Here is a 111,445-nt window from a genome sequence, read left to right as displayed (position 1 = left end):
GCGAGGGGTTGACATGGCGCGTGTTCAAATCGGTTCCAGACAGTAACGGCCGGCTGGAACTCGTCGCCTCGGCCGAAGGCGGGAGCAAGTCGATCGAACTCCCCGCCGGCGAATATTTCGTCAATTGCGCCTTTGGCCGGGCTTCGACCACGCGCAAGATCTCGGTTCCGCGCGCCGGTGAAGAAGCGGTGAATGTCGCCCTGGTGCTCGAGGCGGGTGGCCTCATCCTCAATGCCACGCTCGGCGATGACAGCCCCGCCAACCCCGACCTTCTCAGATTTACCGTTTATGAGGACCGAGGCGAAAGACGCGAACTCGTGATCGAAAACCTCAAACCCGAGACCATTTTGAGATTGCGGGCCGGGACCTACGAGATCGTTTCCTATTACGGCGATCTCAACGCCGAAGCCCATGCCCGCCTCAAGGTCAGGGCCGGAGAGATCACCGAAGCGACGCTAAAGCAGCATGCGGCCGTCGTGACCCTTACGCTTGCGGCTGAAAAAGGGGGCGAGGCGCTGGCCGACACGTCCTGGACCGTGCTTGGCGCCTCTGGCGATGTCTTGACCGAAAGCCGCAGCGCCTACCCCTCGATGATCCTTGCCGAAGGAGAATACACCGCCGTTGCCCGCAACAAGGATACGGTTTTCGAGAAGAGCTTCACCGTTGCCCCCGGCCAGTCCACCCAGGTGGAGCTTCTGCTCGGCACGGACGAGGCCGATTATCCCGGCGAGAGCGTCGATTGACGCCAGGATTGCACGACGCTCGGCGGAACGGGACGCGGGATCGTGGGAAGCCAGCTTCCCAGACACGACAAGGGCCGCAACCACAAACGGGTCGGCCTTTTCCCTGTTCCCAACCGCCGGAGTTCGGCTATATAGCCGACGACCCGCGTCACGTTCATCCTTGAAAGCCAGGCCTTGCTCACATTCGTCATCAATCTAGACCGGTACGCCGACCGCCTTGCCAGGATCGAACGGCTTATGAGCGCGCGGCAGATCGTCTTTACCCGTCTTGCCGCGACTGACGGACGATCGCTGAGCGAGGAACGGATCGCGGCGCTTTCGGCCTTTCCCGCGCCCTTCAGCCGGGAGGTAACCGCTGCAGAAACCGGCTGCTATCTCAGTCATATCCGCGCATGGAAGGCGCTTCTTGAAAGCGACGCGCCTTTCGCCGCCGTTTTCGAGGATGATATAGAGATCAGCGCTTCCGCCCGCGCCGTGCTCGACGAGCTTGCAGGCTGGCTGCCCGCCGATGTCGACATCGTGAAGCTTGAGACCAGCATGAAACCCGTGGAACTGTCCCGACAGACCGAAGCCGTGATTGGCGATCATGCGCTAAGGAAACTGATCAGTTGCCATATCGGCGGCGCCGGCTATGTGATCACCAGGCGGGGCGCCGAAAAAATGCTGGCCCGCAGCGAAAGGCTGCTCGTGCCCGTCGACGCCGCCCTGTTCGATCCGAGAGCTAGGATCCGCAATGACCTCTCGGTTCTGCAGCTCGTGCCGGCGCTGTGCGTACAGAGCCGTTATGTCCAGGGCGGAGCCGGCGCAGAAGACATCACGACCTCCATCGAAAAGCGCGGCAAACGCAAATCCTATGGCCGCTCGGCGCGGGAAATCGTGCTCAACAGGATCAATGACCGGGTCGACGTCATCACCCGCAAGGTCGCTGCCGTGATCGCCCGCCGCCGCTCGGCTGTCGTCGATTATCGTCCGTGAGAGCAAAAACGGCGCGGTCGTCAAACCGCGCCGTCCTGTTTTCCCTTACGCCAGAGCGCGCTTGCGCTTCAGGTCCGGCGGCGTCGCCTCGTCGGCCAGCATGGCGATCGCGTCGGCAAGCGACATCGACTGCTGGTCGCGCGAGCCGAGGCGGCGGATATTGACCGCTTCCTCTTCCGCCTCGCGCATGCCGCAGACGAGAATGACCGGAACCTTGGCCAGCGAATGCTCGCGGACCTTGTAGTTGATCTTCTCGTTGCGGAAGTCGGTCCCGACCGAAAGCCCGGCAGCACGCAGCTTGTCGGCAACCTTGCGGCCGTAGTCATCGGCTTCCGAGGTGATGGTCGCGACCACGACCTGCTGCGGCGCGAACCACAGCGGCATGTGGCCGGCGTGGTTCTCGATCAGGATGCCGAGGAAGCGTTCCAGCGAACCGCAGATCGCGCGGTGCACCATCACCGGCTTCTTCTTCTCCGACGTCGAGTCGATGTAGAAGGCGCCGAAGCGTTCCGGCAGGTTGAAGTCCACCTGGGTGGTGCCGCACTGCCATTCACGCCCGATCGCGTCCTTCAGCGTATATTCGAACTTCGGTCCGTAGAAAGCGCCCTCGCCCGGCAGAATGCCGGTCTTGATCCGTCCGCCGGACTGCGCCTCGATGGTCTTCAGCACCTCGGTCATGATCGCCTCGGCGTGATCCCAGTTCTCGTCCGAGCCGACGCGCTTTTCCGGACGCGTGGAAAGCTTGACGACGATCTCGTCGAAGCCGAAATCCTCATAGACCGACAGGATCAGGTCGTTGATCTTCAGGCATTCCTCGGCAAGCTGTTCCTCGGTGCAGAACACATGCGCATCGTCCTGGGTAAAGCCGCGCACGCGCATCAGCCCGTGCATGGCGCCCGAGGGCTCATAGCGGTGCACCACGCCGAATTCCGCATAACGGATCGGCAGTTCGCGGTAGGATTTCAGGCCGTGCTTGAAGAGCTGGACGTGCCCGGGGCAGTTCATCGGCTTCAGCGCGAAGACGCGCTTGTCCTCTGCCTCCTCATCGGCGCAGGCGACCGCGAACATGTTCTCGCGGTACCATTCCCAGTGGCCGGAAGTCCGCCAAAGGGCCGTATCCAGCACCTGCGGCGCGTTGACTTCCTCATACTCGCCCTCGAGACGGCGGCGCATATAGGAGGTCAGCGACTGGAACATGCGCCAGCCTTTGGAATGCCAGAAGACAACGCCTGGCCCCTCTTCCTGGAAGTGGAACAGATCCATCTCGCGGCCGAGCCGGCGGTGGTCGCGCTTTTCGGCCTCCTCGAGGAAGTTGAGATAGGCATCGAGCTGCTTCTTCTCCGCCCAGGCCGTGCCGTAGATGCGGGTCAGCATCGGGTTGTTGCTGTCGCCGCGCCAATAGGCGCCGGCCACCTTCATCAGCTTGAAGGCGTCGCCGATCTGGCCGGTGGAGGTCATGTGCGGGCCGCGGCAGAGGTCGAACCAGTCGCCCTGCGCATAGATCTTCACGTCCTGGTCTTCCGGGATCGCATCGACAAGCTCGACCTTGTAGACCTCGCCCTTTTCGGCAAACACCTTCTTGGCCTTTTCGCGCGGCCAGACGTCCTTGGTGAAGGCGGCATTGCGCTTGATGATCTCCTTCATCTTCTTCTCGATCTTCGGCAGATCGTCAGGCGTGAAGGGCGTCTCGCGGGCGAAGTCGTAATAAAAGCCGTTCTCGATCACCGGACCGATGGTTACCTGCGTTCCCGGCCACAGTTCCTGCACGGCTTCGGCCATCACATGGGCGCAGTCATGGCGGATCAGCTCCAGCGCGCGGTCATCGGTGCGGGTGACAATCTCGATGCGGCCGTCCTCGACCGGATCGGCGAGGTCGCGCAATTCGCCGTCAAGCGCGATGGCGACGGCCTTCTTGGCGAGCGATTTGGAAATCGACTCGGCAACATCCCGGCCGGTCGTGCCGGCGGCGTAATCGCGCTTGGAGCCATCGGGGAAAACGAGGGAAATCTGATCAGACATATCTTCTCCTTAAACCAGTCCCGCCAACGAATGCGGGTGGACGAAAGGCCGTCTTGCACGGCCAGTTCAACGAGGCCGCTCAATAATAAAAAAACGGCCCTGCGTAAAGCCGCAAGGCCGATTGAAGATTGCCGTCGTTCAGGGAAACCTAGAACTTCGCGCCGAGACCAACTGTGACGGTGTTCGAAGATGCTTTCTGATCGGCCTTGTTGCCGGCCCCGAAATAGCCCGTGAAATCGGCGCTCGGATAGCCTGTGTAGCGATATTCGAGCCGGGCGAAGATATTCTCGGTGAAGGCATAGTCGACGCCGGCGCCGACCGTATAGCCGTAGATGACCTCATGCGGACGCTTCGAGCCGGTCCCCAGATAGAAATTCGCGACCGCAGCACCCGCCGTGCCGTAGATCAATGCGTTACCCACCGCATAGCCGATCCGGCCCCGCAACGAACCACTCCAGTCGATTCCGTGATTACGCGAGACGCCGCCGGCGACATACTGGCTCTCGTTGAACGTGTAGTTCGCGTCAGCCTCGGCGCCGACAACGAGATTGTTTTCGAACTGGAAATTGTATCCGCCAAAGGCGCCAAGCTGTGCCCCGGCGAGACTGTCGCTCCAGGAAGAACTGCCCCCGGCTCCGGAAATCGTGCCGCGGGTGTGGGTCCAGTCATATCCGCCCCTCAGTCCAAGATAGGGACCGTCCCAGGGCAATTCATTCTCTTCGACATAGACTTCCTGATAAACCGGCGCCGGCGCCGTGACCGCCAGATCCGCCGCCAGTGACGGCCCCCCGGCCAGGGCAGCCATGAACGCTGCTGCAACTGTTCTCGTCATACCGCAATCCTCACGATTTATGCTTTATGACCGATTAACAGCGAAAACTTAATAAAGCGTCACATCCGAAAGAATTGCGTCGAATCTACTTGAGAGGTGGAAGTCAACCGACATCAATCACCCGACTTCGAAGCTTCCAGCTTCATGTAATCGAGCGGCAACTCGGTCGAGAACTTGATCTGCTCCATGGCGAAGGATGACGAGACGTCGCGGATCTCGATCTTGGCGATCAGCCGCTTGTAGAAGGCGTCGTAGGCGGCAATATCCGGCACGACCACGCGCAGGAGATAGTCGACGTCGCCGCTCATGCGGTAGAATTCGAGCACTTCGGGAAAGTCGCCGATCAATTCGGAGAACCGCTTCAGCCATTCCACCGAATGCGAATTGGTGCGGATGGCAACGAAGACCGTGACATTGGCATTGACCTTCTCGGGATCAAGCAGCGCGACTCGGCGCTTGATGACGCCTTCCTCTTCCATCTTCTGAATGCGACGCCAGCACGGCGTGGTGGAAAGACCGACCTTTTTGCCAATATCGGCAACCGCAAGCGTCGAATCCTCCTGAAGAAGGCGCAAAATCTTTCTATCCAAACGGTCCATTTCCGCTCTCCGTAAAAAATTTTTGCTGTTATAGCAAAATTTCGCCTAAGTAAAAGAATGATTTTCAGGTGCCGCCGTAAAGCCGGACCGCTCTCTTCAGTTCCGGCAGCACGTCGTCCTCGAACCACGGGTTCTTTCTCAGCCAACCGGTATTGCGCCAGCTTGGATGCGGCAGCGGCAGGATGCGCGGAGACCGGTTGGCCAGGAAGCTCTCGCGCCAATTGCGCACGGTCTCCGTGAGCGTCTTCCGGCAGGCTGGCCCCATGTGCCATTTCTGCGCATACATGCCGATGGCCAGAACCAATTCGATCTGCGGCATGGCGGCGATCGCCTGCCCCCGCCATTCGGGCGCGCATTCCCTACGCGGCGGCAGATCGCTGCCCTTTGCATCATATCCAGGAAAACAGAAGCCCATCGGCAGGATCGCAAACCGGGAAGCATCATAAAACTCCGCGCGCCCGATCCCCATCCAGTCGCGCAGCCGGTCGCCCGAACGGTCGTTGAAGGGAATTCCGGTCTCGTGCACGCGAAGCCCCGGCGCCTGACCCGCAATCAGGACTCGCGCGCTCTTCGACAGGATGGCCACCGGGCGTGGCTCATGCGGCAGGCGGCGCTCCGGCCCTCCGGCCGGGCAATCGCGACAGAGCCGGCAGGCCGCGATCTCGAGCGACAATCTCGCTGCCGCGCTCATTGACAACCCCAAGTGCCCGGCAGAGCCTTCGGGAAGGCGGCAAAGATTACGGGCCGATTAAGAAACAAGGCTAACAAATCCTTTACGGAAGGTATTTCTTAACAATTCGTTCGTAAGCTCCTTATCAGCGACAACCGAGATTTTCGATGGCGAACCTTAGCGAGGCCCGCATGAAACGCGATACGTTCCAGCGTCATGATCCTCAGGCAGCGGACGAACCGTTGACCGCGACCGAAGCTGCGTTCGAAAACCAGCCGGTCGAGGCATTCCGGCATGCGCTCTCGATCATCGAAAAGGGCATTCCCGCCGTTGCGATCCTTCTGGTCGTCACCGCGATCGGTTTTCTTTATATCGGCAGGGACCTGATTTTCGCCGCCTGGGCGCTGGCCGCGCTCGCGCTGCATGGCGTCGCCTTCACCATCATCCGCAACGCCGCGCGCGAGGGCAAGGATGCTTCCTCGCTTGCCAAATGGAACAATCGCGTCATCGGCGCCTACTGGCTGGCAGGCGGTGCCTGGGCGCTGACCGCCCTTCTCGACTGCGGTGCCTGCACGGGTGCGGCATTTCCCTTCTTCAAGGGCGCGATGGTGATCATTGCGCTCTCCTTGCTGGCGCTCGGCGCGGTTTCGCTGCCGAAGACGACGTGGCACGTATTCATGCCGGCCGTCATGGTGTTCTCGGCGTCAGCCTATTTCAGCCGCGAACCCTTCGACATCGGCCTTGCGGCGACGCTTGCCGTGGTCATGGTGTTCATCGCCTATTTCAGCCATCAGCTCGGAGCCGGAGACCGGGCGCTGCAGACCAAGGAGAGCGAAAAGGATGCGCTGAACCTCAGGCTTGCCGAAAGCCTTGAAAAGGCGGAGGCGGCGGCCCAGACCGCAGAGGAGGCCAACCAGGCCAAGGCCGCCTTTCTTGCGGCCATGTCGCATGACCTGCGCACCCCCCTCAACGCCATCATCGGCTTTTCCGAGATCATGAAGGAAGAGATGATGGGACCGCTGAAGAACCCCTATTACAAGGAATATGCCTCGGACATCCACAGTTCCGGTACGCATCTGCTCGACATGATCGACAGCGTGCTCGACCTGTCGCGGCTTGAGGCCGGCGGCTACCGGCTCACCGAACAGCCGGTCTACCTCGTCGACGTCATCGACGCCTCCATGGCGATGGTCGGCACAGAGGCCGCCGCTCGGGCAATCTCCATCCACTGCGATGCCGGAGAAAGGCTCGCTCCCATCATGGCGGATGGCCGCGCCGTCAAGCAGATGCTGGTCAACCTGCTGTCGAACGCCATCAAGTTCTCCCCCCGGGGCGCCGACATTCTCGTCTCCGCAGGCAACACATCCGAGGGCGGCCAGTATCTGAGCGTGCGCGACCACGGCTGCGGCATGGATGAGGAGGCACTGACGGCAGCAACGGAAGCCTTCTCGCGTGGCAAGGCGGCCGCCAATGTCGAAGGCTTCGGCCTCGGCCTTTCGATCGTGCGCCAGCTCATCGAGGCGCATCAGGGCGCCCTGGCACTTCGCTCGGCGCCGGATCAGGGCACGCTTGCCGCCATCGAATTTCCAATGGCGCGCGTCGCAGATCTGCCGGCGGCGAGCGTCACGACAGGGGCGCTTTCCGTCCCGTTGTCGCCCGAGCATGCCATGCCCTTCATCCCCGAAAGCATCCGGATCGAAGAGCAGGAAGACCGCCGCGGGGTTTCCAACCGCAGCGGCCGCGACCGACTGGCGGCAGCGCTCAAGCGCCGCGCCCGCAAGATTGCCAATGATGACGTCGGCAGCCAGGTCGACGCCGATCTTCTGATCGAGGCCCAGCTCGAGGCGGAGATCATCGAGGCGCTGGATCGCGAGCGGCACGAAGCCGCCAACGCGGCCTGAGCGCCGGCGGGAAACCGTGGCCGTTATTCCCACGCTTGAGACCGACCGCCTGCGGCTTCGCGCGCCGGCCTTTGCCGACTGGCCGGACTACCTGGCCTTTCTCGCCTCGCCAAGGGCGGCGTTCATGAACGGGCCGCATACGCCCGACACAGCCTGGTCCTATTTCTGCAATGATGTCGCGCAGTGGCAGCTCTTCGGCCATGGCGCGTTGATGCTCGAAGACAGGAAAAAAGGCGCCGTTCTCGGACAGGTCGCCCTGTGCAAGGGACCGCTGTTTCCCGAACTGGAGCTTGGATGGTTTGTCTATGACGGCGCAGAAGGTCGGGGATATGCCTTTGAAGCGGCGGCGACCATGCTTGCCTGGGGCTTTCAGACGCGCCCCGAGAAAAGCTTCGTCAGCTACATCGATCCGGCCAATCTGCGATCCGCAACTCTCGCCGTCAGGCTTGGCGCGACCCTTGACGAAAAAGCCCGCCGGCCAAGCCCCACGACACTCGTCTACCGTCACCCGCGACCATGACGAACGAGATCAGAAGAAGACCACATAGACGGCATGGATGACGTTGCACGAGATCAGGCAGAAGGTCGCAAACGAGCCGAGGTCCTTGGCATGCTTGCCCTCAACTGATCGCTCGGGCGACACCCGGTCAATGATCTCCTCGACCGCTGTGTTCAGCGCCTCCACGGCAAACAGACCAAGCATCAGGATCACGAAGATCATGAACTCGACGCCGCTCGCCCCGACAAGCGCAAATACCGCAAGGCCGACGACAAGACCGATCAGCTCGTGGCGAAAAGCCTCTTCCCGAAGCAGCCGCAGGAACCCCTGCCAGGAATAGCCGCCTGCCGCCAAAAGATGGCGAAAGCCCTTTTCCTTCTCGATCGGCGGTTCGGCCATTCCATCTCCTCTCGGCGCGCAATTCGGCGCAATCTGCCATCTGCGTGTAACAAACTCGCGACAAGTCCTTGATACCGCAAGAAAAACGCCTGTGATCACGTTTTATCGCGTCAAACGGCCTCGGTGCGTTCCCTCCAGAAGCAGCTTGCCGTCATCGCAAGCGCGATCATGCGCGGCCGGATACGCCCGCCTCCTGAAAAGTAGCCATGCCGGTGTGACAGGCCGCCGCCGATTTTACCAGGCTTGCGGCAAGGGCTGCCCCCGTTCCCTCGCCGAGACGCATGCCGAGCGCCAGAAGCGGCGTCTTGCCGAGCTTCTGAATCAGTTTCAGATGGCCCGGCTCGGCTGAGACATGCGCGATCATGCAGTGATCAAGGGCAGACGGATTGACGGCCTTGAGCACCGCGGCGGCGGCGGTAACGGCGTAGCCATCGAGCAGCACCGGCACCTTCTGCATACGCGCGGCAATGATCGCACCGGCGATGGCCGCGAATTCGCGCCCACCAAGCCGACGGAGCAGTTCCAGCGGATCGGAAAGGTGCTCCTTGTGGAATGAAACGGCCTGTTCGACAGCGGCAATCTTGCGCTCCAGCATAGCGCCTTCCGCGCCCGTGCCCGGCCCCACCCATTCGGCGGCCGAACCGCCGTAAAGGCCGTGACAGATCGCGGCCGCGATCGCGGTGTTGCCGATCCCCATCTCGCCGAGGCAGAGGAGGTCGACCCCGCCGGCAACGGCTTCCATGCCATAAGCCATGGTCGCGGCGCAATCGCGCTCCGAAAGCGCCGGCTCGACCGTAATATCACCGGTCGGATAGTCGAGCGCCAGATCGAAGATCTTCAGGCTGAGGTCGACCGATGCGCAGATCTGGTTGATCGCCGCCCCGCCCTTCTCGAAATTGCCGACCATCTGCTGGGTGACATTCGACGGATAGGGCGAGAGCCCTTTCGCGGCGATGCCGTGATTGCCGGCGAAGACCGCGACCATCGGCCGGTTCACTGCCGGCATGCGTCCGCTCCAGGCGGCAAGCCACATGGCGATTTCCTCCAGCCGGCCGAGAGCGCCTTCTGGCTTTGTGAGCAATGAATTACGCTTCCGCGCCGTTGCAAGCGCCGGCGTATCGGCGCCGGGAAGGGCCTCCAGAAGGGCGCGGAAATCATCAAAGGGCTGTCCGGAGGTTTCCATCTAAAGTAAGTCCTTTTTAACTGATGCGTGTATAAATGGGCTATCCACGGTTGTCCTTATCTGCCATAGTCCGTAATACGAAGTACCTGGACGGAAGCGCTACCATGACGAGATTGACTCGCCTGGCTACGGATCTTGCCGTGGCGACCGGTTTCCTGACGAGATATCCCATTCCGGCGGAAATGCAAACCGATCCGCCCGACGGCGCCCGCGCGGCATGGGCCTTCCCCTTTGCAGCCGTTCTTGCCATGCTGCTGCCGGCCTTCGTCTTTCTGGTATTGCTGGAGCTTGGCGCCGGTGCGCTTATTTCCGCTCTCATCGCCATCGGGGCAAGCCTTCTGGTCACCGGCGCGCTTCATGAAGACGCCCTTGCCGATTCCGCAGACGGACTTCTGGCCGGCAAGACACGCGAAAGCGCGCTGTCGATCATGAAGGACAGCCGGACCGGCGTCTACGGCACGTTGGCGCTCGTCTTCTCCATTTTGCTCAGAGCGGTAGCGCTAGCAATCCTGGTTGCAGAAGGTTCACTCAACGCTGCGCTTCTCTTCATTGCCGCTGCCGCCGGCGGGCGCGCTGCCATGGTGTGTCAGTGGTCTGTGCTTCAGTCGGCGCGCACTGACGGAGTAGCTGCCACGCTCGGCCGCCCCGAAAGATCTGTCGCGGTCTGCGCCCTTCTTTCGGGTCTTGGGGCCGTCGCCCTTCTGGCGGGCCTTTCCGGTGCGCTCTTGCCGGCGTTGCTGGCGATCGGCGCGGCCGCACTGGCCGCAGCCGGCTTTACCATCTTCGTCTCCCGCCGTCTTGGCGGCTATACGGGCGACACGCTGGGCGCGACGGCACAAATCAGCGAGACCGCTTTCCTCGTTACCCTTGCCATTTGCGTCTGAAACCCGATATCCGGTCACGATGACAAGGCGTGGACCCCACCGCGCCTTCAACACGGGGAGTGACCGCCTTGCGCCTGTTCTGGATCCTGATCGCAATCGTCTCAGTCGGCATGATCATGCTGATGGTGACCGGCAGCGACGGCACGACGCTCGGCCTTGCCAATGACGAGTTTGCCTCCGCGCTGTGGCTCGCGCCACTGCTTGTGCTGGTCGCCGCCGGCGTGCTGCAGGGCCAGCGCAATTTCGGCCATGTTTTCCAGTCGCTGCTGATCTGGGCGGCGATCCTGCTGGTCATCTCCGCCGCCTATATCTTCCGCCATGATTTCCGCGAGGTCGGCGCCCGCCTCTTCGGCGGCCTCGTTCCCGGCATGTCGATGACGACAACCACGGTCGATGGCCGGGAACAGGTGGTCATCGGCAAGCGCCGCGACGGGCACTTCACCGCCAATGTCGAAGTCGACGGCGTAAGCCTGCCGATGCTGGTCGATACCGGCGCAAGCCGGGTGACACTGACAACCGGGGATGCGGAACGGATCGGCTTCGATGCGGACGCGCTGAGCTTCACGGCGATGGTCTCCACCGCGAACGGTACGGCGATGGCCGCGCCCGTCACGCTCGATGAGGTCGCGATCGGCCCGATCACGCGCCGCAATGTCCGGGCCATGGTGGCCGGTGAAGGACTTCTGTCTCAGAGCCTGCTCGGCATGAGCTTTCTCGGCACGCTGAGTTCTGTCGACCTGCGCGCCGAAGAACTTCGCTTGACGGACTGACCGACGCTCAGAAGAACGAGATGAAGAAGCGGGCGGAGATCGTCAGCAGGAATATGCCGAAACCGACCGTCAGCACCCGGTCGGAAACCGCATGGGCCGCGCGCGCGCCCAGCGGCGCGATCAGAAGCGTGATCGGAATGATCAGCGCCACGGCGATCCAGTTCACATAACCGGTCGACAGAACCGGAAGCCCGGGATGCCCCCAGCCGCCGATGACGTTGCCGATGAAGCTCGGGATCGAGATCAGCACGCCGACGCCGGCAGACGTCGCAACGGCCTGAAGCATCGGCCGGTTGTAGAGCGTCATGAAGGTATTGTTGAGCGTCCCGCCGCCGATGCCGATCAGCCCGGACAACAGACCGATCAGCCAGCCGCAGCCGAACAGCGCGGGGTTCTTCGGCAGATCCTCGCCGAGCCGCCATTTCGATGCCTTCGGATAGAGCATCTTCAGCCCGATCAGGAGGGTGATCACGGCGAAGGCCGCGCGCAGCACGTCGCCCGGCGCATAGGCAATCACCATGGCCGACACGATCGCGCCGAAGGGCACCGCGATGATCCACTGCCTGAGCAGCTTCATGTCCGCCGTTCCGCGTTTGTAGTGCGACTGGAATGAGCGCAGAGATGTCGGGATGATGATCGCGAGCGATGTGCCGACGCACAGTTTCATGCGTACGCCCTCGTCCACGCCGGCAAGCGCAAAGGCCTGATAGAAAACCGGCACCAGCACGGCGCCGCCGCCAATGCCGAAGAGGCCGGCCAGGAAGCCGGCGACACAGCCGGCCGCGGCGAGCAGAAAGACAAGTTGCAGGATTTCGGAAATCGGAGGCATGCGTCTTCCCCTCACGCACCTTCCAAGCGCAATCAGAAGGTTTTCAAATGTCGGATGATGGTTTGCGATGTGTCATTAAAACGTGATCTTCTTACACTATCTCGTGGCCAGGGCAAACGGAGATGCACGCCGCAGGGTTTTCGCGACGGCATCGCCGGAACTGGTTTTCAACAGCTCGTCATATTGCGCCCGCTTGTGTTCAAAATACCTGTTCGAAGCAGTTTCCGATTACCAAAGTTTTTTCGCTTCTTTCCTTACGCCGGCTCTCCCCTGGGCCGGTTTTTTTTCGTCTGCGCCAATCCTTTCGGAACGCACAAAAAAAACCGGCCGCGGATGACGGCCGGTCGATATTTGGAAAGGCTCTTTGACGATCAGGGGTCGAGATCGACGTCGAGGATCGCCATGGAGAAATTGAAGGAACGGTCGCCGTCCTCGTCGTCGAGATAGATGACGCCGATGAATTCGTCTTCGCGGTAAACCTCGCAGGAATCGTCCTTGCGCGGACGCGCGCGCACGGCAAAGAGCGGGCCGAACATGCGCTTGAAATAGGAGTCGAGCTTTTTGATTTCGTCTGGCTTCAAGGGATGAACTCCGTCTGGTCTTCAAGTGTTGGCGCGCTTGTGACACGCAAGAGCCGAGAATGCAAATGCGAGGGCGGATGGTTTTTCAAGGTCGGGCTGTCAGTCTTCCGAACCGATCAGCTGGTCCATTGAACGGGCGGGATCGGAGCAACCGGCCGTGCCGATCACCTTCGCCGGAACGCCCGCAACCGTCGAATTGGCCGGAACCGGCTTCAGCACCACGGAGCCGGCAGCAATCCGCGAGCAATGACCGACGGTGATGTTGCCGAGCACCTTGGCGCCGGCGCCGATCAGCACGCTGTCGCCAATCTTGGGATGCCGGTCGCCGCTTTCCTTGCCCGTGCCGCCGAGCGTGACGCCCTGCAGGATCGAGACATCGTCGCCGATCGTCGCCGTCATACCAACGACAAGGCCGGTGGCGTGGTCGAGGAAGATGCCCTTGCCCATTTTCGCGGCCGGATTGATGTCGGTCTGGAACACGCTGGAAGACCGGCTCTGCAGGTAGAGCGCGAAATCCTGGCGCCCCTTCTGCCACAGCCAGTGCGCCAGCCTGTGGGTCTGGATGGCATGAAAGCCCTTGAAATAGAGCACCGGCTCCAGAAAACGGGTGCAGGCCGGGTCGCGGTCATAGACGGCCTGAATGTCGACCCGGAGGATATCGCCCCATTCCGGCCAGTCGCGCCGCATCTCGTCAAAGGTCTGGCGCAGCAGGATCGCCTGCACGTCCGGATGATCGAGCCGCTCGCAGATGCGGTAAACGACGCTGTCCTCAAGCGAGGTGTGGTTCAGGATCGTCGAATAGAGAAAGGCCGCGAGGATCGGGTCCTTCTCAAGCGCGTATTCCGCCTCGGCTCTCAGGCTCGCCCAGATCGGATCGACGGCCTTCAGGCTGGTCTCGTGACCGGTCTTGTCGGGATGTGCGGCCATCGTGGCCTCCTGTGGTTCGGGCGCTTGGCGCCTGTCCTTCCAACGAAGTCGCTTCTCTTTCTGAGCGCGAATATAGATCACTGCGGGCCGATTACAAATGCACGCGCAGTCAGATTTTCGTGTCAGTCATCGTTCTCGCGCGCAAGAAACTCCAGAACCGCTTTCTTGAACACCTTGTCGCCGACGGCCAGCATGTGGTCGCGGTTGGGAATATCGAGCGCGATGGCGTTCTGCATCTGGGCGGCGAGCGTCTGCGGCGAGCCCGCCAGATCGTCCTTGGTGCCAACGCCGATGAGGGTCGGCGCCGCGATCTTGCCGATGTCCTCGCGCGCAATGTTCTGTCGCGATGTCTCGATGCAGGCGGCAAGGGCCAGGCGGTCGCTCTTCGTCTGGTCGGCAAAGGCGCGGAACATGCGGCCCTTCTCGTCGGTGACGTCATCGAGCGACGGCGCTCTCAAGGCCGCCGCGATCGCGTCCCAGTCGCCCACCCCGTCGCAAAGGCCGATGCCGAGACCGCCGAAGACCAGCGAGCGCACCTTTTCCGGATGAGCGAGCGCCAGATAGGCCGAGATCCGCGCGCCCATGGAATAGCCCATCACATGGGCGCTCTCGATCCCGAGATGTTCGAGCAGCGCGGCGGCGTCGCCGGCCATCAGCGCCGGATAATAGACCTCGGGGTCATGCGGCTTGTCGCTTTGCCCGTGGCCGCGATTGTCGATGGCAATCACCCGGTAGCCGGCATCGCCAAGCGTCTTCAGCCAGCCCGGATGCACCCAGTTGACCGCCGCCGTCGAGGCAAAGCCATGAATTAGCAGCACCGGCGCGCCCTCGCCCTCGTCGAAAAAGGCGAGCTCGAGCCCGTCATGTTCGAATGTGGCGAAGTGCGGAAGGTTGAGGTTCATCGCGGCCGTCTCCATTGTCGACATCTGCCCGAAAGCCCCCGGCAAATCGGCGGTTCAAAACCGCCCGCCATCGCAATTCGGGTACTACACATTTGCAGCGAAGAGTTATAGTGTCCGGGCCGAAAGCTCAAGGAACCGGAGACAATTATGGCTGGCCACGGGATCGCCCATTTCAAGAACGACGACGGACACAGAAGCATCGAGATTGGCGTCAAGGAATTCATGTGCGTCGGCGCATCCGCCCCCTTCGACCATCCGCATATCTTCATCGACATGGGCGACGAGGATGAGGCGGTCTGTTCCTATTGCTCGACGCTCTACAAGTACTCGCCCGCGCTTCACGGCGAGGAGACCAACCCGCCCGGCTGCGCCTACCACGTCGACGCCGCCTGACCTAGCCCTTGGTCGGCGTCGGTCTCGTCATGGCGCGGCGAAGGGTCGGGAGGAGAAGATGACGATTGCACATGCAGCCATTGTCGGCGCCGGCATTTCCGGCCTGACGGCCGCGCTGGCGCTCGCCCGGCACGGGATTTCCAGCGAGATCTTCGAGCAGGCCGATGCGCTTGCCGAAGTGGGCGCTGGCCTTCAGATCTCGCCCAACGCCTCGCGCTGCCTGGCGAAGATCGGTGTGCTCGGCCGGCTCGAGGGCCAGTGGCGGGAGCCGAAGAAAGTGGCCCTGGCCTCGGGCCTGACCCTGAAGGAACTCGCGCATGTCCCCGTCGGCGAGGCGCGCAAGCGCTGGGGCGCGCCTTATGGCACACTGCACCGCGCCACGCTGCAATCGGCGCTCAAACACGCCGTGGCGGATGAACCGCTCACGACGCTCAACCTCGGCACGCGCATCGACAAGGCAAACAGGGCAACGCTTGCCAACAGGACGGAAAAACCCGCCGATGTCATCATCTGCGCAGATGGCGTGTGGTCGCACAGCCGACGGCAGATCAAGGGCGCGCCGGAAGCGCGCTTTTCCGGCAACATCGCCTGGCGCTTCGTGCTCTCCTCGGAAGATGCACCGGGATTTCTGAAACGTGACAGCGTCACCGCCTTCATGGGACCGATGGCCCATCTCGTCGCCTATCCGCTGCGCGATGTCGGCGGTTTCAACCTGGTTGCGATCGCCGCCGGCGCAAGCGCCGGGGAAGCCTGGCACACCGAGGTCGACAGTAGCTGGAAGACGGCGCTGGAGCGCCATTTCAAGGGCTGGAGCCCGGAACTCACCCGGCTGTTTTCCGCCGACCAACCCACCTTCTGGCCGCTCTATGAGGTGGGCGAAGGCAATTGGCACAATGGCAGCGACACGATCGCGATCGGCGATGCCGTTCACGCGCTGATGCCGTTTTCCGCGCAAGGGGCGGCAATGGCGATCGAGGACGGGTTCGAACTGGCGGCCTTCCTTGCCACCATGGAAGCGCCGCAGGCCTTCGACGCCTTCGTCGCCCACCGCAAGCCGCGCCTTGCGGCGCTGCGCAAGCGCACCAGCTTCAACAAGTTCGCCTATCACGCGTCAGGTCCGATCAGAATCGGGCGCGATATCGTGCTGAAACTGCGTTCTCCCGAGACGCTCGCCGGCGAACTCGACTGGCTCTACGGCTATCACGCCTACGGGCTCGACCGGATCTGACAAAGGCCTGCGCCGAAAGGATGCGGGGGTTCGTTCATCCCCGTTTCAGCTTGCGGGGCTAGACTTGCCTTCATCGCCAAGGGAGAGCAGCAGACATGAAACTCCGCGCTATCATCGCCTCAACCGGCATCGCACTCGCAGCGACGCTTTTTGCCGCCCAGGCCGAGGCCCAGTCGGTCAACGCCTATGCGACGACCAACGTCAATCTGCGCGCCGGCCCGTCGACGTCCTATCCCGCCATCACCGTCGTGCCGGCAGGCGCATCGATCGCCAATAATGGCTGCCTTGCCGACTATAGCTGGTGCGATGTGTCCTATGCGAACTATCGCGGCTGGCTTGCCGCGCGCTACATGAAGGTGGTCTATCAGGGCCAGCGCCAGGTGCTCACGCCCGGCATCGCCTTCGCGACAGGGATCGCGATCACCGCCTTTTCGCAGTCCTACTGGAACAATTATTATCGCGGCTATCCGTGGTACGGGACCTGGAACCGCTATGCGCCGCCGCCGCCGCCGAGACCCTACCTGCCGCCGCCCGGCTGGCGCGCGCCGCCGGGATGGGGCGGACCGCCGCCGGGATGGCGTGCGCCGCCCGGCTATCGTCCCGGCTGGGGTGCACCACCGCCGCGCCGGCCGCCACCGCATGCAGCACCGCCGCCGCCGCACCGACCGCCACCCGGTGTGCGCCCGCCCTATTATGGCCCGGGACCCGTTCGCCCCGGCCCCTCAATGCGACCCGGCGAACGCCACTTTGGCGAAAGACGCTTCGACCGCCGCTGAAACAGGCAAGCCGGCCGCCCTCCCCGGGCCGTCGGCTTCAGATTGCTGACAAAGCCTGTTGGAGTTGCGAGAAGCCTGCTTCCCATTCTCCGTCACCCCGGCCTTGAGCCGGGGTCCAGGGCCATGAAAAACCCCTTTGCCACTGTGTTTTAAGTGCGTCAGCCCTTGCTATCTGGCCCTGGATGCCGGCGCAAGGCCGGGGTGACGGATGAGGGCGAAGTGAGGTTTGCCAATAAACTGAAGCCGGCCGCCCTCCCCGGGCCGCCGGCTTCTCTGGTGCATTGCTTCGCTCAGTCTCAAACGGCCGAAGCGGCGGCCAGACCCTTTTCCAGATCCGCCTTCAGGTCCTCGACATCTTCCAGCCCGATATGCAGGCGAATGACCGGGCCGTCTTCCGGCGCGGTGCAGACCGTGCGGTTCGACAGATTCACCGGCACGGCAAGCGATTCGTAGCCACCCCAGGAATAGCCGATCCCGAAAATGTCGAGCGCGTCGAGGAAAGCGTGCTGGCGGGCCCTGAACGCCCCCTCCTCCGCCTTCAGCACGAAGGAGAAAAGACCGCTGGCGCCGGTGAAATCGCGCTTCCAGATGTCGTGGCCGGGGAAGGACGGCAGTGCGGGATGCAGCACGCGGGAGACTTCCGGCCGTTCCTCCAGCCACAGCGCCACGGCAAGCGCGCTCTTCTGGTGGTGCGCAAGCCGCACGCCCATGGTGCGCAGCCCGCGCAGGATCTGGTAGCTGTCATCGGGCGCGGCGCACATGCCGGTCCAGGTGTAGTGCTCCTCAAGTTGTTCGAAACAGCGTTCATTGGCCGAAGCGGTGCCCATCAAGACGTCCGAATGGCCGGAGGGGTATTTGGTGGCGGCATTAAGTGAGAGATCGACACCGAAATCGAGGGGCTTGAAGAAAAGCGGCGTCGCCCAGGTATTGTCCATCGAGACAAGAGCCCCCCTGGCATGGGCAAGGTCCGAGAGCGCACGAATATCCTGCATCTCGAACGTGTTCGAGCCCGGCGCTTCGGTGTGAAAGATGCGGGTGTTGGGCTTGAACAGCTTCTCGACCTCAAGGCCGAGAGCGGGATGATAATATTCGACCTCGACCCCCATGCGCGTCAGCACATTGTTGGCGAAGCGCCGGGCCGGATCATAGACCGAATCGACGATGAGGATGTGATCGCCGGGCGACAGGAACGCAAGCCAGGGCATGGTGATGGAGGCAAGGCCGGATGGATAGAGCAGCGTGCCTGCGGCATTCTCGATCTCGTTCAGCGCCGCGCACAGGGCATCCGTCGTCGGCGTGCCATGAGTGCCGTAGGTGTATTTCTGCCCCCCGCTGACAGCCGTCTTGGAATCGGGAAACAACACCGTCGAGGCATGCACGACAGGCGGATTGACGAAGCCGTGGAACGCGCCCGGATCATGGCCCGCATGGGCGAGAATGGTGTTGTCTCCGGCTTTTTTGCCGGCGGTCTTTTGTGAGGCCATGATGATGTTCCGCTGAGTTGAGAGGCAGTGCAGTCGCGCACTGTTTTGAATCGTCGCTTTCGGGCGGTCAAGTCGCAAAGAGAAAAACCAAATTACGACTAAAGGATTAGACTAATGAAAGGAATTCCTGCCCGAATTACCAGCAGCATTTTGCCCATATTTTGTATCTCTGCCCAATTTTTGAACGAAAATGGACGTTTTTCACAAAATCAGACCATTTTTCTGAGGCGAGTATTGACCATCTGGAAAATTACGACTGAGATGCACGGGCTCGCACCGAGGGGTTTGCGGGCAGTTGTCGCTGCTTGACTGTAGGCTACAGCCATGGGGACAACTACAAGTTTTAACGATAAACAAAGGTTGGGAAAATGAAAAAGACGCTTCTGTCTGCCGCTCTCGGCGCAGCAGTCTTCGGTCTTGGGGTCCAGGGTGCTTCGGCCGCGACGCTCGATGACGTCAAGGAAAAGGGATTTGTCACCTGCGGCGTCAGCACGGGCCTTCAGGGCTTTTCCGCTCCTGACAGCGAGGGGAACTGGTCCGGTCTCGACGTTGACTATTGCCGCGCCATTGCGGCGGCCATTTTCGGCGATCCGTCCAAGGCCAAGTTCGTTGCTCTGACCGCGACCGACCGCTTTCCGGCTCTTCAGTCGGGTGAAGTCGACGTTCTGACGCGCAACACCACCTGGACGCTTTCCCGCGACACTTCGCTGGGCCTCGATTTCCGCACCGTCAACTATTATGACGGCCAGGGCTTCATGGTTCCGAAGGATCTCGGCGTCACGTCCGCCAAGGAGCTTTCCGGCGCCGCTGTCTGCGTCCAGTCCGGCACCACGACCGAGCTGAACCTCGCCGACTACTTCGCGTCGAATGACATGGAATACAACCCGGTTGTCTTCGAGGCGCTCGAAGACGTCAACAACGCCTTCAACCAGGGCCGTTGCGACGTTTACACGACCGACCAGTCCGGCCTTTATGGCATCCGTCTGACTCTGTCGGACCCGGACAATTACGTCATTCTGCCGGAAATCATCTCCAAGGAGCCGCTTGGCCCGGCATGGCGCCAGGGCGATGACCAGTGGGGCGACGTCGTCTCCTGGACGCACTACGCCATGGTCAACGCCGAAGAATTCGGCATCACCTCGGAAAATGTCGACGAAATCGCCGAATCCTCGGACAACCCGGGCATCAAGCGCCTTCTCGGCACCGAGGAAGACGGCAAGATGGGCGCGGACCTCGGTCTGGAAGAAGACTGGGCCTACAACATCATCAAGACCGTCGGCAATTACGGCGAAATCTTCGAGGCTGATGTCGGCCAGGGCAGCGAACTGAAGATCGAACGCGGCCTCAACGCTCTGTGGACCAATGGCGGCCTGCAGTACGGCCCGCCGATCCGCTAAACGCGGTTCCATCTGATTTTATCTCGGATCCGGCACGGGGCGGTCGCCCGCCCTGTGCCTTCATAAAAATAGCCCAACACGGGCAACCGGGGAAAACATGGCTGAAACGTCAAGCAACGCTCCTTTTCAGGAATCGCGGGCTGCCGCGCTACTCTATAATCCCGCTGTCCGGGGCTTCGTATACCAATTCGTCACCGTCGTGGCGGTCGTAGCCTTCGTCTGGTGGGTCACAGACAACACAATTCGAAACCTTCAGGCCGCCGGCATCGCCTCGGGCTTCGGCTTCCTCGACAACCGCGCCGGTTTCGATATCGCGCAAATTCCGATCCCCTACAATAATGACATGTCCTACGGCCGTGCGCTCATGGTCGGCATCGTCAACACGATCATCGTTTCGGTGGCGGGGATCATCACGGCGACCATCGTCGGCTTCATCGTCGGCATCGGGCGGCTCTCCTCCAACTGGCTGATCGCCAAGCTGAGCCAGGTCTATGTGGAGGTGTTCCGCAACATCCCGCCGCTGCTTGTCATCTTCTTCTTCTATACGGGGGTTTTGGCTCTGCTTCCATCTGCTCGCGACAGCCTTGCGCTGCCGATGGACATGTATCTCAACAATCGCGGGCTTGCCTTCCCCAGCCCCGTTTTCGGACCCGGCTCCTGGCTGATCGGCGCTGCCCTGATCCTCGCCATCGGCCTTGTGGTAGCCCTTTCAATCTGGGCGGGCCGCCGACAGATGGCGACCGGGCAGCAGTTTCCGACCTTCACGACAAGCGTCGCGATCCTGATCATCCTTCCGGTGATCGGCTATTTCATCGCCGGTTCGCCCGTCACCTTCGACATCCCGGTCAAGGGACGCTTCAACCTGCAGGGCGGCGCGGTGCTCGGGCCGGAATTCATGTCGCTCTATCTGGCGCTGTCGCTCTATACCGCGGCCTTCATGGCGGAGATCATCCGCGGCGGCATTCTCGGCGTCGCCAAGGGCCAGACGGAAGCCGCCAATGCGCTCGGCCTTCATCCGCGCAAGGTTACCCGTCTTGTGGTCGTTCCGCAGGCCATGCGCATCATCATCCCGCCGATGACCAGCGAATATCTGAGCCTGACCAAGAACTCCTCGCTCGCGGTCGCCATCGGCTATGCCGATATCGTGGCCGTCGGCAAGACGGTCCTGAACCAGACCGGACAGGCGGTGGAAGTGGTCACCATCTGGATGATCATCTACCTCACGCTTTCCATTCTGACGTCGATCTTCATGAACTGGTTCAACGCCAAGATGGCCCTGGTGGAGAGATAAGATGGCGCACGAAATCGCTTATGTCCGCAAGGAAATGCAGGCCCAGGAGCCGGCCCCGCAGAAGAGCGGCAGCATTGCGCTGTGGCTGCGCACAAACCTCTTCGCCAACCCGAAGGATGCGTTTCTTTCGATCCTCGCCATCATCTTTCTGGTCTGGGCGGTCCCACCCATGGTGGAATGGCTGTTCATCAACGCCGCCTGGACCGGCACGGACCGCACCGCCTGCGCGACGATCGCCCAGGGCGGCGTCCAGCCGGATGGCTGGAGCGGAGCCTGCTGGGCCTTCATCGGCGCCAAGTTCGACCAGATCATGTTCGGGCGCTACCCCGACGCCGAGATGTGGCGGCCGATCCTGATCGCCATCCTGTTCACCGCGCTGCTGATCCCGCTGCTGATGCCGAAGGCGCCGCACAAGGGCTGGAACGCGCTGGCGCTGTTCATCATCCTGCCCATCTTCGCCTTCTTCATCCTGTATGGCGGCGTGTTCGGTCTTCCGGTCGTCGACACTTCGGACTGGGGCGGGCTGATGGTCACGCTGATCCTGTCCTATTTCGCCATCACCGTGTCGCTGCCGCTCGGCATCATTCTGGCGCTTGGGCGACGGTCGAAAATGCCGGTGATGCGGACGCTGTCGATCATGTTCATCGAGGTGGTGCGCGGCGTGCCGCTGATCACAATCCTGTTCATGGCGAGCGTGATGCTGCCGCTGTTCCTGCCCGAAGGCATGACGATCAACAAGTTCCTGCGTGCCATTGTCGGCGTGTCGCTGTTCATCTCCGCCTATATGGCCGAGACCATTCGCGGCGGCCTGCAGGCCATGCCCAAGGGACAGTTCGAGGGCGCCGCATCGCTTGGCCTCGGCTATTGGCAGACCATGCGTCTCGTCATCCTGCCGCAGGCGATCAAGCTGGTCATCCCGGCGATCGTCAATCAGTTCATCTCGATCTTCAAGGACACTTCGCTGGTCTCGATCATCGGCATGTTCGATCTGCTCGGCATCATCAAGTTCAACTTCACCGACTCAAGCTGGGCCTCCCCGGTCACGCCGATCACCGGCCTGATCTTCGCCGGCTTCGTCTTCTTCATCTTCTGCTTCGCGATGTCGCGCTATTCCAGCTTCATGGAACGCCATCTCGACACCGGCCACCGAAGCTAGCTTCGCGTATTTGAGGATAAATTCATGGTAGAAACCGTCGACACTTCTCACATGACCGTCTCGGATACCGAGGTCGCGGTCGAGATGATCCACGTCAACAAATGGTATGGCGACTTCCACGTCCTGCGCGATATCAACCTGAAAGTGATGAAGGGCGAACGCATCGTCATTGCCGGGCCCTCCGGCTCCGGCAAGTCGACGATGATCCGCTGCATCAACCGTCTGGAGGAACACCAGAAGGGCAATATCATCGTCGACAATATCGAGCTGACGGACGATCTGAAGAAGATCGACGAAATTCGTCGCGAGGTCGGCATGGTGTTCCAGCACTTCAACCTGTTTCCGCATCTGACGATCCTGGAAAACTGCACGCTTGCGCCGATCTGGGTGCGCAAGATGCCGAAGAAGGAAGCCGAAGAAATCGCGATGCACTACCTGGAACGGGTGAAGATCCCCGAGCAGGCGGACAAATATCCCGGCCAGCTTTCCGGCGGCCAGCAGCAGCGCGTGGCGATTGCCCGTTCGCTGTGCATGAACCCGAAGATCATGCTGTTCGACGAGCCGACTTCGGCCCTCGACCCGGAAATGATCAAGGAAGTGCTCGACACCATGGTGGGACTTGCCGAGGAAGGCATGACCATGCTGTGCGTGACCCACGAAATGGGCTTCGCCCGGCAGGTCGCCAACCGCGTGATCTTCATGGACCAGGGCCAGATCGTCGAACAGAATTCGCCGCACGAATTCTTCGACAACCCGCAGCACGAGCGCACCAAGCTGTTCCTCAGCCAGATTTTGCACTGAGGCGGGACGACAGCAGAGCGAGATGGAAAAGGCGGGCTTAGCGGCCCGCTTTTTTTGGTGGCGACAAAGCCCTCACCTCTTATGCCGTCATGCCGGCCTTGAGCCGGCACCCAGGGCCAAGTATCAAAGTCCGTCAAATTCAAGGCCTTGGCAGAAAAGGTGTTTTTGAGGCCCTGGATCTCGGCTCAAGGCCGGGGTGACGGAGAATTGTTGGCAGGCACCATCGGTCTGCAACATATTTTGCCAACAAACTGGAGGCGGGCTCCGCGGCCCACCTTTTTAAAGCAGCCCCAGTTCCGCCAGTTCGGCGCGAAGCTCCTCCGGCATGTCTTCGCCTCCCTCGCCGAAATCGAGGTCGCGCGGCGCGTCTTCCGGCTTCAGGTAGCGCCAGCCCTGGAACGGCTTGCGCGGCACGGGCACGGTGTCGACCACCTGCGGAGCAAGCACGAGATCGCAGCGCTGGATGCCCTGCCCGTCCGTATGGTTGGTGATGTCAAGGAGGGCCTGGCGGGCGCGAATCTGGCCGTTGATGACCCAGTAGAGCGAACCGCCGTCGAGAATTTCGTCGCGCCGCTTCGGCGTCATCCGCGTGGTGTGGACGGTGTGCGGTTCCAGGCCGGCGGCGATCGCGGCCATGGACCTTTGCGAGACCCAGCCGCGCAAATCGTCAATCCCGGTCGCGCCGACGCATAATTTCAGAATATGAAGGCTCATGGAACTTATGAAGCGCGCCGGAGGTGTATCGTCAAGGTTTTGACGGCATGAAAAAATCAGCAATCCACCACATTGACGGCAAGGCCGCCGGTGGAGGTCTCCTTGTATTTCTCATGCATGTCGTTGCCGGTCTGGCGCATGGTCTCGATGCAATTGTCGAGCGGCACGAAATGGGTGCCGTCGCCCTTCAGCGCCAGCGACGCGGCCGTCACGGCCTTCACCGCGCCCAGCGCATTGCGCTCGATACAGGGCACCTGCACGAGGCCGGCAATGGGATCACATGTCATGCCAAGATGATGCTCGAGCGCGATCTCGGCAGCATTTTCCACCTGCTCCGGTGTGCCACCCATGGCAGCGGCGAGCCCCGCCGCCGCCATCGCCGAAGCAGAGCCCACCTCGCCCTGACAGCCGACCTCCGCGCCCGATATCGAGGCATTGGTCTTGATGATGCCGCCGATGGCTGCGGCCGTCAGCAGGAAGTCACGGGTCGCTTCCTTTCCTCCAGCGTTCTGGAACTCGCGGAAATAGCGCAGCGTCGCCGGCACGACGCCGGCAGCCCCATTGGTCGGCGCGGTGACGACGCGGCCCCCTGCTGCATTCTCCTCGTTGACAGCCATGGCGAACATGGAAAGCCAGTCATTGGCCATCAGCGGGTCGAACTGGTTGGAAAGCTTGGCCTGCGAAAGCTTATCATAGAGCTGGCCGGCGCGGCGGCGTACTTTCAGCCCGCCCGGCAGCACGCCCTCGCCCTTGAGGCCCCGGTCGATGCAGCCATCCATGGCGTCCCAGAGCGCGTCCAGACCGGCATCAAGCTCGCCGCGCGTCATCCGCGCCTCCTCGTTGGCGCGCTTCATCGCGGCAATCGTCAGGCCGGAGCGCTTTGCCATATCCAGCATTTCGGCGGCAGAGCGGAAGGGAAAGGGAATCCTGTCCTCATCGCTCTCGCCCGCGGGAAAATCCTTCTCGTCCTTCCAGGCCGTCAGCTCCGTGTCGGTCAGCACGAATCCGCCGCCGACGGAGTAATAGATCTGCCGCAGCAGGATCGCGCCGTCGGCATTGAGCGCGTAGAAGGTCATGCCGTTGGCGTGGCCCGGCAACGGCTCCTTTCTGTTGAAGATCACATCCGCGTCGCAGTCGAACGCATAAGACGGGTGGCCGGGCGGCTCGACGGCGCCCTTCTGCCGGATATCGGCGATGATCGCGTCCATCCGGTCCGGATCGACCGTCTCCGGACGCTCGCCGGCAAGCCCCAGGATGACGGCGCGGTCACTGGCATGGCCAACGCCGGTGAAGGCGAGCGACCCGTGCAGGCTGACGCGAAGATGCGAGACGACGGCGCCTGCCGGGCGCGGCCATTCGCTGGAGGCCAGCAGCGCCAGAAAGCGGTTGGCAGCCGACATCGGCCCCATGGTGTGCGAACTCGACGGCCCGATGCCGATCTTGAAGACCTCGAAAACCGATAGGAACATTCCGGTCTCTCCATTGCCAAAAATGCTGCATTCATACTGCCATCTGGCAGCGCGAGCGGCAGGAAGGCGCGCGCCTCACCGACATGGTCGCATCTGATCGCGGCAGAAATCAATGTGGAGGAGAAAAACCGGGCGTCAAACGAAAACAACGGCGCCCTCTTCGAGGAACGCCGTCGTTTTTTAGGAAAATTCGATAGGCTGCTCAGACAGCGATGACGAGATACGCAATTCCGACAACAGCACCAAAACCGATAACAGCCCGCAGGGTTACACCCCAGCAGGACTTGTGCGCGGTGTCTTCCATAATAGCTCCGATTGTCTTGACCCCAGTGCGCTTATTGGGAGGATGCGCACCGATGGTTATCGCTTTATTAAACTGTCACAGAAACTGCAATGGGGGATGCGGAGAATTTTTGCAGATCGCCGCTTGCAAAGCCTCCGCGCTGCCGACACAACAGGGATGTCGCGGCTGAGGGCCTTTCGCCAACCCCTTGTACGCGCCGGAAAAACGCATCGACCGAAGGCCGGGTTTCATGACGGGCACCGATTTTATCGCTCTCAGTTTTTTTCTCCTCTGCTGGTTCGTCTTCGACAGTTCTGTCAGTGGGCGTTTCAACCTGATCCGCCGCACGAGCCTCACCTCCGCCATGATGATCCACCGCAGGCGCTGGATGAAGACGGCGCTTTCGCGCGACCTGCGGATGATCGACACGCAAATCCTCTCCGGCCTGCAGAACGGAACAGCCTTCTTCGCTTCGACCTCGATCTTCGCCATCGGCGGCTGTTTCGCGCTGATGGGCGAGGCCGACCGGGCGCAGATGCTGTTCGAGGACCTGCCCGGCCTCATTCCCTCGACCCGGGCGGCCTTCGAGATGAAGGCCGGCGGCCTTGCGGCGATCTTCGGCTATTCCTTCTTCAAATTCGGCTGGTCCTACCGCCTGTTCAATTACAACACCATCCTGTTCGGCGCCCTGCCGATGCGCAACGACACGCCTGAAGCGGACAAGGACATGGAGCGGATGGCCGAGCAGATCGCCGACGTCAACATCATCGCCGCGCGCCATTTCAACACCGGGCTCAGGGCGATCTTCCTGTCGATCGGCTATCTCGGCTGGTTTCTCGGGCCTTATGTGTTCATGGCGACGACAGCCTTCGTGTTCATGATCCTGACGCGTCGCCAGTATTTCTCCGAGGCGCGCCGGACCATCCTCGAAGCCACCCAAAGCGAAAGCGGAGAGACCGCATGAACGAGAAGACGACGCCTGCGACCAAAGGCCGGCGCATCCATGCGATTGATGCCGCACGCGGGATCGCGCTGATCGCCATGGCGATCTACCATTTCGTCTGGGACCTCGACTTTTTCGGTTATGTCTCCCCCGGCCTGTCGACGCGCGGCGGCTGGGCGATCTTCGCCCATCTGGACGCGGCAAGCTTCCTGTTTCTGGCCGGCTACAGCCTGTGGATGGCCCATGGCGCCTCGCTGAGGCCGCGATCCTTTCTGAGGAGACTCGCCATTCTCGCGGCCGCCAGCCTTGCGATCACGGCGGTCTCGTTCTTCGCCACGCCGGACGCCATCATCTATTTCGGCATTCTCCACATCATCGCCGTCGCCTCGGTGATCGGCCTTCTGTTCCGCAAAGTACCGGCCGGCATCACCCTCGTCATCGCCGCGATCGCCTTATTTGCCCCGCATCTTGTCACGTTCGACGCGCTTGACCCGCGCTATCTCGCCTGGATCGGCATGGCGGCCCATCCCTATCCTTCGAGCGATTATGTGCCGCTGCTGCCGTGGATCGCGCCCTTCCTCGCAGGATTTGCCGTCTCGAAACTCACGCTGTCATGGCTGAGGCGGCAGAAACAGCTGCCGGCAACGGAAAACCCGCTGACCTTTCTCGGCCGTCACAGCCTGATCGTCTATCTCGTTCACCAGCCTGTGCTCTACGGCCTCGTCTATGTCGCAACGCTCATTGTCCCGCCAAATCCGGCGCCGGCCTATCTCTCCGGCTGTCAGACGACGTGCGAACAGACGGATGCGGCCGGCTTCTGCCGTTCCTATTGCGCCTGCACGCTCGACGCTCTGGAAGAGGAACGCCTGCTCGGCCCGCTGATGCGCAACGATACGCGCGACGAGGATGCCGTTGCGCTCGGTCGAATCGCGATGTCGTGCAGCATTCGGTAGGATTGGCCTGGAAGGCGGCCGGGGAAGTTCAGGTGCCGACGCCGATCTCGGCGAGACGTGCAAGGCAGGTCTCCTCGGCATTGTCGAGTTCGCTCATCATCTCGTCGATATCGCGGCGTTTCTGGCGCAGGTCTTCGCGCCGCGACTTGATCTCGTCCATGGTGTGCTTGAGCTGATCCATTTCGGTCGGGGGGCGATGGAACAGGTTCAGCATGTCGCGAATCTCGGCAAGCGTCAGTCCAATGCGACGGCTTCGCAGGATTTCCTTGATCAACAGGCGCTCTTTTTCGCTGTAGAGACGCGTACGACCACGTCGCTCCGGTTGAAGCAGTCCCTCGTCCTCGTAGAATCTGAGTGTCCGGGTGGACACCCCGAACTCGCGCGTGAGTTCTGTTATCGAATAAAATCTCTTCTGCACAATGCGCCCCGCCGATTATTTATTGTTTGGTCTGGAAAACGTTTACGAAACTAGATGTTAAACCACCAGGTCGCAATTCCCAAGAATGAGAAAAAGCCGATGACATCAGTGGTCGTGGTCACAAAAACCGACGAAGAGATGGCAGGATCGGCGCCGGCCCGGTCGAGAAGGAGAGGAATCAGAATGCCCGCCATGGCGGCGGCGAACATGTTGATGATCATGGCGGCGGCCACAACTCCTCCGAGTTGCGGATTGTCAAACCAGTAACCGGCAACTAACGCGATCAGAAGGGCAAAGACGACCCCGTTGAACAAGCCGACGCCTGCTTCCCTGCGAATGATTCGCGCGGCGTTGTAGATGTCGAGGTCACGGGTCGCGAGCGCCCGCACGGTCACCGTCATGGTCTGTGTCCCGGCATTGCCGCCCATGGAAGCGACCACCGGCATCAAGACCGCAAGGGCGATCATCTTGCCGATCGACTCGTCGAAAAGACCGATGACGCTCGCGGACATGAAGGCTGTGCCCATGTTGATCAGGAGCCAGCCGAAGCGCGAGCGGACTGCCCGCACGACATTGTCCGACAGTTCCTCGTCGCCGACGCCGCCGAGGCGCTTGATGTCCTCTTCGGCCTCCTCGTGGATCACATCCACCACATCGTCGATGGTCAGCACGCCGACCAGCCGGCCGTTATTGTCGACCACGGCGGCGGAGAGAAGGTCGTATTGTTCGAAAACCTGGGCGGCCTCCTCCTGATCGAGTTCGGCATCGATCGGGTGGTTGGTCTCGCGCATGATCGCCTCGATCTTCACCTGGCGCTTGGTGCGCAGGATGCTGTCGAGATCAACGGCGCCGAGCAGGCGAAAGGTCGGATCGACGACGAATATCTGCGAGAAGGAATCGGGAAGGTCGTCATCCTCGCGCATGTAGTCGATGGTCTGGCCGACGGTCCAGAACGGCGGCACCGCCACGAATTCCGTCTGCATGCGCCGGCCGGCGGAGCTTTCGGGATAGTCGAGCGAGCGCGTCAGCCTGATGCGTTCGGTAAAGGGCAGCTTGGCGAGGATATCCTCGCGCTCCTCGTCGCCGAGATCTTCGAGAATGTAGACCGCGTCGTCCGAATCAAGCGCGCTCAAGGCGCTGACAAGCTGTTCGGATGGCAGCGATTCGATGATGTCGAGGCGGATCGCCTCGTCCACCTCGGTCAGCGCCGTCAGGTCGAATTCGTCGCCGAGGAGACGAACGAGTTCAGGCCGGCTGTCGTAATCAAGCGCCTCGATGACATCGCCGAGCTCGGATTCGTGGAGATTGGCAACCTCCTCGCGCAGATATGCGGTGTCCTTTTCGGCGATCGCCTGCTGGACCCCGGCCAGGAACTCGGCGCTGACCGCACCTTCCTCATTGTAGATGTCGTGGGTCTGTTCGCGCGTTTCGGCCTCTTTCAGCACTTCTTCGTCCAGATGGCTCATTTGGGAAACCTTTCTGTCAGCAACGCAACCCTTCACGCGCGGTTTGTGGCCGCGCCCATCTCTTAATTCGTTTCACGCGGAAATGAAATCGCTTCGCGATAACCTTTTCATCACGCGCGCGAGCAGCCGGATCTTCGACCGGCCTCAAACCATCTGGACACGGGGCATGCGATCCGTATCTGAGCCATAAGCATGGCGCAGGGCCGGCTTTAGCATGGCGCAGGGCCGGCTTTCGATCGCAATCACCCGCGCGATCAGGCGCTGAGGCCCATGAAAAGGCACGAACGAAACGCGATGCGCGAATGCAGCAAGCCGTTTGACTATCGAGCACGCGGCTCCTATCACAGTTAATTAGCAGGCGGGAAACCGACCCGAATCTCTCGCGCAGTCTGCCGCGCGCAGATATAACAAGATATGGCAGGCGACCGCCGGTAGGGTGCGACGCTGGCGGAGGATCCCAAACCTTGACAGACGGAGGAGGCGTGGGGGCAAGACAGGCAACAGGGGAGCTTGCGATGCAATCGAAGGCCGGTACGTTTCTGCGGGTCGCGCGATGGCCCTGCTGAAGACCGCCAGCATACCGCGCGATCGACGTTCGACACTCAGGCTCTACGCGATCCTGACGGTTCTGTTCTTTGCCACGCTGGCGACCGGAACCGTCGTCGGCGGTGTCTTTATCCGCGACGCCATCCGGCAGGAGCGCATAGAGCAGGCCGAGGCGCGCGCCGCCGGCTTTGCCAAGGCTCTGAAATCCGTCCTCAACATGACCGACAATGTCGGCAAGGCCCTCGCCGAGAGTTTCGACGATGGAGGCCTTGAAGGCTATGACACCTCGGTAGAAACCTTTCTTGCCTCCGCGCCTTGGACGAAAGCCGTCGTCCTCAACCGCGGCGACGTTTCCCTCGTTTTGCCGCAAGACCTTTCCGCAGCCATGCGCTCTCTTCCGCTTCCCGAAGACGGCGCCGACGCGCGAAAGATCTTCGGTCCTTTCACGCTGCCGAACGGTGAGCGGATTCTCGTCTATCGCTACACCTTCGATGCCGGAAACCTGGAACTCGTCGTCGGCTTCGAGGCAATCCTAGAGGCCGTCGGCCTTCTCGAGCTTGAGGGAACGACGCGGCTCAGCGTGCAGACCGTGCCGGAACCCGGCCCGGACCAGCTTGCCACCGCCGGAGAAAGCGACCTGACGCCCGAGGACGCCATTCACGAGGATATCCGCGTCGAGAATGCGACCTGGACCATCAGCGTTTCTCCGCATCACCTCACGGAGGGAAATTTCGACTGGGCCCGGGCCTTCCGTCTCGCCATAGGGCTCTTGGCACTGGCATTTGTCGCGCCGTTCATCGCCCTGCTCCTGCTGTTTCGGGCGCGCCTTCGGGACAACATCAATATCCGCCGCAGCATGATGGCGGTCGACAATCTTTCCCGTCACCTCGACGTGGCCCTCAACGCTTCCAATATCGGCCTTTGGGAGCACGATCTGGAGACGGGCGTGCAGATATGGGACGACCAGATCCTGAGAATCTACGGCCTTGAGGGCCAGAGCCATGTGCAGAGCTTCCAGAGCTGGCGCTCGCGGCTCCATCCGGAAGACCAGGAACGCTTCAGGCAGTTCAACTGGGAAGATGCGGAAAACGACAACGGCTTTCTCACCGAATACCGCATCATCACCCCCGTCGGCCAGGAAAAGACCATTCGCTCTGCCGGCAACGCCTATCGCGACGCCGACGGCAAGCGCAAGTTCGTCGGCGTCAACTGGGATGTTTCGGCCGACAAGGCTCTTCAGGAGGCGCTTGCAGAGGCCAAGGCCCGGGCGGAAGAACAGAATGTGGCGCTGGAAGATGCCCGCGCCCGCATGGAGGAGATCGCCCTTCAGGATACGCTGACCGGCATTCCCAACCGGCGCCATTTCGAAAAGCGGCTGGATGCTGCGCAGGCCGGCGGCGCCCTGCCCGAAGGCATGAATATCGTGCTGATCGACCTCGACGGCTTCAAAACCATCAACGACACGATGGGGCACTTCTTTGGCGATGACGTGTTGCGCTATGCCGCCGACACCTTCACGCAGCATGTCGGCCCTCAGGACTTCCTGGCGCGCACCGGCGGCGACGAATTCGTTGCGTTGATGCCGGCCGAAAGCGATGTCGAGGCCTTCGCCGCAGCGGTGACGGCCGCCTTCGCGAAACCATTGCGGATCGATGGCCGCTCCTGCCGCCTCGGGGTCAGTCTCGGCATCGCCACGGCGGAAGATTCCAGCGACACCGCCTCCGATCTCCTGATCAAGGCCGACCTCGCGCTCTATGAGGCCAAGAACCGCGGGCGCGGGCGCACGGTCAATTATACCAGCAATCTGATGGCCAAGACCTTCTCTCTGAAGCGCCTGGCCGACGAGTTGCAGGAAGCGGTCGAAAACGGCGAGATCACCGCGCATTACCAGCCGATTTTCGATGTCAGAACTTCGACGATCGTCGGCGTTGAAGCCCTCGCCCGCTGGCAGCATCCGCGTCGCGGCGTGCTGGAGCCGAAGGCCTTTCTCGATGTCGCCGAACAGCTTGGCCTGCTGCATTCGATCGACGACATCGTCTTCCAGAAAGCCCTGTCCATCCTTGAGACCAGCCGCGAGGCGGGCATGCCGCTTCCGGGCGTCTCGGTCAATATCTCCTCCCAGCGCCTGCGTGACCCGCTATTGCTCGACCGGCTCTCCTCGTTCAACCTGCCGCCCGACACCGTGCATTTCGAATTGCTGGAATCCATTCCCTTCGACCGGCCTGACAGCGCCCTGATCAAGACCGTAAGCGCCATCAGGAAGCTCGGCATCGGCATTGACCTCGATGATTTCGGGTCCGGCTACGCCTCGCTCGTCGGCCTCACCCAGGTACGGCCCGACCGGCTGAAGATCGCCGGGCAGCTCATCGCCCCGATCACCGGATCGGAGGAAAGCCTGCAGATTGTCGAGACAATCGTGCGGATCGCCAAGACCTTCAACATCGGGGTTATCTGCGAGGGCGTGACCTCGACGGACCATTTCGAGAAGCTGGAGGCGCTCGGTTGCTATCTCCAGCAGGGCTACTACTTCTCCCGCCCGATGGACGAGAAGCAGTTCATCGCCTTTCTGCGGGCGCGCAAAGGTAACGATTGATGAGCCCAATGCCCGGCAAACGGCCGTTTTCAGGCGATTTTGGCCAATCATCCAACCCGGCATGCGCCTCATGCATACCTTCTATGCCGAGATGGCACTGCAAATTTCCGGCCCGGACGCGTATATAGAGATCAACAGAGTGATCGAGCAGACATCAAAACGGTTTGACAGAAGCTCAATCACTTGGCCCGGTCCCCGGGTTCGAAATTCGAAGCTGCGCACTCCTCCTCCTCCCAGCGCGCTTCGATGGGTTGACGACGCTCCTCCTCCCAGTCGTCGACCAACGCAAATGACGCTCACCGGATCCTCCTCCCCCGGTGAGCGTTATTTTTTTGTGCGATGCAAACTTCCGCGCTCCCCCTCCTCCCTTCCCAGCCGTGCAAAACCGGTTCCGTCATTCCTTCGACAGGGCACCGGCATTCACGACACGTCTCTACTTTTTAAAGGCCATTCTGCCCCTTGTTGCGGCGTTTGCAGACCCTCTCCGCCAGCGCCATGCGCAAAACGCATAGCGGCTTTACCGCAAACCCACTGACCAAGACCGAAGGCAGGGACTATATCCAGGTCATCAGAGATTGAGGCGCAGGAAATCGAAGCGCCGCAGCAAACAGGAGAGAGAAACATGAGCATGGCTCGTTCGTTCAACAACTGGATCAAGTATCGTCTGACCGTTTCGGAACTCGGCCGCATGAATGCGCGCGAACTGTCCGACCTCGGCATCAACCGCGAAGACATCCGTCGCGTTGCCCGCAAGGCCGCATTCTAAGCGCTGCCTTGCCCACCTTGCAAAAGCCCCACGCCAACCCGGCGCGGGGCTTTTTTTTGAGCAGATACCGACTGTAAAAAGCGAACTTGACGCTTGTCACGCGCGGAATGCCTCAAAACTACGCGGCGCCACAGGCCTGCACCGATATTGTGCAACCCAATGCACAAATGCATGGCAGTTGCATAATAACTGCACACGACGCATTGCCGTTTTCCTTGTATCTTCCCGGTCAAAATCAACACAGCACAAAGCTGCCGGAAAAATTCGAGGAAACACCCATGCATCCCTTCGACTTCACCATGAAATGGTTCAGCTACCGTCGCACGCGCTCCCAGCTGCGCAATCTTACCGCCGCCGAACTCAAGGATATCGGCCTGCTGCCGGGCGATATCGATCGCGTTGCGGCCCGCGCTTTCCGCTGAGACCGCACTTCGCACTGAACTGCCAACGGCGCCGAATGGCGCCGTTTTGCGTTTCGGGCGGTCTCGCGGCGCTTGCCTTCCCAAACGCAGCGATTATGTTGGAGCCCCTTCTCACAGCAATCGGACGACGCACAGCATGGCCGCATTCCCGCGCTTTACCTCTCTGATCAAGGAACTGCCATCCACGGTCCCCTTTGTCGGACCCGAAGCACTGGAGCGCACCCGCAACTACCCGATCATCGCCCGTATCGGCGCGAATGAGAGCGGCTTCGGCCCTGCGCCATCCGTGCTTGCGGCGATCCGCGAGGCCGCCGGCGATATCTGGAAATATTCCGATTCCGAACACCTGTCGCTGCGCCTGGCCCTTGCCGAACATCACGACTGCAAGCCGGAAAACCTGATGATCGGCGAAGGCGTCGACGGGCTCCTCGGCATGGCCGTCAGGCTGGTCGTCTCGCCGGGCACGACCGTCGTCACCTCGCTCGGCGCCTATCCCACCTTCAACTATCATGTCGACGGCTTCGGCGGAAAACGGGTGAGCGTGCCCTATGCGGGCGACAGGGAAGACCTTGATGCGCTGATGGCGGCGGTGAAGGAACATGACGCGACCATGGTCTATTTCGCCAATCCCGATAATCCGATGGGTAGTTTCTGGCATGAAGACGATGTTATCCGCTTCGTCGAGGAACTGCCGGAAACCTGCATGATGGTTCTGGACGAGGCCTATTGCGAATGCGGCCCGGCGGAAGCCTTTCCGGCGATCGACCGCTTTCTCGACCGGCCGAACGTCCTGCGCTTCCGCACCTTCTCAAAGGCCTACGGCCTTGCGGGCGCGCGTGCCGGCTACATCATCGGCGAGACCGAAACGATCGCCGCCTTCAACAAGATCCGCAACCATTTCGGCATGCCGCGCCTGACGCTGGTTGCCGCCGAGGCGGCCCTTGCCGACCAGGCCTATCTGCAGAGCGTCATCGGGCGCATTCGCGAATCGCGCGACGAGATCGCCCGGATCGCCCGTGACAATGGCCTCGAGCCGCTGCCCTCGGCGACGAACTTCGTCGCCATCGATTGCGGCAGGGACGGCGCCTATTCGCGCGCCATCGTCGATGCGCTCGGCGCACGCGGCGTCTTCATCCGCATGCCCGGCGTCGCGCCGCTTGACCGGTGCATCCGCGTCTCGACCGGGCCGAGCGAAGACATGGACCTGTTCGCCCAGGAACTTCCGTCCGTACTTCAGGCGCTCGGCTGAGCCGGGCGCCCGAAGCGACGCGGCATCCGCTCAGCGCGCCTTCTGGCCAAAGAGCACGGACTGGGCGTTCTTGTCCGCGGTAAGGTTCCACTTCTCGCGCTCATCCTGCCCCACGGCGAGGCCGGCCTGGACCGCCGGGCGCGCCATCACGGCCTCATACCACCGCTTCAGGTTCGGAAAATCATCGAGGTTCTGGCCCTGCGCCTCGTGCGATCGAACCCAGCCGATCGAGGCCATGTCGGCGATCGAGTAGTCGCCGCCGAGATATTCCGCCTCGCCGAGACGCGTGTTCATGACGCCATAGAGGCGGTTGACCTCGTTGGTGTAGCGGTCAATGCCATAGGCGATCTTTTCCGGCGCGTAATTGCGGAAGTGATGCGCCTGTCCCGCCATCGGCCCCAGCCCGCCGACCTGCCAGAACAGCCATTCCTCGACCGCGATGCGTTCGCGTTCGGTCTCGGGATAGAACTTTTTGAACTTGCGGCCGAGATATTGAAGGATCGCGCCAGATTCGAACACAGAGACGGGCTCGCCGCCCGGCCCTTCCGGATCGACGATCGCCGGCATGCGATTATTGGGCGAAATCTTGAGGAATTCCGGCTTGAACTGATCGCCCTTGCCGATATTCACGTAATTGACGTTGTAGGGAACGCCTGCCTCTTCCAGGTAAATCGTGATCTTGTAGCCGTTGGGCGTCGGCCAGTAGAAAAGCTCGATCGGTGCGGTCATGAAAAATCATCCTCTCGCGTGTCGCAAAACACTGATCCCTTCGATATAGATCGATTTTAAGCACATAAAAGACCGGCAAGAACCGGCTTTGCTCAACACTTCGCCGTTACCGGCCATGAAGAGGGTCGCCATGCACGAGAACGAACCTTTGACAGCAAACATCATTTCGCCCGATCCGGTCGAGCCCCAGAGCTTCATCGACCCAAGCGAAGCGGTAAAGGCGTTGCAGGCGCTCTACAAGCGCAATACCCGCTTCATTATCGACGCCTTCATCGCGCTTGCAGGCGGCGCGCCGATCGAGGGGCGCTACCGCGCCTGCTATCCGAAGGTCAGCATCGAGACCGGGAGCTACGGGCTCACCGATTCGCGCCTCTCCTTCGGCCATGTGGCGACGCCCGGCGAATATGCGACGACGATCAGTCACCCGATCCTGTTTGCGGACTATCTGATCGAGCAGCTCGGCCTGCTGATCAAGAACCACGGCGTTCCCGTAACGGTCGAAGAGTCCGACACGCCCATTCCGCTGCATTTCGCCTTCGGCGAGAACACCCATGTGGAGGCGGATCTCGCCGCGCTTGCCGACGTGCCGCTGCGTGACATCTTCGACACGCCCGACCTCAACACTACGGACGACCAGATCGCCAATGGCGACTTCGAGCCGGAGCCCGGCGCACCGCAGCCGCTCGCGCCGTTTACCGCCCAGCGGATCGATTATTCGCTGGCGCGCCTCAGCCACTATACGGCGACGAGTTCTGCGCATTTCCAGAACTTCGTGCTCTTTACCAACTACCAGTTCTATATCGACGAGTTCTGCGCCTATGCCCGGGAGGTGATGGCCAAGGGCGGGGAAGGCTACAGCGCCTTTGTCGAGCCCGGCAACAACATCACCCTTCCGGGTGAAGTGGAGCCGGAAGGCGGACACACCGGCGTGCGCATGCCGCAAATGCCGGCCTATCACCTGAAACGTTCCGACAATTCCGGCATCTCCATGGTCAATATCGGCGTCGGTCCTTCAAACGCCAAGACGATCACCGATCACATCGCGGTGCTGCGGCCGCATGCCTGGCTGATGCTCGGCCATTGCGCGGGGCTCAGAAACAGCCAGAAGCTCGGCGACTACGTGCTCGCCCATGCCTATGTGCGCGAGGACCATGTGCTGGACGACGACCTGCCGGTCTGGGTGCCGATCCCGGCGCTCGCCGAAGTGCAGCAGGCGCTCGAGGAGGCCGTCGGCGAGGTAACTGGGCTTGAGGGCTACGAGCTGAAGCGGGTGATGCGCACCGGCACGGTCGCCACGATCGACAACCGCAACTGGGAGCTTTCGCCCCAAAGCGGGCCTGTGAAACGCCTGTCGCAATCACGCGCGATCGCGCTCGACATGGAATCGGCGACGATCGCCGCCAACGGCTTCCGCTTCCGGGTGCCCTACGGCACGCTTCTCTGCGTCTCCGACCGGCCGCTTCACGGCGAACTGAAACTGCCCGGCATGGCCACGGCCTTCTACACCACCCAGGTGCGCCAGCATCTCCACATCGGCATCAAGGCCGTGCAGAAACTCGCCGCCATGCCGCCGGAACGGCTGCATTCACGCAAGTTGAGAAGCTTCTACGAGACGGCCTTCCAGTAAGGCCTTCTGTTTGCCCGCACGGGTCCTGGCCCTCATTTCCGTCATGCCGGCCTTGAGCCGGCATCTAGGGCCAAACAGCGAGGACCTTCGTGATTAAGGCATTGTTGCAAAAGGTATTTTTGTAGCCCTGGACCCCGGCTCAGGGCCGGGGTGACGGAGGATGGGGCAGGCTCTCTGATTCCGCAAACTGGCTTTGTCAGAAAACTGACTGCCTTCCAGTAGGCCGTCATTCCAGCCGGCTGTCGGCGGGGACGATTACCGGCAGCGAGCGGGGGTGCTGCTCGAGCACGGCATGGCGCACTTCCTCGATCGGGTCGCCGTCCAGCGACTGGTCGATGCCCTTTGAATGGAAATCGAGCGTCAGCTTTTCTGTCTCGATCACGGTGGTGTTCTCGCTGTCCTCGATCCGCCCGGAGAAATAGTCGAGGGCGAAGCCGAGGACCGAATCGAACTCCTCGGCCTTCAGCAGATAAAAGGCGAGCTTTCCGCCCTGGGGCCGGTCGGTAAACAGGCTGGCATTGCCGTGAATACGGTTGTTGGCGACGCCGACAAGGGCGAATTTCCCCTCACCGCTCGCCTCGGCGCATTCATAGCCGAGACTGATTTCCGGTATCGCGCGCAGCGTGTCGATCCAGGCGCGCGTGCTGGCGGAAATCTTGCCGAACCGCGAATCATAGTCGAGCTGTTCGCGATTGCGGATCATCGTCGCGTGAAGACCGGCGGAGAACTGATGAATGAACGGCCTGCCATTCATCGTCGGCACGTCCACATGGGCAGGCTTGCCGCCAGCCAGCGTCTTCAGCGCCTCCTCGATATCCAGCGGCAGGCCAAGGCTGCGGGCAAAAAGGTTCATGGTTCCCGCCGGAATGACGCCGAGGAGCTTGTCGGTGCCATACATCGAGCCTGCCGCAAGCGAAATCGAGCCGTCGCCGCCGCCAACGATCATGCCGTCGAAACCCTCGGCTTTCACCGTTCTGGTGATCACATCGGCGATCTCGCCGCCGCTGACGACCGCGCATTCGAAGTCATGCCCGGCATCGCGGAAGATATTGGCGGCAAGGTCGGAAAATGCGTCCATGTCGGTGGTCTTGAACGTACCGCCGTCGCGGTTGAAAATACCTTTCAGACGCATTGCTTGTCCTTGAGACTGTTGACTGGCCTGAAACGGATCAAGGCGGCCGCTGGTTCCGCCTTGACGCGTGACCCCGTCACATATTCGGGTAAACCGGCCCTTCGCCGCCCTGCGGCGGCACCCAATTGATGTTCTGGTTCGGGTCCTTGATGTCGCAGGTCTTGCAGTGCACGCAGTTCTGGGCGTTGATCACGAACTTCTCCGTGCCGTCCTCCTCGACCCATTCATAGACCCCGGCGGGACAGTAGCGACCCGAAGGGCCCGCATAGATCTCGTATTCCGAGGTTTTCTGCAGCGCCATGTCCTTGACCTTCAGATGGACCGGCTGGTCCTCCTCGTGATTGGTGTTCGACAGGAACACCGAGGACAGGCGGTCGAAGGTCAGGACGCCATCGGGTTTCGGATAATCGATCGGCTTGTGTTTGGCCGCCGGCTCCAGCGACGCGGCGTCGCTCTTGCCGTGTTTCATCGTGCCGAAAAAGGAAAATCCGAACAGCGTGTTGGTCCACATGTCGAGACCGCCGAGCGCGATGCCGGCGAAGGTTCCGAGCTTCGACCACAGCGGCTTGACGTTGCGCACCCTCTTCAGGTCGCGGCCGATCGCGCCCGCGCGCCAGTCCGCCTCGATCTCGGCGATCTCGTCGTGTTCGCGGCCCGCCGAAAGCGCGTCTGCGACGCGTTCGGCGGCGAGCATGCCGGAGAGCACCGCATTGTGCGACCCCTTGATTCGCGGCACGTTGACCAAGCCGGCCGAACAGCCGATCAGCGCGCCGCCGGGGAATGAAAGCTTCGGAACGGACTGGTAGCCGCCTTCCGAGATCGCCCGCGCGCCGTAGGAGATGCGTTTTGCTCCGTCAAAGGTCGATGCGATCGCCGGATGGGTCTTGAAGCGCTGAAACTCCTCGAAGGGCGAGAGATAGGGGTTCTTGTAGTTCAAGTGCAGCACGAAGCCGACGGCGACCTGATTATCCTCCAGATGGTAAAGGAAGGAGCCGCCGCCGGTTTTCCCATCGAGCGGCCAGCCGAAGGAATGCTGGACGAGGCCGGGCTGGCTTTTTTCCGGCGCGACTTCCCACAATTCCTTCAAGCCGATGCCGAATTTCTGCGGCTCGCGGCCTTCATCTAGGCCGAACCTGGCGATCAGTTGCTTGGCGAGCGAGCCGCGCACGCCCTCGCCGATCAGCACATATTTTCCGAGAAGCGCCATGCCGCGGGTGAAGTTCGGACCGGGCGTGCCGTCACGCTCGACGCCCATGTCGCCGGTGGCGACACCGATGACCGCGCCGCTCTCGTCATAAAGCACTTCCGCCGCGGCAAAACCGGGATAGATCTCGACGCCCAGCGCCTCGGCCTTTTCGGCCAGCCAGCGACAGACATTGCCGAGCGAGACGATATAATTGCCGTGATTGTTCATCAGCGGCGGCATCACGAAATTCGGCAGCGTGATCGAACCGGCCGGGCCGAGCAGCAGGAAACGATCGCGCTTGACCTTCGTCTTGAAGGGATGGCCCTCCTCCTCCTGCCACCCGGGAAAGAGGGCATTGATGCCGGACGGATCCACAACCGCGCCGGAAAGGATGTGCGCGCCGACCTCGGCTCCCTTTTCCAGCACAACGACGCTCAGCTCCTCGTTGAGCTGTTTCAGCCGAATGGCGGCGGCCAGACCGGAAGGACCGGCTCCGACAATCACCACATCGAATTCCATGCTTTCGCGTTCCGGCATTTCTTCAGCCATGTCATTCCTTCCATTGCCGCAATGACCCGCTATCGGCGCGCCATGCGTCCTCACAAACCCACGCGCTATTCCTAAAGAGGTTGCGGATAAATTGAAAGCGCATCGGCCGCCGACGCGCAATGCGCGAGCCGAAACGCAGTTTCCACAGCAAGCGCGCGCGGCGCGCCTGCATGAACGTCCGATAATGATTGATTGACGACATGGCGGGCGTCTATGGTGAAAGCCAATTTCCGCCGTTCATTTTGTTCAAAGCGTCGGCCGGTTCCGGCCAGGGGAGTTTTTCATGGATTTTGGTATTGCCGACAAGAAGGCCGTTGTGCTTGCGTCCTCGCGCGGGCTCGGCGCCGGCATCGCCGAGGCACTGGCCAAGGAAGGCGCGCATGTGCTGCTTTGCGGACGCACCGAAGACCGGCTTGCAACGAATTGCAAGGTCATCAACGAGACAACCCCGGGCAAGGCCGATTTCGTGGTAGCCGACATTGCGGCGGAGAATTTCATCGAAGATCTGCTCGCTGCCATTGAGGAAAAGCTCGGCGGCGCGGACATCCTCGTCAACAATTCCGGCGGCCCGACGCCCGGCACCGTCTCCGAGATGAGCCCGCAAAGGCTCGAAAGCTTCTTCCAGTCCATGGTTTCGCCGATCATCACGCTTACCAACGCGGTCGTACCGAAGATGAAGGAAAAGGGCTGGGGCCGCATCGTCACCGTCGCCTCCAGCGGCGTCATCGAACCGATCCCGAATCTGGCGCTCTCCAACACGCTGCGTTCCGCGCTTGTTGGCTGGAACAAGACACTTTCGAGCGAGATCGCCTCCTCGGGAATAACGGCAAACATGCTGCTGCCGGGCCGCATTCACACCGACCGAATCGACGAGCTCGACCATGCCAACGCCGAACGCTCCGGCAAGAGTCTCGCCGAAGTGCGCAAGGCCACGCTCTCGACGATCCCGGCGGGAAGGCTCGGGCGCGTCGAGGAGTTCGCCAGCATCGCCGCCTTCCTGTGCTCACGGCAGGCAAGCTACCTGACCGGCAGCCTGATCCGCTGCGACGGCGGCGCAATACACGCAATCTGATGACAACCCGTTGCCGGGCGGCGCTTTCGCCGCCCCATGGAAGCCAAGCATGATTTCCGCAAGGGATTTGACAGCGTACGAGGCGGCCGCCCTTCTGCATTTTTATGCCGATGCCGGGCTGGATGTGCTGCTCGAGGACGAGGCCGTCGATCTGACGGTCCGCGCCGAGCCGCGTGGCGCTCCCGAGAAGGGCGCACCTGCGGCGCAACAGAAGGCCCAGACCGAGACAAGCGCCCCGGCGGCCCGTCCCGTCGCCGCCCGCCCCGCGATGGGCACAACGACGATCCCGGACGACAAGGCGATCTCCGATGCGCAGTTTTCAGCCGAGAGCGCCCGCTCGCTTGGTGAACTCAAGACGGTTCTGGACGGATTCTCGGGCTGCAACCTGAAACACAATGCCCGTTCCACCATTACGCTCGAAGCCATGCCGGAGAGCGGGATACTGGCGATCTGCGGCTTCCCCTCCGGCGATGACGACCGGGAGGGCGCCCCGCTGGCTGGCCGCGCCGGCGGATTGTTCGAACGCATGCTCGGCGCAATCGGCCTTTCGCGCGAGGCCGTTGCCGTCGCCACCGCCATTCCCTGGCGAACGCCCGGAGACCGCAGCCCGACCCCCGCGGAAATGGATATCTGCCGGCCCTTCCTGTTCCGCCAGATCGCGCTTGCCGAACCGCGTCATCTTCTGGTTCTCGGCAATTTCGCCAGCCGCATGCTGATCGACGCCGACAAGACGGTGTTCAACCTGCGCGGCGGCTGGCATCAACTGCGCTTCGACGGCCATGCCGTGGAGGCGCTGGTGACTTTCTCTCCGAACGAGTTGCTGGCCGCCCCCGCCAACAAGAAGCCTGCCTGGCAAGACCTCCTGTCCTTCAAGGCCCGTCTCGGTTGAACGGCCCTGGCGAACATCCGCTCTCCTGCCCAGAAATTGAACAGTTTCAGGCCCATTGACGCCGTCATGCATCAGGCGCATGGCTGCCCTACGGCGGGGACCATTGCTGGTCCGGGTCATTTCATGGATAAGGGATCATGTCTTGGGAGGACTACAGGAACCAAGGCAATGAGACACGTACAGGACATGGACGCAACCCTTATGCAGAACACGCGCTTTTCTCTCGAACTCGGACGCTCGACCAACGGCTATCACGGCCAGCGGGGCATCGACCGCGCGATTGCCAAGGGCTTTGCCAAGGCGCTCGGCCACCACGACGCCAGCACGCGCCGTCCGACCATGCGGGCGCTTGGCGCCTGATCAGGCGACGGGTGAAGCCGTTGCGCCGCATTTAAGCAGCGGCGCCGAAAGCGGAAATTGCGAGATTGTTTCGAAAGCCGGGATACGTCCCGGCTTTGTCTTTTTCAAAGGCCTGTCCGCTTGGCCGAATTCATCGGGGAACGACGAGGGGTGATCCGGCGCGAGGAAGCCCCGGCCAGCGTGGCGGGCGGCGAGCCGATGCCCGCAGTCACCCCACCCTTCCAAGTCATTATCTCAATCTATGAAGGTGATCTCGACAGCCGTGCCGCTTTCCACGGCCGTCCTGATCGAGAATTTGAGGCCGAGCCTGGCGGCGGCTTCCTGGGCCTCGACGAGACAGGTGTGGGATATGCCGATCGTCAGTTCCGGCTGATTGAAGACCGCGTCAAGCTCGCTCTCGCTGAGCCCCCTGCCGATATCGGAGAACCTGGCCCGAAAGCCATTGGACGCGGTCGGCTCGAGCGCAACCTGCGCATCGCAATAGGGCGGGGACACGGCGATCAGGCGCTCGACGAGATGCGAGAACAGCTCGGTCAGACGATCCTCGTCAAGCGGGAATCCATAACCGCCATCGTCGATCGCGGTGGCCAGCATCACGCTTTCCGCCACCGCCTCGCCACGATGACGCTCGAGCGCTGCGATAAGACATTTGGCGGGAGAGATCAGCGGGATGTCCTGCTCTCGCTCCCGACGGTCCCGTTCGGATTCGAATTCGGCATAGATATCCCGGCGCAAGGGCGACGCCGCCGAAACGGGCGCCGACTGAAGGACTTCTTCGGCCGCAGACGTGTTAGCGCTGTCAGAAGGCCTGGTTTGCTGCTTCTGGACAGGGTCGGGCTCCCGTTCGGCTTTCGCCGCCGCGGAGGACCGCGCCTCCCTGATCTGCTCGACAGGGTTCTCCTCGGCAGGAGACTCCTCTGTGCCGGCGACATGAAAGAAGCCGTTTGCGAAGGTCCGCTGCGGCCGCGCCGGCTCGACGGCCGGACGGGTGCGTTGCGTATTCCAGGGCATATGGCTGCCGACCGCGCCGATATCGGTGCCAGGCGTCTGCGCGGCCTTCATCGCTGCTACAGGTGCGGCCGCCGTTTTCTGTGATCCGGTGTTGAATTCACCGTCGCTCACCCTCGGCATCGCGGCGGCCCTGCGCGGCCGCTCGCGCCCTGAGGCCGGACGGTTGATCACAACGCAAACGGCATCGCGATGACGCATGCGGGCCAGCGAGAGATGGGAACGACCGCTTGGGCCGAAGGCGAATTCGGCGGAAACTTCCTCAAGCCGGCTTCCCGGTTCGTCGGAGAGCACGCGCGTCATTGCCCGATCGATTTCCTTACCGTCCGCATCGGCAAACCAAGATATCAGAGCCGTCCCGCACACATCAGCCTCATCAGCGCGCAGAAGCGAAAGCACCGCATCATTGGCGATCTCGATCGTCCCGTAAGGGTCAACCAGAAGGATGCATTCGGGCGCCCGGTTGAGCGTCTGAACCACCGGTCTGTTGTCAGCCGTCTGAGGCAAGTCGGAATTCATCAATCGCATCCGTTTGTCCAGTCGAGCGTTTCAGCGCCGGGACAGGTCCAATCAAAACATCTTGTCACGGCGATGGCCGGGCACGTCACGTGCGGGCATCAAGACAAGCATGATAAGCGCGTGAGGTAAATCGCATATTAAGCGCCAAACCCAGCGAATATTGGGCGCAGGTCGCGTTCAGAGCGCTTTTTACCAAAAATGATCTGAAATGGAAAGGTAGCGACTAATTCGCCGGGTTGCCGGCGGCCACAGCGAAGGCCTCATTGAGATGAAAAGACTTGACCGCCTGCCAACGGCAATATTCGTCAATGAAGGCGGAATCGATCCACATCGCGCTCTCGAACGGCCGCCCGACCCAGCCGATCGCGCCGACATTGACGACCCTGCGAAGGATGCGCTGCAGATGGGTTCGCGAGATCAGGATCCGGCTCGCCATATCGCGCGCATTAAGCGCCGGGATCAGATAGCGGCCCTGGTCGGGCTGCTCGCGCCCTATCATGATGATGATATTGTCCATCACCAACCCGCCCGAGATCGACTTCTGCAAGAGGGCGACGCGCGGCGGCGGCTCGCGCCAGGCTGCGTCATGCAGACACCCCAAGGCAAGCCGCGGCTGTATCTTCGGGATCATTTCCGGGCACGCCGCAAACGCCGAGACACGATCCGTCCCATCGAGGGCGTCGAGCATCAGAAGATTCGCCGCAAGCCACTGGCCGATGGCAGCATAGACGGGCCTGGTCGGCTGATAATAGCGCGGCCTGAGGCTATCGCGGCCGGGGTCGGGACACAGAAAACCGTAGGCCAGCGACTCATCGATATAATCACGGATCGTGTTCGGACTGGCGATCTTGAAAGGCTTCAGGACATCGATCAGACTGTTGACGGTCAGGCCGTCATTTCCGCCCCAGTAAAGGGCAAGCGCCGACTGGGATATCAACCAGCGACGCTGGGAACCGAAATTTGCGCCGAGGCGCTGATTTTCCTGGTAAACACCGGCCAGCCTTTCTCCGTAAACCGAAAGTGAAGGGAGGAAGGAAGGGTGCGTCGCGATCTGTTCTGCGGAAAGCGGCATTGTTCTTATAAGGTCATCGGCGCTGTTGTGCCGGAAACTGCGCCGCTTCCAGCCTTGTCGTTGCAGGCAAGCCTACTTGATCCGGGCGGGAAAATACAGACGCAAAAAACACCCTCGGGCGGTTGCGGGGGGCGCGTGAAAACCCTATAGGGCCGGAAGTCGCCGCGTTGGCCGCGCTTGCGGCGGAAGAGAGACACCCAGAAAACGCCGCAGCGAGCGAAAACCATGTTTGCCAGTCTCGTCTCCATCACCTCTCTGATGCTCTCGACCATGCTGATGATGGTCGGATACGGGTTGATGAACTATCTTGTACCGGTGCGCTCGGTCGCGGAAGGCTGGTCGTCCTTCCTGATCTCGGTGATTGCGACCGGCTATACGGTGGGCTTTACGGTGTCTTGCATCGTGACCCCGAAACTGGTGCTGCGCGTCGGTCATGTCCGCGTCTTCGGAGCCCTGATCACGCTGCTGACGGCCTCGATCCTGGCAAGCTCGCTGCTTGTCGACTGGCATGTCTGGGTCGTTTTCAGGGCTATTTCCGGCTTCGCCGTTGCCGGCTGCTACCTGGTGATCGAAAGCTGGCTGAATGAAAGGGTGACCAACGAAACCCGGGGTTCGGTCTTCTCGATCTACATGATGGTGACGCTTGCCGGCTCGATCGGCGGCCAGTATCTCGTTCCCCTTGGCGATCCGCTCAACACGACGCTGTTCATCGTCTGCGGCATCGTCTTTGCCGTCGCCATTCTGCCGACCGCGCTTTCCACCGCGCAATCCCCCGCCCCGATCGCGCAGGTGCAGTTCGGGCTTGGCAAGCTTTACCGGCGCTCGCCGGTCGCCGCCGTCGGCGCGGTCCTCGCAGGGATCCTGTCCGGCACCTGGGCCAGCCTCGGCGGCGTCTACACCACGCAGAGCGGCTTCACCACCGGCCAGGGCGCGACGTTGCTTGCCTTCGTGCTTGCCGGCGGCGCGCTCGGACAGATCCCGATCGGCCGCATCTCCGACCGCACCGACCGGCGCTATGTGATGATCGCCTGCGGCGTGATCGGCGTCGTTGCCGCCTGCGCCATGTTCTTCATGTCGCCGGACACGCCGCGCCTGCTCTATGGCACGGCCTTCATCGTCGGCTCGATGCTCTATCCGATCTACGCGCTCAACGTCGCCCACGCCAATGACCGTGCCGATCCGAGCGAATATGTGACGATTTCAAGCTCGCTGATGGTGCTTTACGGCCTCGGCACCGTTGCCGGCCCCCTGATCGGCGGCGGCGCGATGGAGCTTGCCGGTCCGCGCGGACTGATGCTCTATCTGTCGATCGGTTTCGCCATCTACGCGGCCTATGCCGCCTGGCGGGTGATGAAGGGCAATCCGACGGTCGCCCCGGACGAGCGCAGCGACTTCCACGCGATCGCCGTGCCGATGCGCGGCACGGACCCGGCCGGCAGCATCGCGGTCGACTACGACACCGAATACGAACCCGCCCAGAGCGAATAGGCTTTTCAGTTCGGGTTTTGCGAGGAGGAGACGCGGCGGATCTTCCGCCGTTCCAGCCCCAGCCTGTGCTCGCGGAAGATGATGAAGATGCCGGCGCCGACGACGAAGACGGAGCCGGCGATCGTGTTCAGCGTCGGGATCTCGCCGAAGACGAACAACGAGATCAGAATGCCGAAAATGATCGAGCTGTAGTCGAAGGGCGCGATCGTCGAGGCGTCGGCGAAGCGATAGCTCTCGGTCATCATGATCTGGCCGACGCCGCCGAAGAGACCCGAGAGAATAAGCAGGACGAGCGGCCAGAAGCCGAGCGAGGCCCAGCCGAAGGGCAGCGTCGCAAGCGAGAGCAATGCGGCGAAGGTCGAGAAATAGAGCACGATCGTCGGCCCCTTTTCGGTGACCAGCAGGCGCCGGACCTGGATCATGGCCAGCGCGCCAAGCGCCGCGCCCGCAAGAACGAGCACGACGGCGAGCGCCTCCTCCGAGCCGATGCCGCCTTCGCGAAAAAGCGTCAGCTTGGGCCAGGAGATGACCAAAACCCCAAAGAGCCCGACGCCGACGGCCGACCAGCGATAGATGCGCACCACCTCTCCCAGAAGCAGGGCAGCAAAGACGACCGAGAGCAGTGGCAGCGCATAGCCGAGGGCGATCACCTCCGGCAATGGCAGGTGCATCAGCCCGTAAAACCCCATGCCCATGGAGGTTATGCCGATCAGCGAGCGCAGGAAATGCCCGACCGGGCGTTCCGTCCTGTAGGCGCCCTTCAACTCGTGCCGCCAGGCAAGATAGACGATGATGGGCACGATGCCGAACAGAGAGCGGTAGAAGGTGACCTGCCCCGGCGCGATCCCCTCGCCCGCAAGCTTGATGCAGGTCTGCATCCCGAGAAAGGCAAGGATCGAGGACAGTTTGAGGGTGATGCCGCGCAACGGGTTGGCATTGGTTTCAAAGGGCATGGATGACGCGATCTGGTGTTCGGTTGGGCGGCGGGCGGACCCGCAGATATGCCGCCCTCCTTACGCCAGTTTCCGCATCCATGTACAGATTTCATGAAATTCCCGCGAAGCATTTGCATTTTTCGGGCTTCGGCGCTTTGTTGTGCATCGATCGGCCGCGCCGAAAGAAAAAATATCTAAGAGGATGCCCATGCCAACGGACAAGAACCGGACCGTCTATCTGAAGGACTACCAGCCGACCGATTTTATCATCGAGACCGTCGACCTGGTATTCGACCTCGGCGAGACGATGACAACGGTGGGAAGCGAGATCCGCATGCGTCGCAGGCCTGGCGCTGATCCGTCGGCGCCGCTCGTTTTCGACGGCGACGGGCTCGCGCTTTCCGGCCTTGCCCTCGACGGCAAGCCTTTGCTTCCCGAACGCTATGACAGCGATGCCGACACGCTGACGGTCCGCGACCTGCCCGAGGACGGCGCCTTCACGCTGACGGTCAAGACGCGAATCAACCCGACCGCAAACAGCCAGCTTCTGGGCCTCTACCGGACCAACGGCATCTACTCTACCCAATGCGAGGCCGAGGGCTTCCGCCGCATCACCTATTTCTACGACCGGCCCGACGTGCTGGCGGTCTACACGGTGACCATCATCGCCGACGAGAAGACCTGCCCGCTCCTGCTGTCAAACGGCAACATGGTCGAAGAACAGACGCTCGATGACGGCCGGCATATGGCCAGATGGCACGACCCCTTCCCCAAGCCGTCCTACCTCTTCGCCCTTGTCGCGGGAGATCTCGCGATGATCGAGGACAGGTTCACGACCATGTCCGGCCGCGATGTGACGCTCAGGGTCTATGTCGAGCACGGGAAGGCGGAACGCGCAGGCTATGCGATGGACGCACTCAAGCGCGCGATGAAGTGGGACGAGGAACGCTTCGGACGCGAATACGACCTCGATATCTTCATGATCGTGGCCGTCTCCGACTTCAACATGGGCGCGATGGAGAACAAGGGCCTCAATATCTTCAATGACCGGCTGATCCTGGCCGACCCGGAAACGGCAACCGATGACGACTATGCCCGGATCGAGGCCGTGGTGGCGCACGAATATTTCCATAACTGGACCGGAAACCGCATCACCTGCCGCGACTGGTTCCAGTTGAGCCTCAAGGAAGGGCTGACGGTCTATCGCGAACACGAGTTTTCCGCCGACCAGCGTTCGCGCCCGGTCGTGCGCGTCGACGAGGTGAAATTCCTCAGGGCACATCAGTTTCCCGAGGACGGCGGTCCGCTCGCCCATCCGGTGCGTCCGACCGAGTATGTCGAGATCGACAATTTCTACACGACCACGGTCTACGAGAAGGGTTCCGAGGTCTCGCGCATGATCGCGACGCTTCTTGGCCCCGACGGCTTCCGCCAGGGACTCGACCTGTTCTTCGAGCGTCATGACGGCGGAGCCGTGACGATCGAGGACTACCTGAAATGCTTCGAGGAGGCGACCGGCCATGACCTCACCCATTTCGCCCTCTGGTATCACCAGGCCGGCACGCCGGTGATTTCTGTCGCAAGTGCCTATGACGAGGACAAGCGCGAGCTCACTCTGACGCTCGGCCAGACGACGACGCCGACGCCCGGAGAGAAGGTCAAGAAACCGCTCCATATTCCGCTGCGCGTCGGGCTCATCGGTCCAAATGGCGACAATATGGAGCCATCGGCCATCACCGGCGGTGAGCACCGCAAGGACGTTCTGGAGCTGACGGAGGATGAACAAACCTTCGTCTTCGAAGGCATCGGCGCCAGACCTGCCATCTCGGTCAACCGCGACTTTTCCGCGCCGGTCAAGATCCGCTTCGACCAATCGCGCGAGGACAGGCTCAGGATCGCCGGCGCCGAGACGGATCTGGTCGCCCGCTGGGACACGATCAATGCGCTGGCGCTCGAAACGCTGGTCAAGGCCGCCGGTGATGTCAAGGCAGGCCGGTCCGTCACAATCGACGGGGAACTGGGTGACGTGCTCATCGCAACTGCGGAGGACGACGCGCTCGAACCCGCCTTCCGGGCTCTGGCGCTCACATTGCCAAGCGAACTCGACATTGGCCGCGCGATCGTCGACAATGTCGACCCGGACGCCATCCACACAGCGCGCAGTGCGGTGTTTGCAGCCATCGCACAGGCCGGGGGCGACAGCTTTGCCCGGCTGACGACGGCAATGGAGAACCCCCGCACCTTCAGCCCCGATGCCGAAAGTGCTGGCCGTCGCGCGCTGACCAATGCGGCCCTGGCGCTGGCGGTCGCCGGCGAAGGAGACCCTGCCCGCGCAAACCGGGCCTATGGGCACGCCGACAACATGACGGACATGCTGGCCGCGATGCGGATACTGGCGCACCAGTTCGCGGGCTCGGCCGAGGCGGAAGACGCGCTTTCCGATTTCAGGCGTCGCTTCGCCGGCGAGCCGTTGGTGCTCGACAAGTGGTTCTCGACGCTTGCGACGGTGCCCGGCGCGCAGACGCTTGAACGCGTTGCCGCGCTGATGGGGGATGACGCCTTCGACGAGACCAACCCCAACCGGGTCCGTGCCCTCATCGGTGCCTTCGCCTCGTCAAATCCGACCGGGTTCAACCGAGACGACGGCGCGGGCTATAACTTCTTCGCCGACTTCATTCTGACCTCGGACAAGCGCAATGCCACGCTGACCGCGCGGTTGATGACGGCGATGCGCTCCTTCGAGGCGCTGGAACCGACACGGCAGGCGCTTGCGCGCAGACAGATCGAGCGCATTGCTGCCCATGACGATCTCTCCCGCAACCTGCGGGATATCGTCGATCGAATGTTGAAAAGCTGAATTAGCGCTTGCCAAGAAACGCAATCCGAGTCCTCCGCTCGAACATCTCGGCCGCCGCAGCCTGCCACGGCATGCGCAGCGGCGGCCGTCAATTCACAAAAAATCCTTATTTGATATATGGTTAACAAAAGCTTCCCTCAGGGTGCTGGACAAGCCGAATCACCTTTGATTCACTAGGGTAGATTCGCAAGGCGGTTTCGCGGATCACACGAGGGAACTTAAGCACATGAAACGATCAGATCTGTGGGACGAGCCCGCAGTGAACGGGGACCTGCGCTCCGGATTCACTGCAAGTCAGACACTTTCAGGCCGTGAACAGGCCGGTTTTCAGGGGCTTGGCGCTTTTGCCGCCGCCAACCGGCCGGCGGTCGAAAGGGTTCTCAAGAAGTCCATCCCCTATCTGATCATTGCCTTTCTCATCTGCGTCGCCCTGGCGCGCGGTCTCTCTTTGATCTCCAGCCATAACCGCATGGAAGACGCCGTGCGCCATACGACCGAACTGACCTCGGCGGTGGCGGTCGCGGCGCTGGAAGACGAGACAACCTTGTTCTTGCCGGAAAATGCGGCGGCGGCCGACGACAGGTTGCAGGCGCTTGCCGCACGCTCCATCGCCGATCCGGACACCGATCTCGTGATGATCGACACCAGCGGCGCCGTGCTTGCCGCAACTCCCGCGCGCGCCGATCTTGTCGGCCGCTCGCTCGCCTCCGTCTTTCCCGAGCTGATCTCGGCCCGCCACCCGCGCACCAGCGGACAGGTGGTCGAAACGCGGATCGACGGCGCGCCCTACCAGGTCTCCATGCATCTCGTCGGCGCTGACGGCGGCATGGTGATCGCGCTGCACGCAATGAAACGGATGAATGCCGTCTGGCGCGCCGAGGTCAATCTCAACGTCACCCTGTTTGCCGCGATGGCGCTTCTGCTGCTTGTGGTGGTCTACGCCTACTACACCCAGATCAACCGCGCCGACGCGACAACCGGCATCATGTCCGCCGAACGCGGCGCGCGCGATGTCATGCTGGCGAATGGCGAGGCCGGGCTCTGGTCCTTTGACTCCGCAAACCGACGTGCCCTTCTGGACGGTTCCGCGAGCGCGGCGCTCGGTCTCGGCGAGCGGGCCCGCGAACTGACCTACCGCGACCTTCTCGCTCTCGTGCATCCCGACGACCGGCGCGGATTGTCGAAGAACCTGCACCCCACCGATGACGGATTGATCGAGACCGACCTTCGCCTGTGCCGCCATGACGGGCGCTACGGGCTGTTTGCCATTCGCGCCCACGCCGCGGTCAAGGCCGGGCGCCTGACCATTTCCGGTGCCGCGATCCGACAGGCATCGTGCCGACACCGGGCACTCGAGACTGCCGCCAGGCGCGCCGCCATGCTGGAGGCAGCCTTCGACGCCCTTCCCCAGCCGCTTGCCCTATGGGGCAAGGATGGCTGTCTCGATCTCGCCAACGCGTCTTTCCGGGCGGCCTATGATCTCGACGGTCAGCGCGGCACCATCCGCCGCGACGATGTGTCGGCGGAAAACCGCGAGCAGGCCGTGCTGGTGCGCCGCGCCCATCACGACGACCGAGGCACGGCGGAAGTCAAGACAGCGAAGGGGGAGTGGATGCAGCTTGCCGAACATTGTTTCGACAATGGCGCGCAGCTTACCCTCGGCACCGATATTACACGTTTCAAGGAAGAGCAGAGCCGGCTGCAGGCCGAGCAGGAACGGCTTCGTGAGAAGGTCAACACCATGGCGCTCACGCGCCGCAAGCTGGAACTGAAATGCGCCTCGCTGGAACGCTCGCTGGAGACCGGAGCCGTCGCGCCGCGCGAAGGCGAGCCCACGGATCCTGCAATGCCAGCTGAAATCCGGACCGCGCTCACGGCCGTCCTCGGCTTCTCGGAACTGATGATTGCCGAAACGGAACGGATGGCAGGCAACAAGCTCAATGAATATGCGCGGCACGTCCATGCCGGCGGCGTGGCACTCCACGCAATGGTCGAACGTCTTGAGAACACGGCGCCCGCTCCCGAGAGCGAGCCCGACTACCGGGGGCCGGTCGTCCGGCGCCGGGACGGCTGAAAAGGCCTATCCGGTCGCCTCATCGGAAAGAGGAAGCAACCTTTTGAAGATTGCTCGCACACCGCTTGCCTGATCGGCGATCATGGCCTCGAGCGCGCTCACATCAGGGCAGTCTGCAAGCTTGCACAGGCGCTCCAGAAGGCCGGAAGGCGCAGTCTCGGGCTCAAACCCTTCATTGAGGCAGGCGCGGGTCAACTGGGCAATGTCTGTGTAGAGCGAAAGCGCCTTGCGGCAAGTTTCCAGTTCTCCCGTCTCCATCACCTCCGGGCCGAAGCGCGCCAGAACATCGTCCGTGGTCATGGCCTCCCCGCCCCCGATCTCACCACGCGGCACATGGCAGGCAAGGTGGCAGTATTGAGCGATGAACTCGATATCTATCAGTCCCCCGGGAATGAGCTTCAGATCCCACGGGCTCTTCGGCGGCTTGTCACGCTCGATGCGCGCGCGCATATCGGCGATGTCGTGGGCGAGTTTTTCATGGTCGCGCTTCTGGCCGAGAATGGCATCGATCACAGACCCGGTATCAGTCATCAGCGATGCGTCACCGCAAAGCGGATGCGCGCGCGACAGCGCCATATGCTCCCAGGTCCAGGCCTCGTTCATCTGGTATTTTTCGAAGGCCGCAAGCCGTGTCGCGAGCGGCCCGGCATTGCCGGAGGGGCGAAGCCGCATGTCCACCTCGTAGAGCACGCCTTCGGCCGTCGGCGCGCTCAGGGCGGCGACAAGGCGCTGGGTGACCCGGGCGAAGTAGCGCGGCACGTCAAGCTGTTTGGGACCGGACGACATGGCGAGCGGATCGTCGCAGTCATAGAGCACGATCACGTCGACATCGGAGCCCGCCGTCAGTTCCGAACTGCCAAGCTTACCCATGGCGAGAACGCAGGCGCGCTGGCCGTCAACCGTGCCATGCGCCTCTTCCATCTGTGCCAGCACGCCCTGAAGCGCCTCGTCGATGACCAGCGTAGCCAAAGTTGTCAGCGCGCGCCCGGCGGCAAATCCGCTGATCGACCCGGTCACCAGACGAATGCCGATCAGAAAGCGTTGTTCCGCGGCGAATATCCTGAGCCGGTCCAAACGCTCCTCATAGATGTCGACGCCCTCCATGAAGTCCTCGAGGCGGCCTGCAAGATAGTCCCGGGTCGGGATTTCCGTCATCAGCGCGGGATCGAGCATGCCGTCGACGATGTGGGCGCGCGCGGCGATGATTTCGGCAAGCCTCGGCGCGGCAGACATCACTTCGACCAGCAAGAGCATCAGGTTCGGATTGTTCTTCAAAAGCGAGAAGAGCTGGACGCCGGCCGGCAGGCCGGAAAGAAATCGGTCGAACCGCAGAAGTGCCTCGTCACCCCTTCGGCTTGCGCCGAAGGCCTTCAGAAGTTCCGGCATGATTTCCGTCAGACGCTGGCGCGCCTTGGCCGTCTGGGTGGCCCGGTAGCGCCCGTAATGCCAGGTCCGAACAACGCGGGCGATGTCTTCGGGCCGCTCGAAACCGAGCTTGCGCAGGGTTTCGAGCGTGCCCGGATCATCATCCTCGCCGGTGAAAACGAGGTTGCCAGCCTCGCCTGAAAGCGCCGCCTCCCGCTCGAACAGGCGGGCATAGCGCCGCTCGACCGTCTTCAGCGCCTTCAGCATCGCGCCGGAAAACGCCTCGTTGGTTTCAAAGCCGCTCATCCGGGCAATCCTGAGGAGTTCTGCATCGTCTTCCGGCAGGACATGGCTCTGTTCGTCGCGCACCATCTGGATTCGATGCTCGACATCGCGCAGGAACCAGTAGGCGCCGGTCAGTTCCTCTGCGGTCGCCTTGTCGATCCAGCGGGCCTCCCGCAGCGCCTCGAGCGCATCGACCGTCCTGCGGCATCGCAGCTCAGGCATGCGGCCGCCGGCGATCAGTTGCTGGGTCTGCACGAAGAACTCGATCTCGCGGATTCCGCCGCGCCCGAGCTTGACGTTGTGGCCGTTGACGGCAACGAGGCCGAAGCCCTTGTGAGCATGGATCTGACGCTTGATCGAATGGATATCCGCTATGGCGGCGTAATCGAGATACTTGCGAAAAATGAAGGGGATCATTTCAGTGAGGAAGGCATCGCCCGCGGCAAGATCGCCGGCGATCGGTCGCGCCTTGATGAAGGCGGCGCGTTCCCAGTTCTGACCCCGGCTTTCATAGTAGAGAAGCGCCGCCTCAACCGGAATCGCCAGCGCGGTAGAGCCGGGATCCGGCCTGAGCCGCAGATCCGTTCGGAACACATACCCGTCGCCGGTTCGTTCCTGCAGGATGCGGATCAGGCGGCGCATAAGCCGGGGTACGAGCGAGCGCGGATCATCCTTGCCGGTGAATATGTCTGCATCCGGCTCGAAGAAGACAACGATGTCGATGTCGGAGGAATAGTTCAGCTCGCAGGCACCGAGCTTGCCCATGCCGAGGACAACCATTCCCGAATGGCGCGAGGGTTCTTCCGGGTCTTGAAGGGCCACCTTGCCCTCGTCGGCTGCCGACGACAGCAGATGATCGATCGTCGCAGCAACAGCGGCGCTCGCGAAATCACTGAGCAGCGCCGTCGTCCTTCCCGGCGCGATCATGCCCGCGAGATCGGCAAGCGCAGTCATGAACGCGATCCTGCGTTTGGCGTCCCGCAGACGCAGCATGATGTCACTGTCGCTGACCTTGCCGCCATCACCCCGCCATGCGGCGCGCGCCTGAGCGATGTCGTCTTCAATCTGCGGCAGAAACGGTTCTTCGATATCGGCAAGCAGTTCCGGATGGGCCCGAAAGCTGTCGAACAGAAACGGAGAGAGGGAAAAGGCTGCGGCCAGGAAGGCCGTCAGCCGGTCATCACGGTCTGCGAGGACCGGCGGAAGCCCATGTTTCCCGACGGCAGCCGAGAGTTCCCCAAAGGCGGAGGCGCACATCTCCTCGTTCAGCGGGAGGACAGGCTCTCCCGCAAGGTCGCGCAGTGTGCCTGCTTTCTGGTCGCTCATCATTTCCTCCGAATGCCTTTTTCACTGCCTTAACATTGCGGACGGCAGGCTTAAAGCAAAAGAGGGCTGAAGAAGGGAGAGAGACGCCTCAGCCGGCGTTGCGTTTCTCGTTGACGGTGGGAAAGCTCAACACCGCGCCCAGGCCGGAATAATTCTCGTCCAGGCTCTTTGCCTCGACGAGCGAAAACACGCCGCCATGCATGGACGCGACGGCATCGACAAGGGAGAGACCGAGGCCTGTGCCTGGTTTGGAGCGACTTTCATCCAGCCGGAAGAAGCGCTGCTTGACGTCATCCATGCGCGAGGGAGGAATGCCGGGACCATTATCGGCCACCACGAACACCGCGCGGTCGCCGTCGCGTTTCAGCGAGAGATGGATCGACCGGCCGCAGCCCTCGGAATACTTGATGGCATTGTCGAGAAGATTGAATATCGCCTGACCGATCAGTTCTCGATTGCCGTTGACCGCGATCTCCGGTTCGATCGCGCAATCGAGGACAAGGCCCGCTTCTTCGGCAACCGGTCCATAAAGCTCGGCGCTGTCTTCAACGATCGCCGACAGGTTGACCGCTGACATTTCTGCCGCAACCGCCCCCGCCTCGACGCGGGAGATCATCAGCAACGCGTTGAAGGTGCGGATTAGCTGATCCGATTCGGCGATGATCCCCTCAAGGGCCGCTCGACGCTCATCTGGCTCTTCGGCGGCGGCTGCATCGGACGCCTTGTTGCGCAAGCGGGTCAGAGGGGTCTTCAGGTCATGGGCGATATTGTCGGAGACCTGGCGCAAACCCTCGTTCAGCCGCACGATCCGATCGAGCATCAGGTTGAGCGAATTGGAAAGCCGGTCGAATTCATCGCCGGAACCGGTGACGGGCAGACGCTGGGAGAGATCGCCGGCCATGATCTTGCCGCTTGCGCTCGACATCCGATCCATGCGTTTCAAGGCGTTTCGTCCGATTGCGAACCAGATCACAAGCGCGCCGACGCCCATTATGATGAGCGCGAGCAGCAGCGCCTGCCTGACGACGATATGCAGACGCTCCGGGTCACCGAGATCACGTCCAATCAGAAGCCGGATGCCATTGTCGAGTTCGATGACGTAACCCGCGGCAAGATTTTGATGGGTTCCGCTGTTGTTTTCAGCGAAGCCTTCATAGCGAAAGGGCGGATCGATCCAGCCGAGCCGGTTCAGAACGCCCGGTTGCAGCGAAGCGACATTGCTTGCGAGGATTTCGCCCTGAGGGCTGGCGATGACATAGAGATTGGCACCGGGCTGGCGCGCGCGTCTTTCGATGATGTTGAAGACACGCCTGATGCCGCCGCTTTCGAAAGAAAGGTCGAGCTGGGTGATCTCGCGTTCGAGCGAAGTTCTGGTCTGGCGCAGGACGAGATCCTCGGAAACGGCAGTGACATAGAAGACCATCACGGCCGCGCACAGACCGAACAGCAGAATATAGACGGCCGACAACCGGACAGCGGTGGATTTGAACAGGAGCCGCAGGCGTTCTCTCATCTGTCGGGATCAACTTCAGGGATCATATTTGATCATGTAGCCGGAGCCGCGAATCGTCTTCAAAAGCGGCTTGTCGAAATCCTTCTCGATCTTGGATCGCAGACGCGAGACATGCACGTCGATCACATTGGTCTGCGGATCAAAGTGATAGTCCCACACATTCTCAAGAAGCATGGTGCGGGTGACCACCTGCCCGGCATTCTTCATCAGGTATTCGAGAAGGCGGTATTCGCGCGGCTGGAGCGTGATTTCGCGACCGGCCCTGCGCACCTCATGCGACAGGCGATCGAGTTCCAGATCGCCGACGCGGTAGACGACGTCCTGGTCCGGCGCGCCCTTGCGCCGGCCGAGAACCTCGACACGCGCCAGAAGCTCGCTGAAGGCATATGGCTTGGGCAGGTAGTCGTCGCCGCCCGCCCTCAGCCCGGTGACCCTGTCGTCCACCTGTCCCAACGCGGACAGGATCAATACCGGCGTATGCACGCCGCGCAAGCGCAAGGCGGAGATCACCGACAGCCCGTCGCGACGCGGCAGCATGCGGTCCACGACCAGCACGTCGTACTCGTTTTCGCTCGCCATGAACAAGCCGCTTTCACCATCGCCCGCATGTTCGCAGGTGATGCCGGCCTCACGAAAGGCCTTGGTCAAATAGGCGGCTGCCTCGAGGTCATCTTCAATTACCAGAACGCGCATGGCGGCGACAATATCGCCATTGCGATCCGGGTTACAAGCGGTCTCGCGGGTTTCATCGACAGACATGGTGAGAACTCCGAAAAGAGCTGCGAAACAAAAGGGGCGCACAGGCCTGCTGCCCATGCGCCCCTCGTCATCCTGTCAGAGCCGATCAGCCGGCATCCTTGTTCTCGCTGCCGGTCGGCAGGGCGGTGAACATGCTGCCATTCTCTGTCTCGACCTGGAAGAGCGCCTGCTTACGTCCATTGCTCGCGGCTTGCTTGACCTGCTCGAGAATGTCCTGGGCCGAGCCGACTTCCTTGTTGTTGACGCTCAGGATCTTCTGCCCTTCGGCAAGCCCCTTCTGGGCCGCATCCGAATCAGGGTTGACGGCGGTTACCGTCACGCCCTTGCCGTCATCGGACGGACGCACTTCAATGCCCATCTGCGTCATCAGCGTACTTTCGGCTGGCGCACTCATGCCCTCGGCAGCGGCGAGTTGGTCTTCGCTCGGGAATTCGCCAAGCGTGACGTCAATCGTCTGCGACTTGCCGTCGCGCCAGACAGAAAGCTCGACATTGTCGCCGGGCTCCATCATGCCGATCATCCGTGACAGCGAACGAGCATCCTCGATAACCTCGCCATTGACCGCAGTGATCACGTCTCCCTGCTGGAGACCTGCCTCCGCACCGGGACTGTCCTCAGTCGGCTCCGAAATCATGGCACCTTCGGGCTTTGCGAGACCGATCGCGTCGGCGATATCTTCGGTCACGGGTTGGATGCGCACGCCAAGCCAGCCGCGCTCGACTGTGCCGTCGTCGATCAGGTCATTGACCACATCCTGAGCCAGATGAGACGGGATGGCGAAAGCGATACCGACATTACCGCCGGACGGCGAAAAGATCGCAGTGTTGATGCCGACGACTTCGCCATTGAGATCGAAGGTCGGACCGCCAGAATTGCCGTGATTGACCGCAGCATCGACCTGGATGTAGTCGTCGTAGGGACCGGAGGCGATATCACGACCGAGCGCGGAAACGATGCCCGAGGTCACCGTGCCACCAAGGCCGAACGGATTGCCGACGGCAACCACCCAGTCGCCAACGCGAAGCTTCGCATCATCGGCGAAATTCACATAGGTGAAGTCGCGATCGGCATCGACCTTCAGCACCGCCAGATCGGTGCGCGGATCGGTGCCCACAAGTCTGGCGTCATACTCGGTGCCATCATCCATCAGCACGGAAAATGTATCGCCCTCGCGCACGACGTGGTTGTTGGTTACAAGGTAGCCGTCTTCAGAGACGAAGAAACCGGACCCCTGAGCAACCGGACGCGGGCCGCCATTGCGCGGCTTCGGCGGCTGCTGCGGCTCGACCGGCGCGCCGAAATCCTTGAAGAAACGCTTCAGGGGATGATCATCGGGAAGATTGTCGAAGCCGCGTCCGCCGAAGCCGAAACCGAAGCCATCATTCTGGGCAACCGGCTGGACATTGCTTTCGACAACGACCGAAACAACGGCCGGAGAGACCGCTTCGACCACATCGGCAAAGCCCGGCACCTTGGGGGCTTCGACATAAACCGGGTCGGCTAGGGCTTCGGGAACGGTCAGCGGCGCACCTGCCGAAAACAGGACAGCGGCAACGCCGCCGGCAAGCGCCGAGGCCTTCAAAATCGGCTTGAACTTGTTGTATCCGGAAGTCTGGTCGAGCATCTGGTCTACCTTTTCCTTGATTGACGTTTTTGAAGCTGTCTTCAAATCGGATAAAGGCACTATAAATGCTGCGACCTTACAGAAATCTGTCCACAAAATGACGGATTGTTAATTGTCGTCGCCTTCGGCAAGAAGCCGATCGAGCCTGGATTCCTCGTCCATGGAGAGTGGGCGGTCCGGCGACCGGCGCGCTGACGAAAAGCGCCAGAGGGCCAACCCGCCGAGAACGAGCAGCACCGCCGGCGCGCCCCATAGAAGCCATGTCTTGGACGAAAGACGCGGCTTGAGCAGGACAAATTCGCCATAGCGCGAAACCACGTAATCAATGACTTCCTCATTGCTGTCGCCGTCCACGAGACGGGTCCGAACCAGAAGTCGCAGATCCCGGGCGAGATCGGCGTTGGAATCATCGATCGATTGATTCTGGCAGACCATGCAACGCAGCTCCGCAGAGATTTCACGCGCGCGCGCTTCGAGCGCCGGATCATCGAGCACCTCGTCGGGCGTCACGGCGCTGGCCGTTGCCAGGGGCAAAAACACAAGAAAGACAGCCAGGAAGGCACCAATCCTCATTCTGCAGTCCCCGCATGTGCTGCCGCCGCGTCCATCCGGCGCTTGCGGCTTCGTTCCGGCGCGCCGACGCGCAGGCGCCGATCTGTCAGCGATACGACGCCGCCAAGGGCCATGGCCACGCCGCCGAGCCAGATGCACAGAATAAACGGCTTCCACCACACGCGAACCACCCAGGCGCCATCCGAGCGCTCGTCGCCGAGCGAAACATAAAGCTGGCTGAGTCCGAAGGTAGAGATACCGGCTTCCGTCGTCGGCATGTTGTTTGAGAGGTAAACCCGCTTTGCCGAAAAGCTTTCCGTGATTGCCCGACCGTCCCGGGTGATCGTGAAAGCCCCTTGCTCATCGACATAGTTGGGGCCCCTGACGGGCGTGATGCCGCCGAAAGTCACCGTGTAGCCGCCGGCATCGACACTCATCCCGGGCGCCATCTCCAGAACCGCCTCCGTCTCGTAGAGAGAGACAGCGACAATGCCGAGAACCGAAACGCCCAGCCCGAAATGAGCAAGCGCGGCGCCGAAGGCGGAGCGCGGCAGCCCTACGAAACGCGGCCAGGCCCGCGACATCGACATCCGACCGAAGCCTGATCGAAACCATAGATCGCTTGCCGCGCCGAACATCAGGAAAAACGCAATGGCCACTGCAACAGCTGCCAGAACCGGACCGCCTGAGTGGTAATAGATAAAGCCGGCCGCCAGCACCAGTGCCAGGATCGCCGCCGCTAACAGGCGCTCGCTGGCGGCCTTCAGATCACCCCGCTTCCACGACAGCATAGGTCCGAAAGGAACCGCAAGCAAGAGCGGTATCATGAGGACGCCGAAGGTCATGTTGAAGAAAGGTGGACCAACCGAGATCTTGTCGCCGGTGAGTGTTTCGAGAACAAGCGGATAGAGCGTCCCTGTCAGCACCGTCCCGGTCGCCACCGTCAGAATGAGGTTGTTGAAGACCAGAGCCCCTTCGCGCGAGATCGGCGAAAACAGGCCGCCGGCGCGCAGGAGCGGAGCCCGAAAGGCAAACAGCGCCAGCGAACCGCCAACGAAGAAGGCAAGGATCGCGAGAATAAAGATGCCGCGCGTCGGGTCGGTCGCAAAGGCATGAACCGAAGTAAGCACGCCGGAGCGGACAAGGAAGGTTCCGAGAAGCGACAGAGAAAAGGTCAGGATCGACAGCAGCACGGTCCAGATCTTCAGCGCTTCGCGCTTTTCCATGACGAGGGCGGAGTGAAGAAGCGCGGTGCCGGCAAGCCAGGGCATGAAGGACGCGTTCTCGACCGGATCCCAGAACCACCAGCCGCCCCAGCCAAGCTCGTAATAGGCCCAGTAGGACCCCATCGCGATTCCGGCGGTTAGAAACAGCCAGGCCAGAAGCGCCCAAGGCCTGACCCAAAGCGCCCATGCCGCATCGATCCGTCCGCTGATGAGCGCCGCGACCGCGAAGGAAAAGCAGACGGAAAAGCCGACATAGCCGAGATAGAGCAGTGGCGGATGGATGGCGAGGCCGAAATCCTGGAGGATCGGATTGAGATCCTGGCCTTCGCCGGGTACCGGGAAAATCCGCATGAAGGGGTTCGACGTGAGGAGGATGAAAAGGAGAAATGCCGTGGCGATCAGCGCCTGGATAGAAAGGACATTCGCCCTGAGATCGTCCGGCAAGTTCCGGCTGAAGGCGGCAACGAGCGCGCTGAAGAGCGTCAGGATCAAGAGCCAGAGCATCATTGACCCCTCGTGATTGCCCCAGACGCCGGAGAACTTGTAAACCAACGGCATCAGCGAATGGGAATTCTCCCAGACATTGCGCACGGAGAAATCTGAGACCAGATGGCTTCGGATCAACACGCCGAACGATGTCGCCACCAGCGCAAATAGTGTCAGGGTGCCGCTGACAGCGACAGACATGAGTTGCGGATTGTTCCGCCTGACCCCGACGGCAGGTACCACGAAGGTCACCAGAGCGACAGCAAGAGCCAGAACAAGAGAAAACAAACCAAGCTCGACCGTCACTGACTTGCCTCCCCCTCCCATACGCCGTCTTCCTTCAGACGGTCGGCGACCTCCTTCGGCATATAGTTCTCATCATGCTTGGCAAGCACCGTGTCGGCATGAAACGCGCCATCGTTTCCGAACCGGCCTTCCGTCACCACGCCCTGCCCCTCGCGAAACAGATCCGGCAGGATGCCGGCATAGCGGACCTGCACGGCGCCGGAGCCATCGGTCACGGTAAAGAGCACATTGGAGTTTTCGACCCGCTTGATCGAGCCTTCTTCAACGAGCCCGCCGAGCCGGATGCGGGTGCCCTCGCCCACCGGTTTTTCGGCAAAATCGGAAGGCATGTAGAAGTAGGAAACACTGCGGCTGAGCGCGAACAGCACCAGCAATACGGCGATAGCGATGAAACCCATGCCACCGGCAATGACTGTCAGCCGTTTCTGCTTTCGATTCAAGGCTCTGCTCCCGAAATCTGCAACGAGTCCCCAAAGGCCGCCAGGCGCATGCCCTGCTCGCTTTCCTTCCCATAATAACCGATCGCCTGCCGAAGAGCCAAAGTCGCCTTCTCATCGTCTCCCAGAACGGTATAGGATCGGATCAGTCGCATCCAGCCATCAATATCATCAGGGTTTCCTTTGAGCCTTTGCTCAAGCCCGGATACCATGCCGTCAATCATCTCGACGCGCGCCTCGGGCGAAAGCTGTGCGGCGGCGGCTACCGCTTCTTCATCGGGGCCGTTCTCAACAACGCCGCCATCGGCGAGGCGTTCACTGTTGAGCACGATCCGTCGCGCCACCATCTCGCGCCAGGGCGATGCCTCCGGAAGCGCGTTCTCCAGTCGTCTGAAACGTTCGACCGCCACCGCATGGTCGCCCGATTGCTCTGCGGCAAGGGCAATGAAGTAGAGCGCGCGCAGTTCCTGGGGGTCGATCGTTTCCACCCTTCTGAAGATATCGAGCGCTTCGTCCGTTACGATGCCAGAGTTCATGGCGACGATGGCCTCGCCCTGTCCTGCCAGGCGTTCAGCGGTGACGCCGGAAACCCGGATTGCGTTCGAATAGGCATTCTCGGCAGCATCGAACCGGTTTTCACGCAGGTAGATCGGCGCAATCACATCCCATCCGCGCCCGTCATCGGGGTTTTCGGCCAGGTGCTGTTCGACGCGGGCCACCAGCACGGCGAGGTCCGGCTCATCCGCGTTCATTCGCGCTGCAAGCGGCTGGTCAGGAGCGCCCGGTGTGCCGAGCAGAGGGTAAAGCAGGCCCGCTCCCGCAACCACCGCCATGATTGCCGCGACGGCGACCCAACGCACCTTGCGACGATCAGCCTGTGCCGAGGGGGCATGGCTAGCGCCATCTGCCACAGCAAGCAGACGCCTGCCGATCTCGGCCCGAGCGGCCTCATATTCCTTTTCGCTAAGCAGCCCGTCACTCTTCTCACGTTCGATCTCGCGCAACTGGTCGCGATAGACGGAGGCCTGGCCCGTTCCCAGTCCGGTTTCATGCTCCGGCGGCTTGCGCAACAGCGGCAAAGTGACCGCGAGGGCCACGACAACAAGAATTAAAAGGGCAGTGATGGCGAAAATCATAACGACATCTTCGTACGCTACCGCTGCAAGATAGCCAACACACTAAAGCTTTATTGACTTAATCTGCTGCAGATCGTCGCAGACCCGCTCGAGTTTGAAGACCGGTTTAGTTCAGCAACGTCCAAAGACCGTCTTGGCCGCGACACGCGGCGCCCCTGCCGACATATTCCTGACCTTTCACGATCACTCGTTGCGTATATTGTCGGCAGTTCTGGTCACCCACCTGATAGGGGCTGGCAGCGGTCACCCGTCCCTCCGCATCGCGACCCTGCCAGGACACGGATTCGCCGGCGGGTACGGAAGCGAGCGCATATTGTTCCGCCCGAAGCGCGCTGGCACGATCAGCCGGCAAGAGCGAAACGCCCGCGCGCTCGACAAGGCCACCGTCCAGCGTTTCTACGGGCACGGCTTGCGCGGGCGCGACATTGCTTGACACGCTGGCGGACACACCGGTGTCAGTGGTTGTACACCCCGTAACCGACAGGGTAACGGCAGCAAGCAGAATTATCCGTTTCACGATGTCTGCGCCCCCAACGTCAGTGTTTTCATATTCGGTTCCATCGCGCGAAGCCGACCGGCCCCTGGATCGCGCAGAGCGCCAAATGCACTCTCATGCAGATAAGCACCTAGGAACAGATTATGGCCAGAATTCGCCCTGAACCGACCACGCACGGTCCCTGGCATCCTATTTCTTTGGCTTCGCGGGCAGCACGATCCGTGCGTGAAGGCCGGAACCGTCCAACCCCGTCAATTCGAAGCGGCCACCATAAGCCTGCACGATATCGTCGACAATGGAAAGGCCAAGCCCCGAACCCGAGCCGCTCTCATCAAGCCGCTGACCACGCTTCATCGCCGTGCGAATTTCGGTTGGCGTCAGACCGGGACCGTCATCGACCACGAGAATTTCGGCCCATTCGCCTGTCTCCGCGCGCCCTTCAATCCGTCGCGCATCCACCTTGACCCGGCTCTCGGCAAATCGCCCAGCATTCTCAAGGAGGTTTCCGACCACTTCTTCGATATCCTGCTGCTCCGCCGCCAGAACGAGGCCAGCTTCACACGAAAGATCGAAGTCCGTATCGGGATTCAGTCGTCGCATCACGCGGACAAGGCGTTCGAGAACCGGTTCCACCTCGCAGCGCGTCAGAACCGATTCGGTCTGCGCGGCAATCCTGGCCCTGTTGAGATAGGCCTGAACCTGTGCCTGCATGATCACGACCTGAGACGTGATCAGCTTGCCGCCCTGCCCGCCCATGCTCTGCGCCTCGTTCAACAGGACGGCGATAGGGGTCTTCAGCGAATGGGCAAGGTTGCCGACCTGCATGCGCGCGCGTTCGACAATCGCTCGATTATTGCCAAGGAGCGCGTTGATCTCGTCGGCAAGCGGCTGAATCTCGACCGGAAATTCGCCCTTCATCTCGCCCTCGCCCTGTTCGGAGATCGTGCTGAGCGCGGCCCGGGCCCTGTCAAGCGGACGCAACGCCCAGAGAATGATCAGTCCGTTGAGCAAGACGCTGGCGACGCCGAAAAGCGCCAGCGCGACATAGAGCCTGCGCGAAAACCAGCGCACGTCATTGTCCACGGCATCGCGATTGCCAGAGACGCGCACGCGCGTCGCGCGATCGTTATCGTCCATAACGACCACGGTCTCGATCACGGCCAGCTCATTGTCGTAATCGTCGCGAACGACATAGGTTCTGCGAAAGTCGCCATCATAGGGCACTTCGCTGACCGGCGTGACCGGCAGGTCCTCGCCCCCAAGCGAAGGAGAACGCAGCGCCTCTTGCGAGCCATCGTAGAGCGGATCGACAACCCAGTACCAGCCCGTTTGCGGCTGCTTGTAACTCAGGTTCCCGAGCTGCGGCGCACCTTGAAGCTCGCCGTCCTCATCTATCGAAACGGAATTGACGACATTGAACATCTCAGCCTGAAGGAGTTGGCGAAAGCCACGCTCGGCGGCATTTCTGTAGAGCGCCGAAATCACCACTGCGATCACCAAAAGCGCGATGACGAACCACACGGTCGTCAGCGCCAGGGAACGCAGTGTCAGAGAATTGGCCCATTTCATTCGGGCACCTGCATCCTGTAGCCAAGACCTCGGACAGTCTCTATCCATTCCGGACCGACCTTCTTGCGCAACCGTCCGACGAAGACCTCGATCGTATTGGAATCGCGGTCGAAATCCTGATCGTAGAGATGTTCTGTCAGCTCCGTGCGCGAAACGACCTCGCCCTGATGATGCATCAGATAGGACAACAGCCGGTACTCATGAGAGGTCAACCGCAGCAGCTCGCCGTTCAGGGTCGCCTTCGAGGCCTTCACATCCAGAGCGATCGGCCCACAGTGGATCGTGCTGGCCGCATGTCCGGCAGCGCGACGGATCAGGGCGCGGATTCGCGCCATCACTTCCTCGATATGGAAGGGCTTCGTCACGTAGTCGTCAGCGCCTGCATCGATCCCGGCAACCTTGTCGCTCCATCGATCGCGGGCCGTCAGGATCAGTACCGGCATCTTCCGTCCGGCGGCGCGCCATTTTTCCAGGATCGTCACCCCATCCATCTGCGGCAGCCCAATATCGAGGATCACAGCGTCATAGGGCTCCGTCTCGCCGAGGAAATGGCCTTCGACACCATCATAGGCACAATCGACCACGTAATCCGATTCCTTCAGCATCTGCGCAAGCTGCCGGTTCAGGTTTTCGTCATCTTCGATGAGCAGGATACGCATGTCGGTCGGTTCGCTGTTTACGGACGGGGCTTCGGCATGGCGCAATGGCCACGGACTATTCAGTTCGCAGGCAGGGTCTGAGTGATCTTGCGCGGCATGTTGCCATCGCTTGCAGGTATGATGACGGTCACCAGACAACTATTGCCGTCCGGCGTAAGCACCGCGGACAGAAGCTGCCCGCCGGTACTCCTCACCACAGTCTGGGCTGCGGCGTTACAATCGGCCGCAGACGTGCTGCCGGTCTGAAACGCCAGAAGCAGGCCTCCCGCAAGCGCCAACTGCAATCCATGCATCGGTTTCAACATCACACAGTTTCCCAATGAAATTCATTCAGTCCTTACTGATAAGAATAGTTGGCTGAACTGCAAATGAATAGTCCTTCCCGGACGAACCGGAACAACTGGCAGCCAGCGCGAAAACGCTCCGGCTGCCGTCGACGCGCCCCTTTTCAGCGCGTCAGCGTCCCTTTCGCGGCAATCCGCCCGAGGAGAGCAACCAGTCCCCCAGAGGCCCCTGCCATCGTGGCAATCGATGCCGCAAGCTCGCTCTGTGTTCCATGATCCAGATAGATGCCCCCCATCTGGAAAAGTGGCGCGGCGATGGCAATCAGCGCCCCCCACACCGTCCTGGAGAGATACCATTTCTTCGTGTTGTCCATGCCTGTTCCTTTCTGTTCAGACAGTGAGTGTAATCTGCTGCTCAAGAGGCGTGCCCAGAGGCACCTTTCGGCCCATCTGACGAAGTCGAACCGAAAGGTGTTCAACAAGACTGCCGAAATCTGCAATCTGGTCCGCATGCGCATAGAGCCATTCTGGAGCCGTCGTCTCGCTGCTGCGCACCAGCACTTCGCCTGAAAGGATCTCGACCCGATAGGCCTCGATTTCCTCGTCAAGCGGTATGTCAGCCGCGCTCCAGTCGTCGGCATCAAGCCGGGAACGCCGCACCCAATTGAGAAGAATGTCGCCGGACGCGAGGCGACGCGCACGCAGATGAACCGGCGACAGTGGCGTCTCGGCGCGCAAGCCGCCTGCAAACTGGTAGGGCGCGTGCGGATCGACCTGTCCATGCGCGGTTTCGACCAGGTAATTGCGCATCAGGCCCGTATGCCGCTCGCTGAGGCCGATCGGCACCACGGATGCATTCACTATGACGGCATCATTTCCAGAACCCGCTCCCGCCAGCATCGCGTCCTCGGTGCCATGGAGGCCGCGCAACAGACCTCCAAGCCGCCAGCGCCCTGGCGATATCTCGGAGGCCTCCAGAAAGCCGATGACCTCGAACACGCCATTGTCGGCTTCAACGGCAATCCGGTTTTCTCCGTTCAGAACTGCCGTTCTCGTTGCCGAGGAAAGCCCGCCAAAGTCGAGATCGACAACAAGCTCGCGGGTAAAGTCGACCCGCCCGCTCTTGCCCGGAAGAAGCGGTGCGGCAAGCCTTGCCGTTGAGGCCGGGCGATCGATGACCACACCTGGCAGGTACCCCTCTTGCGTTGAAGATGAGGCAAGGAACGAACGCCGCCACGGCCGCGCGAACACGCCAACGCGAGCAAAGCTCTCGGCCGGACCGGAACGGTCGCGAGCAAGGTCCAGAAAGACGACACGCGGCGCAAAACCGTCCGAGGCTGCGTCGCGCACCAGGCGCGTCCTTTCTGCCGGCAAAGCCGGATTGCCGGCCGATGACGAAAAAGAGCGCGCCTCAACCCTTATCGTTTCAGCGACCTCAAGCCGCGTCACCATGAAGCGACCGGCCGGGCCATCCCGCAGTTCGAAGATATCGCCGATCTCCAGGCCGCGCTCCTGCGGAGAGAGTTCAAGCTGCAGATTCCGCAAACCAACCCGGCTTTCGCGCAGCAAAGCGGATGCTCTCTCCAGAGCCGTCGTCTCGGAAAGCACCGTTGGCAATCCGAAGCGAAGCACCCTGTCATTCGCAGCGATCGCCCGGCTCGACCGGGCGCTTGCCTGCTCGTAATCAGTGGTCGGATCAAGATAGGTTATGACCGTTTGCCCGGCGAAATCGCTGTCGTGAAGCCGCGTTTCCCGCCACAAGCCGGTGTTCTCGCCGCGCTCGGCAACGCTGTCGATCAACCGCGACGGCAGGCTGGCGCGCTGACGAGACCGGAAAATCAGTCCACCCGCTGTTTCGAGACAGTCGGCGGAATAAAGCGAGAGCAGCGGCTCGATCAGATCACGCGCGGCATCGGTCTCGGCTTGCTGGTAGCCTGTCAGATCACCGCTCAGGAGGCTCACGTCACAGGCATGAAAACCGTGATCGGCGAGAAGCGCTCGCACCGTGCCGGCAAGCGTCGCCGCTCCCAATCGGCCGTTCAGCCAGTGCCCTGTCGCCCAGTTGGCGCCATCGCTCCACAATGCACCGTTCTGCGGAAAGGCCGGATAGGGCCGGATATCCCAGCACCACAGGAAAATGTGGTCGGGATCGACCATGCCGGGAGGAGCCTGTTCCCCCGCCCAGAAGGAAAGATGCGTTTCCAGGAAACGGCGCTGTTCATCGTCGGATCGGCTGCGGTTGGAGAAATAAGGAAATGTCGATTCCGCCGATTTCGGATCGGCAAAGACATTCGGCTGGCAGCTTCCCTTGTCCACGGCGGGACAGCCAAGTTCGGTGAACCAGATCGGCTTGGCCATCGGAACCCAGGCGGAGGGCGTTGGAACTTCGCTGCCGCCGATCCGGTCATGATGCGCGTTCGACCACCAACCCTCGATATCCTTGAAGCGATAGACCCAGTTCTTGCCGGAAAGCCCGTCCGTGATCTGCGTACGCTCTCGCGCGGCGCGCGCGGTCGGATTGGCGTAATACCAGTCAAAGCCCTCGCCAGCCGCCAATTGCCCCTCAAGACCTGCCGGATCGGTCGCGCTCCTGAAGTTATCCGGGCTCTCCATGGCCAGATCTTCGTCGCGCCAATCCGATAGCGGCATGTAGTTGTCGATGCCGACGGCCGTGATGTCCGGGCTCGCCCAAAGCGCATCGAGGTTGAAATAGACATCACCGCTTCCGTCTTGCGGATGGTAACCGAAATACTCGCTCCAGTCCGCGCCATAGGTAAGCGCCGTCTCCGGTCCGAGAATGCCGCGAACATCGCCGGCGAGCTCGATCAGCCCTTCGACAAAGGGAAAGGCGTCGTTGTGGTCGCGGATCGAGGTAAGTCCCCTCAGTTCCGAACCGACGATAAAGCCGTCGACGCCTCCCGCAGCAGCGGCCAGATGCGCATAATGCAGGATGAGACGGCGGTAACCGGAATCGGTTCCCGCAAAGTCGACGCCTGCATCGCTCGCGCTGAAGTGGTGCGGCTCGGCGGTACCCAGGAACGCCTCGATCTGCGCCCGAGCGGCTGCGGTTCTGTCGCTCGTCCCCGGCTCTCCGCTGGCCGGAAAACAGGTGATACGCCCGCGCCAGGGATAGACCGCCTGTTCGGCACCGCCATAGGGGTCGGGCAGACCGTTGGCGGCCGGCACGTCCATCATGATGAAGGGATAGAGAAAGACCTTAAGGCCGCGCCCCTTCAGGTCGGCGATCGCAGCCATCAGACCGGCGTCATTGGGCGTGCCGCCATAGGCCGGGCCGCCTTCATGCACACTCACCACATGGGCCTCATCACGCGCCAGCCCGGAAACGCGCCAGGGCACGCTTTCCTCCGCACGAAACGCGGTCTCCACGCCGGGAAGAATGCTGCACGCCCCGGCCCTCAGATCGGAACCGAACCAGGCAACAACGAGCGCCACGCGCTCCAGATTGGGGCAGAGCGCCATCAACTCATCGATGGACGCCTCCCAGTCCGTCGCGTGGGTCAGCGTATTGCGGTTCATCACCCGCTGCCTCCCGCTGCCGAGCGATTCTGTCACCGGAAACGGGCAAAGCCCGTGCTCGGTCGCTCCGGGAATGATCGCGATCGCCCTGATCTGGCTTTCGAGCGCTCCGGTCGGCTTCAGCACCTCGAACTGGAGCACCGGTATGCGGTTGCCAAACATGTCGAGCGGCAGGCGTTCAAACACGACATAGCTCAGTCCGCGATAGGCGGGAGCATTGCCGGTTCCCTGCTTTGCCTCGATAAGCGGATCAGGCAACTGGCTGTCATCACCTGGATAAAAACGCATTTCGAGATTGGTGAGGTCCAGTTCGCGCCCGTCCGCCCATACTCGCCGGATCCCGGCGACGGGTCCCTCGCAGATCCCGAAGGCGAAATTGCCGTAATAGGCAAAACTTTCGACCGCCGAGCCGGACGCCTTGCCGCCCGTGCGCTCCTCGAGCACCTCTTCCTCGAAACGCGTGGCCCAGATGAGCGTGCCGCCCACGCGTGAGGCACCGTAGACGCGCGGTATTGCAGCGCCTTCCTCGACACCGCCCACCCGCGCTGTCGGCAAATGGCTGCCGCTCGTCCTGCGTCCTCCGGAAAAGACCGATCCATCGACGGCTGCACCGGCAAGTGCGCCAAGCGCCCGTCCGGCAACGGCGCCGAACGGTCCGAGAACGCTGCCGATAGCAGCGCCCGCCGCCTGAAAAACGATTGTCGCCATCGCGAGACCTCAAGAAATATGCAATCGAGCCGCCCCGCAGCGTTGCGGTTGGCCGCTTCGTTGTTGAAGACGTAAAGGAAGGCGGTTCATCCCGCCTGGAGAAGCACAGGCTTGTCGTCGGGAAAGCGGAAGACGCCGGCTATCCGGCGGCGCCATCCGGGAACCAGCGAGGAACGGGTAACGCCCGCCTGCTCGTAGGCATGGATGAACTGGTCAGGTCCGCTAAGGATTCCGGCGTGCTTGGCCGCAAACTGCGGCCGCCAGCGGAACAGCAGAATGTCGCCGGGCGCCATCTCGTTCTGTGCGAGCGGCTCGCCGCAAAAAAGCATCGCCGCATCGAGCAGACGCTCCTGGCCGCTGCGTTCGGCCCAGTCAGGGGCATAGTCGATATCCGCTCCCGGCAGCTCGCCGTAGAGCGCATCCCAAACGCCGCGGATGAGCCCGAGGCAGTCACAGCCAACGCCGCGCCTGGCGGCCTGATGTCGATAGGGCGTGCCGATCCACGTCTCGGCCACGGCGACCGCCCGCGCTCCCATCGTGTTCATTTGAAGAGCGGAGTGCCGTCATGCACGCTCTCGCCATCGACATAGGAATAGGCGAAGTCGGCGCCGGGCACATGCGGGAAGCCGCGAAAGTTGAGGTGGTTGCTGAACTTTGTCCGGCAAGTGGAGAAGGCCTTGTCACAACCGGCCGTCAGCAGAAACTGGTCGCCGGCTTCGGGCAGGCGCTCCAGCGGCAGCCAAAGGTCGATGCGCACGCCGCCTTCGGCCACCGCATTTGCCTCGATGTCGAAGCTGAGGCCGGCAAGATTGCCGCTTTCGAACCGCAACACGCCCTGAGAAAGAAAACCGTCGCCGAAACCGTCCACGCCGGCAACCAGAAGCCGGGTATCGCTTTCGACGGAAATTATCGTTCCGGTGGCAAAGAAACCGGAGGTGTGCGGGTCGAAACCGCAGGCGGCATCGCCGAAAATGGCATCGCAGCGTCGCGTGAAGCTCCGGCCCTGCGGACGCGATAGCCGATGCGTGACCGAGCGCAACTCGGCGGCGAATCCCCCGCCCTCGCGCGAGACCTCGCCAACCTCGTAGACCTGCAGAAGCTGGTGTTGCTCGGGCGAGCGCCAGTTGACGAGAAACACCTCAACGCGGGCTCGATCATACTCGCCCGCCGCCAGCGCGTCTTCGGAAATGGCATCATGCGAAAAGCCGCCGACAACCTCGTTCGTGCTTGCGGCCAAGCCCTCCTCCGCCTCGAAACCGGAGGAGAAGAAGCCGCTTGCGGCCAGAAACAAGGTCGCGGCGAAGAACAGATCCTGATCATGTTCGGTAAAGCCGAGAACGGTCCCGTTTTTCAACGTCAACCTCCAGCAATGACAGATGGTCGTCGCGTCTTCTCTCAGATGCGCCTCCAACCCGGCATCCAACGTTCTCATGGCATGATCTCCGTAAGCGGCACCGACGGCACGCTTCCTGCATTGAAGGCTTTCATGTTGATGTCGATCCGGTCGATATCAAAGCGGACCGGTACGTCGAACAGAAAGCCGGCGAAAATCTCGGCTCCGGGGACAGGCTCCGCACCGGGTGCAAAGACAAGGATTCCGGTCGTCGTATCAACCGAGAAGTCGGTTTCCGGTACTTCGATCCCGTCAACCGAAACCCGCACGCTTCCGGCGACGGGCTTCTCAATCGTTCTCACGAAAGAGGCCGCGACATCGCCATAGGACTTGATCAACTGGAAAGCGGCCGTTGCCCCGTCGCCACCACCGATCCGCTGGTCCGTTGGGCCGGGATCCGCCAAGGGCCCGCACGACTTGAAATCAACGGGATCCCGGAACCGGAACCCATGGAGCTGACCGCCGCGCGCCTCGAAAAAGGCCATCAGTTCATAAAGGTCGGCCACCGAGCGCAGCGCCGAGCCAGCGTCATAAGACCGCCTGGAATTGCGCCAACGCTGATTGCGGTTCTCCCGTCCGTTGGACAGGCTGACGATATCCGTGCGCCGAACCGGGCCGCCGCTGACGGAAAGCGACAGCCGCAACGGAAAGCGCACCTCGTGAAAGCTCGCGCTCATCGATCTTCCTCAAATATTGCGCTGGCCGGAACGCACCGCCCTTGCCAGCATCGCCGAGATCTGTCCCTGGCTCTTCTGAAAGCTTGTCGCGTCCTGTGCCGTAACATTGAACACGATCTGCGCCCCGCCGCCGCGGCCCGATGCCGAAACGCCGAGGGAGCCATCCGGCCCGCGCTTCAGCGGCAGGATCGCCTCGGCCCCCGCCTCGCCCATCAGCCCGAGGCCGCCGGCCATCGGAAAATAGGTGGGACGCGAAACGACCCCGCCATCGGCAAACGGCGTGATCCGGCCGGGCACGCCGCCCTTGGCATGGGCGAAGACCTGGACGAGCCCGTCGGAGAGACTGCCGATCTGCCCGGAGATCGCGTTCTCGAGCGGTTTCAGGGCAGAGTTGAGTGCTAGTTCGGAAAGTCGTCGGCCAAGATCGCCCAGCACGGTTTGCAGCCCCTTTCCGGAAAGCGTCGCATCCTTCAGCGCGCCGGTGATCGCCTGCGAGAACCGGTCGGACTGGGTCTCGAGATCGACGAGCACATCGTGGAGCGCGCTTGCCCCGTTCACCGCTTCGGCGTAGTTGTCGCCCGTGTCAGTTTCCATCGTCCTTCCTCGCTTCGTCGGGATATCGCTTCATCAACTCTTCCAGGCTCGCCCGGGACGGAAAGAGCGCGAACGGCGCAAAGGCGCCGGTCATCGCCGCGAACTCGACCGGCGAGAGCGACCAGAAGTCCTCAGGTTTGAGCCGCAGCAGGCAAAGCCCCGTATGCAGCGCCGAACGCCAGGGGAAAGGCTCGGCGCCGGGAGGCTCAGGGCCTGCCGCTGCGGCTAGGAAGGGTCCGGCCGCACCGCATCCGTTGCCGGATGCTCGGCCTGCCCTCCCGAAAAGGTCACGGTCAGCAACTCGCCGACCAGTCTCGCATAGGCGGCAACGCCCCCTTCGATACTCATCGCGGCCACCTCGTCGTCGTCGATGGCGTTGCCGCCGCCGCGCAGCCCCGCGCCGATGATGGCGATCAGGTCGGCCGCACTCAGCCGGCCGGCTCCGAGCCGTTTGCCAAGGTCCCCGAGGCCATCGGCCGAAAAGGCCGTCTCCAGTTCCGCCAGCGCGCCGAGCGTCAGGCAAAGGATGCGGCGCTCGCCGTCGATTGTCGCCTCCACCTCGCCGCGATAGCGGTTGGCGCGGCCGCCCGTTTGTCCCCGCCTCATGCGCTGCCCCCGAAGCTGAGCGCACCGCCCGATTCCATTGCTATCTGGAACTGAAGTTCGCCATTGTGCTGGCCGGAATATTCGAGGGAGGTGAACTGGAAGGGGCCGGCAATCGTCCCAAAGCCGGGAATGATGATTTCAGCGCTCACCAGCGCGCCGGCGAAAAACGCCGCGCGCACCGTCTCATCAGAGGCTGCATCCTTGAAAATGCCGCTTGCCGTCATCGAGGCGCGCTGAATGCCGGCTCCGCCGAGAAGCTCGCGCCAGCGTCCCGCGCTTTCGGAATCGGTGATGTCCACCGTCTCGGCATTGAAGCTCAGCGTCTTGGTCCTCAGACCGGCGACCGTTTCAAAACCACTTCCATTATGCAGTTTCAGCAGCAGGTCCTTGGCCTTCTGGGCTGTCATCACACACTCCGTTCGGTTTGTTGGAAAGAGCCGCGCTCAGGCAGGCTCGGTTACGGCGCGGAACCGCATTTCGGCGAGGAAATAGCCTGTCCGCGTCACCCGCCGGATCCTGGAGGAGCGATGCCGCAGGTTGACGAGGACAAAGCCTGAGACGGCAAGATCGGCGTCATCGAGGAGCGATTTTACCCGCGCCTCGATCGTCTGAACCGCCTTGCGACCATGGGCCTCCGACCAGACCTCCAGGGACAGGAAATGTTCCGCTCCGCTCTCCGTCGCCGTCGAATTGTCACGGGTCTCGCATTCGCCGAACACGATCGCCGGCAGGCGCGGCCGGCTCAGCAGGCGATCGAATATCGCATCGGGTCCTACCAGCGCCGTCAACTCCGCATCGCCGGAAAGCCTTGCGTGGATCGCTGTCAGAAGCGCGTTCTCCGCCGAGATCATGTCAGCACCTCCTCGCAGCGGCAGACCGTGTAGCGGCCCGTCTCGTCGGGATCACGAAACCCGGCAAGCCTGAAGACCCGCGCGCCGCGCTGAAGCCGCATGCCGGATTCCAGATCATCCCGTGCCCGCAACCAGATTTCGTGCGTCACGTGGAAGGTTTCGCCATTGGCCTCCTCGCTGGCACCGATGGAAACCGGCTCTATCCGGGCCCAGGCCCTGGCAAGCAGCGTGTATGTCATGGTTGCGCCGCCCTGCCCGTCCGGCGCCGCCACCGGCGTCATCAGGTCGAGGCGGGCGGAAAAGGCGCCGGGATCGAGCGTCAGCATCACAGCCTCCAGGCCTTCAGCGGCGCGATCAGCCGATCATAGCCATCCGGCGCGCCGGCGGGCTGCTGATCGGCGGCAACGACGCCGCGAAAGGCAAACATATGGGCGACGTGGCGAAGGATCGCCTGCCTGGCGACATCCGGCACATCGGCCGCAGGACCAAAACCGGCCGTGAAATCGACCTCGATGCCGTTGAGCCCCGTCTTCCGGCCCGCGAGATCTGGCAGATAGAAGCGCGCCGGCCGCGCCCGGCCATCAAGGCGTGCGCGATCGAGAGACACCGCCGAAGCAGCGCCCTCGCCGTCATAAAGCGTCACGGCTCCGACTGCGGTGACCGGGCCATGGGCCAGAGACACCATGCCGCTTGTCGGCCAGTCATCGCGGTAAAGCCGCCATTCCTGAGTCACAAGCGAAAGCCCGGTCACCATCTCCAGATAGTCCCGCGCCGTGGTGATCAGATCGCCGACAAGCGCATCCTCGTCGCTGCTGTCGAGGCGCAGAAACGCCTTGGCCTCGTCAAGCGTCACCGGTTCCTCGGCTGCCGGCGTAATCAGCGCATAGCTCATCGCGAAATCGTCCTTCTGCCATGAAAAAACCCCGGCAGACGTTGCCGGGGTCGGTCACTTCGTTCCTCGGGGCGCCTTACGCGTCGCCGAACTTCACCAGCTTGATCGCCTCGAAGTTCTGAACCCCGCCGCCAACGCGCTTGGTGGTGTAGAACAGCACATAGGGCTTGGCCGAATAGGGATCGCGCAGGATCCTGACCCCGGCCCGGTCGACGACCAGATAGCCGGCGGCGAAATCGCCGAAGGCGATTGACATGGTGTCGATGCCGATATCCGGCATGTCTTCCGCCTCGGTGACAGGAAAGCCCATCAAAGAGGCCGGCTGGCCGAGACTTGCCGGCGGCTGCCAGAGATAATTGCCGTCATCATCCTTGAACTTGCGGATCGCCCCTTGCGTCTTGCGGTTCATGACGAAATGGGCGTTCTGGCGATGGGCCGCCTTCAGCGCATAGATCGTCTCGATCAGCGTGTCGGAGGGATCGGCCGCTTTGAAGCCACCATCGACGCCGGTGGCGATATAGCCGATCTTCTCCCATTCCCAGGCATTGTCGGCCACCGTCGTATAACTCAGGAAGCCCTTCGGCGTATTCGCCGTATTGCCGCCGACGAAGGCGGCCCCTTCCTGCTCGGCGAAGGCAATGTCGATTTCCGAGGCAATCCAGTTCTCGACATCGACGGCCGCGTCATCGAGCAGCGAGGCGCTCGCCGCCGGCATGGCGTAAAGCTCCATGGTCGGGAAGGACAGCTCGGAGATATCGGGCGTCGCCGTCTGGTCGCGGTCGGCAATCTCGCCGACCCAACCGGCGGTGAAGCCCGACGCGATGAACGGCTTCTTCAGCACCGCGCCGGAAACCTGGCGCACGGTTGCCAGCCGGCGGATCGGCGAAACGGCGGAAAGCCTGCGGCCGATCTCGCTATCCGTCTCCTCCGGCACCAGATAGCCGCCGTCGCTTTCGGTCGTCGAGATCGCCTTGGCCTCCAGCGCACGAAGTCCGTGCTCGTCGCCGCGGCGGATATAGTTCTCGAACGCGGCCTTGTGCTCGCTCGCCGCAAGGCTCGTTGCGCGCCCGAGCGCGGGCCGCGCCCGCTTCAGTTGCATCTCGTCGAGCTGGCGGGCCTGGGCGTCCATGGCGCGATTGATGCGGTCGACCTTTTCGCGGGTCAGCACATCCTCGCCCATCTTGCTCTCGAGCTCGCCGAGCCTTCGGTCATTGGCGTCCTTGAACGCCTCGAAGCTCGACATGAAGGCCTCGAAGGCCTCGGTAATGCTCGCGGGCGCGCTCTTGGTCTCGGGCGCCGCTGTCATCTTCGCATCGGTCACGATGAATTCCTTTCGATGAAAAAGTGCAATCAGGACGACATCATCGCCCGCGCCCGTCGCAGAAGGCCGAGCAGACGTTCGTCGTCCATGTAGTCATCGCCGTCGGCCGCATCCCGCCCGCCGACAAGCGCGTCATAGCCGCCGGTGAGAAACCGGCGCGCCGCCTTTCGGCTCAGGCCGGCATCCCGCGTCAGCCATCGCTCGAATTCCCTGATGGTGGGAAATGCGTCACCCGCCTGCTTGACGCTGGCGATGCGTGCCGAGGGCAACATCGGAAAGGTGACGATCGAAATTTCCCAGAGATCGGCCTCCAGCACCCGGCGCACGCCGGTCTTCGCGTCCGTCTTGGCGCGCACGGTCTGGAAACCGATCGAAAGTCCGTCGAGCCCTCCGGATTTCATCAGCGCATGCACCTCGCGCGCCCGCGCCACATCCGGTGACAGCACGCCCTCGACATAAAGGCCGCGCCCGTCTTCTCGGAGCTTGCGCCAGGCGCCGATCGGTTCGGACGGATCGTGCTGGAACAGCATACGCACGCCCTCGGCCCCACGCTTTTGCAGCGAGCGTGAAAACGCGCCGCGCTCGATCATGTCCTTGCCTAGATCAACTTCGCCAAAGAGGCTGGCATAGCCGGAAAAGGAGCCGTCCCCGGCAAGGTCTGTCAGCGACAGATCGGCATATTTCAGTTCATCGGCCAGCATCGTTCCTTCGCCCATAGCGGCTCCTCCTGAAAGCTCTTGCATGTTTCAGTACCCCACGGCCTCGCGCTTCTCGTCGTCGCTCAGGAAGCCGGCAGACCCGACCCGCGCCCAAAGCGCTTCGCGCTCGGCGGCAAGGGCCGGCACCTGGTCGAGATCCGGCTCGAGCTTCAGCCCCGCCCCATAGGCCGGCTCCAGCCAGGCCGTCAGCGAGGCGGCCGTGCGGGCAATCAGCGGCAGAACGGTCAGCCGGTAGAAGGCGCGGTTTGCCTCCTGGTAATTGGAATAGGTATTGTCGCCCGGTATGCCGAGCATCATCGGCGGCACGCCGATGGCAAGCGCGATGTCGCGTGCCGCCCCGTTGCGCGCCTCGGTGAAATCCATGTCGCGCGGCGTCAGCCCCATCGCCTTCCAGTCGAGCCCGCCCTCCAGAAGCAGCGGACGCCCTGCCCTCACCGGCCCGGAATAGCCCTCCTCCAGCTCCTGCTTCAGCCGCTCATACTGTTCCTCGGTCAGGTTTCCGCCGTCCTTCGGCTGATAGACCAGCGCGCCGGACGGCCTTGCGGAATTGTCGAGCAGCGCCTTGTTCCAGACGGAAGCAGCATTGTGCAGGTCCAGCGCCATCTGCGCGGCGGCAAGCGGCGAAAACCCGGTCTGGTCGTCGAGCGGATGGAAGAGCCGCATATGCAGAAGCGTCAGCCCCTCGCCTTCGGCGGCAAATCGGGTCACATGGTTGCCGGTGCGGTATTCATAGGCCTCCGGCCAGCCGTCACGCCCCTCGATCACGCGGATGCGGTCAGGCCTCAGCAGATGCAGTTCGCGCAGGTCCCCGCTGAGAACGATCGGCTCGACATAGGCATTGCCGGAAAGCAGAAGCGCGCCGAACAGCGCCTCGAGGAAATCCGCACCGCACATGCGCCGGTTCGGCCGCTTCAGAAGCGAAAGCAGCGGGTGGTCTGAAACGAGCGTGCCGTTGTCGAACAATTGCCAGGGCATGGCGCCCGCGGCTTCCGCGATCAGGCGGACGGCGCGGTGGGCCACCGGGTTCTTCATGAACCCCTCGCGGGCAAGGGCGGCATAGGACCGGCCAGACCAGCGCGCCTCGCCGCTGAAGGCGATTGCGGAAAGCATTGTCGCCGCCTTTTTGTCGGGCACGCCGACGGGCTCGGCCGGGCGCCTTCCCGGCAGATGAAAGGGCATTTTCATGCCGCCCCCCTTTTCCTTCGCTAGAAACAGAAAAGCCCCGGAAAACCGGGGCCACGTCAGTCAGTCATTCATTTTGTTCGGCGTCAGTCCTTCAGCCGCGCATGCCGCACGGCTTTCGCCGTGTCATAGTCTGCGGCAATCCGCATCTCGCGCAGCGGACGGACAAGCGCGGTCGACTTCTTGTAGAGCGGGTGTTCGCGATAGGCAGCCAGCGCCGCCTCGTCCTCGAACTCGCCATAGACGACGAAATCGACCTTCTCGTCATAGAGGTCGCTGCGCGTGTTGCGACCGATCTCTAGAACCGAAGCATGCGGGTTTTCCGTCAGGATCGAAAGGCCGGCCTCGATTTGATCGGCGTCGCCGCCCTCCGGCACCGAAAAGAAAACGATATGTCTAATCATGCGAAAACCTCGTAGCGCCCTCAAAGGCCGATTGCGGCATTCGGCTAGCATGGGCCATTGTGCGGTGCAAGCGCCAATGACCTCTCACACACCGCGAACGCGCGGCACCCCGTCGCCTTCCAGCAGCAGCGCCGTCAGCGCCCATACCAGCGCATCGAGCCGGTCCGGCGAGCGCCCGCCCGAAAGCCCGTCCGGCCCGAAATCGCACATCTGGTCGACAAGCCGGGCAAAATGGCCCGCATGGCGCACCCTGCCCTGCTCATAAAGTGCCGCTACCGGTTCGGCGCGCAGGAACTTGCCGCGCCTCGCCCTCACCGTTGCAACCGGCAGGCGCTCGTCCACGCTCTTCAGCATCGCCGTCACCATGTCGCCGCCCTGGTTGATCTCTGCAACGACACGGTCGGCATCAAACCGGCGATAGGCCTCGACAACGGCGCGCGCCCATTCGCCCGGCGTGCCGCCTTCAACGGAGCAATCTGCCAGCACCAGCGCCCCGCCATTTTCCATGCTGCCGGCGACCACAATGCCACAGACGGATCTGCGCCCCGAACCCGACGGCGGATCGACGGCGACGACAACGCGCCCGCTGGCCATCGCGTTGCGGGAGACGACCGCCTCGAGTTCGAAGCGTCGCCACAGACCGTCCTCGCGGTCCTCGATCATTTCCCCGTCAAGTTCCTGACGGCCAAGCCGCGTGCCGCCGTAACGGCTTGCAAGCGCCTTCAAGAAACCCGGCGCCAGATTGGCATGATTGTCCGCCGTCGAAATCCGCGTCAGCGCCGTGTCACCTTCAGCCATCAGCTTTTTCAACAGCGGCACGGCGCGCGGCGTCGTCGTCACCATCTGGCGCGGCCGCTCGCCCAGCCTCAGACCGAACTGCAGCATGTCCCAGCATTCCTGGCCATAGCGCCATTTCGCCAGTTCGTCGCACCAGGCGAAGTGGAACTGCGGCCCGCGCAACGCCTCCGGGTCTTCCGACGAAAAAAGATAGGCCACCGCGCCATTCGGCCAGACCAGCCGCCGGCGGGTGATCTCCAGCACCGGCGCCATCCGCCGCGCGATCCGGCAGATGCCGGACACGCCGTCGATCATCACCTCGCGCGCATCCCCGAGCGTCTCGGCCACCAGGGCAATGCGCAGATCGCATTTTGCGCCGCCTGAAAGCGCAAGCCCGTGCACCCATTCCGCGCCGGCCCGTGTCTTGCCCGAACCGCGCCCGCCCATCAGGAGCCATGTGCGCCAGGCGGCAGCGGGGGGCATTTGTTCGGGCCGTCCCAGAAAGGCCCAGTCGCGGGCAAGTTCGCGGACAAGGGCATAGCGATCATCGGTCGCCGGCGCGCTCGGCGAGGCGCCGTTCTGCCAGTTCCTCGGCCCGCTTTTCGATGAGGTCGAGGAAATGGGCTTTGGCATCTTCATATGTCCTCAGATCGAGTGCGCGTTCCTCGGCGTCGCGGCGGCTCTCGGCGAGCCTGCGCTGCAATTCGTCGGCCTTTTCCAGCGTGCGGATGATCAGCGCCACTGCATCGGCCGCCGCCTTCACCTCGCCGCGCACATCCGCATCGTCGCCCTCCCGCCCTTTTTTGACGGCCGCCATCCTGAGCTTGCGGAAAAAGGCGAACTGCGCGCGCATTTCGACGGTCAGGTCGTTGAGCAACAGCCTGAGATCGTCATCGGCATTCGCGCGCCGCGCCTTCGGTTCGATGGCATGAAAGCCCGCATGGGCGCGGTGCGTCGCGGGATCACCCTCATAGCGCGGCGTGCGCGGCCAGAGTCCGAACAGCGAAATATCGAATGTTTCATGGTCGACCACGAAACCCTCCCTTTGGCCGCTCGCGGCAGCCATCCGGCAACAAAAAAGCCCGGCGAAAACCGGGCTTTGAAAAAAATATGACGGAAGCCTGAAACCAGCGAGGTCACCGACCGCCACAGATTTCCGACTGTAGGGAAAACCTAGCAGACGACCGTAACGCCGTCAAGGATTATTTTCCTATTTTGTGATCTTTTTCTTATTTTGCCGAGAACTGGTCGAAGGCTTCCAGCGCATGGGCAGCATACATCAGTCCCGGTCCGCCATCCATGTAGACGGCAACGCCGAGCACTTCCTCATATTCGGCCCTGGTGACGCCGAGCTTGACCAGAGCCTTGGCGTGAAAGGCGATGCAGGGTTCGCAGCGCAGCGCCACGGCAATGCCGAGCGCGATATATTCCTTGGTCTTGGCATCCAGCGCGCCCGCCTTGCAGGCGGCCCCCGCCATTGCCGAAAAACCGCTCATGGTTTCGGGAATGTCCTTGCGCAGAACGGCGGTCTGCCGCGAGACGTCGGCAGTCATCTGAAGATAGTCGGTCGCCATGGGGAGGATCCTTATATATTCATAGTTACGATGATGAACACATAATGATCCTTAACGCAGACGCATTGCGCTGGGGCAAGCCTGCCTCCGCCGCGGATATCGAACGCTCGCCGCGAATCAGCCGGTCTTCTCTCCGGTCAGCACCGGCCATTCGATGATGTAGTCCTCGTAGTCCTCGACCGGCACCTCCATCTCGCTCACGGTCCGGTCGCGGGCGGAAATGCCGGCCTGGTGCACCGTCTCGCGGTCGCCGGAGACGAGGTAATGCCACCAGTAAAGATCATGTCCCTCATGAACGAGCCTGTAGGCACAGGTCGGCGGCAGCCAGGGTATTTCCTTCACGCCCTCGACATCGAGCTGAATGCATTCCGGCACCGTCTTCCAGCGGTCCTCGTAGTCGGAACACTGGCAGGAATGCCCGTCGAGCAGGCGACAGGCAACGGACGTAAAGGCCACCTCGCCCGTTTCCCAGTCCTCCAGCTTGTTCAGACAGCAAAGTCCGCAGCCGTCGCAGAGGCTTTCCCATTCGCGGGCGTCCATCTCGTCGAGCCGTTTCGTCTTCCAGAACGGTTGCTGTTCTTCTGCCCTGTCGGCCATGTCCGGATCACCTTCGTCTTGAAGGTGGCTATATGCGTCAGCGGCTGCCGCTGTTCAACCCGCGAAGGGAGCACATCTGCCAAAGGTAAGCCTTCGCTGCCTTCAACCAAGGTCTTATCACTTTCGCTCAATTGCGACAATTTGGCTGCTTGTTACTGTCTCCCATGCGCTTTGGAGGAAAGCGCCTCTGCGCCCTGATGAGCGCGCAGCCAATTCAGACGACTTGGGAGGAGTCCGATGTCAAAGTTTATCATGAACCGCCGCAGCCTGCTCAGGGCGGGTGCGGCCGCCGGCGTCACGCTGGCCGCCCCCATGCATTTCGTGCGTGGGGCCTATGCGGCCGACATGTCGTGCAACATGCCGACCGGCAGCACCGTCACGCTCGGCTTCAACGTGCCGCAGACCGGCCCCTACGCCGATGAGGGTGCCGATGAAATGAAGGCGCTGATGCTCGCCGCCAAGCACCTGAACGGCGAAGGCGACGGCGGCATGCTCGCCACCTTCTCGTCCAAGGCGCTGAAGGGCAACGGCATTCTCGGCAAGAAGGTTAATTACGTCACCGGCGACACCCAGACCAAGTCCGATGCCGCCCGCGACAGCGCCAAGCGCATGATCGAGAAGGAAGGCGCTGTGATGATCACCGGCGGCTCGTCCTCGGGCGTTGCCGTTGCCGTGCAGAGCCTGTGCCAGGACATGGGCGTCATCTTCATGGCCGGCCTCACCCACTCCAACGACACGACCGGCAAGGACAAGCGCCGCTACGGCTTCCGCCACTTCTTCAACGCCTACCAGTCGGGCGAGGCGCTTGCCCCCGTTCTGCAGCAGGAATACGGCTCCGATCGCCGCGCCTACCACCTGACAGCTGACTATACCTGGGGCTGGACGCAGGAAGAATCGATCAAGAACGCGACCGAGGGCCTTGGCTGGGAAACGGTCCAGACCGTCAAGACGCCGGTCGGCGCCGGCGACTTCTCGCAGTACATCACCCCGGTTCTCAACTCCGGCGCCGATGTGCTGATCCTCAACCACTACGGCGGCGACATGGTCAATTCGCTGACCCAGGCCGTCCAGTTCGGACTGAAGGACAAGCAGGTCAACGGCAAGAATTTCGAGATCGTCGTGCCGCTGTTCTCGCGCCTGATGGCGCAGGGCGCAGGCGCTGCAGCCGAAAACATTCTCGGTTCGGCCAACTGGAACTGGTCGCTGGATGATGCGGGCAGCCAGGCCTTTGTTCAGTCCTTCGGCGCGGAATACGGCTTCCCGCCGTCGCAGGCCGCCCATACCTGCTACGTCCAGGCGCTGCTTTATGCCGATGCCGTGGAACGCGCCGGCACCTTCTTCGCGCCCGCCGTCATCAAGGCGCTCGAAGGCTTCGAGTTCGACGGCATGGGCAATGGTCCGACGCTCTACCGCGCCGCCGACCACCAGTGCATGAAGGACGTGCTTGTCGTGCGCGGCAACCCCGATCCGCAGAGCGAGTTCGACCTTCTCGAAGTCGTCAAGGTCGTGCCGCGCGCCGATGTCGACTACGACCCGGCGATCTTCGGCGGCGAACTCGGCCCGGACACGGCCAAGACCTGCTGAGAACAGACAATCGCTGCAATTCCGGCCGGGCGTTTTAAAAGCGCCCGGCCCTTTCCGGCAACAGTGGAAACGCGGTCAATGGACGCCATCATCATTCAGTTTCTGAACGGCCTCGACAAGGGCGCAGCCTATTCGCTGATCGCCCTTGGCCTTACTCTGGTTTTCGGCACGCTCGGCGTGGTCAACTTCGCCCATGGCGCCCTTTTCATGCTCGGCGCTTTCTGCGCCGTCACCTTCAACGCCCTGCTGACCTGGCCGATCCAGCCGCCCAAGGCTGAAGGCGCGCTGTTTGCGCCGCGTCCGGTTCCCTACATGGAATATGCCTTCGGCGATTTCGGCGCGGCCTTGATCAACTGGTCCGTGCCGCTTTCAATCCTGCTCGCAATTCCCGTCATGCTCGTCATCGGCCTGACCATGGAGCGCGGGCTGATCCGCTTCTTCTACAAGCGCCCCCATGCAGACCAGATCCTGGTGACCTTCGGGCTTGCCATCGTGCTGCAGGAAATCATCAAGAAGATCTACGGCGCCAATCCCGTGCCGCAGGCCGCACCCGACGCGTTTGCCGGCACCGCCAATATCGCCGCCTGGTTCGGCATGGCTGATGCCTTCATCGTCTATCCCTGGTGGCGGCTGATCTACTTCCTGTTTGCAGCTCTCGTCATCGGCGCCGTCTTCGCCTTCCTGCAGTTCACAACCTACGGCATGGTGGTGCGCGCCGGCATGCGTGACCGGGAGACCGTCGGCCTGCTCGGCATCGACATCGAGAAACGTTTCACCGTCGTCTTCGGCATCGCCGCCGTGGTCGCGGGGCTTGCCGGCGTCATGTACACGCCGATCCTGCCGCCGAACTATCATCTCGGCATGGATTTCCTGGTGCTGAGCTTCGTCGTGGTGGTCGTCGGCGGCATGGGCTCGCTGCCGGGCGCGATCGTTGCCGGCTTCACCCTCGGCATCCTGCAATCCTTCGCCTCGATGAACGAGGTGAAATCCATCATTCCCGGTATCGACCAGGTGATCATCTACCTCGTTGCCGTCATCATTCTCTTGACCATGCCGCGCGGGCTCATGGGCCGCCGCGGCGTGATGGAGGACTAATCCACATGTTTGCCAATCTCTCGCGCAACGACTGGCTGCTCTACATCGTCTTCTCGGCGATCGTGCTTCTGGCGCCCATCCTGTTCCTGCCGCTCGGCGCCGCCTACCCGGCGCTCTTGCAGAAATTCGCGATTTTCGGGATCTTCGCCATCGGCTTCAACATCCTGTTCGGGCTGACCGGCTATCTCTCCTTCGGCCATGCCGCCTTTCTCGGCGTCGGCTCCTATGCCGCCGTATGGTCGTTCAAGCTTTTCACCATGAACGCCATTCCGGCGATCATCTTCGCCGTCATCTGTTCAGGCCTGTTCGCGGCCCTCATCGGCTATGTCAGCCTGCGCCGCTCGGGCATCTATTTCTCGATCCTGACGCTCGCCTTCGCGCAGATGAGCTATAATCTCGCCTATTCGGTTCTCACCCCGATCACCAACGGCGAGACCGGCCTGCAGCTTTCCCAGAACGATCCGCGCATCATCGACCGCATGTTCCTCGCTCCGACCGAAGGCCTTCCGTCGCCCGATTTCTTCGGGATAGAGCTTCAGGGTTATGCCGGCTTCTATTTCTGCGCCATCGCCCTTCTGGTCTGCTTCTTCATCACGCTGAGGATCTTCCGCTCGCCCTTCGGCATGATGCTGAAGGCTGTGAAATCCAACCAGAACCGGATGATGTATACCGGCTTCAACACGCGTCCCTATCTGCGCTCGGCCTTCATCATCTCCGGCATGTTCGCCGGTCTTGCCGGCGCGCTGATGGCCGTCACCGACCCGCTGGCAGGGGCTGAACGCATGCAGTGGACGGCATCGGGCGAAGTCGTTCTGATGACCATTCTCGGCGGCGTGGGCACGCTGCTCGGCCCTGTCATCGGCGCGGTGATTATCAAGTATTTCGAAAACATCTTCTCCTCGTTCAACGACGCCGCGCTGCACAGCGCGCTGTCGGCCCTGCCGGATGCGATCGAAACGCCGCTCGTCGGCCTCCTGTCGCTCTTCGTCGGCGATGGCTGGCATCTGACGCTCGGCCTCATCTTCATGGCTATCGTCATCTTCCTGCCCGGCGGCATCATGGAGGGCGTGAAACGCCTGCGCGCCCGCTTCGGCGGCGGTGGCGGCGGCCGCAAGGCGCAATCCGCCGCCAAAATCCAGCCAGCGGAGTAGACCCATGGCAGACAAGAACATCGTCCTGCACGTTGATGACGTCCACAAGAGCTTCGGCGGGCTGCGCGCCCTTTCCGATGTCAATCTCGAGGTCGAAAGCGGCAAGGTTCACGCCATCATCGGTCCGAACGGCGCGGGGAAGTCGACCCTGCTCAATGTCTGTATCGGCCGCCTGAAGCCAAGCCACGGCAAGGTCGTCTTCGACGGCCAGACGCTCAACGAGCACGAACCGCACGAGATCAACCAGATGGGCGTCTCCCGCGTGTTCCAGACGCCGGAAATCTTTCCGGACCTGACGCTGATCGAAAACGTCATGATCCCGGCCTTTGCGCGCCGCGACGGCGCCTTCAGGCTGAACGCGGTGAAGGCTCTTTCCGGTGAAAAGGAAATCCGCGAGGAGGCCGAGTTCATGCTGGAGGATATCGGCCTTTCCGCCCGTCGCCACCATGAGGCAGGCTCGCTGTCGCGCGGCGACAAGCGCCGGCTGGAACTCGCCATGTGCCTGATCCAGAAGCCGAAACTCCTTCTGCTCGACGAGCCGACGGCCGGCATGGCCCGCCACGACACAAACATGACCATCGAACTCCTGCAGCGGATCAAGGCCCGCGGCATGACCAAGGTCATCATCGAACATGACATGCATGTCGTCTTTTCGCTCGCCGACAAGATTTCCGTGCTTGCCCAGGGACGCATCATCGCCGAAGGTTCTCCCGATCAGGTGCGCGGCAATCCGAAGGTCAGGGAAGCCTATCTCGGGGAGGCCCACGAATGAATATGGTCATGGAGAAACGCAATTTCGCCGGGGAGCAGATCGCAGTGTCGGAAACAGTCAATGATGCATTCCTGTCGGTTCGCGACATCCATGCCTGGTACGGCGAAAGCTATATCGTGCAAGGCGTGTCCTTCGACATCAAGAAAGGCGAGGTGCTTTCCCTTCTCGGCCGCAACGGCGCGGGCAAGACCACGACGCTTCGAACGCTGGCCCGCCTCGACAGCCCTGCCCTCAGCCAGGGAGAGATCTGGCTCGACGGCGAACCCCTGCACACGAAAAAGGCCTTCCAGGCGGCGCGGTCCGGCGTCCAGCTCGTGCCGGAGGACCGGCGCATCATCGGCGGTCTGACGGTGGAGGAAAACCTGATCCTGGCGCAGGTTGCCGGCAATAAGGGCTGGTCGATCGAGGAAGTCTATGATCGCTTTCCGCGGCTTGCCGAACGCCGCAACCAGGAAGCCGTCACGCTTTCCGGCGGCGAGCAGCAGATGCTGGCGGTCGCCCGCGCTCTTGCCCGCGAGATCAAGGTCCTGTTCCTTGACGAGCCCTATGAAGGGCTTGCCCCGGTCATCGTGCAGGAAATCGAGAAGATCGTCGGCCAGATCCGCGATCTCGGCATCACCACCATCATCGTCGAGCAGAACGCGGTTGCGGCCTTGAGGCTGTCCGATCGCGCCGTCATCATGGATACCGGACAGGTGGTCTTTTCCGGCAGCGCCCAGGACGTGCTCGACAATGCAGAGCTGCGCGAGGAATATCTGGCGATCTGATCGTCTATCGGGCCGGCGGCGGGAATCGCCTCTGCCGCCGGCCAATTCCCGCTTTATTCTATGGTTAACATCTTTCTAACGATTTCCCCCTAACCTCTTGTCAGATTGAAGACATCCATGCGTCGGGTGAGAGAGCGACTGCCGCTTTTTCGACATTCCGGCGTGGCAAAGAAGAACGGCATCATCCGGCACCGGCGGCCGGAGTGCTCGTCGGGGAGTACGGCCTTGGTCGATCGTTACCGGGAACTTGAAGGGCTGAAGAATACACGCAAGCTCGACGTCGTGCTGATGGCAACGGTCTCGAGCTTCGGCGCTCTGGAAAAACCGAGCGCCGCCGAACGCCGCCGTTTCGTCGAGTTGTTTCCCCCGGTCTATGAAGCTTCCACGCCCGAGGCGCGCCGCCAGGCCGTCGCCGCTCTTTCCAGCCATCCCCATGTTCCGCAGGAAATCTGCCACTATATCGGCACCCGCGAAATCGCCATCTCGGCGCCCTTCCTCGCCCGCTCGCCCGCGATTTCCGACGAGACACTGACGACACTGATCGAAACCATGGGCGAGGAACATATCCGCGCGATCATTCACCGCGCCGATCTTTCCCAAAAGGTCATCCAGGCGCTCATCGGCTGTCACCGCCCCGAGGAAGACGAGACGCCGGAAGGCAATTTCGACGTTCGCGCAGGCTATCGCGATGAAAGCGAAGCACTGCGCCAGACGCTGAAGGCCATGGCGGCAAAGGCCGGCAGCGAGGCTGAGGACCGGCTCGGCCTGTCGACGCTCTCCGAGTTGCAGACTGCCCTTCTTGTGCGCTTTTCCCGCCGTGGCGAGGGCACGCTGTTTCTGGAGACCTTCGCCCGCGCCCTTGGCGGCGACCGGGTGCTGGCCGCCGATATCCTTTCGGAGGCCAGCGGGCGGCGTCTGGCGGTCGCGCTTGTCGCGCTCGGCATGGCAAAGGATGACCTGGTTTACGTCCTGCCGCGCATCGTGCCTGCGCTTTCGACGCAGACGCTGAGCGCCGACGAAGCGGCAGAAGAACTCGTCGACGCTCTGCGGCCAGCCGCCTGCATCGAGGAATTGCTGGCATGGCAGTCTTTGCGCGCCGACGAAGAGCAAGCCTCCGCCAAGGACGCGACGCGACGTCACAGCCGCCGCTCTGCCTGAGCCTTCAGGGCCCGCCATCTTCTCCGGCCACCGCAAAAAGCCCGTCGACGCTCTCGGTCTCCAGCACGACGACCCACAGGTCGCCGTCAAACCGGATCTCCTTTTCGAGCCTCGCAGCGATCTCCTCGGCCAGCGCCTTGTCCAGCCGCTTCTCGAACAGCCTGTCCTCGTCGCTTTCCGCCGCGAAGAACTGCGGGGCCGGCATGAACAGGCATTCGCGGCCATCCCGCCTTACCTGGCGAATGGCAATCGCGCCGGCCTCGGCCGCGCCCTTGCGTTCCACCACGGCGAAATCGCCGTTGGAAAAAACCCGGCGCACCAGCGCGGAAACGAAGATATCCGATTTGAGGCGCATGGCCCGGCCTCCCGCCGGAGCGCTCAGAGCGCTCCGATTTCCTTGAGCTTGTCACGGACGGCCGCGCTCGGCTCGCCGGTTTCCGGCAGGCGGTAATGCTTCTGGAATTCAAGGATCGCCGCACGGGTATTCGCGCCCGCCACACCGTCGACCGTCACGTCGTCATAGGCGATATTGACCAGGCCGCGCTGGATTTCGACCACCAGCGCATCTGCCGCCTGAGGCTTGTCCGCCGAAGCGAGAAGATCGGCGACCGGATCGACGGAGGCCGCAGGCACGGCCGCGTCGGCGCGCGGGGTCGGCACAGGCGGCAATCCGCCCTGCCCGCCCTTTAGCATCGCCAGAAGCCCCGCATCTGCGGTCCCGGTATCAGCAAGTCCCTGATCGGCCTGAAAGGCACGGATAGCGGCCTCCGTCAGCGGTCCTGTCACGCCGTCCGGCTTTCCCTTGTAATAGCCGGCCGCGGCGAGCTGTTCCTGCGCCTGGCGAATGATATCGCGTTCGCTGACGACCGCTTCTTCAGCCTGCGGCTCCGGCGAAGGCCGCGGCGCGACCGCCGGCGGTTCGGACTGAACCGTTTCGAGGATCGCCATCAGATCGTCGCCGCCGCCGTCGCGATCAAGGGAAGCCACCTCGACCGACCGGCCGCCCCGATCCTCTTCGAGCTCGATACGGAATGTCTCGAAATCTTCCTCGCTCGCCATGCGCCGTCCGGGAACGGCATAGGGATCGGAGGACTGCCGCGTCTTCATCAGCGGTTCCGGATGCGGGCCCGGCTGGTACCAGAGCGCGTTGGCGGACACGAAGCTCAAAACCACGGCGAAAGCCAGCGGTCCCCCCAACCAGGATGGGTGGCGGGCAATCATCCCTCCAACGGCCGACATGCCGCGCCCCAGAAGGGACGGCGTCTTCTTCTTGTTGCGTCTGGTCTTCTTAGCTTTCGCCATTCATCATCACTCTGTCAGTCTTCCGCAACCATGGGTCGCCCTTGGATTGGCGCCAAATTACCCCGCACGGCTTAACGAAGGGTAATGGATCGCGTGGCTCCCGGCCAGATGACAATGTCGCGCGGGAACGCCAAAAACGGCCGCTATGGTTAACGCAGCATGACGGCCTTTATCCGCCCTGCTCCAGGATTCCTCACCCATACCATTGATTTAATGATATTTTTTCGGAGCCGGCTAATTGCAGGCCTCTGCAGATCGTAGATGCTCCGGCAACCAGCGGCCCTTTTAGCGGCTCATTTACCGTCTTATGATAGTGCTGAGGGCGTGACCGCTCGGACACGCCTTATCGAAACCCTGAAGCGGGCAAGGACATAATGAGATTTCTGCTGAAATCGGCATTCATGATTTTCGTGGCTCTGTTGATCGTGCCGTTCTTCGCGCCGCTGCTGCTGGGCGACAAGGCCGGCCCCAACGAGGCAGCCCTGCCAAGCGGCCGCGATATCGGCGGCGCCGTGTCTGCTGCCCGCGGCACGATCGACTATATGAGCGGCATGTGCGACGAGCGGCCGGATGTATGCGACGACGGCGCCGGTCTGCTGGGCTTCCTCGGCAAGAGGGCCCGTCAGGGCGCAGAGATCGTCTATCTCTATCTCGGCGAGCATTTTTCAGAGGAGAAGGCGGACCCGGCGCAGAAAACCATGCGGGCCGATCAGACGCCGGCCGCCGAGGTCACGGTCGCCGAGCGCATGGCCGGAACGTCCGATGCGGCGACCGACCTGATCCGCACGGGCGCTATCATGCCTGAAACCCAGGTCGGCGAGCCCCCGCAGGTCACGCCGCAGCCAGAGCCGTCAGCGCCGCAGCCCGTCAAGCAGCCGGCGCGCATCGCCGGCCTGCCCGAAAACGTGCCTCTCCCCACGCCGCGCCCGCGTTGATGGCCGGAGGCCGCATGAAACGGCCCCCGCCCGTTTCATTCGTGTGTTGAACGGCGTATAGGGGGCGCAACGAAAGACGAGAGGCGCCTCATGAACGAGAAACTCGACCAGATCATTGACGATTTTTCCTTCCTCGACGACTGGGAAGACCGTTACCGCTATGTGATCGAACTCGGCAAGGAACTACCCGACATGCCGGAGAGCGAAAAGACCGAGGAAAATCGCGTCCACGGCTGCGCCAGCCAGGTCTGGCTTGTCAGCGAACGGGACGCGGGCGAGGATCCCGTGATGCGGTTTCGCGGCGATTCCGACGCCTTCATCGTGCGCGGCCTGGTCTCGATCGTGCTTACCGTCTATTCCGGCGAAAAGGCATCGAAGATTGCCGCGACCGACGCGCTGGAGACCTTCCGGCGGATCGGGCTTGTCGACCACCTTTCGGCCCAACGTGCCAACGGGCTCAATGCCATGGTCACGAAAATCCGCGAAACGGCGGCGAGAGCCCTCTCCTCCTGATGCCCTTGCGCGACCGACCGGTCCCGCTGACGCTCAATCCTCTGCAAACATCGCAGCGATATCGGGACGGTAGCCCTCGGCGCCCCAGTGGCGGGTGCTCGGCCGAGACGGCGGCGGCGCATAGTGGCGGGCGAGCGCCAGAAGCGCCGTGCGCACCATGAGCTTGGCCGACCGCACCGGCCATTGCCGTTCGCGCTCCAGTTGTTCCAGCCCCTTTTCGAAGCAGACAAAGTCGAGCAGCACATCGGCAAGCTCCGGCCCCACGGCCGAGAGCGCCCGGGTGACGCGGCGGCGGGCGTCAAGAGCGCTGTCGGAAAGCCCGTGATCATCCGCTCTCGTGCCCCGTCCCCGGCTCTCAAGCCGCGGCTGTAGCGCCGAAGTGACCCGCGGCTGCATCTGCGCCCGCACGAAGTCCGAAGAAAGCCGTTCGCCGGCATCAAAGGCGTATTCGGGCAGGAAGATCCCTCCGTCACGGCCCTTCAGGCGGGCCAGCATCTGAAGCGGCGTCTTCTCGCCCGCACGCGCCGGTACGCTCACAACCTTGTTCACCTCAGGCATTTTCCCGCACTCCCGCCGCCACGACCACGGAATAGGCGAGCCGTTCGACCGAGGCCACGAACTCGTCGAAGCCCCGATCGTCGCGGCGGTCCTCGATCACGCGACAGGAATAGGCGACCGTCGTCCGGTCACGCCCGAAGGCCGCCCCGATCTCGCTCAAAGACAATTGCAGCGTGACGTGACAGACATACATCGCGATCTGCCGGAAATGAGAAACCGACCGCCGCCGCTCGGCCTTGAGCGTGACGCGATCGCCAGCGACCTGGGCCATCTCCTTGGTGATCAGCAGAACGATGCGGCACGCCGTGCGGATATCGGCCATCTGGCCGGCGCGGTCGAACGACCACGTCCCGGCAACCTGATGGACGAAGGATTGGTGGAAAGGCACTGTGGGCTCTGCTTTATACTCGCTCATGTCAACTCCCGGCTGAAAATAGGATTATATTCTTGCATCCGAGGGCAAGACGGGGACGGAAGGCAGTATGCCTCAGTGTCCTTGAATTGATTTTATTACATTAATTTGTTCAAATTTAGGACTTTTTTCCTACTTTTTTTCAACCACGTCCATTTACGGGTATTCAAATGAACATACGCTTAATGCGTGAAATCGAGATGCCGAACACGCTCCGGCGGCGCTCGCCATGCGCGCGCACTGACAGCGCTCGCATCAATAAAAAATGCCAGCGCGCTTGTGCGGCTGGCATCAAAAAAAACTGACTTTCCTCAGCGCCTCGCCCGCTTGCGGGCGCTGGCATGCAGTCAGCGCTTGCGGCGCTGGCCCAGTCCCATTTCCTTGGCAAGGCGCGAACGGGCCTCGGCATAGGAGGGGGCGACCATTGGATAGTCGACCGGCAGGTCCCATTTTTCGCGATAGGCGTCGGGGGTCAGGTCGTGATGCGTCATCAGATGACGCTTCAGCGACTTGAAGGTGCCGCCACATTCCAGGCAAACAAGATGATCACCGCTGATCGACTTGCGCACGGAGACGGCCGGCTTCTGCTTTTCGGCAGCCGGAGCGGCCTCTTGCGGGCGCGCGGTGTTGCTGAGCGCTGAGTGTACTTCCCGGATCAAACCGGGCAGGTCCGTGGTCTGAACGACATGATTGCTGACATAGGCCGCGACAATATCAGCCGTCAGCTCAACGAGGTTCTGGGTCTCTTGTTCGACCGCAGCTTCCGTCATTATTCACTCCTATTCTCTTTTTTCATCGGCTCTGCGACGATTGCTTCCGGCAGGCTTCAAAAGACCATTACGCCCGGTCGACTGATCCGGATCATCATTGGACTTCACGAAGCTTGAAGCACGTTTAGCCTTGGGGAACACGGCCGCTGAACTGGCAAGGGTCGGTCCCGTATCAACGCAGAGACAGATATTGTTTTCTATTCTAGCAAGAGCTTGTTGTTCATGCTGACGCAAGCAAATACCACTCCATGCAGAAAAGTAAAGTTACAATGAATAAAAAACAATGTCGGACTATCAAAAGTTATAGAAACGCCGATGTGGCCTTAAACTCTGTTTCTTGTATTTAAACCTGCCGTGGCAAGATTACCGTGCAACTAAACATCTTCGCCACCTTGAAGTTCATCCTGTACTGTTTTTTCGTGCAGGGGATACCCCACCTGATGGGCGGCCCGCGCCAGAAGATGGGCAGAGATCGGTGCGGTCAGCACGAAAAAGGCGATGCCTGCAAAGGCGCGCACGAACGTGGCGATCTCGCCGGAGTGAAACCCGATGGCCAGAAAGATCAGGCCGGAGCCGACAGTGCCGGCCTTCGAGGCGGCGTGCATACGGGTGTAAAGATCGGGTAGACGCAGAATGCCGATGGCAGCCGTCAGCGTGAAAAGCGCGCCGCCGAGCATCAGGAGCGATACGAGAATGGCGATAGCATATTCCATCTGGCTTAATCCTTCTTCGCTTCATCGGCGGAGACGACCGGCACATCTTCGCCATTGCTGCCCGAATCATAGGCCATCGGATGCGGGCGGACCTGGAATCCGGTCTCGGTCTCATCGCGCATCGCGCTTGAACGGATGAAACGGGCAAAGGCGACAGTGGCCAGAAAGCCGACCAGGCCGAGCGCGATGGCGATATCGATGTAGAGCGTGAAGCCGGAGCGAATGGCGATGACGACGATGAAGCCCATCGCCACGGCCACCAGCATGTCGAGCGAGAGCACCCGGTCCGGCAGCGTCGGCCCCTTCACCACCCTCACGGCGGTCAGAAGAAGCGCCAGCGAAAGGATCGCGATCGAGATATCGGCAGCGGTTGATACAATCACGTCAGGCGTCATCAGGCGAAAGCCTCCCTGATCTTCTTCTCGAATCCATTGGCGATGTCGCGGCGAATGCCATCGGGATCGGAACAGTCAATGGCATGGATGAAGAGATATTTCTTGTCGTCCGACACATCGACGGTCAAGGTTCCGGGCGTCAGCGTGATCATGTTGGCAAGGAGGACGATTTCGAAATCCCTTTCGAGCGACAGTTCGAAGCGCAGAATACCGGGCTTCAGGTCCATGCGCGGCGAGCAAACCAGCTTGGCAACCGACCAGGCCGATTTCATCAGATCATAGAGAAACACCAGAAACAGCGCCGTAACGCGCCTCGCCCGGGAGAAATAGCCGGTCCCGCCGACCTGATGACGCACCAGCCCGACGGCGATCGCACCGATCACAAATCCGAACACCAGATTGTGCAGCGAGGCGCTGCCTGTCACGGCGACCCAGACAATGGCGAGAACAAGGTTCAAGAGCAGCATGGACATCTAGGACGCTCCCCCGGGAAAGACCGACATGAAATAGGCCTCGGGCGCAAGAAGCCCCTCGACTGCGCGCGTGGCGATCGCAAGCAGCGGTTCGGGATAGATGCCGAACACGACGACGAGCGCCATCAGCCCCACCACCGGCAGGCTCTCGGACAGAGGCACGGTCGCCTTTGCCGCAGGCGCGGACAGAGCCGGCCGCCAATAGGCCAGAAGGAAAATACGCCCGAGCGCGACCGTGGTGCAGAAGCCGGCAAACAGGATGGCAAGCGCAAGCCACCACTGGCCGCCGTCGAGCGTTGCGCGGACCAGAAGCGCCTTTGGCCAGAAACCGGAGAACGGCGGCAGGCCGGCAGCGGCAAAAAAGGCTGCGAGGCTCAGGCCGGCAAAGGCCGGATTGCTGCGGTAAAGCCCGCCAATCGCAGTCAGCGAGAACCCGCCCGCAAGCTTTCCGGCCAGGCCGACGATGAAATAAAGCGCCGTCATCAGGATCATAGAATGAAGCGCATAGACAAGCGCGCCCTCAAGGCCCGACACGCCGCCGACGGCCACGCCGGCAAACACATTGCCGATGCCGATGATCACGACGTAACCGACCGTGCGGCGGATATCGTGCTGCGCGATCGCGCCAAGGCCGGCAATCACCATGGTCAGGAAAGCGCTGATCGAGACAAGCGCGCCAAGACTTGCAAGATCCGCCGGCAGGATCATCACCATGACGCGCAGAAGCGCGTAGACGCCCACCTTGGTCAAGAGCCCGCCGAACAGACCCGAGACCACAGTGCGCGGCGTGTGGTAGGAGGCAGGCAGCCAGAAATTGACCGGAAAGGCCGCCGCCTTCATGCCGAAGGCGAGCACGAACAGCGCGCCGATCGTCGCAGTCGGCAGCATCGGCGCCGCACGCGACCTGAGCGCGATATCGGCCATATTGAGCGTTCCGAACACGGCATAGAGATAGGCAACCGCAATCAGGAACAACGTCGTTCCGATCAGGTTCAAGACGGCGTATTTCATCGCGCCGTCAAGCTGCTCATGGCTGGAGCCGAGGATAAGCAGACCGAAGGAGGAGATCAGCAGAACCTCGAACCAGACATAGAGGTTGAAGATGTCGCCGGTCAGGAACGCGCCCGAGACGCCGGCCATCAACAGCATCAGGAATGGATAGAAACCGTAGCGGCGACCGCCGGAACGGATGTCGCCGACCGCGAAGATCGCGCCGGCGAGGCCGGCAATGCCCGAAGCGAGGGCGAACAGCGCGCCGAGAAGGTCGGCCGAGAAGGCGATGCCGAAAGGCGGGAGCCAGCGCCCGGCCACCATGGTGATCGGACCGCCGGTCGAGACGGCATAGACAAGCAGCGCCTCGACGACGACAAGAAGGGCAAGCGCCGGAATGGCGATCACCGGATGCCAGACCGTATGTTTGCGGATCAGCATCAGCACCGCGCCGACGGTGATGCAGATCGCGACGGGCAGGATGACGAGCCAATCCGTCAGCGTTGACGGTTCCATCGTCAGCGCGAGAGACAGGTCGACAGAATGGGCGGAGGACGAAGCGGCCATGGGTGCGGTCTTATTATCCTTGTTTAATAGCCGAGCGGCGGCATGGGCTGATCCTTGGGTTCCGCAGCCCGCATGTCGTCGGTGTCATCAGTGTTGAGGTCCTGATAGGCGCGATAGGTCAAAACCAGAAGGAAGGCGAAGAACGAAAAGGAGATCACGATCGCTGTCAGGATCAGCGCCTGCGGCAGCGGATTGGCCGTGCCGGCGGGCAGCGTATCCATGGTCTCGGGAATGATCGGCGGCACGAATCCGGTGATCCTGCCGGCGGTGAAGATCAGCAGGTTGACCGCGTTGCCGAGGATGGCAATGCCGAGCATGATCCTGACGCTGTGGCGCGACAGCATCAGATAGATCGCCGCGGCGAAGAACAGGCCGACCAGGCAGGAAAGCACGAATTCCATCAGGCATGGTCCTTTTCTTCAAGCGCAAGGAAGATCGAGGAAATCGAGCCGAAGACCACAAGATAGACCCCGATATCGAAGGTCGTGACCGTGGAGATCGGAACCTCGACGCCGAAGATCACCGGATAGATCCAGTGCGCGGTCATGAAGGGGACATGGGCGAAGATCGAGATGAAGCCCGACAGCGCCGAGAGCAGCAGTCCCGCACCGGCGATCGACATCGGGTGGAAGTGGATCGCCCGCCTGACCGCAGAGACGCCGGAGGCTATTCCGAAGATCGCGATCGCGGAAGCGGCGATCAACCCGCCGATGAAGCCGCCGCCCGGCGCGTTGTGTCCGCGCAGGAGGACGAAGATCGAAAACAGCATCATCAGCGCGGAGAGGAACGGCGCGGCCGTGCGAAAGATCAGCGTATTCATTGTGCCTTCTCCTCTTTGGCGACGGGCGTGGCCTTGGTCCGGCCGGACCGCACCCGGATGAGCGCCAGAATGGCAAGCCCGGTGATCATCACCACGGCGATCTCACCCAGCGTATCCGTTCCACGGAAGTCGACGATGATGACATTGACGACATTGTGCCCGTGAGCGATCACCTTCGAATAGGTGTTGAAGAACTCGGTCAGCGCGTCGTTGAAGGGCACCTGCGTCGCGCGCATCAGCAGCAGGGCGAAGCCCAGGCCGCAAAGGGCGGCGACCGCGCCGTCGAAGAGTTTCTGGCCAAGGGCGCGATGGTCCGACGGCGCCAGATTGAGCCGCGTCATCACCAGGGTCAGGATCACGACCGAAAGCGTTTCGACCATGAACTGGGTGAAGGAGAGATCCGGCGCGCCGAGCAGCAGGAACAGGACCGCGACGGAAAAGCCCTGGATGCCGAGCGTCACGATCGCCGTCAGGCGGTTATGCGCATTGATCACCGCAAGCAGGCCAGCCACGGCAAGGCCGACAATCACCCAGTGGCCAAGCAGGAAGCCATCCGGCAGGCCCGGCCATTGCGGCAATTCGCCGAAGGAGACGAGCGAGACGAGAAGTACCGCCGCGATAATGCAGAAGGTCGCGGTGATATAGAATTCGAGCCGCCCGGGTTGCACTGTCTGCGTGACCTTGAACGACAGACGCACGATGCCACGCATAAAACTGTCGAACCAGGCATCCGGTCCGGGACCGAGGCGGGCAAACATGCCGGCCATTGCCGCCCGCGCCTCGGAAAGGCGCCAGTAGACGACAAGCGCGATGATCACCGTCAGCACCGAAAGCGCGAGCGGAACGCCGATATGCGGGATTAGCGACAGGTGGATCTCCACCTCTTCTCCGGCAACGGCGGAGGCCATCGGGCCGGAAAAATGACTATTGAAGAAATGGGCGAAGGCGGCCGCGAGAAAGGCCGTGGCGCCGAGAACGATCGGCCCGAGCCACATCAGCATCGGCCCTTCATGCGCATGTTTCGGCGTCTCGGTCTTCTCGCCGATGAAGGGCTTCAGCCCGACGCCGAAGCCGACGGCGAACATCAGCGCATTGCCGAGGATCGCGATCAGCAGGAAGATCGTGGCATAGAAGCTTCCGGCGGCCAGCGCCTCGTAGATGCCTTCCTTGGCAAGAAAGCCGACGAAGGGCGGCAGCCCGCCCATGGAAATCGCGCCGGCAAGCCCGGCGGCAAAGGTGATCGGCATCGCCCGGGCGAGCCCGCCAAGCTTGGTCAGGTCGCGGGTCCCGGTCTCGTGATCGATCAGGCCGGCGACCATGAACAACCCGCCCTTGAACAGCGAGTGGGCAATCAGATAGAGCACCGCGCCTTCCGCCGCATGGGGAATGTCCATGCCCGTCATCATCACCATCAGGCCGAGCGAGGAGACAGTGGTATAGGCGAGCATCAGTTTCAGGTCGGTCTGACGGATTGCAAGCAGCGTACCGACGATCAGCGTCGCCGCGCCAAACACCGGCAGCACGGTCGTCCACAATGCTGTATCGCCCATCACCGGGTTGAGCCGCATCAGAAGATAGACGCCTGCCTTCACCATGGTGGCCGAATGCAGGTAGGCGGAAACAGGCGTCGGCGCTTCCATGGCGTTGGGAAGCCAGAAGTGGAACGGGAACTGCGCCGATTTGGTAAAGGCGCCGCCGAGCACGAGAATGAAGGCAGCCAGATAGAGCGGACTGTCGCGCAGCACATTGCCGCTCTCCAACAGAGCCGAAAGCGAGGCAGCGCCGGTGATGTTCTGGATCAGCAGCACGCCCGCCAGCAAAAAGAGGCCGCCGCCGCCCGTCACCACCAGCGCCTGGATCGCCGCGCGGCGCGAGGCTTCCTTCTCGTTGTCGAAGCCGATCAGAAGGAAGGAGGTGATCGAGGTCAGCTCCCAGAAGACGAACAGCATCAGCAGGCCGTCGGAGATCACCACGCCCAGCATCGCGCCCATGAACATGAACATGAAGGACAGGAATCGCGCCTGCTGCGGATGGCCCTTCATGTAGCCGCCCGCATAAAGAATGATCATCGTGCCGATGCCAGTGATCAGGATCGCGAATGTGAGCGACAGACCGTCAAGCAGGAAGGAGAACCGGAGTCCGAGGCTCGGCACCCAGTCATAGCCGCCCGTCAGCACCGCGCCTTCGGCCACCTTGGGGACGAGGCGGATGAACTGGATGAGCGAAAACAGCGGAATAAGGGCAAGAAGCCACGGCGCATTCGACTTGAAGATACGGTAGAGTATCGGAGAGAAGACCGCGCCCAGAAAAGGCAAGCACAAGGCCAAAAGTACAAGAGCCGTTTCACTGGCGGTCATGGCGTCTCCAAAAACTGACAATATACAAGCCGAACCGGCAAATAGTTCAGACAACAAACGTGTTACGGCAAGAAAAGCACCGGCTCAAGAGCGGCCGGAGCTTTTTCACATCCATGAAATGACGCAGCGCAAAATTCATCACTTGGACGCCACCGAAGGAAGCAAGCCATTGCTTTTCCTCGTGTTGGAACCCAAATATGGCTGCAGACACGCCTATTAAACGGCAAAACATACCGGAGCGCGACATTGACCCAGAGCAATAAACAGAAAAAAACGCTGTCCGATTCACAATGGCGTGAGGAATTGACCCCGGAACAGTATCATATCTTGCGCCAGCAGGGTACGGAACGCCCGTTCACCGGGCCTTACTGGGACAGTTTCGAATCAGGTACCTACTATTGCGCCGGCTGCGAAACGGCGCTGTTCCGCTCGGATACAAAGTTCGATGCGGGCTGCGGCTGGCCGAGCTTCTTCGAGCCTGTCGAACCCGGCGTTGTGACGGAATTGCGCGACGAATCCCACGGCATGGTGCGCACTGAAATCCGTTGCGCCAATTGCGGCGGTCATCTGGGCCATGTCTTTCCCGACGGCCCTGCCCCGACCGGGTTGCGTTATTGCATGAACGGCCACGCCATGCATTTCGTTGAAGACAAAACCTGATTGGAAAGAAGCTGAGAAGCGGCTTAAGCCGGACTGTCGCGGGATGAGCCGTTTTCTGCCCCCCGAAAAGGCGCCAGAATCAGTGATTTGAGCTGAAAAGAAAGCGCTAACATGAAGAGCGGCCGGCTGATGGCTGTGGGCACGAGGAATCCCGCCAGCGATCAGCCGACCGACCCCACGATTCCAGGAGATGCGGCGGACCTGAGCATCATGGGGCAACCACCAAAGGCAGTTGGAGCAATTTTGTACGCTCTGAAATAATAATCAACTGAATTTCGTTGATTAAGCACAATTCTGACCTTTTTATGGTTAACCGCCAAGCATTTGTCGCGGTTTTACCATCTGGTCGAAACGCCCGTCCGATGTTCTTATGGCCCCCCTGGGCCATGAATTCCGGCCGCTCGGCGCAGGAGCCTCGCGACAAAGACAAGGAGAGGCAGCGGAATTTATACAGATCGGACCTGCGGAACCTCAGTTTACTTCCGTCAGCGCCGTGCGGATGGCAAGAGCCGGATCGACGGCGGGTTGATAGGCGTCCTGCACCCCCTCTCCCAGAAGCCGTGAGAGATTTGCGTCGAGGCGCTGGCGCAGCACGGCGATCGCCTGTTCGGCATCGTCGCGGCGTCGGTCGGGGTAAAGAATGGCAAAAAGCCCGTCCTCCACGCGGCTTGCCGCGTCCCGACCGCTCAGATGATAGCGTATCAGCGCGGCGACCGCCTCGACGCGCGCGCCGCTGGGATCTTCCGGCACGCGGACCACGCCCATGTAGAGCGGCGACCCTGCGGTCGTTGCTTCGCGCTTGAGGGTATTAAGCGTCGCGGCGAAACGTTCGGGGGCGAGAAGGCCGGTATCGCTTTCGACCATCTCCGGCGCGTCGGCGAAATCCTCGACAGCCGCCCCCAGCGCCTCGACGAAGCGCTTGCGACGCAGGTGCAGCAAAGCCCTCAGGATAAGCTCGCCGGTTTCACCGGGCCATTCCATGCAATCGTCGACGCTGCGGGCGGCATCGCCCGCATTCTCGTGCAGCCCGCCCGGCTCGCACAGAGCGAAAAGGGGCACGAAACGCATGCCGGGAACGCAGCGGAGCTGGCCGCAAATGCGCAGGCCATCGCCCAGCACCGGCCCGCCATGAACCAGCACGAGGTCGAAGCTCTGGCTGGAGGCGAGGTAAAGCGCCTCGCGCAGGTTTCCGGTCGCGACAGTGGTCGTCAGCGACAGCATGCTCTTCAAGAGGTCCTGGCGCATGGCCGCGTCCTCGGCCACGATCAGGACCCGCACCGTTTCGTCCGGCACGGCCGCCGCGCGCGGAGCGGTCGGCCAGGCTTCGGCGGAGGTTCCCGCCTCGCTTTGCAGCGTACGAAAACGCAGAAGCGCAGAAATCCGGGCCGCGGCCGTCGCGAGATTGTGCTCCAGCCCGATCACATCGTCGGCGCCGGCGCGCAAAGCGGCCAGCCGAAGCGTCGCATCGGCCCGTTCCGGGGTTACGATGGCAACCGGCGCGCTCACGCCCGAATCATGTTCCTTGAGGATGCCGCAGCAGGCAAGCGCCGGCCCCGGCGCATCATCATCGACGGCGACCAGGATGAGGCTTGCGGCGTTGACAGCCGCCATCGTCGTATCACTGTCGGAAAAATCGGCCTGGAAGAAGCCGACCGGCCAGCCGCTCAGCATCGCAGACAGCGTCTGCGCCACGGCGCCCTCGCCGCCGATCAGGACAATGCTTTCATGCGTTGCGCTCTTCAACGTCGCCCCCTCAGGCATCGCCCAGATAGGCCTTCACGGTCTTGATGAAATTCGGCACGGAAACCGGCTTGGAAAGATAGGCATCGCAGCCCGAGGCCCGGATCCGTTCTTCATCGCCGCGCATGGCAAAGGCCGTGACGGCGACGATCGGAATCTTTGCGAGGTCACGGTCGGCTTTCATCTCACGGGCAATGTCGAGGCCGGAATTTTCCGGCAATTGAATATCCATTAGTATCAGTCCGGGTCTGAACAGGCGGGCAAGCTCCACCGCATCCGCTCCGGTGCGGCTTTCCACCACCTCATAACCCTGCGCCTCGACGAGATCACGAAACAGCTTCATATTCAAATCATTGTCTTCGACGATCAGAACCTGTTTTGCCATTCGTGCTATCCCCTTGCACCGTCCCCTGTACCGGCTTGCAACGCGCCGGCAAGGCGCTAGAATCGGCCCGGTGCCGCTATCAGCGCATCAACAGCCGAGTTTAGGGCGATTTGGTTAAGAAACGGAAATCCGCTTGCAACATTTTCAAAAAGAAACGGAAAAGACGGCCCCTGACGAAGACCTCGCCATCGCCATCCTGGTGTGGCTGTCCAACGAGCCCGATATGCTGAACCGCTTTTGCGCCCTTTCGGGCGTCGAGGCCGGCCAGTTGCGCGCGCTCACCGAGGATCCGGGCTTCGAGCGCGCCATGATCGGCTTCATCGCCGGTCACGAGCCCACGCTGATGGCGTTCTGCAACGACAATGGTATTGCGCCCGAAACGATTTCGCGCGCCTGGCAAAAACTCGAATATGGCGAGGGCTCCGGCCGATGATCCGGCTTGCAGAGCCATCAGCGAGCGATCTGGCGATCGGCGCGCGGCCGCTCCTCGTCGTCGATGTCGACGAAGTCGTGCTGCAATTCGTCGCACCGTTCAAGGCCTTCCTTCTGGCCAATGGCCATGAGCTGAACCTCGAGACCTTCAGCCTCAACGGCAATGTAAAATCGCTCGAAGACGGCCGGCGCGTGGAAAATGCCGAGGTCAAGGCACTGATTTCCGCCTTTTACGACAGTCAGGAAGACTGGCAGGAGCCATTTTCCGCCGCCAGGCCGACGCTTGAGGGGCTGACGGAGATCGCCGACGTCCTGCTCCTGACCGCCATGCCGCCGCGCCACCGGGAAAAGCGGCGCCGGCTTCTTGCCCGCCACGGTTTCGATTTCCCGCTGATCGCCTCCGAAGCGCCGAAGGGCGAAGTGCTGCGGGACCTGTGCGAGACCGCGCCGCCGGATCTGATCTTCGTCGATGACATGCTCTACAACTGTCGCTCGGTTTCGCAATGCCTGCCGGAAGCGCTGACGATCAACCTTCTGATCAATGACGATTACCGCGCGCTGGCGCCAAAGACGACGCCGCCCTCGCTTGTCGCTACCGGCTGGGATCACGCCGATACGATCATCCGCCGCCATATCGCCGAGAACGGTTGACTGGCGACAATCCGCGCTTGCCTCGGCCGTCCGCCGGCACTATTTTCGCCATGTTCAACCTTTGTTCCGATCGCGATGGCTGAGATCACTTCCAAGGCAAACGGCTTTTGCCGAGACTGCCTCGCTCCGGCGGCGGGCGGCCTGCGCCGCTGCGCGCATTGCGGCAGCCCGCGCCTGCTGCGTCATGACGAGCTCTTCACGCTTTCGATCGCCCATATCGACTGCGACGCCTTTTACGCATCCATCGAAAAGCGTGACGACCCGTCGCTTGCCGACAAGCCGCTCATCATCGGCGGCGGCAAGCGCGGCGTCGTCTCCACCGCCTGCTATATCGCACGCATTCGCGGGGTGAAGTCGGCGATGCCGATGTTCAAGGCGCTGGAGGCTTGCCCGGAGGCCGTCGTCATCCGCCCAAACATGGAGAAATACTCCGCCGTCGGACGGCAATTGCGACAGATGATGTTCGACCTGACGCCGCTGGTCGAACCGATTTCGATCGATGAAGCCTTTCTCGATCTTTCCGGAACCGCCCGCCTGCACAAGGCAAGCCCGGCCGAAACGCTGGCCCGCTTTGCCCTTCGCGTGGAGGAGGAGCTGGGGATCACGATCTCCATCGGTCTTTCCTATTGCAAGTTCCTCGCCAAGATCGCTTCGGATTTTCAGAAGCCTCGCGGTTTTTCGGTGATCGGAGAAGAGGAGGCCATGCGCTTCCTGGCCGACAAGCCGGTCGGCATGATCTGGGGCGTGGGCAAGGCCTTCACGGAAACGCTGAAGCGCGACGGGCTGACGACGATCGGCCAGTTCCAGCGAATGGAGAAGAATGAGCTTCTGCGCCGCTACGGCACGATCGGCCAGCGGCTCTATCATCTGGCCCGCGGCGAGGATACGCGCAGCGTCAAGCCCGAGCGCGCCACCAAGAGCATTTCCAACGAGACCACCTTCTTCACGGATATCAGCGACTTCGAGACGCTTGCCGGACATCTGCGCCGGTTGAGCGAAAAGACCGCGCGGCGGGCCAAGGCGGCGGGCTTTGCCGGACACGCCGTGACGCTGAAGCTGAAGACCGCCGATTTCAAGACCCGCACCCGCAGCCGACATCTGGAAGCGCCGACGCAGCTTGCCGACCGGATCTTCGCCACTGGTCTGTCGCTGATGAAGAACGAGGCCGACGGCACGAAATTCCGCCTGATCGGCATTGGCATCAGCGAACTCTGCGACCCCGCGATCGCCGACCCGCCAGACCTCGTCGACCCGAAGGCCGCCCGCCGCAAGGCGGCGGAGAGCGCGATGGATGCGCTGCGCGACAAGTTCGGCCTGTCGGCCGTGGAAACCGGCTATACCTTCCGCCCCGACGGGAAGAAGAAGAAGGACGAGGACTAAAGCATTTCGCAGTCAGATGGAAACATCTAACGCCCGCGAAAATGCGTCAAAACAAATAGATAGGGCGGTTGCGCGTTTCCATGAAAGGCGGAACCGCTCTAGCTCCGCTCAGACGCCGGCGGCAGCCTCATGCTTTTCGCCGTCAGCCGCCACGGCCTTCTCGAACTTCGTCAGTGCCGTGCCGGAAAGCCTGCCCTCGCGGACGAAATGCACCTTCATCGGGTCAACCTTGCGACCGTTGACGGAGACCGCGTAATGCAGGTGCGGCCCGGTCGCAAGGCCGCTCTGGCCGACATAGCCGATCACCTCGCCCTGGCGAACTTTTACGCCCGCCTTGATGCCGTCGGCAAAGCGGCTCTGGTGGCTGTAGGAAGTCTCATAGCCGTGGCCATGGTCGATCACCGTCATCCGCCCCTCGCCGCCGCGCTTGCCGGAAAAGGTCACGACGCCGTCTGCCGCCGCATAGATCGGCGTGCCGACGGGCGCGGCCCAGTCGACGGCGGCATGCATGCGCGAATAGCCGAGCACCGGATGGCGCCTGTTGCCGAACCCGGACGTGCGCCGCCCGTCGGGCACGGGATTGCGCAGCAGATACTGCCCGAGACGATAGCCTTCGGCGTCGAAATAGCCGGTCTTGCCCGTGTCGGGATCGCGGTAGCGATAGACATCGACCTTGCTGTTGCCGAGCTTCACCACCATGTCGAAGGCGCCCGCGGCAAGGCTCGGCGTCTCTTCCGCCGCATAGGAAAGCTTCATCCTGTCGTCCGGCCCGGAGGATGCCACGGTCTCGCCTTCAGGCGGGCTGACGAAATGGTCGATAGCGGCATCTTCGCTGTTTGCCGCAAGCATGGAAGTGCAGCCCGTAAGAGCGACACTGGCCGCCAGGCAAATTACGATAAGCGTCTTCACGTTCAGCCTTTCAAATCAAATGAACGGCGTGCTTGAACGCAAAGAGTGTGACCGAATTTGAACGGGAAGGAGGCGATTTGGCAGCGGAGGCCTTAATCCGGACTCCGCCGTAATCGCTCGCTGACATCAGCCCTGAAATTTCGGATTTCAGGGCCGAGACCGATGGCTTACCACCACTTTTCAGGCGTGAACCGGCCGGCGGCCTTTTCCATCACCGCGGCGGTGCGGAACAGGGTTTCCTCGTCGAACGGCTTGCCAATGAGCTGCAGGCCGAGCGGCAGACCGTTGGCGTCGAGGCCTGCGGGCACGGAGAGGCCCGGAAGGCCGGCCATGTTCACCGTCACCGTGAAGATGTCGTTCAGATACATCTTCACCGGATCATTGGCGAGGTCCTGGTCGGCGATACCGAAGGCCGCCGACGGCGTTGCCGGCGTCAGGATGGTGTCGACGCCCTGGGCAAAGACGTTTTCGAAATCGCGCTTGATCAGCGTGCGCACCTTCTGGGCCTTCAGGTAATAGGCATCGTAATAGCCGGCCGAGAGCACATAGGTGCCGATCATGATGCGGCGCTGGACTTCCTTGCCGAAGCCTTCCGCACGGGTCTTCTCGTACATGTCGGCAATATCCTTGCCGGGCACGCGCAGGCCGTATTTTACGCCGTCATAGCGGGCAAGGTTGGAGGAAGCCTCCGCCGGCGCGACGATGTAATAGGCGGGCAGCGCGTATTTGGTATGCGGCAGGGAGATGTCGACGATTTCCGCGCCCGCGTCCTTCAGCCAGGCAATGCCCTGTTGCCAGAGCTTTTCGATATCCTCCGGCATGCCCTCGACGCGGTATTCCTTGGGAATGCCGATCTTCATGCCCTTGACCGACTGGCCGATGGCGGCCTCGTAGTCCGGCACGGGAAGGTCGACCGATGTCGTGTCCTTGTCGTCGACGCTCGCCATGGATTTCAGCAGGATCGCCGCGTCGCGCACGTCGCGCGCAATCGGGCCTGCCTGGTCGAGCGAGGAGGCAAAGGCAACCACGCCCCAGCGCGAGCAGCGGCCATAGGTCGGCTTGATGCCGACCGTGCCGGTAAACGCCGCCGGCTGGCGGATCGAGCCGCCGGTATCGGTCGCCGTGGCGCCGGCGCACAGATGCGCGGCAACGGCCGCCGCCGAACCGCCGGACGAACCGCCCGGAACGCGCTCCTGGTTGGAGCCCTTCGCCTTCCACGGGTTGATCACCGGACCGTAATAGGAGGTCTCGTTGGACGAGCCCATGGCGAACTCGTCCATGTTGAGCTTGCCGAGCATCACCGCGCCGTCATCCCAGAGGTTCTGGGTGACGGTCGATTCGTATTTCGGCTTGAACCCGTCGAGGATGTGCGAGGCCGCCTGGGTGTGGACATCGCGCGTGCCGAACAGGTCCTTGATGCCGAGCGGAATGCCCTCCAGCGCACCGCCATTGCCCTGCGACAGCTTCAGGTCGGAGGCCTTGGCCATCGCCAGCGCCTTTTCCGGCGTGACGGCGACATAGGCATTGAAAGTGCCGTTGAAGTCGTCGATCGCCTTCAGATAGGACGCCGTCAATTCGGTCGCGGTGATTTCCTTCGCCTGAAGCTTGTCACGGGCCTCGGCGATGGTCAGGACGGTCAGTTCGGTCATCTGCTTCACTTTGTCGTGTTGTTATAGCGCCTTGCGAAAGAAGACGGACTGCTTGGTCGGCGCGTGGTTCAGAACCTTTTCCGTGCGCTCGAAACCGTTCTGTTCGCAAAAGGCGATGGACTCTTTGAGGTTGGCATCGGTGACGATGACCAGTTCGCGCAGTCCCTCGCTCTTCGCCAGAGAGGCGATGTGGCGCAGGATGGCGCGGCCGATCCCGTGCTTGCGATAGGCCGGCTCGGTGAACAGGCGCTTGGCCTCGGCGATGCCGTTGCCGTGGCGCACCAGAGCGCCGGTGGCCACCGGCTTGCCGTCGACGCGGGCAACGAAGCTCGTGGCGCCCGGCGTGCTGACATCGACGGTCAACTGGTAGTCGATCACATCGGATGACGACATGCGCGACAGCGATGTCTTCAGTTCGGTGAAGAGCGCCTTCAGGTCGTCCTGCTGGGGGCTCTCAATATCGATTTTTGGCTGTACCATCCCTCACTCCACAACTTTTGGCACCAGAAAGAAATTCCGTTCGGATTCCGGCGCGTTGGCAACAATATCGTCGGCCTTGTCGCCGTCCGTCACAACATCATGACGCTTCTTCATCTCCATCGGCATGACCGAGGTCATGGGCTCGACACCGGAAACGTCAACTTCGTCGAGCTGTTCGACAAAGCCGAGAATGGCGTTGAGTTCGCCGGTCATCCGTTCCGCCGATGCGTCATCGACGGCGATACGGGCCAGCTTGGCAACGCGTTTGACGGTCGCGGTGTCTACGGACATGAATGCTCTCCGGGTTTCACGATTTCACCACACGCTATAAAGGGCGTCGCCGCCCTTCGCAACGGGGCATTTCATCAGAACTCGATCGTTTCGCCCGGTTTGGGCGTCGCCACTTCCGTCGGTCCGCCGGCCATGCCGCTGACAAAAGCCTCCGGCGTCTGGTCGATGATCGGGAAAGTGCCGTAGTGGCACGGGATCACGGTATCGAAGCTGAAATAACGCTTGCAGGCAAGCGCCGCCACCGCGCCGCCCATGGTGAAGCGATCGCCGACCGGCACAAGGCCGATCGCCGGCGCATGCAGCTCGTTGATCAGCGCCATGTCGGCGAAGATATCCGTGTCGCCCATGTGATAGAGCGTCGGCTCGTCATCGATGTGCAGCATCAGCCCGTTGGGATTGCCGAGCGCATGGGAAACGCCGTCCTCGGTGATGAAGGCGGAAGAATGCAGCGCATTGGTGAAGGTGACGGTGAAGGAGCCGAAATCGACCGTGCCGCCGGTGTTGCCCGGCTGCAGGTTCTCAAGCCCCTTGGAGCCGAGCCAGGCCGCGAGATCCGCATTGGCGAGCACGACCGCCCCGGTCTCCCTGGCGATCGGGATCGTGTCGCCCAGATGATCGCCATGGCCATGGGTCAGGAGAATATGGGTGACGCCCTTGGTCACGGCAGCCTTGTCGAGCCCCTCGAAGGAGGGGTTGCCGGACAGGAAGGGGTCGATCAGGATCGTTGCATCGGCAATCTCGATGCGAAAGGCGGAATGTCCGAGCCAGGTGATCTTCATTTTGCATTTCTCCCTTCGAGACGGTAGTTGAACGCGATTGGCTAAAACGTAATGCGATCACGCGCCATTTTCCATCGGGAAGCGGCAAAACCATGGGAAAAGACCGATGACAGTGCTTTCAATCGAGGAACTGGCCGAGAACCTGCCGTCACATGCCGCCATCGCGGGCCTTGATCTCGGCACCAAGACCATCGGCCTCGCGGTCTCCGATCTCTCGCGCCGCTTTGCCACGCCGCGCCCGGTGATCAAGCGCGTCAAGTTCACGCGCGACGCGGAAACCCTGCTCGCCTTTGCCGAGAAGGAGAGGATCGCGGGCTTCGTCATCGGCCTGCCGGTGAACATGGACGGCTCCTCCGGCCCGCGCGTGCAGGCGACCCGCGCCTTTGTGCGCAACATGGAGGCGCTGACCCCCCTCCCCTTCACATTCTGGGACGAGCGGCTGTCGACGGTGGCCGCCGAGCGGGCGCTTCTGGAAATGGATGTATCGCGGCAAAAGCGCGCCGGGCGGATCGATTCGGCCGCGGCCTCCTTCATCCTGCAGGGCGCGCTCGACAGGCTTGCGGCGCTTGCGCGCGGATGAGCCTGTTATTCGCCGGCCGGACGGCAGTCGGCCGCCGGATCGCGCAGCATGCGCTTAGGGTCGAAAAGATAGTCGACGAAGACGAAGGCGAGCAGGATCGCGCCGCTGACGGCAAGCTCGATCGGCAGGGCGGCAAGCACTGCGCCCATCAACCCGATCTGAAATCGCTGCGTCACACGGTCCTGCATTGCTTTTCCGCCTTTCCTCCTGTCTTGTCTGACAGCAATTCATTCGCTGTGGCAAGCGCCAAAGCCTGGCAAAGTTAACCGGACGGTAAGGAAATCACGGAATGCGTGCATGCTGATCATCTTCGAAAGCGTTCTACCGATCTTTCTGACCGTGGCGCTCGGCGTCGGCCTCAAGCGCCTGCCGATCTTCAGTCCCGATTTCTGGAACGGGCTCAACCAGCTTGGCTACTACGTCCTGTTTCCGGCTCTTCTGTTCACCACGCTGGCGCGGGCGGATTTTTCGACCATCGCCGCCGCCGACATTGCCTGGGTGACCCTTCTTTGCGTCGCCGCCATCTCCGCGCTGACGATTGCTCTCTGGCCATTGCTCAGGGCCTTTGGGCTTGCCAGCCCCGCCTTCACCTCCGTGTTCCAGACGACGACGCGCTGGAACGGGTTCGTGGCGCTCGCCATCGCCGACAAGCTTGCGGGGCTTGAAGGCATGGCGGTCATCTCGTTGATGATGACCATGACCATCATTCCGCTCAATCTCATCAATGTGCTGGTGCTGGTCTGGTTTTCCGGCGAGAACCGCAATGTCGGGATGATGGCGCGCAAGATCGCCACCAACCCGCTGATCATCTCCGCCTTCATCGGCATCGCCTTCAACCTTCTCGCCATCCCGGTCTACCAGCCGGTCTATGACGCGATGAACCTGATGGCCCGCGCCGCCCTCGGCATGGGCCTGGTTCTGGTCGGCGCCGGGCTCGTGCTCGCGGATGCGCTGAAGCCGAAACCGATGGTCCTGCTGCCCTCCTTCCTGAAACTCGCCCTCTTCCCGCTGATCACCTACCTGTTCGCCTCGCTTTTCGGCATTTCCGGCATGACGCTGTCGATCATGGTGCTCGGCGCCGGCGTGCCGACGGCGATGAACGGCTACATCCTCGCCCGCCAGCTCGGCGGCGACACGCGGCTCTACTCGGCGGTGGTGACGGTGCAGACCGTGCTGTCGTTCTTCACCCTGCCGCTGGCGCTGATGCTGGTTGGTGGCGGCTGAGACCATGGCAAAGCCCGTTTTCATCAATACGCTCGTCTTCGTCTCCGACATGAACCGCTCGGTCGACTTTTACTGCGACCTCCTCGGCCAGACGATCGCGCAGGATCACGGCGATTTCGTCCAGCTGGAAAACGGTCTCGCTCTTCATATGGGTCCAGCCCTGGAGGCGACCATGTTCGGCGCCCCCTCCGGCGAACGCAGCCGCTACGGTCGCGGCAATCTGGTGCTCTATTTCGAAACGGACGAACTTGAGGCGATTTTTGCGCGGATGCCGCTGAAGACGGACTTGATCCACCCGATCGAAACCCAAGCCTGGGGCCAGAAGGTGTTTCGCTGCCATGATCCCGACGGGCATATCGTCGAGGTCGGCGAGCCGATGTGATTTCGACCCGGCAAACACAAAAAAGCCCCGCCGGATCGCTCCGACGGGGCTTTTGAATGTCTGTGTCGCGCGTCGATTACTCGACGATCGATGCCACGATGCCGGCGCCGACGGTGCGGCCGCCTTCGCGGATGGCGAAGCGCAGCTTTTCTTCCATC

The 111,445-nt window shown here is 62.0% G+C and carries 114 protein-coding genes and 1 pseudogene (1 of these 115 cut by a window edge); 41 read left to right on the top strand and 74 right to left on the bottom strand.

The annotated features are described in order from the left end of the window. Both GGR30_RS07835 and GGR30_RS07830 read left to right on the top strand, forming a co-directional pair. Window positions 1–743 carry the 3' portion of a hypothetical protein gene (locus tag GGR30_RS07835; RefSeq protein WP_183484436.1) on the top strand. 133 nt of this gene lie to the left of the window's left edge, so only the last 743 of its 876 coding nucleotides appear in the window; its start codon lies beyond the left edge, outside the window; its stop codon occupies window positions 741–743. Window positions 744–917: 174 nt separating this feature from the next. Continuing rightward, a complete protein-coding gene (locus GGR30_RS07830; RefSeq protein WP_183484433.1) occupies window positions 918–1,718 on the top strand; it encodes a glycosyltransferase family 25 protein in 801 nt (266 codons plus the stop codon). Between the two features lie 45 nt (window positions 1,719–1,763). Here the strand turns inward: GGR30_RS07830 and thrS are convergent, their stop codons facing one another. The 4 genes from thrS to GGR30_RS07810 all read right to left on the bottom strand — a co-directional run bounded on the left by thrS (window position 1,764) and on the right by GGR30_RS07810 (window position 5,859). Continuing rightward, window positions 1,764–3,737, bottom strand: a complete 1,974-nt coding sequence (gene thrS / locus GGR30_RS07825; RefSeq protein WP_183484430.1) for a threonine--tRNA ligase — start codon at window positions 3,735–3,737, stop codon at window positions 1,764–1,766. 148 nt (window positions 3,738–3,885) lie between these two features. Next, window positions 3,886–4,569 (bottom strand): outer membrane protein, encoded by a 684-nt coding sequence (locus GGR30_RS07820; protein WP_183484427.1) that lies wholly within the window; start codon window positions 4,567–4,569, stop codon window positions 3,886–3,888. 113 nt (window positions 4,570–4,682) lie between these two features. Beyond that, the gene (locus GGR30_RS07815; RefSeq protein WP_183484424.1) at window positions 4,683–5,168 is read right to left on the bottom strand and encodes an Lrp/AsnC family transcriptional regulator; all 486 of its coding nucleotides are present in this window, start codon (window positions 5,166–5,168) and stop codon (window positions 4,683–4,685) included. Between the two features lie 64 nt (window positions 5,169–5,232). Then, window positions 5,233–5,859, bottom strand: coding sequence for a uracil-DNA glycosylase family protein (locus GGR30_RS07810; RefSeq protein ID WP_183484422.1), 627 nt, complete (start codon window positions 5,857–5,859; stop codon window positions 5,233–5,235). 146 nt (window positions 5,860–6,005) lie between these two features. Between GGR30_RS07810 and GGR30_RS07805 the strand changes: the two genes are divergently transcribed. Next, the gene (locus GGR30_RS07805; protein WP_183484419.1) at window positions 6,006–7,739 is read left to right on the top strand and encodes a sensor histidine kinase; all 1,734 of its coding nucleotides are present in this window, start codon (window positions 6,006–6,008) and stop codon (window positions 7,737–7,739) included. Window positions 7,740–7,755: 16 nt separating this feature from the next. Next, window positions 7,756–8,259 (top strand): GNAT family N-acetyltransferase, encoded by a 504-nt coding sequence (locus tag GGR30_RS07800; protein ID WP_183484416.1) that lies wholly within the window; start codon window positions 7,756–7,758, stop codon window positions 8,257–8,259. A gap of 9 nt (window positions 8,260–8,268) precedes the next feature. On the opposite strand, the gene GGR30_RS07795 is transcribed toward GGR30_RS07800, so the two are convergent. Both GGR30_RS07795 and cobT read right to left on the bottom strand, forming a co-directional pair. Next, on the bottom strand, window positions 8,269–8,637 hold the full coding sequence (locus tag GGR30_RS07795; protein WP_183484413.1) for a diacylglycerol kinase: 369 nt from the start codon (window positions 8,635–8,637) through the stop codon (window positions 8,269–8,271). A gap of 166 nt (window positions 8,638–8,803) precedes the next feature. Continuing rightward, entirely contained in the window at window positions 8,804–9,820 is a 1,017-nt protein-coding gene (cobT, locus tag GGR30_RS07790; RefSeq protein ID WP_183484410.1) for a nicotinate-nucleotide--dimethylbenzimidazole phosphoribosyltransferase, read from the bottom strand. Between the two features lie 104 nt (window positions 9,821–9,924). Between cobT and GGR30_RS07785 the strand changes: the two genes are divergently transcribed. Both GGR30_RS07785 and GGR30_RS07780 read left to right on the top strand, forming a co-directional pair. Further along, a complete protein-coding gene (locus tag GGR30_RS07785; protein ID WP_183484407.1) occupies window positions 9,925–10,704 on the top strand; it encodes an adenosylcobinamide-GDP ribazoletransferase in 780 nt (259 codons plus the stop codon). Window positions 10,705–10,772: 68 nt separating this feature from the next. Continuing rightward, window positions 10,773–11,474, top strand: a complete 702-nt coding sequence (locus tag GGR30_RS07780) for a TIGR02281 family clan AA aspartic protease (protein ID WP_183484404.1) — start codon at window positions 10,773–10,775, stop codon at window positions 11,472–11,474. A gap of 7 nt (window positions 11,475–11,481) precedes the next feature. On the opposite strand, the gene GGR30_RS07775 is transcribed toward GGR30_RS07780, so the two are convergent. The 4 genes from GGR30_RS07775 to GGR30_RS07760 form a co-directional block, all read right to left on the bottom strand. Then, window positions 11,482–12,303, bottom strand: a complete 822-nt coding sequence (locus tag GGR30_RS07775) for a sulfite exporter TauE/SafE family protein (protein ID WP_183484400.1) — start codon at window positions 12,301–12,303, stop codon at window positions 11,482–11,484. Window positions 12,304–12,674: 371 nt separating this feature from the next. Then, window positions 12,675–12,884, bottom strand: a complete 210-nt coding sequence (locus GGR30_RS07770) for a DUF3126 family protein (RefSeq protein ID WP_106304892.1) — start codon at window positions 12,882–12,884, stop codon at window positions 12,675–12,677. Window positions 12,885–12,983: 99 nt separating this feature from the next. Continuing rightward, window positions 12,984–13,811: a serine O-acetyltransferase gene (gene cysE, locus GGR30_RS07765; protein ID WP_183484397.1), complete on the bottom strand. Its 828-nt coding sequence runs from the start codon at window positions 13,809–13,811 to the stop codon at window positions 12,984–12,986. Between the two features lie 122 nt (window positions 13,812–13,933). Further along, complete coding sequence (locus GGR30_RS07760) at window positions 13,934–14,713, bottom strand: alpha/beta fold hydrolase (protein ID WP_183484393.1); 780 nt, start codon at window positions 14,711–14,713, stop codon at window positions 13,934–13,936. Between the two features lie 147 nt (window positions 14,714–14,860). Here GGR30_RS07760 and GGR30_RS07755 point away from each other — a divergent pair, with 147 nt between their 5' ends. The 3 genes from GGR30_RS07755 (at window position 14,861) to GGR30_RS07745 (ending at window position 17,110) form a co-directional block, all read left to right on the top strand. Next, complete coding sequence (locus GGR30_RS07755) at window positions 14,861–15,106, top strand: zinc-finger domain-containing protein (RefSeq protein WP_138749413.1); 246 nt, start codon at window positions 14,861–14,863, stop codon at window positions 15,104–15,106. Window positions 15,107–15,164: 58 nt separating this feature from the next. Next, window positions 15,165–16,334 (top strand): FAD-dependent monooxygenase, encoded by a 1,170-nt coding sequence (locus GGR30_RS07750; RefSeq protein WP_183484389.1) that lies wholly within the window; start codon window positions 15,165–15,167, stop codon window positions 16,332–16,334. Window positions 16,335–16,429: 95 nt separating this feature from the next. Then, window positions 16,430–17,110, top strand: coding sequence for an SH3 domain-containing protein (locus GGR30_RS07745; RefSeq protein ID WP_183484386.1), 681 nt, complete (start codon window positions 16,430–16,432; stop codon window positions 17,108–17,110). A 296-nt stretch (window positions 17,111–17,406) separates the two neighbouring features. On the opposite strand, the gene GGR30_RS07740 is transcribed toward GGR30_RS07745, so the two are convergent. Next, window positions 17,407–18,594 carry a cystathionine beta-lyase gene (locus GGR30_RS07740; protein ID WP_183484383.1) on the bottom strand — a complete coding sequence of 396 codons (1,188 nt, stop codon included), beginning with the start codon at window positions 18,592–18,594 and terminating at the stop codon, window positions 17,407–17,409. Window positions 18,595–18,962: 368 nt separating this feature from the next. On the opposite strand from GGR30_RS07740, the gene GGR30_RS07735 reads away from it, so the two are divergent. The 4 genes from GGR30_RS07735 to GGR30_RS07720 all read left to right on the top strand — a co-directional run bounded on the left by GGR30_RS07735 (window position 18,963) and on the right by GGR30_RS07720 (window position 23,239). Further along, window positions 18,963–19,991, top strand: coding sequence for an amino acid ABC transporter substrate-binding protein (locus GGR30_RS07735; protein ID WP_183484380.1), 1,029 nt, complete (start codon window positions 18,963–18,965; stop codon window positions 19,989–19,991). 97 nt (window positions 19,992–20,088) lie between these two features. Next, a complete protein-coding gene (locus tag GGR30_RS07730; protein ID WP_183484377.1) occupies window positions 20,089–21,282 on the top strand; it encodes an amino acid ABC transporter permease in 1,194 nt (397 codons plus the stop codon). 1 nt (window position 21,283) lies between these two features. After that, window positions 21,284–22,438, top strand: coding sequence for an amino acid ABC transporter permease (locus GGR30_RS07725; protein ID WP_183484375.1), 1,155 nt, complete (start codon window positions 21,284–21,286; stop codon window positions 22,436–22,438). A gap of 24 nt (window positions 22,439–22,462) precedes the next feature. After that, a complete protein-coding gene (locus GGR30_RS07720) occupies window positions 22,463–23,239 on the top strand; it encodes an amino acid ABC transporter ATP-binding protein (protein WP_183484371.1) in 777 nt (258 codons plus the stop codon). A gap of 279 nt (window positions 23,240–23,518) precedes the next feature. Here the strand turns inward: GGR30_RS07720 and GGR30_RS07715 are convergent, their stop codons facing one another. Next, a complete protein-coding gene (locus GGR30_RS07715) occupies window positions 23,519–23,953 on the bottom strand; it encodes a DUF1489 family protein (protein ID WP_183484368.1) in 435 nt (144 codons plus the stop codon). Between the two features lie 56 nt (window positions 23,954–24,009). Further along, window positions 24,010–25,422 carry an L-serine ammonia-lyase gene (locus tag GGR30_RS07710; RefSeq protein ID WP_183484365.1) on the bottom strand — a complete coding sequence of 471 codons (1,413 nt, stop codon included), beginning with the start codon at window positions 25,420–25,422 and terminating at the stop codon, window positions 24,010–24,012. A 533-nt stretch (window positions 25,423–25,955) separates the two neighbouring features. Here GGR30_RS07710 and GGR30_RS07705 point away from each other — a divergent pair. Beyond that, complete coding sequence (locus GGR30_RS07705; protein ID WP_183484362.1) at window positions 25,956–26,669, top strand: DUF599 domain-containing protein; 714 nt, start codon at window positions 25,956–25,958, stop codon at window positions 26,667–26,669. Further along, a complete protein-coding gene (locus tag GGR30_RS07700) occupies window positions 26,666–27,601 on the top strand; it encodes an acetyltransferase domain-containing protein (protein ID WP_183484359.1) in 936 nt (311 codons plus the stop codon). The genes GGR30_RS07705 and GGR30_RS07700 overlap by 4 nt, the downstream gene beginning before the upstream one ends. 28 nt (window positions 27,602–27,629) lie before the next feature. Here the strand turns inward: GGR30_RS07700 and GGR30_RS07695 are convergent, their stop codons facing one another. Continuing rightward, on the bottom strand, window positions 27,630–28,022 hold the full coding sequence (locus GGR30_RS07695; RefSeq protein WP_183485030.1) for a MerR family transcriptional regulator: 393 nt from the start codon (window positions 28,020–28,022) through the stop codon (window positions 27,630–27,632). A gap of 47 nt (window positions 28,023–28,069) precedes the next feature. After that, window positions 28,070–29,485, bottom strand: coding sequence for a magnesium transporter (gene mgtE / locus GGR30_RS07690; protein ID WP_183484355.1), 1,416 nt, complete (start codon window positions 29,483–29,485; stop codon window positions 28,070–28,072). A gap of 553 nt (window positions 29,486–30,038) precedes the next feature. Here mgtE and GGR30_RS07685 point away from each other — a divergent pair. The 4 genes from GGR30_RS07685 (at window position 30,039) to GGR30_RS07670 (ending at window position 35,061) form a co-directional block, all read left to right on the top strand. Next, window positions 30,039–32,624 carry a putative bifunctional diguanylate cyclase/phosphodiesterase gene (locus tag GGR30_RS07685; protein WP_183484351.1) on the top strand — a complete coding sequence of 862 codons (2,586 nt, stop codon included), beginning with the start codon at window positions 30,039–30,041 and terminating at the stop codon, window positions 32,622–32,624. A gap of 622 nt (window positions 32,625–33,246) precedes the next feature. Then, the gene (locus tag GGR30_RS07680) at window positions 33,247–33,390 is read left to right on the top strand and encodes a DUF1127 domain-containing protein (protein WP_183484348.1); all 144 of its coding nucleotides are present in this window, start codon (window positions 33,247–33,249) and stop codon (window positions 33,388–33,390) included. A gap of 86 nt (window positions 33,391–33,476) precedes the next feature. Then, window positions 33,477–33,812, top strand: coding sequence for a DUF1127 domain-containing protein (locus GGR30_RS23355; RefSeq protein ID WP_246413660.1), 336 nt, complete (start codon window positions 33,477–33,479; stop codon window positions 33,810–33,812). A 136-nt stretch (window positions 33,813–33,948) separates the two neighbouring features. Further along, on the top strand, window positions 33,949–35,061 hold the full coding sequence (locus tag GGR30_RS07670; RefSeq protein WP_183484345.1) for a pyridoxal phosphate-dependent aminotransferase: 1,113 nt from the start codon (window positions 33,949–33,951) through the stop codon (window positions 35,059–35,061). A 30-nt stretch (window positions 35,062–35,091) separates the two neighbouring features. Here GGR30_RS07670 and GGR30_RS07665 read toward each other — a convergent pair whose 3' ends face one another. Continuing rightward, window positions 35,092–35,790, bottom strand: coding sequence for a glutathione S-transferase N-terminal domain-containing protein (locus GGR30_RS07665; RefSeq protein ID WP_183484341.1), 699 nt, complete (start codon window positions 35,788–35,790; stop codon window positions 35,092–35,094). A gap of 130 nt (window positions 35,791–35,920) precedes the next feature. Between GGR30_RS07665 and GGR30_RS07660 the strand changes: the two genes are divergently transcribed. Further along, window positions 35,921–37,417, top strand: a complete 1,497-nt coding sequence (locus GGR30_RS07660; RefSeq protein ID WP_183484337.1) for an AMP nucleosidase — start codon at window positions 35,921–35,923, stop codon at window positions 37,415–37,417. A gap of 226 nt (window positions 37,418–37,643) precedes the next feature. On the opposite strand, the gene GGR30_RS07655 is transcribed toward GGR30_RS07660, so the two are convergent. Continuing rightward, window positions 37,644–38,549 (bottom strand): diacylglycerol/lipid kinase family protein, encoded by a 906-nt coding sequence (locus GGR30_RS07655; protein ID WP_183484334.1) that lies wholly within the window; start codon window positions 38,547–38,549, stop codon window positions 37,644–37,646. Window positions 38,550–38,625: 76 nt separating this feature from the next. Beyond that, window positions 38,626–40,284, bottom strand: coding sequence for an electron transfer flavoprotein-ubiquinone oxidoreductase (locus GGR30_RS07650; protein WP_183484331.1), 1,659 nt, complete (start codon window positions 40,282–40,284; stop codon window positions 38,626–38,628). Between the two features lie 283 nt (window positions 40,285–40,567). On the opposite strand from GGR30_RS07650, the gene GGR30_RS07645 reads away from it, so the two are divergent. The 3 genes from GGR30_RS07645 (at window position 40,568) to GGR30_RS07635 (ending at window position 42,605) form a co-directional block, all read left to right on the top strand. Next, window positions 40,568–41,356: an SDR family oxidoreductase gene (locus GGR30_RS07645; protein WP_183484328.1), complete on the top strand. Its 789-nt coding sequence runs from the start codon at window positions 40,568–40,570 to the stop codon at window positions 41,354–41,356. Window positions 41,357–41,405: 49 nt separating this feature from the next. Next, window positions 41,406–42,245, top strand: coding sequence for a uracil-DNA glycosylase (locus GGR30_RS07640; RefSeq protein WP_183484325.1), 840 nt, complete (start codon window positions 41,406–41,408; stop codon window positions 42,243–42,245). Window positions 42,246–42,413: 168 nt separating this feature from the next. Continuing rightward, window positions 42,414–42,605 carry a hypothetical protein gene (locus GGR30_RS07635; RefSeq protein WP_183484322.1) on the top strand — a complete coding sequence of 64 codons (192 nt, stop codon included), beginning with the start codon at window positions 42,414–42,416 and terminating at the stop codon, window positions 42,603–42,605. 234 nt (window positions 42,606–42,839) lie between these two features. Here GGR30_RS07635 and GGR30_RS07630 read toward each other — a convergent pair whose 3' ends face one another. Together GGR30_RS07630 and GGR30_RS07625 are read right to left on the bottom strand one after the other, a co-directional pair. Beyond that, the gene (locus tag GGR30_RS07630; RefSeq protein ID WP_183484319.1) at window positions 42,840–44,132 is read right to left on the bottom strand and encodes a PAS domain-containing protein; all 1,293 of its coding nucleotides are present in this window, start codon (window positions 44,130–44,132) and stop codon (window positions 42,840–42,842) included. A 223-nt stretch (window positions 44,133–44,355) separates the two neighbouring features. Further along, window positions 44,356–45,204: a hypothetical protein gene (locus GGR30_RS07625; protein ID WP_183484316.1), complete on the bottom strand. Its 849-nt coding sequence runs from the start codon at window positions 45,202–45,204 to the stop codon at window positions 44,356–44,358. A 225-nt stretch (window positions 45,205–45,429) separates the two neighbouring features. Between GGR30_RS07625 and GGR30_RS07620 the strand changes: the two genes are divergently transcribed. Continuing rightward, the gene (locus GGR30_RS07620; RefSeq protein WP_183484313.1) at window positions 45,430–46,692 is read left to right on the top strand and encodes an MFS transporter; all 1,263 of its coding nucleotides are present in this window, start codon (window positions 45,430–45,432) and stop codon (window positions 46,690–46,692) included. Window positions 46,693–46,697: 5 nt separating this feature from the next. On the opposite strand, the gene GGR30_RS07615 is transcribed toward GGR30_RS07620, so the two are convergent. Next, a complete protein-coding gene (locus tag GGR30_RS07615) occupies window positions 46,698–47,645 on the bottom strand; it encodes a DMT family transporter (protein ID WP_183484310.1) in 948 nt (315 codons plus the stop codon). A 190-nt stretch (window positions 47,646–47,835) separates the two neighbouring features. Between GGR30_RS07615 and pepN the strand changes: the two genes are divergently transcribed. After that, a complete protein-coding gene (pepN, locus tag GGR30_RS07610) occupies window positions 47,836–50,484 on the top strand; it encodes an aminopeptidase N (RefSeq protein WP_183484308.1) in 2,649 nt (882 codons plus the stop codon). A gap of 226 nt (window positions 50,485–50,710) precedes the next feature. Further along, window positions 50,711–52,558 (top strand): hypothetical protein, encoded by a 1,848-nt coding sequence (locus tag GGR30_RS07605; protein ID WP_183484305.1) that lies wholly within the window; start codon window positions 50,711–50,713, stop codon window positions 52,556–52,558. A gap of 6 nt (window positions 52,559–52,564) precedes the next feature. Here GGR30_RS07605 and GGR30_RS07600 read toward each other — a convergent pair whose 3' ends face one another. The 32 genes and pseudogenes from GGR30_RS07600 to GGR30_RS07445 all read right to left on the bottom strand — a co-directional run bounded on the left by GGR30_RS07600 (window position 52,565) and on the right by GGR30_RS07445 (window position 82,413). Further along, complete coding sequence (locus GGR30_RS07600) at window positions 52,565–55,534, bottom strand: bifunctional [glutamine synthetase] adenylyltransferase/[glutamine synthetase]-adenylyl-L-tyrosine phosphorylase (RefSeq protein WP_183484302.1); 2,970 nt, start codon at window positions 55,532–55,534, stop codon at window positions 52,565–52,567. A gap of 88 nt (window positions 55,535–55,622) precedes the next feature. Further along, window positions 55,623–57,047, bottom strand: a complete 1,425-nt coding sequence (locus GGR30_RS07595; protein WP_183484299.1) for a sensor histidine kinase — start codon at window positions 57,045–57,047, stop codon at window positions 55,623–55,625. Window positions 57,048–57,062: 15 nt separating this feature from the next. Beyond that, entirely contained in the window at window positions 57,063–57,740 is a 678-nt protein-coding gene (locus GGR30_RS07590; protein WP_210287984.1) for a response regulator transcription factor, read from the bottom strand. A 151-nt stretch (window positions 57,741–57,891) separates the two neighbouring features. After that, window positions 57,892–59,430, bottom strand: coding sequence for a Do family serine endopeptidase (locus tag GGR30_RS07585; protein WP_183484296.1), 1,539 nt, complete (start codon window positions 59,428–59,430; stop codon window positions 57,892–57,894). Between the two features lie 108 nt (window positions 59,431–59,538). Further along, window positions 59,539–60,003 (bottom strand): cytochrome c-type biogenesis protein, encoded by a 465-nt coding sequence (locus tag GGR30_RS07580; protein ID WP_183484293.1) that lies wholly within the window; start codon window positions 60,001–60,003, stop codon window positions 59,539–59,541. Further along, complete coding sequence (locus GGR30_RS07575) at window positions 60,000–62,000, bottom strand: heme lyase CcmF/NrfE family subunit (protein WP_183484291.1); 2,001 nt, start codon at window positions 61,998–62,000, stop codon at window positions 60,000–60,002. The genes GGR30_RS07580 and GGR30_RS07575 overlap by 4 nt, the downstream gene beginning before the upstream one ends. Further along, on the bottom strand, window positions 61,997–62,440 hold the full coding sequence (ccmE, locus tag GGR30_RS07570) for a cytochrome c maturation protein CcmE (protein WP_183484288.1): 444 nt from the start codon (window positions 62,438–62,440) through the stop codon (window positions 61,997–61,999). Before ccmE ends, GGR30_RS07575 begins: the two co-directional genes overlap by 4 nt. Then, window positions 62,437–63,573 (bottom strand): c-type cytochrome biogenesis protein CcmI, encoded by a 1,137-nt coding sequence (gene ccmI, locus GGR30_RS07565; RefSeq protein WP_183484285.1) that lies wholly within the window; start codon window positions 63,571–63,573, stop codon window positions 62,437–62,439. Before ccmI ends, ccmE begins: the two co-directional genes overlap by 4 nt. A 106-nt stretch (window positions 63,574–63,679) precedes the next feature. After that, window positions 63,680–64,090 (bottom strand): hypothetical protein, encoded by a 411-nt coding sequence (locus GGR30_RS07560; protein WP_343066475.1) that lies wholly within the window; start codon window positions 64,088–64,090, stop codon window positions 63,680–63,682. A 168-nt stretch (window positions 64,091–64,258) separates the two neighbouring features. Then, the gene (locus tag GGR30_RS07555; RefSeq protein WP_183484282.1) at window positions 64,259–65,638 is read right to left on the bottom strand and encodes an ATP-binding protein; all 1,380 of its coding nucleotides are present in this window, start codon (window positions 65,636–65,638) and stop codon (window positions 64,259–64,261) included. After that, window positions 65,635–66,297 carry a response regulator transcription factor gene (locus GGR30_RS07550; RefSeq protein WP_183484279.1) on the bottom strand — a complete coding sequence of 221 codons (663 nt, stop codon included), beginning with the start codon at window positions 66,295–66,297 and terminating at the stop codon, window positions 65,635–65,637. Before GGR30_RS07550 ends, GGR30_RS07555 begins: the two co-directional genes overlap by 4 nt. Before the next feature lie 59 nt (window positions 66,298–66,356). Then, on the bottom strand, window positions 66,357–66,602 hold the full coding sequence (locus tag GGR30_RS07545) for a hypothetical protein (protein ID WP_183484276.1): 246 nt from the start codon (window positions 66,600–66,602) through the stop codon (window positions 66,357–66,359). A 143-nt stretch (window positions 66,603–66,745) separates the two neighbouring features. Next, window positions 66,746–66,955 (bottom strand): hypothetical protein, encoded by a 210-nt coding sequence (locus GGR30_RS07540; protein WP_183484273.1) that lies wholly within the window; start codon window positions 66,953–66,955, stop codon window positions 66,746–66,748. A 16-nt stretch (window positions 66,956–66,971) separates the two neighbouring features. Continuing rightward, window positions 66,972–70,826: a baseplate multidomain protein megatron gene (locus tag GGR30_RS07535; protein WP_183484270.1), complete on the bottom strand. Its 3,855-nt coding sequence runs from the start codon at window positions 70,824–70,826 to the stop codon at window positions 66,972–66,974. Window positions 70,827–70,912: 86 nt separating this feature from the next. Beyond that, the gene (locus GGR30_RS07530; protein WP_183484266.1) at window positions 70,913–71,371 is read right to left on the bottom strand and encodes an NlpC/P60 family protein; all 459 of its coding nucleotides are present in this window, start codon (window positions 71,369–71,371) and stop codon (window positions 70,913–70,915) included. Beyond that, window positions 71,368–72,258: a DUF2163 domain-containing protein gene (locus GGR30_RS07525; protein WP_183484263.1), complete on the bottom strand. Its 891-nt coding sequence runs from the start codon at window positions 72,256–72,258 to the stop codon at window positions 71,368–71,370. Before GGR30_RS07525 ends, GGR30_RS07530 begins: the two co-directional genes overlap by 4 nt. After that, the gene (locus GGR30_RS07520; RefSeq protein WP_183484260.1) at window positions 72,255–72,896 is read right to left on the bottom strand and encodes a DUF2460 domain-containing protein; all 642 of its coding nucleotides are present in this window, start codon (window positions 72,894–72,896) and stop codon (window positions 72,255–72,257) included. Before GGR30_RS07520 ends, GGR30_RS07525 begins: the two co-directional genes overlap by 4 nt. A gap of 9 nt (window positions 72,897–72,905) precedes the next feature. Next, window positions 72,906–73,490: a phage tail tape measure protein gene (locus tag GGR30_RS07515; RefSeq protein ID WP_183484257.1), complete on the bottom strand. Its 585-nt coding sequence runs from the start codon at window positions 73,488–73,490 to the stop codon at window positions 72,906–72,908. Next, window positions 73,480–73,668: pseudogene (locus GGR30_RS07510) on the bottom strand (rcc01693 family protein); the annotation flags it as partial. The gene GGR30_RS07515 and the pseudogene GGR30_RS07510, both read right to left, overlap by 11 nt. Window positions 73,669–73,715: 47 nt before the next feature. Continuing rightward, the gene (locus tag GGR30_RS07505) at window positions 73,716–74,096 is read right to left on the bottom strand and encodes a gene transfer agent family protein (RefSeq protein WP_183484254.1); all 381 of its coding nucleotides are present in this window, start codon (window positions 74,094–74,096) and stop codon (window positions 73,716–73,718) included. After that, window positions 74,093–74,503 carry a phage major tail protein, TP901-1 family gene (locus GGR30_RS07500; RefSeq protein ID WP_183484251.1) on the bottom strand — a complete coding sequence of 137 codons (411 nt, stop codon included), beginning with the start codon at window positions 74,501–74,503 and terminating at the stop codon, window positions 74,093–74,095. Before GGR30_RS07500 ends, GGR30_RS07505 begins: the two co-directional genes overlap by 4 nt. Window positions 74,504–74,539: 36 nt before the next feature. Beyond that, on the bottom strand, window positions 74,540–74,944 hold the full coding sequence (locus tag GGR30_RS07495; RefSeq protein WP_183485015.1) for a tail completion protein gp17: 405 nt from the start codon (window positions 74,942–74,944) through the stop codon (window positions 74,540–74,542). Next, the gene (locus GGR30_RS07490; protein ID WP_183484248.1) at window positions 74,944–75,273 is read right to left on the bottom strand and encodes a phage head closure protein; all 330 of its coding nucleotides are present in this window, start codon (window positions 75,271–75,273) and stop codon (window positions 74,944–74,946) included. Before GGR30_RS07490 ends, GGR30_RS07495 begins: the two co-directional genes overlap by 1 nt. Further along, on the bottom strand, window positions 75,273–75,839 hold the full coding sequence (locus tag GGR30_RS07485) for a head-tail connector protein (RefSeq protein ID WP_183484246.1): 567 nt from the start codon (window positions 75,837–75,839) through the stop codon (window positions 75,273–75,275). The genes GGR30_RS07490 and GGR30_RS07485 overlap by 1 nt, the downstream gene beginning before the upstream one ends. Window positions 75,840–75,915: 76 nt before the next feature. Continuing rightward, a complete protein-coding gene (locus GGR30_RS07480) occupies window positions 75,916–77,145 on the bottom strand; it encodes a phage major capsid protein (RefSeq protein ID WP_183485012.1) in 1,230 nt (409 codons plus the stop codon). Between the two features lie 44 nt (window positions 77,146–77,189). Beyond that, the gene (locus GGR30_RS07475) at window positions 77,190–77,876 is read right to left on the bottom strand and encodes an HK97 family phage prohead protease (RefSeq protein ID WP_183484243.1); all 687 of its coding nucleotides are present in this window, start codon (window positions 77,874–77,876) and stop codon (window positions 77,190–77,192) included. A 30-nt stretch (window positions 77,877–77,906) separates the two neighbouring features. Continuing rightward, a complete protein-coding gene (locus tag GGR30_RS07470) occupies window positions 77,907–79,064 on the bottom strand; it encodes a phage portal protein (RefSeq protein ID WP_183484240.1) in 1,158 nt (385 codons plus the stop codon). 83 nt (window positions 79,065–79,147) lie between these two features. Then, window positions 79,148–79,465, bottom strand: a complete 318-nt coding sequence (locus GGR30_RS07465) for a Dabb family protein (protein ID WP_183484237.1) — start codon at window positions 79,463–79,465, stop codon at window positions 79,148–79,150. Between the two features lie 84 nt (window positions 79,466–79,549). After that, complete coding sequence (locus tag GGR30_RS07460) at window positions 79,550–80,875, bottom strand: terminase large subunit domain-containing protein (RefSeq protein WP_183484234.1); 1,326 nt, start codon at window positions 80,873–80,875, stop codon at window positions 79,550–79,552. Continuing rightward, window positions 80,787–81,275 (bottom strand): hypothetical protein, encoded by a 489-nt coding sequence (locus GGR30_RS07455; RefSeq protein WP_183484231.1) that lies wholly within the window; start codon window positions 81,273–81,275, stop codon window positions 80,787–80,789. Before GGR30_RS07455 ends, GGR30_RS07460 begins: the two co-directional genes overlap by 89 nt. Window positions 81,276–81,471: 196 nt before the next feature. Beyond that, complete coding sequence (locus GGR30_RS07450) at window positions 81,472–81,816, bottom strand: carboxymuconolactone decarboxylase family protein (RefSeq protein WP_183484228.1); 345 nt, start codon at window positions 81,814–81,816, stop codon at window positions 81,472–81,474. Window positions 81,817–81,933: 117 nt separating this feature from the next. Further along, complete coding sequence (locus tag GGR30_RS07445) at window positions 81,934–82,413, bottom strand: YcgN family cysteine cluster protein (protein WP_183484225.1); 480 nt, start codon at window positions 82,411–82,413, stop codon at window positions 81,934–81,936. Between the two features lie 237 nt (window positions 82,414–82,650). Here GGR30_RS07445 and GGR30_RS07440 point away from each other — a divergent pair, with 237 nt between their 5' ends. From GGR30_RS07440 to GGR30_RS07415, 6 genes are all read left to right on the top strand, one after another. After that, window positions 82,651–83,997 (top strand): substrate-binding protein, encoded by a 1,347-nt coding sequence (locus tag GGR30_RS07440; protein ID WP_183484222.1) that lies wholly within the window; start codon window positions 82,651–82,653, stop codon window positions 83,995–83,997. 78 nt (window positions 83,998–84,075) lie between these two features. After that, the gene (locus GGR30_RS07435; RefSeq protein ID WP_183484219.1) at window positions 84,076–85,092 is read left to right on the top strand and encodes a branched-chain amino acid ABC transporter permease; all 1,017 of its coding nucleotides are present in this window, start codon (window positions 84,076–84,078) and stop codon (window positions 85,090–85,092) included. A 5-nt stretch (window positions 85,093–85,097) separates the two neighbouring features. Further along, complete coding sequence (locus GGR30_RS07430; RefSeq protein ID WP_183484214.1) at window positions 85,098–86,243, top strand: branched-chain amino acid ABC transporter permease; 1,146 nt, start codon at window positions 85,098–85,100, stop codon at window positions 86,241–86,243. A 4-nt stretch (window positions 86,244–86,247) separates the two neighbouring features. Beyond that, a complete protein-coding gene (locus GGR30_RS07425; RefSeq protein ID WP_183484211.1) occupies window positions 86,248–87,015 on the top strand; it encodes an ABC transporter ATP-binding protein in 768 nt (255 codons plus the stop codon). A gap of 8 nt (window positions 87,016–87,023) precedes the next feature. Next, the gene (locus tag GGR30_RS07420; protein ID WP_246413676.1) at window positions 87,024–87,782 is read left to right on the top strand and encodes an ABC transporter ATP-binding protein; all 759 of its coding nucleotides are present in this window, start codon (window positions 87,024–87,026) and stop codon (window positions 87,780–87,782) included. Window positions 87,783–88,007: 225 nt separating this feature from the next. Further along, complete coding sequence (locus tag GGR30_RS07415) at window positions 88,008–88,940, top strand: hypothetical protein (protein WP_183484205.1); 933 nt, start codon at window positions 88,008–88,010, stop codon at window positions 88,938–88,940. Window positions 88,941–88,944: 4 nt separating this feature from the next. On the opposite strand, the gene GGR30_RS07410 is transcribed toward GGR30_RS07415, so the two are convergent. Together GGR30_RS07410 and GGR30_RS07405 are read right to left on the bottom strand one after the other, a co-directional pair. After that, on the bottom strand, window positions 88,945–89,295 hold the full coding sequence (locus GGR30_RS07410; RefSeq protein ID WP_183484202.1) for a DUF1491 family protein: 351 nt from the start codon (window positions 89,293–89,295) through the stop codon (window positions 88,945–88,947). 23 nt (window positions 89,296–89,318) lie between these two features. Then, a complete protein-coding gene (locus GGR30_RS07405; RefSeq protein WP_183484199.1) occupies window positions 89,319–90,242 on the bottom strand; it encodes a peptidoglycan-binding domain-containing protein in 924 nt (307 codons plus the stop codon). A 374-nt stretch (window positions 90,243–90,616) separates the two neighbouring features. Between GGR30_RS07405 and GGR30_RS07400 the strand changes: the two genes are divergently transcribed. Continuing rightward, complete coding sequence (locus GGR30_RS07400; RefSeq protein WP_183484196.1) at window positions 90,617–91,177, top strand: DUF5330 domain-containing protein; 561 nt, start codon at window positions 90,617–90,619, stop codon at window positions 91,175–91,177. A 90-nt stretch (window positions 91,178–91,267) separates the two neighbouring features. Further along, complete coding sequence (locus GGR30_RS07395) at window positions 91,268–91,690, top strand: SufE family protein (protein ID WP_183484193.1); 423 nt, start codon at window positions 91,268–91,270, stop codon at window positions 91,688–91,690. 33 nt (window positions 91,691–91,723) lie between these two features. On the opposite strand, the gene GGR30_RS07390 is transcribed toward GGR30_RS07395, so the two are convergent. From GGR30_RS07390 to GGR30_RS07345, 10 genes are all read right to left on the bottom strand, one after another. Then, complete coding sequence (locus GGR30_RS07390) at window positions 91,724–92,248, bottom strand: DUF6456 domain-containing protein (RefSeq protein WP_183484190.1); 525 nt, start codon at window positions 92,246–92,248, stop codon at window positions 91,724–91,726. After that, window positions 92,241–92,663, bottom strand: coding sequence for a helix-turn-helix domain-containing protein (locus tag GGR30_RS07385; protein ID WP_246413658.1), 423 nt, complete (start codon window positions 92,661–92,663; stop codon window positions 92,241–92,243). Before GGR30_RS07385 ends, GGR30_RS07390 begins: the two co-directional genes overlap by 8 nt. A 344-nt stretch (window positions 92,664–93,007) precedes the next feature. After that, entirely contained in the window at window positions 93,008–93,430 is a 423-nt protein-coding gene (locus tag GGR30_RS07380) for a Ros/MucR family transcriptional regulator (RefSeq protein ID WP_183484185.1), read from the bottom strand. A 374-nt stretch (window positions 93,431–93,804) separates the two neighbouring features. Beyond that, window positions 93,805–94,143 (bottom strand): monovalent cation/H(+) antiporter subunit G, encoded by a 339-nt coding sequence (gene mnhG, locus GGR30_RS07375; RefSeq protein ID WP_183484182.1) that lies wholly within the window; start codon window positions 94,141–94,143, stop codon window positions 93,805–93,807. Window positions 94,144–94,148: 5 nt separating this feature from the next. Continuing rightward, window positions 94,149–94,538 carry a cation:proton antiporter gene (locus GGR30_RS07370; RefSeq protein WP_183484178.1) on the bottom strand — a complete coding sequence of 130 codons (390 nt, stop codon included), beginning with the start codon at window positions 94,536–94,538 and terminating at the stop codon, window positions 94,149–94,151. Continuing rightward, the gene (locus tag GGR30_RS07365; protein ID WP_183484175.1) at window positions 94,538–95,011 is read right to left on the bottom strand and encodes a Na+/H+ antiporter subunit E; all 474 of its coding nucleotides are present in this window, start codon (window positions 95,009–95,011) and stop codon (window positions 94,538–94,540) included. The genes GGR30_RS07370 and GGR30_RS07365 overlap by 1 nt, the downstream gene beginning before the upstream one ends. Continuing rightward, a complete protein-coding gene (locus GGR30_RS07360; RefSeq protein ID WP_183484172.1) occupies window positions 95,012–96,568 on the bottom strand; it encodes a Na+/H+ antiporter subunit D in 1,557 nt (518 codons plus the stop codon). 23 nt (window positions 96,569–96,591) lie between these two features. Further along, a complete protein-coding gene (locus GGR30_RS07355) occupies window positions 96,592–96,969 on the bottom strand; it encodes a Na+/H+ antiporter subunit C (protein WP_183484169.1) in 378 nt (125 codons plus the stop codon). Next, window positions 96,969–97,388: a Na(+)/H(+) antiporter subunit B gene (locus tag GGR30_RS07350; RefSeq protein WP_138749489.1), complete on the bottom strand. Its 420-nt coding sequence runs from the start codon at window positions 97,386–97,388 to the stop codon at window positions 96,969–96,971. The genes GGR30_RS07355 and GGR30_RS07350 overlap by 1 nt, the downstream gene beginning before the upstream one ends. Then, window positions 97,385–99,745 carry a putative monovalent cation/H+ antiporter subunit A gene (locus GGR30_RS07345; RefSeq protein ID WP_183484166.1) on the bottom strand — a complete coding sequence of 787 codons (2,361 nt, stop codon included), beginning with the start codon at window positions 99,743–99,745 and terminating at the stop codon, window positions 97,385–97,387. Before GGR30_RS07345 ends, GGR30_RS07350 begins: the two co-directional genes overlap by 4 nt. A 246-nt stretch (window positions 99,746–99,991) precedes the next feature. Here GGR30_RS07345 and msrB point away from each other — a divergent pair, with 246 nt between their 5' ends. Beyond that, window positions 99,992–100,405, top strand: coding sequence for a peptide-methionine (R)-S-oxide reductase MsrB (gene msrB / locus GGR30_RS07340; RefSeq protein ID WP_183484163.1), 414 nt, complete (start codon window positions 99,992–99,994; stop codon window positions 100,403–100,405). Between the two features lie 471 nt (window positions 100,406–100,876). Here msrB and GGR30_RS07335 read toward each other — a convergent pair whose 3' ends face one another. After that, on the bottom strand, window positions 100,877–102,148 hold the full coding sequence (locus tag GGR30_RS07335; RefSeq protein WP_183484160.1) for a hypothetical protein: 1,272 nt from the start codon (window positions 102,146–102,148) through the stop codon (window positions 100,877–100,879). 10 nt (window positions 102,149–102,158) lie between these two features. Next, a complete protein-coding gene (locus GGR30_RS07330; RefSeq protein ID WP_183484157.1) occupies window positions 102,159–102,530 on the bottom strand; it encodes a response regulator in 372 nt (123 codons plus the stop codon). Window positions 102,531–102,663: 133 nt separating this feature from the next. Here GGR30_RS07330 and GGR30_RS07325 point away from each other — a divergent pair, with 133 nt between their 5' ends. The 3 genes from GGR30_RS07325 to GGR30_RS07315 all read left to right on the top strand — a co-directional run bounded on the left by GGR30_RS07325 (window position 102,664) and on the right by GGR30_RS07315 (window position 104,993). Next, the gene (locus tag GGR30_RS07325; protein ID WP_183484154.1) at window positions 102,664–102,963 is read left to right on the top strand and encodes a DUF3572 domain-containing protein; all 300 of its coding nucleotides are present in this window, start codon (window positions 102,664–102,666) and stop codon (window positions 102,961–102,963) included. Then, complete coding sequence (locus GGR30_RS07320; protein ID WP_183484151.1) at window positions 102,960–103,613, top strand: hypothetical protein; 654 nt, start codon at window positions 102,960–102,962, stop codon at window positions 103,611–103,613. The genes GGR30_RS07325 and GGR30_RS07320 overlap by 4 nt, the downstream gene beginning before the upstream one ends. Window positions 103,614–103,688: 75 nt before the next feature. After that, window positions 103,689–104,993: a DNA polymerase IV gene (locus GGR30_RS07315; protein WP_183484148.1), complete on the top strand. Its 1,305-nt coding sequence runs from the start codon at window positions 103,689–103,691 to the stop codon at window positions 104,991–104,993. 108 nt (window positions 104,994–105,101) lie between these two features. Here the strand turns inward: GGR30_RS07315 and GGR30_RS07310 are convergent, their stop codons facing one another. From GGR30_RS07310 to GGR30_RS07290, 5 genes are all read right to left on the bottom strand, one after another. Next, window positions 105,102–105,842 (bottom strand): M23 family metallopeptidase, encoded by a 741-nt coding sequence (locus tag GGR30_RS07310; protein ID WP_183484145.1) that lies wholly within the window; start codon window positions 105,840–105,842, stop codon window positions 105,102–105,104. 227 nt (window positions 105,843–106,069) lie between these two features. Next, window positions 106,070–107,551, bottom strand: coding sequence for an Asp-tRNA(Asn)/Glu-tRNA(Gln) amidotransferase subunit GatA (gene gatA / locus GGR30_RS07305; protein ID WP_183484142.1), 1,482 nt, complete (start codon window positions 107,549–107,551; stop codon window positions 106,070–106,072). A 21-nt stretch (window positions 107,552–107,572) separates the two neighbouring features. Continuing rightward, on the bottom strand, window positions 107,573–108,031 hold the full coding sequence (locus GGR30_RS07300) for a GNAT family N-acetyltransferase (protein ID WP_183484138.1): 459 nt from the start codon (window positions 108,029–108,031) through the stop codon (window positions 107,573–107,575). Window positions 108,032–108,034: 3 nt separating this feature from the next. Beyond that, window positions 108,035–108,322 carry an Asp-tRNA(Asn)/Glu-tRNA(Gln) amidotransferase subunit GatC gene (gene gatC / locus GGR30_RS07295; protein WP_183484135.1) on the bottom strand — a complete coding sequence of 96 codons (288 nt, stop codon included), beginning with the start codon at window positions 108,320–108,322 and terminating at the stop codon, window positions 108,035–108,037. A 74-nt stretch (window positions 108,323–108,396) separates the two neighbouring features. Then, window positions 108,397–109,101, bottom strand: coding sequence for a metal-dependent hydrolase (locus GGR30_RS07290; RefSeq protein ID WP_183484132.1), 705 nt, complete (start codon window positions 109,099–109,101; stop codon window positions 108,397–108,399). Between the two features lie 106 nt (window positions 109,102–109,207). On the opposite strand from GGR30_RS07290, the gene ruvX reads away from it, so the two are divergent. Next, window positions 109,208–109,681 carry a Holliday junction resolvase RuvX gene (gene ruvX / locus GGR30_RS07285; protein ID WP_183484129.1) on the top strand — a complete coding sequence of 158 codons (474 nt, stop codon included), beginning with the start codon at window positions 109,208–109,210 and terminating at the stop codon, window positions 109,679–109,681. Window positions 109,682–109,686: 5 nt separating this feature from the next. Here the strand turns inward: ruvX and GGR30_RS07280 are convergent, their stop codons facing one another. Further along, the gene (locus GGR30_RS07280; protein ID WP_183484126.1) at window positions 109,687–109,869 is read right to left on the bottom strand and encodes a hypothetical protein; all 183 of its coding nucleotides are present in this window, start codon (window positions 109,867–109,869) and stop codon (window positions 109,687–109,689) included. A 109-nt stretch (window positions 109,870–109,978) separates the two neighbouring features. Between GGR30_RS07280 and GGR30_RS07275 the strand changes: the two genes are divergently transcribed. Together GGR30_RS07275 and GGR30_RS07270 are read left to right on the top strand one after the other, a co-directional pair. Then, on the top strand, window positions 109,979–110,905 hold the full coding sequence (locus GGR30_RS07275; RefSeq protein ID WP_183484123.1) for an AEC family transporter: 927 nt from the start codon (window positions 109,979–109,981) through the stop codon (window positions 110,903–110,905). A 4-nt stretch (window positions 110,906–110,909) separates the two neighbouring features. Then, window positions 110,910–111,287 carry a VOC family protein gene (locus GGR30_RS07270; protein ID WP_183484120.1) on the top strand — a complete coding sequence of 126 codons (378 nt, stop codon included), beginning with the start codon at window positions 110,910–110,912 and terminating at the stop codon, window positions 111,285–111,287. 76 nt (window positions 111,288–111,363) lie between these two features. On the opposite strand, the gene GGR30_RS07265 is transcribed toward GGR30_RS07270, so the two are convergent. Then, a partial coding sequence (locus GGR30_RS07265; RefSeq protein ID WP_010051863.1) for an EF-Tu C-terminal domain-related protein occupies window positions 111,364–111,445 on the bottom strand: 82 nt, incomplete at its 5' end.

Source organism: Martelella radicis (genome assembly GCF_014196625.1).
GTDB classification, from domain to species: Bacteria; Pseudomonadota; Alphaproteobacteria; order Rhizobiales; family Rhizobiaceae; genus Martelella; species Martelella radicis.
This window is presented reverse-complemented; position numbering and strand designations above follow the sequence as displayed.

Bases quoted from the DNA above. Each gene is read 5' to 3' on its own strand.
- GGR30_RS07490 (WP_183484248.1), bottom strand. From the start codon at position 75,273: ATGCTGACGCTCGATCCCGGCGCCTTTTCCGCCCGCCTCGACCTGATG.
- ccmI (WP_183484285.1), bottom strand. From the start codon at position 63,573: ATGATTTTCGCCATCACTGCCCTTTTAATTCTTGTTGTCGTGGCCCTC.
- GGR30_RS07330 (WP_183484157.1), bottom strand. From the start codon at position 102,530: ATGGCAAAACAGGTTCTGATCGTCGAAGACAATGATTTGAATATGAAG.
- GGR30_RS07755 (WP_138749413.1), top strand. From the start codon at position 14,861: ATGGCTGGCCACGGGATCGCCCATTTCAAGAACGACGACGGACACAGA.
- GGR30_RS07380 (WP_183484185.1), bottom strand. From the start codon at position 93,430: ATGACGGAAGCTGCGGTCGAACAAGAGACCCAGAACCTCGTTGAGCTG.
- GGR30_RS07620 (WP_183484313.1), top strand. From the start codon at position 45,430: ATGTTTGCCAGTCTCGTCTCCATCACCTCTCTGATGCTCTCGACCATG.
- GGR30_RS07280 (WP_183484126.1), bottom strand. From the start codon at position 109,869: ATGCAGGACCGTGTGACGCAGCGATTTCAGATCGGGTTGATGGGCGCA.
- GGR30_RS07360 (WP_183484172.1), bottom strand. From the start codon at position 96,568: ATGGCCGCTTCGTCCTCCGCCCATTCTGTCGACCTGTCTCTCGCGCTG.
- GGR30_RS07720 (WP_183484371.1), top strand. From the start codon at position 22,463: ATGGTAGAAACCGTCGACACTTCTCACATGACCGTCTCGGATACCGAG.
- GGR30_RS07310 (WP_183484145.1), bottom strand. From the start codon at position 105,842: ATGCTTGCGGCAAACAGCGAAGATGCCGCTATCGACCATTTCGTCAGC.
- GGR30_RS07785 (WP_183484407.1), top strand. From the start codon at position 9,925: ATGACGAGATTGACTCGCCTGGCTACGGATCTTGCCGTGGCGACCGGT.
- GGR30_RS07550 (WP_183484279.1), bottom strand. From the start codon at position 66,297: ATGCGTATCCTGCTCATCGAAGATGACGAAAACCTGAACCGGCAGCTT.
- GGR30_RS07750 (WP_183484389.1), top strand. From the start codon at position 15,165: ATGACGATTGCACATGCAGCCATTGTCGGCGCCGGCATTTCCGGCCTG.
- GGR30_RS07645 (WP_183484328.1), top strand. From the start codon at position 40,568: ATGGATTTTGGTATTGCCGACAAGAAGGCCGTTGTGCTTGCGTCCTCG.
- GGR30_RS07525 (WP_183484263.1), bottom strand. From the start codon at position 72,258: ATGAGAACGTTGGATGCCGGGTTGGAGGCGCATCTGAGAGAAGACGCG.
- cysE (WP_183484397.1), bottom strand. From the start codon at position 13,811: ATGGCCGCACATCCCGACAAGACCGGTCACGAGACCAGCCTGAAGGCC.
- mgtE (WP_183484355.1), bottom strand. From the start codon at position 29,485: ATGAGCCATCTGGACGAAGAAGTGCTGAAAGAGGCCGAAACGCGCGAA.
- GGR30_RS07425 (WP_183484211.1), top strand. From the start codon at position 86,248: ATGGCAGACAAGAACATCGTCCTGCACGTTGATGACGTCCACAAGAGC.
- GGR30_RS07650 (WP_183484331.1), bottom strand. From the start codon at position 40,284: ATGGCTGAAGAAATGCCGGAACGCGAAAGCATGGAATTCGATGTGGTG.
- GGR30_RS07355 (WP_183484169.1), bottom strand. From the start codon at position 96,969: ATGGAATTCGTGCTTTCCTGCCTGGTCGGCCTGTTCTTCGCCGCGGCG.
- GGR30_RS07450 (WP_183484228.1), bottom strand. From the start codon at position 81,816: ATGGCGACCGACTATCTTCAGATGACTGCCGACGTCTCGCGGCAGACC.
- GGR30_RS07640 (WP_183484325.1), top strand. From the start codon at position 41,406: ATGATTTCCGCAAGGGATTTGACAGCGTACGAGGCGGCCGCCCTTCTG.
- GGR30_RS07630 (WP_183484319.1), bottom strand. From the start codon at position 44,132: ATGAATTCCGACTTGCCTCAGACGGCTGACAACAGACCGGTGGTTCAG.
- GGR30_RS07680 (WP_183484348.1), top strand. From the start codon at position 33,247: ATGAGCATGGCTCGTTCGTTCAACAACTGGATCAAGTATCGTCTGACC.
- GGR30_RS07815 (WP_183484424.1), bottom strand. From the start codon at position 5,168: ATGGACCGTTTGGATAGAAAGATTTTGCGCCTTCTTCAGGAGGATTCG.
- GGR30_RS07700 (WP_183484359.1), top strand. From the start codon at position 26,666: ATGAACGAGAAGACGACGCCTGCGACCAAAGGCCGGCGCATCCATGCG.
- GGR30_RS07710 (WP_183484365.1), bottom strand. From the start codon at position 25,422: ATGTTCCTATCGGTTTTCGAGGTCTTCAAGATCGGCATCGGGCCGTCG.
- GGR30_RS07530 (WP_183484266.1), bottom strand. From the start codon at position 71,371: ATGAACACGATGGGAGCGCGGGCGGTCGCCGTGGCCGAGACGTGGATC.
- GGR30_RS07420 (WP_246413676.1), top strand. From the start codon at position 87,024: ATGGAGAAACGCAATTTCGCCGGGGAGCAGATCGCAGTGTCGGAAACA.
- GGR30_RS07760 (WP_183484393.1), bottom strand. From the start codon at position 14,713: ATGAACCTCAACCTTCCGCACTTCGCCACATTCGAACATGACGGGCTC.
- GGR30_RS07475 (WP_183484243.1), bottom strand. From the start codon at position 77,876: ATGGGCGAAGGAACGATGCTGGCCGATGAACTGAAATATGCCGATCTG.
- GGR30_RS07520 (WP_183484260.1), bottom strand. From the start codon at position 72,896: ATGAGCGCGAGCTTTCACGAGGTGCGCTTTCCGTTGCGGCTGTCGCTT.
- GGR30_RS07775 (WP_183484400.1), bottom strand. From the start codon at position 12,303: ATGCCTCCGATTTCCGAAATCCTGCAACTTGTCTTTCTGCTCGCCGCG.
- GGR30_RS07515 (WP_183484257.1), bottom strand. From the start codon at position 73,490: ATGGAAACTGACACGGGCGACAACTACGCCGAAGCGGTGAACGGGGCA.
- GGR30_RS07685 (WP_183484351.1), top strand. From the start codon at position 30,039: ATGGCCCTGCTGAAGACCGCCAGCATACCGCGCGATCGACGTTCGACA.
- gatA (WP_183484142.1), bottom strand. From the start codon at position 107,551: ATGACCGAACTGACCGTCCTGACCATCGCCGAGGCCCGTGACAAGCTT.
- GGR30_RS07625 (WP_183484316.1), bottom strand. From the start codon at position 45,204: ATGCCGCTTTCCGCAGAACAGATCGCGACGCACCCTTCCTTCCTCCCT.
- gatC (WP_183484135.1), bottom strand. From the start codon at position 108,322: ATGTCCGTAGACACCGCGACCGTCAAACGCGTTGCCAAGCTGGCCCGT.
- GGR30_RS07290 (WP_183484132.1), bottom strand. From the start codon at position 109,101: ATGAAGATCACCTGGCTCGGACATTCCGCCTTTCGCATCGAGATTGCC.
- cobT (WP_183484410.1), bottom strand. From the start codon at position 9,820: ATGGAAACCTCCGGACAGCCCTTTGATGATTTCCGCGCCCTTCTGGAG.
- GGR30_RS07270 (WP_183484120.1), top strand. From the start codon at position 110,910: ATGGCAAAGCCCGTTTTCATCAATACGCTCGTCTTCGTCTCCGACATG.
- GGR30_RS07275 (WP_183484123.1), top strand. From the start codon at position 109,979: ATGCTGATCATCTTCGAAAGCGTTCTACCGATCTTTCTGACCGTGGCG.
- GGR30_RS07480 (WP_183485012.1), bottom strand. From the start codon at position 77,145: ATGACAGCGGCGCCCGAGACCAAGAGCGCGCCCGCGAGCATTACCGAG.
- GGR30_RS07445 (WP_183484225.1), bottom strand. From the start codon at position 82,413: ATGGCCGACAGGGCAGAAGAACAGCAACCGTTCTGGAAGACGAAACGG.
- GGR30_RS07585 (WP_183484296.1), bottom strand. From the start codon at position 59,430: ATGCTCGACCAGACTTCCGGATACAACAAGTTCAAGCCGATTTTGAAG.
- pepN (WP_183484308.1), top strand. From the start codon at position 47,836: ATGCCAACGGACAAGAACCGGACCGTCTATCTGAAGGACTACCAGCCG.
- GGR30_RS07485 (WP_183484246.1), bottom strand. From the start codon at position 75,839: ATGAGCTATGCGCTGATTACGCCGGCAGCCGAGGAACCGGTGACGCTT.
- GGR30_RS07390 (WP_183484190.1), bottom strand. From the start codon at position 92,248: ATGCCTGAGGTGAACAAGGTTGTGAGCGTACCGGCGCGTGCGGGCGAG.
- GGR30_RS07540 (WP_183484273.1), bottom strand. From the start codon at position 66,955: ATGGACAACACGAAGAAATGGTATCTCTCCAGGACGGTGTGGGGGGCG.
- GGR30_RS07500 (WP_183484251.1), bottom strand. From the start codon at position 74,503: ATGACAGCCCAGAAGGCCAAGGACCTGCTGCTGAAACTGCATAATGGA.
- GGR30_RS07405 (WP_183484199.1), bottom strand. From the start codon at position 90,242: ATGGCGAAAGCTAAGAAGACCAGACGCAACAAGAAGAAGACGCCGTCC.
- GGR30_RS07545 (WP_183484276.1), bottom strand. From the start codon at position 66,602: ATGTTGAAACCGATGCATGGATTGCAGTTGGCGCTTGCGGGAGGCCTG.
- GGR30_RS07535 (WP_183484270.1), bottom strand. From the start codon at position 70,826: ATGGCGACAATCGTTTTTCAGGCGGCGGGCGCTGCTATCGGCAGCGTT.
- GGR30_RS07735 (WP_183484380.1), top strand. From the start codon at position 18,963: ATGAAAAAGACGCTTCTGTCTGCCGCTCTCGGCGCAGCAGTCTTCGGT.
- GGR30_RS07345 (WP_183484166.1), bottom strand. From the start codon at position 99,745: ATGACCGCCAGTGAAACGGCTCTTGTACTTTTGGCCTTGTGCTTGCCT.
- GGR30_RS07795 (WP_183484413.1), bottom strand. From the start codon at position 8,637: ATGGCCGAACCGCCGATCGAGAAGGAAAAGGGCTTTCGCCATCTTTTG.
- GGR30_RS07615 (WP_183484310.1), bottom strand. From the start codon at position 47,645: ATGCCCTTTGAAACCAATGCCAACCCGTTGCGCGGCATCACCCTCAAA.
- ruvX (WP_183484129.1), top strand. From the start codon at position 109,208: ATGACAGTGCTTTCAATCGAGGAACTGGCCGAGAACCTGCCGTCACAT.
- GGR30_RS07660 (WP_183484337.1), top strand. From the start codon at position 35,921: ATGCACGAGAACGAACCTTTGACAGCAAACATCATTTCGCCCGATCCG.
- GGR30_RS07665 (WP_183484341.1), bottom strand. From the start codon at position 35,790: ATGACCGCACCGATCGAGCTTTTCTACTGGCCGACGCCCAACGGCTAC.
- GGR30_RS07300 (WP_183484138.1), bottom strand. From the start codon at position 108,031: ATGGTACAGCCAAAAATCGATATTGAGAGCCCCCAGCAGGACGACCTG.
- GGR30_RS07465 (WP_183484237.1), bottom strand. From the start codon at position 79,465: ATGATTAGACATATCGTTTTCTTTTCGGTGCCGGAGGGCGGCGACGCC.
- GGR30_RS07460 (WP_183484234.1), bottom strand. From the start codon at position 80,875: ATGCCAAAGCCCATTTCCTCGACCTCATCGAAAAGCGGGCCGAGGAAC.
- GGR30_RS07410 (WP_183484202.1), bottom strand. From the start codon at position 89,295: ATGCGCCTCAAATCGGATATCTTCGTTTCCGCGCTGGTGCGCCGGGTT.
- GGR30_RS07590 (WP_210287984.1), bottom strand. From the start codon at position 57,740: ATGCGCGTTCTGGTAATTGAAGATGACCTCGAGGCAGCCGCCTATTTG.
- GGR30_RS07350 (WP_138749489.1), bottom strand. From the start codon at position 97,388: ATGAATACGCTGATCTTTCGCACGGCCGCGCCGTTCCTCTCCGCGCTG.
- GGR30_RS07730 (WP_183484377.1), top strand. From the start codon at position 20,089: ATGGCTGAAACGTCAAGCAACGCTCCTTTTCAGGAATCGCGGGCTGCC.
- GGR30_RS07635 (WP_183484322.1), top strand. From the start codon at position 42,414: ATGAGACACGTACAGGACATGGACGCAACCCTTATGCAGAACACGCGC.
- GGR30_RS07395 (WP_183484193.1), top strand. From the start codon at position 91,268: ATGAACGAGAAACTCGACCAGATCATTGACGATTTTTCCTTCCTCGAC.
- GGR30_RS07595 (WP_183484299.1), bottom strand. From the start codon at position 57,047: ATGAGAGAACGCCTGCGGCTCCTGTTCAAATCCACCGCTGTCCGGTTG.
- GGR30_RS07600 (WP_183484302.1), bottom strand. From the start codon at position 55,534: ATGAGCGACCAGAAAGCAGGCACACTGCGCGACCTTGCGGGAGAGCCT.
- GGR30_RS07505 (WP_183484254.1), bottom strand. From the start codon at position 74,096: ATGAGGCGGGGACAAACGGGCGGCCGCGCCAACCGCTATCGCGGCGAG.
- GGR30_RS07555 (WP_183484282.1), bottom strand. From the start codon at position 65,638: ATGAAATGGGCCAATTCTCTGACACTGCGTTCCCTGGCGCTGACGACC.
- GGR30_RS07320 (WP_183484151.1), top strand. From the start codon at position 102,960: ATGATCCGGCTTGCAGAGCCATCAGCGAGCGATCTGGCGATCGGCGCG.
- GGR30_RS07435 (WP_183484219.1), top strand. From the start codon at position 84,076: ATGGACGCCATCATCATTCAGTTTCTGAACGGCCTCGACAAGGGCGCA.
- GGR30_RS07810 (WP_183484422.1), bottom strand. From the start codon at position 5,859: ATGAGCGCGGCAGCGAGATTGTCGCTCGAGATCGCGGCCTGCCGGCTC.
- GGR30_RS07400 (WP_183484196.1), top strand. From the start codon at position 90,617: ATGAGATTTCTGCTGAAATCGGCATTCATGATTTTCGTGGCTCTGTTG.
- GGR30_RS07430 (WP_183484214.1), top strand. From the start codon at position 85,098: ATGTTTGCCAATCTCTCGCGCAACGACTGGCTGCTCTACATCGTCTTC.
- GGR30_RS07725 (WP_183484375.1), top strand. From the start codon at position 21,284: ATGGCGCACGAAATCGCTTATGTCCGCAAGGAAATGCAGGCCCAGGAG.
- GGR30_RS07670 (WP_183484345.1), top strand. From the start codon at position 33,949: ATGGCCGCATTCCCGCGCTTTACCTCTCTGATCAAGGAACTGCCATCC.
- GGR30_RS07385 (WP_246413658.1), bottom strand. From the start codon at position 92,663: ATGAGCGAGTATAAAGCAGAGCCCACAGTGCCTTTCCACCAATCCTTC.
- GGR30_RS07805 (WP_183484419.1), top strand. From the start codon at position 6,006: ATGGCGAACCTTAGCGAGGCCCGCATGAAACGCGATACGTTCCAGCGT.
- GGR30_RS07745 (WP_183484386.1), top strand. From the start codon at position 16,430: ATGAAACTCCGCGCTATCATCGCCTCAACCGGCATCGCACTCGCAGCG.
- GGR30_RS07605 (WP_183484305.1), top strand. From the start codon at position 50,711: ATGAAACGATCAGATCTGTGGGACGAGCCCGCAGTGAACGGGGACCTG.
- GGR30_RS07315 (WP_183484148.1), top strand. From the start codon at position 103,689: ATGGCTGAGATCACTTCCAAGGCAAACGGCTTTTGCCGAGACTGCCTC.
- GGR30_RS07715 (WP_183484368.1), bottom strand. From the start codon at position 23,953: ATGAGCCTTCATATTCTGAAATTATGCGTCGGCGCGACCGGGATTGAC.
- GGR30_RS07740 (WP_183484383.1), bottom strand. From the start codon at position 18,594: ATGGCCTCACAAAAGACCGCCGGCAAAAAAGCCGGAGACAACACCATT.
- thrS (WP_183484430.1), bottom strand. From the start codon at position 3,737: ATGTCTGATCAGATTTCCCTCGTTTTCCCCGATGGCTCCAAGCGCGAT.
- GGR30_RS07705 (WP_183484362.1), top strand. From the start codon at position 25,956: ATGACGGGCACCGATTTTATCGCTCTCAGTTTTTTTCTCCTCTGCTGG.
- GGR30_RS07365 (WP_183484175.1), bottom strand. From the start codon at position 95,011: ATGTCCATGCTGCTCTTGAACCTTGTTCTCGCCATTGTCTGGGTCGCC.
- GGR30_RS07440 (WP_183484222.1), top strand. From the start codon at position 82,651: ATGTCAAAGTTTATCATGAACCGCCGCAGCCTGCTCAGGGCGGGTGCG.
- GGR30_RS07370 (WP_183484178.1), bottom strand. From the start codon at position 94,538: ATGACGCCTGACGTGATTGTATCAACCGCTGCCGATATCTCGATCGCG.
- mnhG (WP_183484182.1), bottom strand. From the start codon at position 94,143: ATGGAATATGCTATCGCCATTCTCGTATCGCTCCTGATGCTCGGCGGC.
- GGR30_RS07580 (WP_183484293.1), bottom strand. From the start codon at position 60,003: ATGAGGATTGGTGCCTTCCTGGCTGTCTTTCTTGTGTTTTTGCCCCTG.
- GGR30_RS07655 (WP_183484334.1), bottom strand. From the start codon at position 38,549: ATGCGTCTGAAAGGTATTTTCAACCGCGACGGCGGTACGTTCAAGACC.
- GGR30_RS07820 (WP_183484427.1), bottom strand. From the start codon at position 4,569: ATGACGAGAACAGTTGCAGCAGCGTTCATGGCTGCCCTGGCCGGGGGG.
- GGR30_RS07470 (WP_183484240.1), bottom strand. From the start codon at position 79,064: ATGAAAATGCCCTTTCATCTGCCGGGAAGGCGCCCGGCCGAGCCCGTC.